Source organism: Bradyrhizobium sp. 170 (assembly GCF_023101085.1).
Lineage (GTDB): Bacteria > Pseudomonadota > Alphaproteobacteria > Rhizobiales > Xanthobacteraceae > Bradyrhizobium.
Genome location: NZ_CP064703.1, coordinates 2,049,992 through 2,165,334, shown reverse-complemented (window position 1 = coordinate 2,165,334; position 115,343 = coordinate 2,049,992). Strand labels below are relative to the sequence as shown.

The following is a 115,343-nucleotide window of genomic DNA, read 5'->3' as shown; positions in this document are numbered from 1 at the left end:
ACTCTGCACATTCTTAGATCCGGAGTATTCGCCGCGCTCGAGCTGCAGCACCTTCAAGCCGCGCTTGGCCATGGTCAGCGCCGCAGCGTTGCCGGCCATTCCGGCGCCGACTACGATTGCATCGAACCTATCGTCGATCATGGGCGTTCTCCTTCGTTCAGTTGCGCCGTTTGGAATTCCTGCCTTCTTCCGAGCCGGTCGCGAATGCGGCGATGGCCGCGCACGCAATGCGGCTGTGAGCGACGGCCATAAACTGGCTCGCGTCGCTGGCGCTACCGATGCGTGAAGAAAGATCGGCGTGTTGTTGCCGATGATCAGGTCGGTGCCTTCGACGCCGACACGATGCTGGGTGCGCCGGAAAAAACCGGGAGGCGATATACAGACTCGGCTTGCCGTCTTGCCGGCTTGCCCTATTTGCCCGTCGTACGTGAGACGGCCCTTCTGTACCGACGGACGCGAGCGCCATATTCGGCAAGCGCTGCGCCGAGCTGGCGATTGTCCGGGGTACCCTAACCCCAAACCGCGGGGAACTAAGACGCCGGCATAGGCGAGATTGGATTCAGCGGATTCGCGGCCAGGTATAAACGATAGCATTTTGGCGACGAGGCCGGCTTTGAGCAGATCCACGGAATAGATGATAACAGTGCCAAGATCGCGCGTGACGCGCTCGGGCATTGCCATCACGCGCGGGCGTACGGTGGCCATTTGCGGTCCTATTCATTTTGTAGATCGTGCACGGCAGCGAGGTGCTGCCGGCAAGCAACGTGGCCGTCACGGAGCCGGTCAGATCGCAGCCGAACGTCGTCCGGGATGGCAGGATTGTCGGCCTGTGGGAGTTGACGGCGTCGATCAGCGCCTTCGTGTAGAACTCCTTGCGATGCTCCTGCTGCACATTATAGACCAAGTCGGCATACACCATGTCGGCGCCGTAAGAGGATGCGCGCGCGGCATTGCGCATCGCCTCGCGCTCGAGGCGGAGCGCGACGGCTGCGACATCGACCTTCAGCTTTCCCGCAAGTTTGCGGTCGGCTCCCATCAGCTCCCAGGATATGGGATGCACGTCGCCGCGCCCCTGCTCAATGCCTACCCAGAAATGGTTGTCGGCCTTGAAATGCTCCGCGTTCTTCTTGACGGCAGCGCGCCCTTCCCTAATCGACGCGGCAGCTTTTATTGCAGTGCTCATCGCTAAAACTGCTTCAGATCAGGGATCGCCGGTCAGGGCTGCAAGGTCGGCTTCAAGCCTCGGCTGGTACTTGAACATGGCGTCAATTAATGCTTCCGCCGGTTGCTCGGCAGGCTCCACCAATACGGCCTTCTCAGCGCGCGCAGTTGGCGCGAAGACCCGCTTGACGACCGTTGGCGAGCCCTTGAGACCACATTTTGAGATGTCTTCGACATCTGCGTGCTGCGCGCTCCATTTCACGATCTGGGCCCGGGCGGCACGCAATGCATCCGCCATGGCGCCGCGGCGGATCTGGTTGGTCGCCTCCAGCATGGTAATAAGACACGGCAGTCTCGTACGCAGCACCTGGACGCCGCCTTCTGAGCGCCGTTCCGCTTCAATCGTGCGTGCGGCGAGATCGAGGGCTCTGATCTTGGCGACGTAGGTGAGCTGTAGCACACGAAGCCGCTTCGCGATGCCGGGCCCAACCTGCGCGGTGTCGCCATCGATGGTCTGCTTGCCCGTAAAGATGAGGTCGGGCTGGCCGTATTCCTTGCCGATTTTGCGGATGGCAGTCGCCAGTGCGTAAGTCGTCGCCAATGTGTCGGCGCCCGCGAAGCAGCGGTCGGTGAGCAGTACGGCGCGATCGGCGCCAAAGGTCAGTGCCTTACGTAAGGATTCCTCGGCCGACGGCGGCCCCATTGTAAGGACGGTGATCTCGCCACCAAATTTATCGCGCAGCTCGAGCGCGGCTTCCAATGCAAACAGATCGTAAGGATTGATGATGGTCGGCACCCCCTGGCGCATGATCGTGTTGGTGACGGGGTGCACACGGATCTGCGCGGAGTCAGGGACCTGCTTGATGCAGACGACATTGTGCATGTGCTTCTCCAGGCGTTACGTGGGCCTGTGAACGAACAGCAAGCCTCGTACCATTGCAGCGATTTCGAAAACGGACAGCAACACAAGGGCTTGTGCGAGGCTCATGACAATGTCGGCAACGTTCCCCAGCGCCAGAATTGCGACATTCGTCGTGAATGCGACAGCTACCGCCATTGATTAACAAGAGCGCGGCCGACCCGGGATGCGCTTCCCCTCAATGCATTAGTAGATCCGCTCCCGTAGCGGAGCTGCATAGCTCACGAGCGACTGTGACCGCCTGAGCCGATTCGTACTCCATGATACTTCGAATCACAGGAGCAAATCGCCCTCTGCGTCTCACTGAGGTGAACGCATCTTTTGAGATTCGGCTCTGCATGAGCTCACGCTAGCAAACTCAAATCTCGTATGCATAGCGGACGTCGTTCAGATCACGAGGCGGCTTGTTTGACGCGCTCAGGCGAACCGCGCTATTAGAAACGCTTGATCTCGATACCGTATTTCCTCAGCGCGTATCCGATTTGACGCGGCGTCACTCCAAGCAGGCGCGCCGCCTTTGCCTGCACCCAGCCTGACCTCTCCATAGCCGCGATAACGCGCTCGCGATCGACCATGTTCGCACCGCTGACGAGAGGTGCGCCGGCAGGCGCCAGCGGAGCCTGCTCGCTGCCGCCGGGCGAGACCGCAAACGCCGCCGATGGAGCAGCCTGGAATGTGGCCGGTTTCGCGGGCACTGGTACAATTGGGCCCGGCTGCAGCGCTATCTCATCCGATGCGCTCTTCCACAGAATCGCGGAAAGGCACTGACCGTGGCAACAGGCAAAGTCGTCTCTGACAATCGATGGTCCATGGGCGAGCGTCGCTGTCCGCTGCACGCAGTTTTCGAGCTCGCGGACATTGCCAGGAAAACCGCAGTTCATCAGCACTCCAATCGCACTCGCATCGAATGTCAACGTACGGCCGTTTTCGCTGTTGAAATTCTTAAGAAACTGAGCAGCGAGGAGCGGAATATCACTGCGCCTTTCGCGCAGCGGCGGCAGCAGCAAGGGGACCACACTAATGCGATAGTAAAGGTCGGTTCGGAACTCGTTCCTTGCCACCGCCTCTTCTAGGTTCTTATTCGTCGCGGCGATCACGCGAACATCGACCTTAATGGTCTGATTACCGCCGACGCGCTCAAATTCCTGCTCCTGCAGCACGCGCAGCAGCTTTGCCTGGAACGAGGCCGAGATCTCCCCAATCTCGTCTAGAAACAGGGTCCCCTTGTCGGCGAGCTCGAATCGACCTTTACGTGTATTGAACGCGCCGGTGAAGGCGCCCTTCTCATGGCCGAACAATTCGGATTCGAGGACCGTCTCAGTGAGTGCCGCGCAATTGAGCTTTATGAACGGCCGCTTAGCGCGGGCCGATCGCTCGTGAATGGCCTTAGCGACCAGCTCCTTCCCTGTACCGGATTCGCCGCGCAACAGAACGGTGCTATTCGACTTAGCTACAACAGCGATCTTCTCCAGCATCGCGCGCAGCGCCGGACTGTCGCCAATGATCCCCTCGACACTAACCTTCTTCCCCTCCCGCACCGGGTGCTTTAGCTCGGACAACTGCTTCTGCAGCCGGTCCTTCTCCGCCATAAGTCGCTCGCGATCGCACCCGAACAGTCGATGCAGCTTTACCGTCTGACCGACCAGGTCGGCGATCATGGTAAGCAGCATGACGTCGTAATCGAGCCGGATACCTGACCTGCTGTCCAAAAGGCGGTCGATGGTCAGCGCACCTACGACTTTCGCATCGATGCGAATAGGAACCCCGATGAATGAAACCGGAATGTCGTCGGAGGCCCCAAGCACATCCAGGTCGGAAGCACTAAAGGCAGAATGCAGCGTGACGTTCTCGGCGACGAGCGGCCCCTCCGTCGCCGCGATCAGGTCGATTGCCTTCTGCGGCGGTCGCATCCGGTCGCGCTCGTCGCTGCGTTCGCTCAATCCGGCGCCAACGGTTATGTCCGCTACGCCATCATCGTCGAAAAGCGAGATGATGCTGTGCCGTACCTGCACAAGCGATTGTAGAAGATCTACGACATTGGCCAATGTGACTTCGAGGCGGCAGGGAGCAGTCAGAAGCTTCGCAATTTCGAAGATGCCGGCGAGCGCGTTCTCATGCGACGGCGCAATTGTAACCTCGAGGTCCGTTTCTGACCTTGAGTTAGGCCTTTCGCGTACAGAAGCGATATGCAGCATGACCGTGTCTCCGTTGTTCTGGCCGTCCTCCCTGTCACCTTGTTCGGATTTGCGGGTACTGTGTTGCAATGCCATCCTCGATCTCGGGCCAACTTTCACGGATGACGGCAAGAGATAACGCATTTTCATGGCACGACAGTAAACAAGGCAGTAAAATTATAGTGCCTCGATTTTGCTGCTTACTTTTCGCGACATCGACGCGCGAGTTTTCTCGGCGAACGCGAGTTCGATTGAGGTAACTCAAATCAGCTGCGAATTGACTATTCCGGGTGCGTACGATCACAGGTGTTGGCCACCGTTGATCGGAACCTCGGTGCCGGTGACATAACTCGCCGCATCCGAGCATAGGAAAAAGACGACCCGCGCGACCTCTTCTGGCGTGCCCACACGGCGCAGCGGTATGTTTGGCACGAGCCGGGCTTCCGTGTCAGGTGACAGAATGTCCGTCTTGATTTCGCCGGGCGCAATCGCATTGACGCGAATGCCATGCGGCGCATAGTCGTGCGCCATTTCGCGCGTTAGGCAGGCGAGCGCAGCTTTCGACGTCGCATAAGCACTGCCGGCAAACGGGTGCACCCGCGAACCCGCAATTGAGGTCACGTTGACAACTGATCCCGACGCAGTTTTCAGCTCGCGAAAAAGGCCTTGCGCGAGCAGAATCGGCGCCACGAGATTGAGGTGGAACACGCTCATCCAGGTGTCGACTGACGTCGACAACGACGTCAGTCGCGTGCCGCTCGAGGTCTTCGGTGAAATGCCGGCATTGTTGATCAATGCGTGCAACGGCGCGCCCGCAAGGCGCTTCTTGATCTCGGCGATGGCACCAGGCAACATCCGATGGTTGCTGAGATCGACCTGGATATGATCGTCTGCACCTGACTTCCAAGGGCATAGCCCGCCATCGAAGGCCTGGCGCGCGCAAGAAATGACGCGCCAACCCGCTTGCGAAAATAGCTTTCCGGTGGCGTGGCCGATGCCACGCGATGCCCCGGTCAACAGCACAGTCTTCTGCTCTCCCTGCGGGATGGGGCCCCTATCGGTCTGAAATGGACAGCGCACATCCGTCGCCGACGATGGATCGGCAACGGCATCGTCATTTCTCCGGTCGGAACTCAAACACGCCTCCGATTCTGTCCTTGCCCGTGAGCGACCGTGCAGGATTTGGGCCAGTTGCGATGCAGACGAACCTCTGTAGTTCTGCGGCCGAGTGTCGTGTTCGCGACAGTTTGGATCGTTCCAGACATAGGCCCGTTTGGCTTCGGACAGCAGCAATGCGCTGCGCGCACCAAGCCGAATGCGAGTGCCCGCAAACACGTCGGTGCGTGGCGCGGTGCATAGGCCCGGCGCATCCTCAAAGCGGGTACCGTGCGGCATTGGCGATGGTCGCTAGTTGCCCGCTGCTGATGCAGCCAGGTGGGGTCCGCAACCTAAGTTGGGTCGATACACAACAGCTATCGATCTCACTTAATTCGACCCTTTATGTGCGACGGATGACGTGTGGTTGCTTGACACTCCGCGCGTCCTGAGACCCAGGATAAGGTCGATATTCATTTCCAATTCATCCTCTCCCGATCGACTGGGTCCGCTTATCCCATGAAGCGAGCAGATGAACTAAGACGAACGCCTTCCCATATCAAGGCTAGGAAGTGGGAAAGTACGACACGTCGCGATTCTTACTGTCGCCCGGCAGTCGCTGGGGATTGTAATCTAACGTGGCTCACGCTTTACGTGAGGTTCGCATGCGAAGTGGCACCATTGTCGGCGGACGCTCTGCACCTTTTGGTCAACGATGCCAGCTTCTCCGGCTGAATGATGAGGCGACCAGAAGCTGAAAACAATGGATTTCTCAGACGCCCCCGCCCTCACGATCACAAGCATGCTGGTCTGCGAAGGAGTCCGCCCCCGCGGAGTGCGCCCCCCGGGCACTCGTCGATGCTCCCCCTGTTGTCGAACGCTAATCCTTGCAGAGGAAACAACATCGTCGACAGGACCGAGGGGCTATAGGGGCAATGCTAAGGGGCGATATGATCCACGACAATGCTGGTTATGATCTGCACCCAACCGAGATAACAGCGGACGATTTTTCATTCCAGATCAAACGACTGAAATCATTCAAGTCGAACCCAATGACTCGGGGCACGAAAAGGCTCGCATAGCGCGTGAAGGCGCTAGTCGGCGGAAAACGGATCACGGTATCGCAACGCCCAAGAAGATACATATCGATGAGAGCGGAAACACCGCGATCGGCCCCGAGGGCTGCACTATGTAATGGCCCAGTCTGATGCGCCTGGAAACGTTTTTCGATAGTAAATAGATCGGGAAACACACCCGACACCCGATCAAGGACCTGCGCACTGTCCGTGCACAAGAACACCCTTATAGGTCTTTGATGCGGTAACCCTTTGGCCTTACGAATCGCAGTGCATACCTGCCCGTAAGGGGAGCTCTGGATCGGCCCAGTACGGCGCGTGCTCCATAACATCTTCGCCGTTGCCGTGTCGAATATGAACCCCGACAACGGTGTAGTCCTTGAAGTGTTCCTGATAGATCGCATCAATTCGAGCGTGGATTTCAGATCGCGGTGTGATGCTCTGAAATATATGTCGTTCCACATCCTCATCGCAACGCGACATCAGACAAGCATCACACACCACGGTGTTAGCTTCACTATGCTGTAGGGTTTCGAATAGATGGCTGAGCTCGTCACGTTCTCGGAAGATTTGTTCATCTGGCCGGTAAACGCTGTCGATCGATGGCCTATTCCACCAGTCGGGGAAAAACGGACCCGGGAATGAGAACTGATTAATCTGGTCATCGCAGATGACGCGTACGCCAGCGATGTCTTGAATTGGTTCGAAAAAGACTGGAAAGGCGTTGGTGAAGGGTTCGTCCAAATAACAGGAGCCACGCCAATCGATGGCTAGGGTCCGCCCCGTCCGCTGCGCATAACGCCAAGCTGCCGCGAGCGACCACAGACAATCGCCAAAACCAGTACGTCGTCGAGAAACCACGAACCGATCGTTCATCGAGCCTCCAACGAGCATTTGCGTCGGCCCGCTGCAGGATACCGCATGGATATGAACATTATTGAAGATCTCCTATTCTGGCCGCTGTTATGCTTCGTCTGGCATTTGATCGCGGTCTCGATGCACCCGAGCGGCATATGGTGGATGTACTCGAACGAGGCGCAGCTCCCACAACTCCCGAAGTTCCTTGACGAGAACCTCACGCCTAGCCTGATCGAACGTAGTTTTCTCGAGGAGATCCCCGAGCAGGGCTTCGCCCTCGATCCCCATCAGCAGATCGAACAAATCATGGGAAATACGCACAGCGCCACGGCTGGACGAGCTCACACGGATGCCGCACAAAGTCTCCTGGCGATCTCGGGCTGTGTAAGCGCGGACGCGATGAAGGGATGCATAAGCCGGCAACGAAACCGCGAGTGAGCTCCAGTCCTTTAACGTTGTCGCCCGTTTTTTGACGAGGAAGGGCCCGACCACAAGTCCATCTAGCTCTGTGGTCAGAAATGTGGCAATGGCGTCTGCAACCGAATCCACGATTGGCTCGGCATTGTTGTTAAAGGACGTATTGAGCAGAACCGGAATTCCTGTCCGCTTCTTAAACTCACTGATAAGCTCCCAGTAGGCCGGATTCGCTTTGCGCGACACTGTTTGCAGCCGCGCCGTACCGTCAACATGCGTGATGGCGCTGAGCAAGTCACGCTTGGCGCGGTGCACGCGAACGACGAAGTTCATAAAGGGCAATTCGTGCGTGCCATCAGGCAGGTCGAAAAATTCGCGCGCATCCTCCTCAAGCACTGATGGCGCGAACGGTCGATAGCCCTCGCGCTTTTTGACCATCGCGTTGATCCGGTCCTTGTTTGCGGCAGGCCGAGGATCGGCAAGAATGCTGCGGTTGCCAAGTGCACGTGGCCCGAACTCCGAACGACCCTGCACCCAGCCGATCACCGCTCCATTAGCCATCCAGTCGGCTGCACTCCGTGCCACGTTATCACTACGTTCAACGTCGAGGTGGCCGGCCCATGAATTTAGCTCCTGCTCCACGGTGCGGTCGCTCCCGAGATCAGGACCCCAATAGACTTCCTGCAGTCGCTCGCGCGGCGCCGGTTGGCCGAACTCGTTAGAAATCATTAGTGCAGCGCCTAACGCGCAGCCAGCATCGTGAGACGCGGGTTGCACAAAGATGTCTTCGAAGAGCCCGGAATACAGCAGCTTACCATTCAAGCTGCAGTTGTGGGCTACCCCTCCAGCTAGGCATAACCGCTTCATACCGGTGGCCCCGCGGTGATGCCTGAGGATATGAAACACGATCCGCTCCAGCGCTTCCTGCAATGAAGCACTTACGTCTCGATGCTGCTGCGTGAATGGCATTCCCTTTCGTCGAACCTCGATGTTGCGGAGCAACGTCGGACCGATGCGGTCCAGGTGGACCCGGTAACGTCCATTGTCGGAGAGTTCGTAGAACTGCTTGAAAAGCTCGCGGTGGGGCGCGGGATCCCCGTAAGGTGCAAGCCCCATGACCTTGTATTCGTCGAATAATCCATAGCCGAGATACCGGATCGTCTCGAGATAAAATAGCCCCAGAGAATTGCTCTCCGGGAACGTTTCGACTTGCGTAGCTTCGGTTCCAGAACCTCGTGCCAAGAGCCCAGAGAGGAAATCACCACCGCCATCAATCGCGAAAATCAAGCTTTGGTCGAATCCCGACATCGCAAACGCGCTGACGGCATGCGCCATATGGTGGCTTACGAATGAGACACGCGAAGCATCGACCTCAGTGCCGAACTCCTGCTCCAGCATTTTCCGCAGCAACAGTTTGGCATCCAATGGAATGGAGACGTCTGGGTTGGAAATGACCAGACGTTCGAGCATGGCATTCGAATAGGCCTCGGTAGCGTAGAACGCGATACGATCGATATCACTGAGCTGAACTCCCGCAGCCGAAAGGCAGTATTGAATCGAACTACTCGGGAATTTGTTAGAGTGCTTGATCCGATTGAGGCGCTCTTCTTCGACCGCCGCAATAACGCGTCCGTTCCGGACGAGCACTGCCGCGCCATCGTGCAGAAATGTATTCCCAAGCTCGAGTGGGTTTTCATATACTTTATCCAACCCGCCGCTCAGTCCCAGACACAGCATCTTGCTCTCCATTCCTCGTGACAGGAGGCCCTATTGGCCTGATTTCAGCATCGTTCCACTAAGCTGCACTGTCGCTCGCGGCTGCGAACGCCATTCAGACATCACCAGCATCCAAGGATTCTTACGTGGTGCCCGGCTTACTCAACGATATGAGCTCAGCCATTGTGGCGCCCGCGTTCCATACTGCTGACAAATTCACTGGATCGCCTTCGCTCACAGGTTGACATCCATGCGCGCGATTTCGCGCTTCAGTTGCGGCACAGAGGCCGCGCCCACTGGGGTGCTTGCAGCAGAGGGCAGGCAGTCGACAAAGATAGCGCGCTGAGCACCAGTCATGTCGTCCTTCCAAAACGGCACCGTACATGTGACTGCCGTATGCTGCGCCGTCTCGAGCTGTCGCGGCACAATTGGCGGTACAACATCGTGTGTCTCCATCGCTTCTGCGGAACGTCGCATTAACGCATGAGGCGCCGGCGAAACAGCGCCGTCGACAGGAAAAACGGTATCACCGCGTATATGCAAAGCGCACTGATACGGAAGGCTGCACTGCCAGCCGGGCGCCTCAGCATCGCGGGCCGGATGAGGTCGACCGAATGTGCCAGCGGCAGTACGCCCGCCACGCTTTGAAAGATGCTGGGCAGCTGGGCTACCGGAACGACTGCGCCGCAGAGGAAGATCATCGGCGTGATGAAGAGCGTCTGGTAAAAGACGAAATACTCGTAACTGGGCGCAAGCGATATGACGACCATCGCAAGGCTCGCGAAGACGAGACCAGTGAGAGCGATTGCTGGCAGCACATAAAGAATTGACGGCCATTCGGCATAGCCCAATGTGGCGGCAACAATCGCGATTACAGTTCCGGCCAGAACGGCCTTTGTCGCTGCCCACGCCAGTTCACCGAGGACGATGTCGCCTAGCGTGAGCTGCGTGTACAAAATTGCTTCCCAAGTTCGCTTGGCATCCATGCGGGCGAACGTCGCGTACATCGCTTCGAAGCTCGCGGAGATCATCGCACTCGTCGCCACCATGCCAGCCGCTACAAACGCGATGTATGAAGCGCCGTCAACGCGCCCCACAATATTTCCGAGGCCAAAGTCGAGACCAAAGAGATTTGTCATGGGATCGACGAGCTTCCCCAGAAGCGATGCAAGCGCGACCTTCCTTCATGCCAGAAAATTCCGACGCCATACCGAGACCCAGTTATATGCGTTCGCAGGCATGGCCGCCATGTAGCCTTCACCCACGATTCATTTCTCCATCTCGCGCCCGGTTAGCCGCAAAAAGACATCCTCTAGATTCGGAGGACGCTGCAGAATGCGTAGACCCGCGCGCCCGCGCAGCCGCACGCGGACCTGCTCCGGATCTGGCGCATAGCAAAAGAGCGTCTCGTCACTGACTTCGATGCGGCGCGCGTAAGGTTTGATCAGCGCCAACAACTCATGCGGATTGCCGCCATAGATCTCGATAACGTCGCATCCGATCTGCTCATCGATCAGCGTATGAGGCTTGCCTGCCTTCGGAGATCTTGCGACCATTCTCGAGCACACACAGCCGATCGCACAACCGCTCGGCCTCTTCCATAAAGTGAGTGGTCAAAAGAATCGTCTTGCCGCGGGCCAGAAGTAATCGCAGGCGTTCCCAGATGGCGTCCATGCGGATCGAGGCCAGTGGTCGGCTCGTCCATTATCAGCAAATGCGGGTCGTTGATCAGCGCACGCGCCAGCGTCAACCGCCGCTTCATGCCGCCGGATAGGCCGGCGACGCGCGCATCCGTCTTGCTTTCGAGGCGGGCGAACTCAAGCAGTGACGGCACGATCGCTTCGATTTCGCGTGCGCTCATTCTGAAGTAGCGCCCAAATACGAGCAGGTTCTCGCGTACGGTGAACTCGAGTTCAAGGTCGTCGAACTGCGGCACCACGCCGATACGCACGCGTGCCAAGGTTGCGGGTACGGGGACCGGCTCGCCGAGCACTGTGATTTTGCCCGCATCAGGCCGTACCATGCCGAGGACCATACGCGCGATCGTGCTCTTGCCCGCGCCGTTCGGCCCCAGCAGGCCGAAGCACTCTCCCGGCGCAACGGCGAACGACAGCCCGTTGACGGCAATCTTGTCGCCATTATGACTTCCCTACGGCCGGTAAAGTCGATTGCTGCGGTGGACATACGTTGATCCTAGACTGAAAGAAGTCGTTCGGCCGGCGATCGCTCACTTACAACGGTTTTGGTCCACAGCAGGCCGTCGCACCAGACGTGTTCAACGCCTCCCCACTGGTAGGCCGCTGCGGCATCCGGAAAAAACCCGCGTCCATGGTGGTTGGCACTCGTATTGCAAAGTAGCGGAATGCCGGTGAGTTTTTCATATTCGACGAGAAGCTCGGCCACTTTGTGCTGAGAGGTTCTTGGAATGGTCTGCAATCGCGCAGATCCGTCGAGGTGTAGAACAGCAGGAATTTTGTCCCACCATTCTGCCCGTATCTGGTGATCGAAAAGCATGTAAGGATCAGGCGTTCCGGGGCTGAAAATTTCCGGCGCACGGTCCTCCAGGCATATCGGCGCCACTGGCCGGAAGACCTCACGAAGCTTGATGTCGTTGAGATGGTCCTTCATTCCCGCCGATGTCGCGGCTGCGAGAATGCTTCTGCCGCCCAATGCCCGTGGTCCAAGTTCGGCGCGGCCGGCCAGGAACACCACGGGCTTTTTGCTCGCGAGGATGGTAGCGAGTTCACGCATACTGCATGGCGCAGCGTCCCATTCGGACGAGGCGTTGCTGCTGGGTGCCAGAGCCGGGCCGCTGTAAACCGACCATTGCAGCGCAACGAAGCCTTTCTCCGCCGCCATTGCGGAGCAAGCGGCACCGATTGCCGAGCCGCTGTCGTTCGGAAAGGGCGGCACCCAGACATCATCGAACAGTCCGGTAGCACGAAGTGCACTATTCCATTTGATATTGAGACCGCAACCACCGGCTATGCATAAATTGCGCGGTCCCGGACGTGAATGTCGCTGCAAAGCAACAGCAATTTCCCGGACGAGGAGACGCTCGAGGAAACTATGAAACGATGCAAGTACATCTTCGGGCAGCTTGGCTTTCAACCGAAGCGCGCTCGCGTCGAAAAAGTCGTGCATAGCCTCAAGTGAGGACTCCGCGCTGTTGATCTCGGCACGGTAGCGTCGAGCATGCTCCGTGTCGGCCGCAAAGCGCTCCTCGTAGAGCTCCTTAAACAACGCAACGGTGTCTTCATCAACAGACCCGAGCGCGATGTAGGCCATCAGCTTGCCGGCAACACCTAGGTCCCAGCTGGTACGGCTCGCCCGTTTATAAGGTCCGAAGTGATGGCCCGCGACAGCATAAGCATGGCCTATGATCGGAAACAAGCATTCGAGGAAGCGCGCGCCGCCGGGTTCTACGTAGTAGAGACGTGGAAGGATGGACCCATCCCATACCAGGCAGAAGGCGGGTTGTCCGGTTTTGGCAAAAGGACTCGTGCAGTATGCGGAGGCCACATGGCCTGTGACGTGCGGATAGCTTCTATAAGGGAAGACCCTGCCGTCAAGCATCAGGCTAGAACCGTCGCGCGAAGTGAGAAGGCCTTCGGCATGGCGCTCAACATACGGCGCCCCTTTGAGAGTGATAGGTGTCGCCCCACTGAGGACCTGGAATTGCGACTCGACCTCCCCGTCCCAGCCGTCGATGACGAACTGATCTACATCCTGCGGATCCAGACCATGCTCGGCCAAAGCGACAACAACCGCATCAAGATTGTCGATGGATTGATACCGCGGATTATTGTCACGTTTCTCCTGCTCGACGCAAAAGACCAGCCGCCCGTCCTCCACAAGAGCGATAGCCCCGTCATGCGTCAGCTTGATGCCGCAGATGCGCATAGTGCCTCCCTATTAAAGTTGGCGATTCGATTGAATTGAAGATCGAAACGGACGCCGAAAGCAGGCGATCAAGCAGTCTTCATTATCCGACACACCCTGGCACTGCACGCGCTCGACCTCGACCAAGGTTTCGTTCAACATGGCGATGACCGTTTCGGCACCAGCAGCGTGACCCCAGCGCCGGCAGTTGGCATCTCGGGCTGATCCGAAAATCAGATGCCCGTCCGGCGCGAGCATACCCACCAGCTTGTCAATGGCCGTGCGCATCTCGGCCACGTCACGGAGGTAATACAAAACTTCCGCCACGACGATCAGATCGAACCGCTCGGCGGTCGAGAACTGTTGAATATCGGAGACTGTCCACGCAATATGCGACCACCGCTTCGTCCGTGCGGACGCGCGACCAATCGCTCGCGGCACGACATCAATCACCGTGAGCCGTTGGCAGTGAGGTGCTAGCTTTTCCGTGAATGCGCCGGCCGCGCACCCGACTTCGAGACCATTTCTGATGACCCCTTGGGAAATTGATAGCCGGAGCATCTGCGTGTGACGCTCCCGCTCGAACGGACTACCGTCGAGCCGCCACGGATCGTCGGCGGCCAATTCCCGTTCTAACAATTCATACTTCTCGTTCAAGCGCACAGATCGTCCACCTCGGTTGAAGAATCACTGGCCGCTGCAAACGCCGTCAGAGGTCGCCAACCTCGACGAGCCGCGCGAAAGATCCGTCCTGCGAATTGACCCAGAAACTCCCGAAGCTCCTGTAGCGTTTGGTCCAGCGCTCGATTTTCGTATGACGACCTGCTGTTCACCCTTGTTCGGTACGCTGGCAGCCTTCCGTGACAGCCAATCGCTGTTGCTCAAGGTACACAACGCGTAGGCTTTCACGGGAAGTAAGAGAAAGAGATTGATGAGTGTGTGCAGAGAAAAGCCGAGAAATCGCACTTGGCGAGCACGAAAAGCTGCCACGCTACAGCGGACCGCGGTCATTGCTGCGATCATGATACACGTCCACCACGGCACTGTGGCTGTGAGTGCGAGTTGCGCGAGTCCCGTTAGTAGTGACAGGGCGAGCAATAGCGGACCGAGATTCTGCCCGATAACGTCTAGGGTAAGATAGCGATCGAGACCGGAGAGCAGGCGCAATCCAAGCAGCGTGTCCCGGAAAGTGCTTCGTGCCCAGCGGAGTTGTTGGCGAAGATACGGCTTTAGGCTATCCGGGACGACCGTTGCCGCGATGGCGTCAGGAACGTACTCGGTTCGAAACCCTGCTTTCAGCATGAGTATCGTGAGATGACGATCCTCACCAAAGTCGCTCGGCTTTCCCCGAAAAAATTGCGTCTCGTACTGATCTAGCAGTAAAAGAAGCGCGGACCGGCGGTACATAGCACAGGGGCCGCAGCAGCACATAACGGCACCGAAGCGAGCCTGTGCCGCGCGCTCTTCGTTGCAAGCCAGCCAGTACTCCATATCAATCAATCGGGTGAGCCAGGTGTCGCTCCGGTTGCTGGCTGTCAACTGCCCCATGGCCGCGCCGATCGCCGGATTTTGCATCTTTCGGGTAAGCTTCGTAACCACATCGGGGGCGAGTACCGTGTCCGAGTCGACGTTGAGCACCAAGTCTCCAGATGAGCGCCGTATTGCGGCGATCTGCGCCTTGCGCTTTCCTACATTCTCTCGCAGCATAACAAACTTAAACCTCGGATCGTCCGTGTAGGTCTCGTGGACGGGCGCCACATCGTCGAGGTTTCCAGAACCGTCATCAACAACATAGACCTGCAGTTTTCCTGCGTAGTCTTGACTTGCGATGGACTCTAGGCACGCCGAGAGCGTACGCGGGCCCTCGTTGAAGCAGGGGACGATGACATCCACGCTCGGCAGAGCTTCGGTGTCGATAGCATTGTCCAGCGATGAGACGTCTGTCGGCAGAGCATAAAGCGTCTGCACGCTCTTATAGACAGTCGAGAGCAACGCATAAGACAAGACAGCGACAGTGCTGGTTGTGGCAAGCAGGTTCATAGGGGCGTGTCTGTTCAGTGAGATTGAGGAAGCGAGCGGATTGCAAATCCACGGCCGCGGATTGCTGGAATGAGGCGAGAGAGCGCCTTCAGGGTCTGGTCGCGCAGACCAGCGTGAGTGCCCCGTCCCAACTCGTCGGGAGGACATCCGTCGTGCAGGAGCACAATTGCACCTGGCCGGAGAGAGGCCAGCACCATCGCGACAATTGCGTCCACGCCAGGACGAGACCAGTCTCGCGGGTCGACCGACCAGTGCAGAGCAGCCAGTCCAGCCCTCGCTGACGAAGCGAGCACTTGTTCGGTCCACATGCCATACGGCGCACGGATGTGTCGCACCAAGGCCTGGGGGCACGCCATTCTGATGACGCTGCTCGCCGCTAGTATTTCAAATTGCACTTCGGCCGGTTCGCACCTGGATAGGTCCGGATGATTCATCGTGTGGTTTGCGACCTCGTGCCCTTCTGCGATCATTCGTTGGACTAGTTTCGGCTGGTCTGCTGCGTACGCGCCGATAACAAAGAACGTCGCCGGCACCCGCTGTTCCGCCAGCACGTCGAGGACATCCGATGTGCAAAGCGGATTAGGACCGTCGTCAAACGTCAAATAGACGCTGCGATCCCCGGCGGCCTCAGCGCACTCGCTACGCACTGCGGGACAAGCAGTCGAGATATCTCACAGCTCTGGCCCGTTCCGATCAATCAACGTACCAGTCGGCCACTCGCTGATCGGCCGTCCAATTGGCAAAACCACAACGAGCACGTCTTCCGTGCGCGTGGGCGACAAGTTAGGATATACATCTGGGAGGGTTGACCGCACGCGAACGCCCGAGAGTACGGTGGCCAGACCGGGCCGCTCGAGCAGCTTTGTAAGATGTTCCTTCAGCACATGCCGAACCGCGCCGAAGCCGAATGGCACGCCAAGCTGCTGGAGTACTGAATACATCACGCGCATTGAGTGGCTGATTCCGAGTCCCTCAAGATCCGGACGTACACCGTACAATCCCAATTCGGCCACCAGTAGGTCGACCTCTCCGACTTTGATGAAGCGCCGCAGTGCCCCGATGTGAGCAGCTACGCCGCGCGTGTCATAGCCAATGACACGGACCTCAGGCCTCGCGCCGGCCCAACTTCGACCGCCTTCGAACAGATTTGCATTAAACTCGCCGATCGGTCCGTAGGTCTCTCGAAAGAACTCGGACAGTTCGATGTGGTCGGCGAGTCGTAACTCATTTTCCCAGCACACCCTCCACTGCACCTGAGAGCGCATTGAGAGACCTCTCGCTGAACTGGAGAGGACTATGTTCATGGCTGCCCCTGCGCACTGTCCGGTGTCTGAGAGTGGGGTTGTTGATGCATGCGAGCAGTTCGCGCTCGCTGAATGGCCTGCTCAGGTAACGGGACACGCTGGCACGTAGCGCGCGCGGCCGGTCGTCCCCAGGACGGTCCGTGAGCAGAATGGTTGGGATCGCTCTTCCAGATGCGACCAGATGCTCGCGTCGCTCGATCGCGAGCATCCCCGTCTAACTGCATCTCCGCGATCAAGAAGGACGCTCTTAGAAAGCGACTGCATTTTTGGAACTTATCTGCGCTCTGGACCGGTTCTGGGATGTAACCCAGCGAAAAGAGCATGTCCGTCAACTCATCACGGAAAGATCGATAAGCACTTGTGACGGAGATTAGGTCCAGCGCCCTTGGCACTCGTACCAAACCTACGAGGGACTTTCCCTGCAGTTTTGGCACAATTTGACTGCGAGGGATGCGCCATCCATTTGGCCGAAGCGCAGACGTATTTGACGCCTGTATTCGACTCCGGTGTCTTCGAGAAGCTAAGACGGAGTCGAGCGCCGGTTCAGCAGCACGGAGGTAAGCTGCCGATATACTCAGAGTTGGAAAGACTATACGAAGGTTTATCGGCAGTCGGCGGCCATGCGAACTACGCGGCGCTTGTCGCATCGACCCATGGTGATGCGGCTTACGCATTCCGCCGAATCTCGCGGCAATGGCAGGGTTAAGTTGATGCTCAGCAAACACTTGAGTTCTCTTGGAGCCAGGGCAAAGTTCGTTAATCAGCCTGGTTGCCTGAATTCGATTTGACTGACGTTTTTGCTATCCGTCATTCCACAAAATTGGTAAAATCGATTGTTTTTATGTAACCCATTCACAGCATGGATAGCTCAAGATCATGCGTTTCAAAGGCCTCGACTTGAATCTCCTCGTCGCGCTCGACGCTCTGATGACCGAGCGTAATCTCACCGCTGCAGCGCGCAGCATCAACCTGAGCCAGCCAGCCATGAGCGCGGCAGTCGCCCGGCTCCGCGCCTATTTTCGTGATGAACTATTTACGATGAGGGGCCGCGAACTTGTCCCAACACCGGGTGCGGAAGGGCTTGCCGTCCCAATTCGGGAGGCTCTGCTGCACATCCAGCTGTCGATTATTTCGCGGGATACGTTCAATCCAGCGCGATCGGATCGCCGCTTCAGGATCAACCTTTCCGATTTCATGACAGTCGTGTTCTTCCGAAAGATCGTGGACCGTGTCGCGCGGGACGCTCCCGCCGTCCGCTTCGAATTCCTGCCTCTCTCGGACGACCCCGATCAGGCTCTTCGGCGCGGCGAGGTCGATTTTCTTATCTTACCAGAGTTGTTCATGTCGACCGTCCACCCTAAAGCGGCACTGTTCGAGGAGACGCTCGTGTGCGTGGGTTGCCGCACGAACAAGCAGCTATCACGGCAGCTTACATTCGAGAGATACATGTCGATAGGGCACGTCGCGGCCAAGTTCGGGTCGACGCAAAGGCCCTCCATCGAGGAATGGTTTTTGCTCGAACACGGTGTCAAGAGACGCATTGAGGTCGTTGTGCAGGGCTTTAGCATGATCCCGCCTATACTATTGAACACCGGCCGTGTAGCAACGATGCCCGGAAGGCTTGCCAAGCATTTCGCAAAGACCACGCCTCTGCAGATAGTCGATCTTCCGCTGCCACTTCCCGCATTCACGGAGGCCCTCCAATGGCCTGCCCTTCACAATACTGATCCGGCAAGCATATGGATGCGGCAGATAATATTGGAGGAGGCGTCCCGCATGGCTTCTCCCCAAGAGGCCACGCGACGTCGCAGGCACTGCTAGTTTGCTCGCCGCGTCTGACCACCCGCTCTTCGCCAATCGAGATATATCTTTAGGGGCTTCAAGAGCAGCCGGCCCAGATAAGCTCCCTGCCTGCCAATCCCTCGGATGGCTAGCCCTGCAAGAGGACACGAACGCCCTCTATTGCACGAATGGGATTGCACAGTCGAACAGCCGCAGCCCGCGCCGAATTGCCATCAAGAAATCGATGCCAGGTACCGACTCTGTCGTGTGGTCAAGCGATACAATCCTCCTCCTGAACGCCGGGACCTTGAGCGTTCCGGCAACAGCCGTGAAGCGAAATGTTCTCAGAACTGGCCCAACGCGAACGAGATGATCATCGGCGAGCGCGGCAGTCGGCATTTGGCATACCAGCATCATCGCAACTAATGCATTTCAATCAAGAGAAGACGCCCGCCTGCCAGGACACGATACCTAAACGACAAATCGCTTGAATCGCACGCTGCGTCAGGTTGTAAGCAGGGCTGGAGTTTCGACCATGAGTCCAGCAACATCACGTAGCCGGCGATTGGCCATTGCAAAAGCGCTGAAGCCACCGGCGTAGCGGCAAGCGCTAGCGTCGCTGTGATCGTGGAGGGTTTCCGAGCGAATGTTACCGTGATGGCGTACTTCAAAACTACGAGCGATTTCCACGCCCGGTCAGCTCTCCTTCGCGCGGACCGACGTGCTTCCGATCGAATACGAGATCTGGGGCGCTATAATTTTGGGAATGGCTGGGCGCGATAGCGATCCCCGATGGCCAGCAGATTCCGTTGCGGACCTCGGGTCTTGGCGAGGAGAGTGAAACTGTCACAGGACTCGCCGCCGCCTTCAACAGAGTAACAGACATGCGTTTTGAAGGCCTTGATCTAAATCTTCTCGTCGCGCTCGATGCTTTGATGACCGAGCGCAACCTTACCGCGGCGGCACGCAGCATCAACTTGAGCCAGCCGGCCATGAGCGCGGCCGTCGCCCGACTGCGCGCCTATTTCCGCGATGAGCTATTTACGATGAGGGGCCGCGAACTTGTCCCAACAGTGCGTGCGGAAGAGCTGGCCGCCCCAATTCGCGAGGCTCTCTTGCACATCCGGCGCTCCATTATTTCGCGGGATACGTTCAACCCAGCGCGTTCGAATCGCCGTTTCAGGATCATCCTTTCCGACTTCATGACAGTCGTGTTTTTTCCGAGAATCGTGAACCGTACCGCCCGGGAAGCTCCCGGCGTCAGTTTCGAACTGCTGCCACTGGCCGATGAGCCGGACGAGCCTCTCCGGCGCGGTGAAGTCGATTTTCTTATCTTACCAAAATTGTTCATGTCGAACGAGCATCCTAAAGCGACACTGTTCGAGGAGACACTTGTGTGTGTAGGCTGCTGTTCCAACAAGCAGCTGCCAAGGCAGCTTACATTCGAGAGATACATGTCGATGGGGCACGTTGCGGTCCGGTTCGGGCTGACGCGAAAGTCCTCGATCGAGGAATGTTTCTTGCTCGAACATGGTCTCAAGAGACGTATCGAGGTCGTTGTGCAGGGCTTTAGCATGATCCCGCCTATGCTATTAGACACCGGCCGCATAGGGACAATGCCACGAAGGCTGGTTGAGCATTTCGAAGAAACGATGCATCTGCGGATCATTCAACTTCCACTGTCACTTCCCGCATTCACTGAGGCCGTACAATGGCCTGCCTTTCACAACAGCGATCCGGCAAGCATCTGGATGCGCGAGATATTATTGCAGGAGGCTTCCCGAATGGCTTCTGCGCGTAAGACCACGCAAATGTCCACCCGTTCTTGAAATTTAGGCAGAACGTCTCATCACCTGCTCTTCACATCAATCAGGATCTAGATCCTTAGTGCGAACTGGCCCTCATTTTTCGTAAGCGCGACCCACTAAGTACGTTTACGTGACGGCTTTCTCGCTTCACCTGAATGGGCGACAATTTGCGGCGCGCGCACGGATCCCCCGCCCAAGCGGTTCGCAATGTTATCAATTCAATGATAGCAGCATTGGTCCTTTGTCAACACGCTGCGTCCTGGATAGCGTATTAAGATACTCGGCGACTCTACACGGGCGACGATGAGCCAGCATCGCATCGGTCTATTAGTGGCGCTGCGAGGATGATCGCCTGCTGGCGGGTCACTCCCGCGGGTCGCGATGCGCATCGTTATCGCTATAATTTATACTTCGAGGACTTCGAGTAGCGCATCACCTGTAACGCGAGCATGTCGGACAGCCCGTCGCCACTCGATCGCTTACCCTATCGTCGTTCTTCTCAGCCTCGGCTGCCGATCAACACACGCATTCGGCTTTCCGCATTTCTTGCAACCATCCCTCAGGATCTGCGTCCCTGCGAATGTGAGACTTCGTACTCTTCACCCGGCCAATCCGCCTGCATATAGAGACCACTTGGCTGGGCTATTCTTTAGAGAAAGTGGTCCGATATCGCCTCTGCGATTCAAGTCAAAGCACAGCGCGACCGTGTTGCAAAACTGCATCACTTGAATGCGAATTGCATTTCGTCGATGTACGTCGCCGGTTTGTCTCCATTTGACTCTACCGCACCAAACAAACTGGACGATGTGCGCCCACTTGGCGCGATGATAAATAAGGAGCCGATGTTGCAGCAATACAGTGGCGTCTACGATCCGGAAGAACTCTCGGCCTTGGGAAAGATTCTTGATGAAGCATTCGCGGCGTTACCGGCATCCATGCAAACACCAGAGAATCGAACGGAACTCGCCAAGCTTGTTCTCGCTCGTGAAGCCACAAGCGAGAGCGACTTGGCAACCCTGAGGAATTTGATGGACGCCGTTGCATCTGCCGCTTGATCAATTGGCACTCTGGGGAGAGTCACGTTGCTTGCGGCGGCAATGGACGTCGGTTCACTAGACCCTTGAAATGTCTTGACTCGTACGCGACGTCAGGTTGTAGCCTCGCAGCCCGAGAAACAGGACCAAAGCTACATCACGAACGCGTCGACGCGCATTGGCGAACTTGCAGAGGCTGCCGGCATAACGGTACGCATCCTGCATCACTGCAAGCACACAGGCCAGTAGGTGCGTCGGAGCGGACCAACGGCGCTCAGCGGATGTACGACCGTGAGGGCGTAGAACGAGTATATCAAATTCGATCGCTGCATGAGCTTGGCTTCGCCCTTCACTAGCGGAGCCAAAACGTTGCGGCGATGCAGTGGTTTGTACGAGCGGAAGAGCCTCTCGATCTTAGGAAACATTCTGATGAAATATTCGCGACGTTACCGGTCTTGATACGAATGAGCGAAGAATGGTACGGCACTCGCCAACATCGAGCGCAGCAGCCAGCGAAGCCTAATTGACGTTCCTGATGATCTTGATAGTCACCATCGCATCACCGCTTAATCAATCGGCGATATGAGCAAAGTCACCTTGCTTGCGCTCGAATGGAAGACGGTTCAGCTAGATCATTCAATAGCTTAAATCTCACGCGATGTCAGGTTGTAGGCTTGGAAACTGAGAAACATGACCAAAGCTACACCACGAAGGCGTCGATGGCGCATTGGCGAACTTGCAGAGGCTACCGGCGTAACGGTACGCACTCTGCATCACTACGAGCACATAGGGCTATTAAGTGCGGCGGAGCGCACTGATGGTGGCCACCGAATGTACGACCGCGACAGTGTACAACGAGTGAACCAAATTCTAGCACTGCGTGCGCTTGGCTTCTCACTTGAGGAGATCCGCGGAGCCATGGAAGGCAGCTCTTCGCTTACCGACCTGTTGCGCAACCACTTGGAGCGCATCGAAGTTCAAGTCGAACGTACGACCCTGTTGCGAGATCGTTTACGTAACATGACCACGGATGACGAAGTACATGTCAGTGTGGATGAGCTACCTGCGACCTTAGATGCAATGTCGCGGGTTGAGAAACGCGCTCAAACGCCCCGATGCAGATGCGCCTCAGACCCAAATCGAGAGGAGCGGTGGCAACGGATCCACGAGGAGTTGCGCGATTGTATGATTAGAGGCGAGCATCCTTGCAGCGAACGGGTCACTGCTGTGGCCCTTCAAGCGCGCTCGCTAATCACCGAAGTCGCAGGAGCGGAATCAACAGCTTCAACGATACTGAAAGTTCTTGCGCGATTGAGCGCACCTCGCAATTTGGCTGGCTGGGATCCCGGACTAATGCAGTATCTCGATCTTGCACTTGCCGCCTTACAGTGATTAGCCGTGCTGGCACTCGCGCCTAATCCGTGCGCGGCTGCCGTTTGCGTTCAGCCAGCGCGCTTCGGAACCCGTCGGTTCTCAATCAAGCAGCCGATTTAGATCTCGATTAGCCGGTCATGCGCTTCGAGCCACGAGCGGCCTTTAAGGCAAATGTAGAACCAACGTCCGATCTACACAGCAATCTGACAGGCCCCTATGGCGGCGCCGGTCGGCTTGCAAGTACCTCCGGCGTCTGAAGTCTGATGCTCGAAGCCGTCGTCCCAAGCGATTCCCAAGCCAATGGCGCGAGCAGCACCAAGAGCGGAGAGTGAAATGTACCTTGTGACCAGGCACGATCCTGTCTCGGGGGTGAGACGTCCTGACCACTGGTGAGCCCGAGCAGCTTGCTCAACACCTGACCGCTCGGACTTGGCAACTCGAAACGAGCCTGGGTCGGTGTTCCGAGTTGAAAGATCCTTCTGCATACATCTTTCGTAATTCCGAGCGAAATCTCCAACGGTGGCGAGCGAACGTCCCTTCTGGTTCGTGCCAGATGCTTTGAGGCATGCGCTGCATTTTCTCAAGTTTTCCTCGTCTGCTTCTGGGGCCTGCCCGTTTGGCCATATTCATCGAAGAGCCTTTGAGGGGGCTTGAATCGCACGCAGCGTCAAGTTGTACGATCTCAAAGTAGGTGGCGCGGTCTCTTGGCAGAACGGTCAGAGACTACTCCGGCTATCCGTGGAGGATCGCCTGGACCTGCAGTACGTGATGGACTTCTGGGCGAGAGCTCTCGGCGTCTACGTGGCCGAAATGGATGATAATCATGGTGTTACATGAGTTTGATCAGCGCGAGCCCGGCTCGCGACTAAGCGACACCTCAGAAGGTCAGGCGCACAGCACGACTGACCGCAAACTCCGGCCATATCGGGAGCTCCGAATGTCAATTTATCGTGTCAGTTCAGCCGCGAGTGCAGCCATCCTTGCTTGTGCTTTGGTTTCGACTGCGCCCGCTGCAGACATTAATATTGCCGTCGCCGGACCGATGACCGGAAGCACTGCTGCGATTGGTGTGCAGCTGCGCGAGGGTGCTGCCGCGGCCGTTGATGCTTTGAATGCCTCGGGCCTACTTCCCGGTACAAAGGTCATATTGAGCGTCGCCGACGACGCGTGCGATCCCAAGCAGGCTGTCGCAGTAGCGAATCGGCTGACGGCGGATCGGGTCAAGTTGGTCGTTGGCCACCTTTGTTCTTCTTCCTCGATCCCAGCTTCCGACATTTACGCTGAAGCGCAAGTTATTCAAATTTCGCCCGGCACAACTAATCCGCAGCTGACAGAGCGTGGTCTCAAGACGGTATTTCGAATCTGCGGCCGCGATGACCAACAAGGCGTCGTGGCAGCCCAATACATCCTGCGACACTACCCGAACAACAAAATTGCCGTACTTGACGACAAGAGCACCGCTGGCAAGGGTATTGCCGATGTCGTCGAGTCGCGTCTTCGGGAAGCGGGCAAAAACGTCATTCGGCAAAGCTATGCAGCCGGCGAAAAGGACTACACGGCCCTGGTCTCAAGGATGAAGAGGGACGGAATTCAGATCGCCTATATTGGCGGCTATTACACCGAGATCGGGTTGATTGTGCGCCAGGCGGCAGACGCAGGCGCAGCTTTGACGATCATGGCGAACGATCCGTTGATGACTTACGAATTCTGGGCCATCACGAGCAGAGCCGGAAACGGCACCCTGTTCACCTTCATGCCCGATGCCACCAAGAATTCCCAAGCCGCGGACGTCGTGGCTAGACTCAAGGCTTCCAAACTGTCTGCGGAAGGCTATACGCTCTACGCCTATGCGGCCGTCCAAGCTTGGGCGGACGCGGTGAAGCGGGCCGGCTCCCTCAACGCCACCCGGGTGGCAGCGGCGCTTCGTTCGCAGCCGATCGAAACAGTAGTCGGGACGATCCGATTTGATACCAAAGGAGACAACGCGTCTCCCGGCTTCGTAGTTTACCGCTGGCACGACAGTATTGTCGAACCCGTCGAGTAGAACTGATCGTCGCGACGGCCCCGCATATTCAGCCAATGAAGGAAATCATGAAACCTCCGCAACAGCGCAAATGGCGAGCTACTCGCGTTGCTTCTCGCGCTCTCCGCGATGCTTGCGGTCCTACCCTACCCCGGATGCGTCTTCCGGAAGGCGACGAGGGCGCGGCATTAGTTTTGCCTGGCACCTGGACTAATGCTGGAATGTCATTCTGGCCAACTCAAGAATGACAGCCAATCCCATTCCAGCATTGAGCCGCCAGATCGCGCAAAACTTCGACCGCCGACGATTATCTTCGGCTTCGCTGGGGTTGGCACGTAGCGGCAGGTTCACCAACCTCTAAGAAACTCGGCAGTTCGAGCTGCCGCCCCCAGCAAGATTTGGATGGCTGCCGTCTTGTTATCCCAATGAGGCATCCAGCTCTGCCATCGCCGGCGCAACGGGTCGGCATGCTGACAATCCGAATCGCCTCGGCGGCTTAAAGGAGAACGATGTGTCTGATGCAAAATTGCAAGGTGTGCTCTCTTCTCTTTCGCAGGCAGCGAGACAATTAGATGCTGTGCCGTCCGGCCGGCCCGCACCGGATGCTAGCTACGTGAAGCTAAACACGAATGAGAACCCATTTCCACTACCAACAATGGTGTGGCAAAGTGCGATGGCGGCTCTCGAGCGGCAATATCTATATCCGGAAGATGACAATATTGGCTTGAGGAAAGCAGCCGCCGATGCTTACGGCCTATCGAAAGATCATGTAATCGCCGGTAACGGATCGTCTGAGCTTCTCGGGCTAATCTACAGAGCTTTTCTTGCCCCGGGCGACAGCCTGGCAATGATCTCGCCGGGCTTTTCGTTCAACCGAAAACTTGCCATGTTGCAGGGCGCTCGATTGCTCGAAATCAAATCGCGCGATGCTGATTCTTTGCCTATGGAGCAATTGCTTCTTGGTCCCGCGAAAGATGCCAAGTTCATTGTGTTAGCTAACCCGAACAATCCGACCGGATCCTTCGTTCGGATATCCGATATCGAGTGCCTCGTGGCAAACTCGAACCGGTTAATCGTTTTGGACGAGGCCTATGTAGACTTCGCACCCGATAACGGTATGCGCCTCGTCAGTCGCTATTCGAATCTTCTTCTCCTCAGAACATTCTCGAAAAGCTATGCTGCCGCTGGCATTCGCGTCGGCTTCGGTTTCGGCCACCCCGAGCTCATTGGGAGGCTACGTAATATCCAGAACGTCTTCAACATGAATGTGGTCGCGCATGCGATGGGCATCAGCGTCCTGGCGCATCGCGCCGCTTACGAGGAGAACCATAGACATATCAGGCACGAAAGACAGCGAGTTACGACCGCTCTGTCGCAACTTGGCTTTTCTGTAACACCCTCCCATGCAAACTTCTTGCTAGCCGGAGTGCCGGAGGGCAAAGACGGTAGATGGTGGCAGGCAGCCTTGGAAACGCAAAAGATACTCGTTGCCTTCTTTCCTGATGAAGACCTGGAAAATTGTATCCGGGTTAGCATTGGCACGAGATCGCAAATGGACGCGTTTCTCGCAGCAGTCGGTTACATATCTGAGTTCTTAAGAACTGGAAGACCGCCCGCTTCGCGCAGTTAATGTCTCCTTTTGCGTTACCTCGGCGATCGTACCAGGTCACAAAAGATGAGTGCGATTTACGCCAAGGGCAGAGGTCAGTTCTGGCTAAACGACGAACAGTGGCCACGGGTCGACCCTTACTCTCTGATGGTCGTTAAAGCCGTCGAGGCGGAAGAACAATCGTGGGCGGCATGAACGTCGCAACGACCACAACACAGGAGACGGAAAGTGCCACCAAAGTAGGAGCCGTCCGTCTTTGACCGCTCGATGCCCGGAATTGAGCGGACCAACTTGCACGTGGAGATAATCGAATGAGAGACGTCTTCCCTCCAAAAATAACTTGCGGCATCTTCGATCACCTGGATGCGGACAGCCGTGATATCGCTCGACAATACGCAGATCGCCTCATACTAGCGGAGGCGTACGATCGCCTCGGTTTCTATGCGTATCATGTGGCAGAGCACCACTGTACGCCTCACGGGAGATGCCCGTCACCGAATCTGTTCTTATCGAGCGTCGCACAGCGGACAAGGCAACTTCGTGTGGGCCCATTGGTAATGCTGCTTAATCTTTATCATCCGCTACGCGCGTTCGAGGAGATCTGCATGCTCGACCAATTGAGCGGTGGCAGGCTCGAGCTGGGTATCGGGCGCGGCTCTCTACCGATCGAATGGGGCTACTTCGGGATCAGCGCGGACGCGGCGCCAGGACGTTATGAGGAAGCCAGCGAGATCCTTATTAAGGCGATGAAAGGCGGCACTCTATGCTATCAGGGCGACCATTTTGAGCTAAACGACGTTCCTTTGACGCTAGGACCTCATCAGCGCCCGTGGCCGCCGATATGGATTACCACCAATCGACCAGAGTCCGCAGGTTGGGCCGCCGCGAATGGTGCAAATCTCGCGTGCGTAGGCCCCTCCTCTAGTGTTCGCAAAATTACCGATACCTTCCGCGCTCACCTAGACCGCAACCGTGACGCTGATGATCATGCGCCGTTCGTCGGGTTGCTGCGTATGATCGTTATTGCGCGTTCTGAGAAAGATGCCCATTCGCTCGCGACCTCTGCTTACGAACGATGGCTCAAGAGCTTTAGATTCCTATACGAGCTCAATGCCATTCCGCTACCACCAAACCTCCCACTAACCTTCGATGCGGCACTCGCAGGTGAACTGTGTGTAGTCGGAACTCCAGCTTCTGTACGAAAGGCTCTGCTTTGCCAGCTGGAAGAGGCAGGTGCCAACTATCTCCTTTGTCAACTCGCATTTGGGAATCTGCCGTTGGATGCTTCCCTATTTGCCGCAACCACGATTCAATCCGAAATCATCCCTGGAATTGGCTGACCATGATTCGCTCCGACTGTGGAAATCCAAATTGTTGTCCAGCACTCCTTCACACCCGAATACAGCGGCGTGGACTGACAGTAAGCTCCCAGGAGTTGCGTCGAAACACCTCGCGATGGCGTTCGAAACTGAACAAATGCTCGAACGATTCGTTTCAATATACCGAAGGACTCTGGGGTAAGACGCTGGAATGCCAATCCCAACACTGCTGATGATGAGGAGGACGATTAAAATGTCTGAGTAGCGAATGATTGCGGCATGCGGGTCGATACCGGGGCTCGATCATATGTTTCAGGCGTTTCGGCATGTGATCGCCTGACAACTCAACTTCTCCCCGCCTTCGGGAGCGGTGCACACGGTGCTAGACGCGACTCTTCTTCTCGCGAAGGCACGACTTCTTGACCGCATCACGCAACAAGAGGCGCGACGCGATGAACGTTAGCGCGGCTATTTCAGGTGCTGCGGCGCTCGGCACGGCCAAGGCGCCGCGTTCACCCAGCGCCTCAGCGAGAAGCCGAACAGGATCGCAAACAAGAGCACCTGCAGGATATCCCCGTCCGCCAGCGCGCCGATGACGCTTTCGGGAATGAAGTTAAGGATGAAATCGACGGTTCTTGAGGCCTGGTCCAGTTTCACACAGTTGGCAAGTTCCGCGGCGCCGGGCTTGGCGGCAAAGCCACGGCCGATCTGGAACAGACTGCCCACAACCAAGGCCGAGCACCAGGGCAAAAGTGGAGACGTGTTCGAAACAGATAAGCGCTTTAACGCCGACCGGGCCTACTTTCTAATATGGGCAATCCCGGACACGACAGTGCAGAAGATGATCGGCGCCGTCAACATTGTGGTAAGCTTGATGAGCGTCGCCAAGGCCTTGACCAAATCGTTGGTCGCAAGCGACGGCCACAGCCAGCCGAACGACGACGCCAATCAGATCGCAATCAGCACCTGAACGTAAAGGATCTTGTACAAGGATCGAGACGTCCGCGCGGACTTTGCAGTTGCGATTGTCGCCATGACGCTCTGCCCTCACACTCACGCAGGTATCTGAGCCGCTCCGGCTGAAGTGGCGTCGTGTCCCGACCCACCAAGGCCAATTGTATCAGCGGAGTCAGAACTGTTTGCAGTTCTCGGTACCTGCCTATTCCGCAGGCATGACTGATTGGGACATTCGCGCGGGCGGGACGCTTCCAGATCATGCTCCACTTAACCAGACGAGATTCGGACAACCGCTTCGCGCATACCATCGGCGGAACGCGCATAGGAGAAGCGCATGAACTTCTGCCCTGCAAGGGATCGAAGTTAACGCCGGGCGTTGCAGGGACACATGGTCCTGGCAAAGGCGAAGTCGGAGGTGAAGTCGGAGACATCAGCATAGAGATAGAAGGCGCCGTTCGCGGGCCGGAATTGGTGAGGCCTGCCGCGGCAGTCTTCGATCGGAATCTGTCGGTTCTCAACATAGCCGCGCTTAACCACCTCTATCTGCAAAGGCGGCTACAGTCCCAATTGCGAAAGCGACGGCACGGAGATTGCGAGACTCTGCGGCACCCGCTCAATCGCGCGCAGCTGCTACTGTGGCACGAGAGCCGACGCGCCGGCCGGCGATGCAGAAGTATTTCGACATCGAAAACCACGAGCGCAGCTCTAGTTCTTCGCCAGCAATGCTAGCCGTGTTCAGCCAATGATGTCGCATTCACTGCGGACCTTTCATGATGAGTCCAAAATACACAGAAGCATTTGCAACTTTTTCTGAAACCTTCCCTTGGAACGAATTCTCCATGGGGTCCCCGGCAGCTGATCCTGATAAACCTGTGATTGCTTAGACACGCGACAGTCCTTCCACCCTTGAGTTACAGAACGCTGCTGTCTTCAGCACACCTTGAGATCAGCCAATCATCGCGCCCTCCTCCCGGCGAGCAACACGGCCAACCGTAACCTCTCCAGCCGCTTGCAGCGCCTGATGCATATCCGCGATCAGGTCGCTCGCTCTCTCCATGCCCGCATGGATGCGAATCAACGGCCCCTCGAAGGCGAGCGGCGTTTCCGTTCGTTTCGGTGGGTCAACCAGGAGAACGAGGCTTTCATACCCGCCCCAGGATGCACCGATGCCAAAAAGCTGCAGGCTATTGAAGAGAACCGAAAGTTGAGGCCGAGACATCGGTTTCAGGACGACTCCAAATAGTCCGCTTGCGCCCAAAAAGTCGCGTTTCCAGATTGCATAGCCGGGATCATTGGGAAGCGCTGGGTGCAAGACCTTGTCGACAGCCGGATGCGACTGCAGGCTTTCCGCCAGCTTGAGGCCATTGTCCCAATGCTGCTTCATGCGGACCGCTAGCGTACGAAGTCCCCGCAGGGCCAAATAGATATCGTCTGGCCCAGCTATCTCTCCGAAATGATGGGCGCTCGACTGCAACGTGGGCCAGGCGGCCTCATTCGCAGTCGCAATGCCAAGTAAGGCATCGGAATGACCAACGATATACTTGGTCGCGGCATGGATGGAGATGTCGACACCGTGGTCAAACGCCTTGAAAAAAAGAGGCGTCGCCCAAGTGTTATCCATGATCACGAGCGCATCAGATCGATGCGCGATCGCAGCGAGTGCGGGGACATCCTGAACCTCAAAGGTCATGGATCCGGGCGACTCCAGATAGACGGCCCGGGTGTTTGCTTTGATTTTTGTTGAGAGCTCCGAACCTTGCGTTGGACGGAAATACTGCACTTCAATGCGAAGCCTTGCGAGGACTTGGTCCGCGAAAACTCTCACAGGTTGATAAACGCTATCGCTGATTAACAGATGGTCGCCCGCCTTCAAAACCCCAAGAAGCGAGTGCGTGCAAGCAGATAATCCCGATGGGAATAGGATGGAACGGTGGCCGCCCTCCAATTCGCAAATGGCAGCCTCAAATGCGCGAGACAACGGCGATCCGAAGCGTCCGTAGCTGGGTATCGGATTGCGTCTCCGCGACTCCCATTCTTCCAGGGTCTCCGAAAGAATTGTAGAGCCGCGATAGATGGGCACATTGACCATCCCGGCGTGTTTACTGGGCTCTCGACCGACATGACAGAGTTGCGTCTCGGTATGTCGTGGATTGTTGCCGTCGTTCAGGTACTTCATAACTCTTCTATCGGGATGTCTTTGCCCTGCCAAACAACAGCAACGGTCGCGAGCTGCTCTGATTCAACCAAAGCGCTATTGTGACCTCAGGATACCGAGCGGCGTTCAGCGGCCTCTTTCATTTTGCGGTGCAGAAGCTAGAGCCACGTTTGATTACAGCACAATCTCTCGTTGCGTTAACCTCATCGACAGTAGTGTCTATTAATGGAGAAACCGCGAAGAGCGCGCTGCTTCCAGGACGTTTATAAGAATCGCTTGATGATCAACTAGTCGTGTTCGCATTTCATCGCCTCTTGTGACGCCTCGCCAAAGCCATTGCGCAGCCATTGGTGCAAGAGCCGGGCCAAATGCGAATGGCCGTGCGCGGGTCGGAAGGATCCCGATAACTCGCAAATCACATCGGCGTCCCTGTATGCTTCTGTCCAAAGCAAACGCGTCATGTTTCGAACCCGCCAAGCCGTTCGGGACCACGATAGTGAGCTAACACAGGGACTCCCAACGGTCGGCGGATCTCCACACCTGGGACGCTGACCGGGCAGCAAACAGCCGCAGAGAAGGCCTGCAGCCGCCCATGGGAACTCTTCGGCTATCCAGCGAAGACCTGACGGCTTTCCGATTTAATCGCCTTCCTTCCCAAGGCCGTTGTGGCTCGCTTCGCAGCACCCCGCCACACGAATCTTCTCGGAAACATCGGTCGACACGATCCCGAGCCGCGCGTCAAAGTTCAGCCAGCTCTCTCCGGCAGGATCAAACGATCCATGCAGATCTCACTGCCCGCGCAAAGGTCGGCCACGACCGGAACACGATGACGCTCCGACTGCAGAAGACGCTCATCGGCCGCATTCGACGAGAACGTTCGGCGTATCGAAAGAGCATAGTACAGAGTATGCATGCTTACGCCTGCGCAGCCGGATCGTGCAAAGCGTTCGCATGCAGCGAAACGGGCTCGCGGCGTGGTTCTAAGTAAACGCCTGCGAGGGTCGAGCGGAATGAACACGTCATCATAGTGCGTTAGCATGACACGATAGCGGCCGCCTTGTTCGAGCGCGGCTTTCGAAGAGTGCGCACATACCCAGGTACGCCTCTTGAGCCGTCCGCTAGCGCCGATTGCGCCGGGATTGTGGCGGCCACATCCAGTGTCCAGCATGAGCAACGGCATGTTTTTTCGAGCGGCCACAGCACGCTTGGCAGGACGAGCATAGAAAGCCGGCACACAACTTGACAGAGCTCAAGCCGCCTCTTCGCCTCGCCTGCCAGGCTCCGTCCGGTGCCTTCAGAAATCAAGTTGGACATGGTGTTCAACGAAGGGAATGATCGGTAATCGCCTGAAGTGACTTTGAGAATCGGCGCGAGCGTGCGGCTTGGCGCCAACTTTTCGAAGCACGACAGCGTGATCGATCGTGACAGGCTCAGATGAGCATCGATGCGACGCTGTTTTCGTTGGAGTGGAGACGAGCGACCATCTGAAAGCGAGCTCCCTACCGAATTAGAGAATGATAGCGGCATACACCTCGCGTCTAACTGATTGGACACCAACAGGCTGTTTTCGCAAAACAGAAGATATCGTCGCGCCGCTTCTCAGTTGCTTCCCGTACTTGTCAGCAATTGAGAGTGGCCTCGATCTCCCGGTCCTTCGCTTCATTTTGATTGGCGTTCAAGAGTCTTTGAACCGCATCGCGATCTTCCGGCCCGCTCGTCGCGACACGAGTTACAACGTGAGCTTCGTTATCACTGGACCCAGAACGCTTCCAAAAGTCCTATCCGAGCGCACAATCTTCCGGTGACGACAGACAGCCAAAAAGGACCGTGTGAGTAAGCCCTATGCTTCGGCCGGATTCGTCTTGCTCCGCCTTAGAGAGCGCCTTCTGCTCGCTTACATTCTGTGAAGAGGTGCGCGTGATTAAGTTGATGGTCGACGTTGCCGCTGTGACCAAGCCGAAGTCCAAGCTCCGCCTTTACTAGCCGCAGAATTGAACATGAGTCAGATAAACTATTCGACGCCATGCATCGCTGACCTCGCAACAATGCTCGCCTTTTATCAGCGAGCTTTGATTCTAGCCCTCAACGCGCGCCCTCGGATCGGATATGCTATCGATGTTTGTTGCGGAAATTTGGTCACGACTTCCAATTCTACAACCTCACGCAACGTGAGCTTCAAGCCATTTCGTCGAAGTCAGTGTTGCGCTGTGGCTACAGCAATTCGCGATAACGTTGCTAAGACGCGGGTGGCCTGGGAGCTAACAAAACGGAATGAAACTGGAATGAAGAACTTGTTGCTTGTGACTGCAAGCATTGTCGCGTTTGGCGCGGCGGTGCCCGCATTCGGCGCGGATCTCGCTGCGCAGCCCGTCTACACCAAGGCGCCGCCGCCGCAATCGGTAGCTGCTCCGATCTACGCCTGGAGCGGTTACTATCTCGGTATGAACGGCGGTTTGGGCACAGCCCATAACTCCTGGGATTTTGCGGGCGTCACGCCTGAGGGCTCCCATGACGCGATCGGCGGGACCATCGGTGGCCAGATCGGCTATCGCTGGCAGTCGGGGCCGGTGGTGTTCGGTGTCGAGGGCCAGGGCAACTGGGCTGACTTCAGCGGTTCCAATGTCAGCCTCGCCTTCCCAGCCAGCACCAACCGCACCAAGACCGATGCGTTCGGCTTGATCACTGGCCAGATCGGCTACGCCTTCAACAACGTACTGCTTTACGCCAAGGGCGGTGCCGCGGTGACCAGCAACACCTATCAAATCAACTCGGCCGGCGCGCTGCTGGCGAGCTCAGACAGCGCGCGTTGGGGCGGCACGGTCGGCGTTGGCGTGGAAGTCGGTTTCGCACCCAATTGGTCGCTCGGCGTCGAGTACAACCACCTCTTTAGACAAGAAGGTACTGTGGCCTTCACTGGTGCGACTGGTTCACTAGGCAACGATCGCATCAGTCAGGATTTCGATATCCTGGCCGCGCGGATCAATTACAAGTTTGCCCCGATTATTCTCAACTACTGATCTCTTCGCGTTCAAACGGCGGATCGAAAGCCCTGGCCCATGGCCAGGGCTCTTTTTTGTTATTTATCGCCGTGCAATCTCGCTTTCTATTTCCTAGAGTGCCGCCTCTAGTATATGCAGTTCGCTCCCGGCGGCGAGCCGCAATCTCTTGACCCATCTTCGGCGTGACTACTGCTCAACGCGACGGGCAAAAATGGGAACGGCGCGTTTGGGCGACGGCGCCGGTACAATGGTGATGCACGCAGCCGGTAAGAACACCAGCCCGGTTCAACCGCGTCTCCCATGCTTCCGCGGACTTTCGGTTCAACACCGCGCAATCCCGCTACAATGAAAAACCGTGCTATCTGCCTAAAGAGGGTGTCGGCGTCCCGGCGGAACGCGTTGGCAATATTGGATACTCGATCTTAGGCAGCTGCCCGGTCAGCGAATTCAGAAACGCCACAATATCGTTCTCTTCCTTATCGCTAAGCTTGGTGCCGAGCTGGATTTTAGCCATCACGCCGACCGCTTGCTTAAGGCTCCAAACCTGACCCGAATGGAAGTATGGGGCTCGCAAAGCGACGTTGCGCAACGGCGCGGCTCGAAAAACGTACTCATCGCTGGCCGCCTTAGTGACCGCGAACCGACCCTTGTCTGCAGTCGGAAGCAGGCTTGCGGCCGGCCTTTCGATCACGCCAAACGGGAAATAATCCTGTCCACCAACGTTGATGCCGTTGTGACAAGAGTGGCATCCCTTTTCCATGAATAGCTTCAATCCTGCCTTCTGCTGATCATCGAGAGCGTTCGGATTGCCTTCGAGGTATTGATCGAAGGGGGCGGCCGGCGTAATCAGCGTCGCTTCAAAAGCCTCGACCGCCTTCGCGAAATTATCAAAGGTGACCGGCGGTTCCTCGTTCGGGAACGCCTTCTTGAACTTGATGACATAGTTGCTCATCGAATTGAGCGTATTGATCACGTGATCTGCGGTCGCATTCATTTCGACACTCGCCTGCACGGGTCCCTTGGCTTGCGCCTTGAGGTCTACGGCGCGTCCATCCCAAAACTGCGCTATATTAAATACCGCGTTATAGACGGTTGGCGCCCGACGTGGCCCCTGCTGCCATCCGTGACCGACCGAGGTCGGACCGGCATCAACTCCGCCTGTCCCAAGGTTATGGCAGGAGTTGCAGCTAATGATCTCACTGGCCGATATGCGTGGATCAAAGAATAGCATCTTGCCGAGTTCGACCTTCTCGTGGGTGACCGGGTTGTCCTTCACCACAGGCAGTACCGAGGGGATTGCCTTGAAAATCTGCCTGGCAGCTGTCATCAACTCATCATTGGCGCTAACTTGTGATGAGGCCAGGATCGCGACGGCCACAATCGATAAATTATTCACAAGGTGAAGCACCCATCTCGCTGATTTCATCATAATAGGTCTCATCGGCACGTTCTCATTGATGCTTTAAGGACACTGATGGAAGACATGACCCGCGGCAGGCGCCCGCATCAAGTTGGCAACCCTGGAGCCGCCGAGAACTCAATGAGATTGAGTCGAACCGCCTTCACGATGGCCTGGGTCCGGCTCGTCGTACCGAGTTTTCGCATGGCGTTCTTAAAATGAAAATTGACTGTATTCTCGCTGATCTTCAGTATCATCCCGATTGCCCATGACGATTTCCCTTCTGCCCCCCACCGCAGGCAATCTTTTTCGCGATCCGACAGCGGAACTTTCCTGATGCAGCTGCTAGCCGAGGGCCGCGCGATTTCCGCAAGTGCGAGGTGAAAGTGCCAGGCCAGTACATAGAGATGACTGATGCGATACTGAGGATCGGCATCGTCGACGGGGGATGCAAACGATGCCACAGAGATTTGGCCCGAGGGCCCAAATAACGGCACGCTCATGGCACACTTCAAACCCGCCTCTCTGGCCTCGTCCAGTACGCGCTGCTCGCCTGATTGCAGTTGATATTGCTTGGCGAGTTCGTCCCACAGAAACGGCCCCGAAATCATTGGTGTTCGCCGGACCACCGGGTCGATGACATGGTAGTTGCGCTCAAAATAACGGTGGCACCAGTCAGGCGGGAAGTTCACGGTCACTGCGGGCGGCAGATACTCCGGTAGACGAGGCGGCTCTGCGCAGGTGAGTGCTCCGTAAGCGACTTCACTGAAGCCCTCCTCGCTCGCACAGCTCACAAGAAGATCGAACAGTTCCTTGATGGATTGCGTCCGCTTCGCGCATTCGATGAAGCTGAAAAGGTCCATGTGGCGCCTCACGAGACCGGCAAAAACGGCCGGCGTTTGCGTTCAATTGAGCGTGTCTTACCCAGCACCTAGTCCCGTTTTGCTCACCTGAGCCTTGGGCTCCGCTCCTCATACAGCTGAACACTCGCTAGCTATGACAAACGCTATTCTCGAATTCGTGGACTTTCGTGCATGCGCCCAAAAAGAACAGGTGAACCCAAACTGCGGGTACGCCGATCAAGCCGGCAGATGCAGCGGCCACCTACACTCGAACAGCACACCATAAACGTCGCTCGGATATCTCACCTTTTGTCGGTGGATGGGTAGCCCACGGCGCGGTAGATGCCGCATTCGATGCAGCCGTCTAGCTCCACCTTGCAATTGTTGTTCCTCGTGGCAACCCGGGGCTTGCTTTCGCAAGAGAAACAGCTGCGGCGACGGCGTTGTGCGTACCCACGCTGACATCGCGACGGCCGAGATCGACGAGATCGCGCTAGTCGAACAGCTCCTCCCCGAGGTACCGTAACGGTTCGGCATTCATGGTTCAGCCTTGGTAGCCGGTGGTAACCACGATCAGAGCTCAATGCTGTGGTCCCCTGTTTAGGTGCGAACTTTCCGAATGCCGGCCACCTTTCCGGATCGTGCGCGGTCGTACTAGGCGCGCGCGAATACTGACAACACTCCGGCCCCAGCCTATTCATGCCGCACTTGGCTATAATTGCTGCGACGACATTGCCGGCCATCCCCGAGCCGACCGAGATGCCCTCGAATTTTACATCGATCGTGACAACCTCCTCAAACTCGCGATCAAGTTGCGCGAATGAAGCGGTTGACCCGCACCAAACGCGGCTATCAACGCTGTGATTGGCGCTGACGGTCTTGGGTAAGGACTCACCGGCATCCGGAGGCCGCCGAACTCGTCGCTTAGCACCGGAACTGCTCGCAGCGCGGGCGGATTGTAGAGGTTGAAAATAGTATGCCTTCCTCTGGCTTACGTAGTTATTGGCCACCGGGCGCGCGCAGATCTGCGCGAAGTCGAAACCCTGCCTGACGCAGACGACACCGTACATGCAGTACTCCACAAGTTCCGAGAACCTAGGATGAGAACAGCAAGCATCGTACCAGTTGCGGCGCTCGCAAAAATCAGGCATGAGGACAAACGCTTGAGAGAATTGGCGCTCGATTGCATCGCGTTAACGATCGAAGCAATTGCGACATAGTCGGAAACGCGACAAGCCGTTGCAGCAGTCGCGACATTAGTTGATATACATCAAGAAAGAGCGCGGCCTAAAGCGCGATGCGTTTTTCTCCCCCTCATCTGCGGGCCAGAGCGCTGCGCGCAACGAAAGTGAGCAGCCACAGCGTCACGAAACCGAAACCCCTGACCCGAATTCCCCTGGACAATGCTTCTCACCGCCATGAGCAAGTCGAGATCTCGGATCGTCTCGACATCGAGCAGAGCGAGAGCTGCTGAGTCGAGGACGTTTTCCGACTGTCAAACCGGGGTCGCTTTTTTTCACCTCCGCTCGCTCCGGTCGAACACCTTGCGACTGACAGAGCTTACTCCGGGCTCGCGCGACATCCTGTATGCGATAGGCAACAACTTGCAGCCCGGTCAACTACCAACACTTAGTGTTTTGATCTAGATGACAGATGCATGTCACCTATCAGTTGAGCTACGGGATTGCACGAGCGGCTTGCCTCGATCAAGAACCGGGCGACGCACTGCCTGAATGTCCGGCCAGTCAAACGCGCTCGCAAGGAGTCGGCATGCAAAAAGATCAATCACGCTCTCTTCTCGCCAACGGCCTTGATCGATGTTCTGCCTCACACTTGCCGAAATGCTGCGCGCTGAGATCTGCTCCAACCGCGACCTCTCCTTATGAAGGCTCGTGATGCACTCTCCGGCGCCATCGCCAAGCGCAGCCTTCAAAGGCCTCTGAGCGTCGGGCCTGTCAATTAATCACTTGGCTATCGCGATGCCAAAGAAGCTTCATAGAGCCAAACCGTCCGCATGGTCGAGCGCATCGTCGACTCGACCGAGCTGCCGTGCTCGACGGCGGAGGAAACCGTAGTAGATCGAAAGCTCTTCGCGCGCCTGGAGCGGACCGGTGCCTGCTGCTGACTGCGCCGAATGCTTAGCCGGACCTCACGCCGAGTGGGTCAAGGCGCTCCGCAGCATCAGGATGAGGGTTTATGGAACCTAGGGCATCCGCGCTGCCGCAAGGAGTCCTTGCCGGATCACCGCTGGCACGAAGCTCCTTTGCTCGTAGCATCCGATCTTTGCGATCTCCGCTCGAGCTCCATGATCATCACGTCAACAAGGTTCATCACGTCACCGCCATCAATCGTCTCGCCGAGAACCTCGGCGAAAACGAAGAGGCTGCGGGAGGTCGCCACTGATTGGATAACTTGAGGACCGCCGTCTGGGTCGATGGTGTCTGAGAAATCGGCGTCAAGGCCTTCACCGACTTTGGAATCGAGAACCTGATCGAGCTGATCAGGTTCGACAAGGAAAACCGCACTGCTGAGACGCTGATTGCTCCGCGTGCGGACTACGCCTGACGGAATGCGAGATCTACGCATAGAAGGATGAACGAAAACGAGAGACGGCCGGCATCGAAGACTTGAAGTCTGGCGGCGAACCAGGTCTCAATTGCGCGGCAAAAGCTGAAGTAGAACGAACCTCTAGCTACCATACTCTTGTGAAGGTATCGGCACCCTTGAGCTTTTTCGGTTGGCCATTTCCGTCGACATAAAACAATGTCCAGGACGTTGGCATTTGAGAACCATTGGTCCTTCCGACCCAGCGCGTGAAGGAATTGCATTGGGAAAATGTTACAACGAAATACAGACCGGTTGGTTTAACGGCGCCGGATGCAGGATATGGAATGCCCTGGCATTGGAAGCCCTGAGCATGATTTGTAAAAGTGCCTTGTATCCTCCCGTTGTTGGAGGACCATACAAACAATTCCGAGCCACGCTCATTCTTCCAATACGACGGAGCCGGAAGTCCCTGGGCCAAGACCTCTCCGGAGAGCAACAAGAACTGAGCGGTCAGGAAAAGTCCCAGAAGTTTTTTCATGATGAGAACCCCAATAAATAAGCTCGCTTAAAGGTAGTAGCCTATATTACATTCTCGGTCTCTACAATGACTTATGCAATGCAAATTGATCATTCTTAGTAGGCGCGGTAGGCGCCCTTTCAAGATGGGGGCTTTGCGTCGATAAACCTACTGCAGCGGCCAGCATATAGCAGAACTGAAGGAGAACCGCGGCAAACCTATTTCGTTCTGACGAATAGGCTATGGGAGGAGTACATCGCAGCCGAGCCGAACAATCACGGCAAAGACCGGTTCTACGAACTCTACCGCGCTTGGGAAAGCCTCCTACCGGTGACGGTGAGCCAGTCCAACGCCGCTAGAGGTTGCGGATGACTAGGACAACAAACCACGTCGCAGGGCCTCCGCGACGCACTGGGCAATAGATGCTGCGCCAAGCTTGCGGCGGGCGTTCTCTAGGTGAAAGACTACAGTTCGCGGCGCAATCTGGACCAACACCGCGATATCCGCCGCAGTTTTTCCCTGTGCGATCCATGCAAGACATTGGCGCTCGCGCTGAGTGAGTTCGCTTCCGGCAAGTTTATCGGTGGAGGGTACGTCAAGCCTGGCGGCCACATGACTATGAAAATACAATCCGACGAGATGTACGAGATCCTTCCAGTCTGCCACGAGCCGTTCTGTTTGAACGTCACGGTCGTCCGTTGCTAGTGTAAATGCGGCCATCCGGCCAAATCCGCCACGGATCGGCACAGTGACGCCTGACCTTATGCCGAAGGTCGCCGCTTCATCGAAGAACCGGCGCTGCTCGCGGTTTCCGACCGGTGCTGAGCCCCCTCCTCCCCAACTGAACAATGCGTGCTCGACCCGCGCGCGGCGCACCACGGGATCGAGCTGCTGATACCCAAGCTGGAAATAACGGCTGGTCCAGGATTTGGGATAGGACGAAATCAAAGTCGGCGTGTCTCCGGTCAGGCGCAGATAGGCAAATCGCTGAAAGCCGAGCCTCTCTGTGAGACGCGTTGCGACCCGCTCGAATTCAACCGCTTCGCTTGCGGTTTGGATACTATCAATGAATTCCTGAAAAATGCTTTCGACCGGGTTCATTCAGGCTTCCACCCTTTTTGAACGCAATAACCGTGCTTCCTAATGACCTCACTGCGCATTTCGCGAACAAGATGTCTGGCCTGGTAGGCCGAGCGACCTCTCGACAAGAGTAGAATTCCGCAACGCCGCGCGCGCACAGGACGACCCTGCCCGTCCGCCAACGCATCTATGGAAAGCCATGCCTCTATCCTTTAGGCCGGAACTGGTTTCTGGCCGCATATTCTTGGGAAGAAATAGGCCGGTGACAATGTGAGGGACCGTTTTGATTTGGCAAAGGACTTGTTCGAAAGGCTTCGCAGGTGCTTGGGTGCCAGGTAGTGGGCGTTACTTAATCAAGACGCGCGAAATCTTTGCGCCCCCGATACGATATCGGCTGAACCTGGAACCAAAGAATTATTTCTGTACGTAACGTACGCAACGTTTCTTGATTTCGTCGCTGTAATCGAAATGCTTCACTTTCGTCCGAAGCGTACCAACAATTTCCGTCTGTTCCCTGCGGCGGCATAGTTCCTGTTTTCAGCTTGCTAGGCGGAAACAAGCCAAGAATGGAAACCCTGACATACGATGCCGTTGGGTTTGCCTAGGCCAGCAAGAGCGGTCGGCAGTCGCTCTCTTGAGTGTCAGGAGGTGGGCCGGCAATTCATGTGGGAGATCAGATTCATCAATGTGTGTCTGGAGGAACTTCGCCAGCTCTAGGCCAATGTAATGGCATCACCGGGCCGCAGGGGCTGATCTTGATGGCCTTGGCCTTGGCAGACCTGGACAGAGAAAACGGCTCCTGTCAACGTGGTGTCAAATTGATGCGCTGACTCTTCATTCGTCACGACCCAATCAAAGCTGTTAGACAAAAAAGGGTCTGCGGCGCACGTCCTCCACAAGCGATGCTGGGGTCGTACAGATGTCGCTGACGGACAAGACTTTAAAAGCATCTCGCGAGCCTCGCTGCACAACAGGGAGCGCTCCATGAATTCGTTTTTGGTGGAATTCGCTGTTCGCGAATTGACCGAATTCGCTAAGAGGCTCACTGCACACAGCCATCGGCTAGAGAAAGCTCGGTTGAAGGTCGCTCTGGATTTCTGAGGACCAAAACGCACAATCTCCGAAATGGCGCGCTGCCTAGGTCGCGTTAACTCCGAGCCGAGCGCGGCCTGGTCAACTACCAACAATAGCGATTTGATTTGGATGACAGCAGCATGTCACCTAGCGGTTGAGCTATGGCATTCCCGAGCGGCTGAGATCGATGGAGACGCACGCGCTGAATGACCGGCCTGTCAATGGCGCGCAAGGAGTCGGCATGCAAGATCAACCACAATCTTTTCTCGCCAACGGCCTTGATCGATCTGCAGACTCCTCATTTGCAGAAATGCTACGCGCAGAGATCTGCTCCAATCCCGACCTCTCCTTTCTCATGGAGGCTCATATGCACTCTCCGGCGCCATCGCCAAGCAGGCAGGATTCAAGGGTCTCTGGGCCTCGGGCCTGTCAATTGCCTGCTCTCTCGGCTACCGCGATGCCAACGAAGCTTCATGGAGCCAAATCGTCGACGTGGTCGAGCGCATCGTCGATTCGACCGAGCTGCCGGTGCTCGTTGATGGCGATGGCGGCTTCGGGAATTTCAACAATGCCCGCATCTTGGCGCGCAGACTCCGTCAGCGGGGCGCTGCCGGGGTTGCGCTGGAGGACAGCTGTTTTCCGAAGATGAACTCGTTCGTTGGCGATCGGCATCCGCTCGCCGATATCGATGAATTTTCCGGCCGGCTGCGAGCCGTGAAAGATACCGTTCGCAGACGACTTGGTCCTCGTGGCCCGGATCGAGGCGCTGATCGCCGGCCATGGAATAGACGAAGCACTCCTGCGTGCTAGCGCTTACGCCGCTGCGGGAGCTGACGCTATCCTCATTCACTCGCGTAAGAGCACGGCTGACGAGATCCTCTCGTTCGCGAGTTCCTGGCAAAACTGCCGGCCCGTCGTAATCGTTCCAACGAAATACTATCGGACACCGGCCTCTACATACCGTGATGCCGGCATCTCCACAGTGATCTGGGCCAACCACTCGATGCGAGCAGCTATAGCGGCAATGCGGCAGGTCTGCGGCCGCATTATCGCTGAGGAAGGCATTGCCGGCATTGAGCCACATATTGCAACGCTCGACGAGGTATTCGATTTGTTTAGATACGACGAACTGGCCCGTGCGGAAGCGCGATATCTCCACCCCGCTTGAACTACGACAACAAGCCTCTCATCCACACAACAACATATTCGTTCTCGATGGACGCCTGTCATGCACCATCTTCCCTGCCGTCACGCTCAAGTAAACTCTCACGACGCATTTGTTTGGCCGAAACCGGAACGTCCACGAGCTGCTTTCTCTTTCCGAGACCGACCGATGAGGGCCATGATTTGTCTCTTCTGACTCGTGGGGTCGCATTTCCAAGGACTCGGACCGGCACCACGCCGCTGGAAAGCTTGGGATTGCTCGTCGAGGTCTCAACGCCTGGAACCAAATCGCGATAAGGGAAATGAAATGGCTAGCAATGCTCCCAGGAGAGCCGTCATTCTCGCGGCCGGCTTGGGCTCCCGTCTGCGTCCGCTGACCGATTTACGACCGAAGCCGCTGGTCACGGTCAATGGAACTCCTATCATTCACAACGCTCTGCGCAATCTGGAGTCCGTCGGCGTTGAGGAGGTGACGATTGTCGTCGGTTACCGGAAGGACGCCATTCAATACGCCTGTGGCAGCCGCTTTGGCGAGCTTGAAATCAAGTATGTCGAGTCGACCGTCTTTGACCGTACCGGCAGCGCCCATTCCCTATGGCTGGCGCGGGACACCCTTCTTTCGGGGGACTGCTTTCTACTCGAGGGCGACGTCTTTTTCGAGGAGGATGCGTTGCGCTACCTGCTGTTCGGAGAGGCGACTGATGTGGCTGCAGTCGCCCCCTTCAACGCGTTGATGCAAGGGTCGGCGGTTCTATTGTCGGATAGAGGCTTCATCTCTGCTTTCCGCATGAAGCAAACCTCAGCAACGCTTAATGCGGACGGTCCAAGACTATTCAAGACGTTGAATGTGCTACGATTGTCGGCGACGACCCTCAGGGCAATGATCGTTCCAGCTCTTGATGATATCATCGGCTCCGGAGCTACGCAGGCCTACACCGAGGAGCTTTTCGCGTATTTGGTGGAAAAGCGTGGCCTACAGCTCGCCACGGCGCGCTGCGACGATCTCAGATGGTATGAAATCGACAGCGCCGAAGATCTGCGCATCGCGGAGCGCATTTTCGCAGGGGCGAAAGCTTTCGGCGTGCCGTACGGGCTGCAGACCAGGTGAGGTTCCAATGCCAGCACCATCGCCGGGTGATTGTCCGAATGGCTCGATTGGCGTTCCGAAGACGGCGATCGCTTCATGCCGCAACTAATGCCGCGCCGTTTGAACCGCGGGATCCGAGCGAACACGAAATCACGATCGCGGTCGACGCGTTGTCGATGCCATTGTTGACGACATCCTTCGTCAACTCAGAACGTGCCTTCATGACCCGCATTGCGCTTGTTGTATCCGATGTCGACGGCACGCTGCTCACCGAAGAGAAGATCTTGAGCGACGGTCCCAGGGATGCCGCGCGCAATCTGCATGCCGCGGGCATTAGCTCCGCTATCGCTTCCAGCCGGCCGAGGATCGGCATGGACTTGCTGATCGAGCCTTTGGGGATCACGCTGCCGGTCGGCGCCTCAACGAAGCTGCATTGTCGATTCGCGGCTGAAAACTATCGAGCAACACTTCATCCCAGCGGCAACGGTGCAACGCAGCCTCGACGTGCTCTGCGGATTCGGCGTTGACATCTGGATGTTCAACCGCAATCAATGGTTGATGTGCAGCCCAGATGGCGAAGGTGTCGCGCAAGCGACGCACATCATTAGGGACGAGCCGACCATTGTTGCGGACTTTGCACCCTATCTGGCTCAGACCTGCAAGATCGTCGCCGCCTCGTCCGATGCGCCACTGCTCGGGCGCTGCGAAGCTGCGATGCATGAAGCCGTCGGTAGCGTCGCGATCACGGTCCGTTCGGACAATTACTATCTCGATCTCACGGCGCCTGGCTACAACAAGGGCACGTTTGTCATAGCGACCGCAAGACGACTCGGCGTCGCGACCGAGGGCGTTGCGACCATCGGCGATATGCAGAACGATCTATCGATGTTCGCAACGAGCGGCATCTCATTCGCGATGGGCAATGCAAGCGATGCCGTCAAGCAGCACGCGAAATATGTTACCGCCATCAACAGAACGACGGTTTTGCTAAGGCGGTCGAGATGATCCTGAAGCACAGTGAGTAGAGCATGATCCGGAAACATGGGTACTGGGTTCCAAACCGATCACGCTCTAGGAGAAAATCGGGCAGGATGGCGATTTTGAGAAGATTATTCCCCGCTCTACCTCTATTTCGAATCCAGCGAACGCCCGGTGGCGTCTCTTTTCACTCCGCAAGGCTACTTGCGCGCTCTTGCCGATGCACCTGACCTGGCCGTGGCGGCGCTCCTTTCTACTCTCCATTCAACGATCTCGACGGGGTTGCTGGAGTCCGCTCGCTGCGGCGAACGGAACCGTTGTTCTGAGCGAACTCCCTATTGCACGAGACCGATATCGGCTCTGAACGGAGCGCGTCGATGAAGAAACTCCCCGGACATTGAACGTCGAAGGCCGTTGCTGGAGCTACGTCGCGACTTGCTCATCGATGCAACGTAAGGCCGCTATCGACTGACCCCGGTCAAATGCGAAATGACGGCGCGCCGGCTTCCATATCGGCCCCACAATATCGCGGCTACTACCCTCGTAGCGGACGCTGTGTCGGAGCTCGACCCTGGATTGATCGGCCATCAATCATGATCTGCAGCCACCAATCCTACATTTGATGATGAGATACGATAGAAATCACAACGCTGACCGGATGTTACAAAGACTTCGGAACCGTTGTCGAGCAAGCGGCGCATTGCGCGATCATGATCTCACAGAACAATGGTTGCTCCGCGGATAGGCCCGAGAGCGCAACATTCGTAAACCATGAATGGAGATGAGAACTGGCGACCGAGAAGCCAAGTCTGGCTGGCGAACCGTCGGACCGGATTTCCGGTTCAACAGAACTGGTCCCTGCCCCTTCGCAGGCGTCCAAATACGCGCGCTGGACTGCAAAGGCTCGGTGATGCAGTGCGACAAGTTGTGGGGCGGTATTGAGACTAAGAGAACGCGTTCTGAATTTCCGCCAGGAACGATCAAGCATCGTGTGTGGCGGTAGTAGCATCTGCTGCGTTAATCTCTATTGAGGACATGCAGCTGGCGCCGCCGTCAACTACCAACGTTAGTAATTGGTCTAGGTGACAGAAGCATGTCACTGTCGATTGATGAACGTCGGGCTGTCAACCACACCAGCAAGGATTTAGGCATGCACCATCAACCACCGACCGTTCTCGCCGACGGGCCCTATCAATGCGCGCACTCCTTACATGCAGAAATGCTGCGCGTTGAGATCTGCTCCACCCGCGACGTCTCCTTTCGCATCGAAGCGCAGGATGGATCCTGCGACCCGATCGTCAGCGCATAGTGACGTGCTTTTCGAACATGCGCGTCGCTATCTTTCCGTCGGGGTAACGCCGCTAAACTTATGGCGGGCGCTCCTTGTCGACAATGCAAGGGCCGGTCGCATTCCTTGCAGACAGCGGATTAGTTCCGGCTTTCGTACGAAACATACAGCCGCGAATTTTAGCGAGAACGGTCCGAGGCTGTTCAACACAATGCACCTGTTGCAGTGCGCCGCTCCGACAATCAGGTTTACGATTTCCCGCCCTGAACAACATCATCGGGCCCGGTTCGACACAAGCCTACACAGAGGAGCTCCTCGTGACCCATGAGAGGTGATGGCTCCAACTCGCCGCCGCGCGCTGCGACGGTATCAGCTGGTACAATTGACAGTGAGGACAATGCGCGGAGCGAATATTCATGAGACAGAACCCCATCGGGGCTGCCATATCGGTGGCAAGAGGAGACGACTGATGCTGAAGTATCTTTGGGATCCGGCAAATGCCATAACAGCAAGCGGCATTCTTTTCTCCTCCGTCAGCCTCTTCTTCGCTGTTTCTGGACGCCTCGAGCTCGCCGTGGCGGCGGCGCTTTGGGCTGTGCTCTCAGACCACCTTGATGGAGTTGTTGCGATGCGCACTAAGAATCGGGACCCAAACGTTGCGAAAATGGGGCAGAGCCTCGATGGTTTCGGCGACATAATCTACGGAGCAGTACTGCCGGCCGTAATCGTGATTCAGGTTAGCCATGCCACGCTTGTTGGTCTGACGACTGCGACTGCTGTGATCATCGCAGGTGCCATTCGGCTTAGCTACTTTGCGAATTTCGGCAAATCCGCCGATGGGCGCTTCCTAGGATGCCGTTATCATACGACGTTCCTGCAATGGCAGTTGCCGTTATGGCCCGACCATTAGTGCCGGATCAGCTTTTCGTAACGTTTACGCTCAGCATATTTCTTGTGCTCGCAGGACTACACGTTGCACCCATTCGGGTGTCGTCGCCGAATACGGCTATGTACGTTGCAATCTCACTTTTCGCCATCGTCGCTTCGACGACACTAGCATTAAGGGCTCTGAACTAGACGAGTTTGAAGCCCGGTATCGGCGAATGCGCCTTCGGCCATCGGCAATGGTCAATTTGTGAGTTCCGGAGCGAGGATGTGGAGCGCCGCATGTTGGCAAGTACCATTTCTGAGGGAGCGGCGTTATTAAGCTCGGTATCAGCCGGAGTACCCACACGAACTGTTCAAATCGCTTCGCGCCCATCTCGCTCTGACACGTGAAAGCCGGTTACTTGATCTCGGGTGTGGTATGGGGCGAATCGGACTTGGGTTTTCGCCCATCATTGGCCACGTTGACTGCGTCGATCCAAATCGGGGAATGCTGGATGAGTCCGGCCGACTTTCCGCTGAACGAGGTCTCAAGAATGTTTCACTTTTCGAAAGCACGGCCGAGGAGATGGGGTCAGGCTTAGTTGGGTATCAAGGAGCAACCATTGCTAGTGCCTTTCACTGGGTGGACCGCTCGCTCGTTATGGAGACACTTGATCGTCGCCCTGCTATCGTCCGGGAAGGTCTCGATCGTCACAAGAATTCGAGACGAAGCCGGCCCCAGTGATTGGTGGAATAGGGTTTGGGATTTTGTACACACGTGGTGGGGCGGATATTTCCCTGCTGGACGTGCGGATAAGCGCCGCGATTTGTCGACGAGTAACGAAGATATTTTGCGTCGGTCGAAGTTTCCTCACATCACAAGAGACAAGGCGCCCTATTCGGTATCATGGACTGCTGATGCGCTCGTCCAATATACATACTCCACGTCGAAGGCTTGTCCGGGCGTATTAGCTGAATGAAGGGATGATTTCGAAGAACGGTTGCGTCTCTACTTGGTGAACTGTCTCCTGCGGGACGTTCATCGAGAGAAGCCAGTTCGACATCCTTTACGCCGCACGCCAGTAAAGGGAAGACGGAAACGATCGGGCGCCGGTGCATAACTGTTGTCGGGATAGGGTCAATCCTGCTGAGAAGAACCAGGACGATGCCTTTTCTCGCAGCTTCGATCATGGGAAGCGCGACGCTCTGGTCATCGGCGCCCCTCGCACATTAGCTAAGCGGGCGGGCTTGCAATGGCCGGTTTGTACTGTGCTGGAACAGCGTCGATGACGGGATCGTTGTTACCCCTCACCTTTAGGATAGGACGAAATAAGCATCGGCGTGTCGCCGGTCAGGCGCAGTTAGGCAAATCGCTGGAAGCCAAGATTTTGTTTGAGACGTGTTGCGATACGTTCGAATTCAGTCAGGTCGGCCGCGGTTTGGTTACTATCAATGAATTCCTGAAAAATGCTGTCGACCGGGTTCATTCAGGCATTCACCATCTCGAACGCAATAGCCGCACTTCCTAATGACCTCATTGCGCATTGGACGAACAAGCTGTCCGGCCTGGTAGGTCGCGCGACCTCTCGACAAGAGTAGAATTTTGCAACGCCGTGCGGCCGAGCTAGACGCGCACGGGAAGACCCCGTCCGTCCGCCAACGCACCTATGGCAATCCATGTCTCTATCCTTTAGTTTGCAGCCTGATATTGTGGCGGTTGACAATTGAGGGACCATTTTGATGTGGCGATGGACTTGTTCGAACGGCACCGCATGGGTGTCACGTGGCGGCCATTAAGACGCGCGAAATCTTAGCGCCTGACGATAACGGCTGAGCCTGGAACCAAGAAACTCATTTCTGTACGTAACGTACGCATAGCGTCCTTGATTCCGTCGCTGTAATCGAAATGCTCCACTTTTGTCCGAAGCGTACCGACAATTTTCCTGGGCAGCATTGTCCCTGTTTTCAGTTTGCGCTAAGCGGAAACAAGCCAAGGATGGAAACCCTGACATACGATGCCGTCGGATTTGCCTAACCGGCCAAGAGTGGTCGACAATCCTTCTGCTGAGAGTCAGGAGTTGGCGCGGCAATTCATGTGGGACATCAGATCCATCAATGTATGTCTGGAGGAACTTCGCCAGTTCCAGGCCAATGTACTTGGCATCACTGGGCCACAGTGGATGATCTTGATGGCCTTGGCAGACTTGGACAGAGAAAACGGTGTTCCTGTTAACGTGGTGTCAAGATTGATGCACGTTGACTCATCATTCGTCACGACCCAATCAAAGCTGCTAGAGAAAAAGGGTTTTCTGCGGCGTAAGCCCTCCACAAGCGACGCTAGAGTCGTACAGATGTCGTTGACCGACAAGACTTACAAGCATCTCGCGAGCCTTGCAGCACAACAGGACGCGCTCGATGAATTCGTTTTTGGTGAATTCGGTGTTCGCGAATTGGCCGAGTTCGCCAACAGGCTCACTGCACTCAGGCATCGGCTAGAGAAAGCTCGGTTGAAAGTCGTTCTGGATTCCTGAGGACCGAAACGCACAATCCCCAGAGTGGCGCTCTGTCCAGGTCGCGTTCACTCCGAATCGAAATACATTGCAGTTAAGGTAAAGGATGCCCAGGAGCGTTCGTTGCGGGCCTCCGCCAGCGGTTACTGGTTCAACGGGCGTCGCCCTCTGGGTTCTGAGAAAGTCTTGATCGGATATGTCGGCTGCCCTTGCGAAGTGTTTCTTCGAAGCCCGCGCAATTGTGCCGATTGTCTCTCCTGCGGCAGGGGTCAGCGTCGCTTCGACCGAGTAAACCCTGCATCGATCAGGGTGCTTCAGCAAGCGCTGAACGCTAGCCACTCCTCTAACGTCTCCGGACAGAAATGGCTTACGGGCGGGCCGTTTCTCGAAGCATCGCGTAGCTTTAAGCTTTTGGGGGAAGCGAGCGCCGCGCGCGAGCTTTTTGGTTAGCTCGGATCTCTTGAGCCGAAAGGCGCAAGCGATACGGCGCGCTCAGCAGCAATAGAAAAAGCGCCCTGTTGGCTTCATAGCTGGCAGCCGATCGGTTGATTCGCGAACCCGTCATTACCAACGTGCCTTCGCTTGTATAGACGGACCACAACCATCTTCGCCCGCGCTGAGTCAAGAAAACCTCGAAGACAAGAAATCGATCAGACATGGCATCAACCCTCAACCCATAGTCTGCATTTCCTGCATCCACAGTGCAACTTACGCCAGTGCTGATCTGCTTGTTGCGCTCCGAAACCCGTAGAGGGCAGCAGACGTGTCGCCGAGGCTCAGCCCTCGGGCCTCCTTGTCTGTGACGAGCTTCGCAAGCCACCCCAGGGTGTGCGCATAGGACGGCGTATAGGCGTGGGCGATTGTCAGGTGCGGGCACTCCGCCTCCCACAGCAGCTGTTCCGGACCGAGTCCCTCCAGCATCCTGCCGACCGCTACCTGACCCCAACCTTCTTGGACGCGTCCGCCCCCACCCCACAACTTCGCCCACACTTCGACGCCCTGGGCGAGCGCCAGGAGCCGCTCCAGACGCGAATGGCGCTATCCGCTTAACAATGCTTTTGCTCGTCTTACTCTCGTAGAGCACTACCGATCTTCATACCGGTCCGCGATTGACGTTGATGCACAAGCTGCCCTGTGAAGTTATCGAAACCTATGAGCCAGCAAGGAACAGGTCTGTACGTAACGTACAGAAGCCGTCTTGAATTCCTGTGATCGTGACGCTTCGCTTTTGGCCGTCTTTCCATCAACGGCCGGCTGCGGGATGAACTGTTGAACGAGACGCTGTTTACCGCGCTGGCCCAGGCCCGCGTCGCGCTCGGATGCTGGTGCGCCGATTACAACGATGCACGCCCCACTCGCGGCTCGGATGGAAGACGCCGTCCGAGTTCGCCTTCACCTGCCATCCGCGCCGGGATCTGGCGCTGCGCTATGCCGAGGGCTCCGCGCCAGCTCCCGTCGCTACCACCGCCCAACCGGGCAAATCCAATAGGCGGGCGAACTCAGGACTGGATAAAACTTGGGGCAAGGTCAACGGAAGTAGCTCGCCCGGCAAGGCCGCGCCAACTAACCGGCGAGCAGCACTAGCGCAATTTGCCGATGCCACCTGCCGAACACGGCAAACCGCGAGGTGATGAGACCTCAGCGCTCCCGAGGCTCCTCAGCGCCGTTGACGTTATCCGGGCGCGAGTTCCTCAATGTCGCACATCCGCGTAGCGCGCCGCTACACAGCTTTCAGGCGGCAGCCAATCGATCTATCGGCAGAGCTCAGGTTTACGCCATGCCCGGTGGGCTCGCCATGCCTGACCGGAGATGATGCGTTGCGGCACAACATAGCGGCTATCAATCTTGGTAGTTTCAAAGTTCGACGCCCTATGTAGTTTGAGCCATACGGCTCGGCCCGTGAGAAGACATTTGAGAGATCAAGAATGGACTCCAATGTCCGCTCCGCTGGCCAATGCTCCTAAGCAAACTTTCACTGGACCCACTATTACTTGATGTCGTCGAAGGTGATATCCATGTCGTGGCGAGGATCGCGGTAGGGATGCCCATTGCTGAGCACCCCCCGCACAGATCCGGACAAGCCCGATTCGAGCATCCGGCTCTTACCTCGAGTGTTTAACGGCGAAGCGCTGGTCGGGCCAGGGATGAAGGATGCGCGGCGCGGGGAGCCAGTCGGCGGCCAGCTTCGTCATCCGGTCCCACGTGAAGCCGTCCTTCTGACTACGCCGCCGAAGCGTGCGACGCCAGAGGTCAGCTACGTAATGCCGGAACGCTAAGAGCGCCCGACTATTTGTGGGCACGGCATAATAAGCGAAGTGTCCTGTAACGACTTGTCTCAGCCAGTGTCCCTGAGACGGGATAGGCTGGTGCATTCTTTGCCGCAGCTCCGCCTTGATTTCCTGCAGCTTCGCCCGCATGCGGTCCCGCCGGGTCTTCCGTTGTAATTGGAAGACGCCTCGTCGAGATTTTCCGCAGATGAAGGTGAAACCAAGAAAGCGAAGGTCTCCGGTTTACCGATGCCGCGCCTCTTGCGATCGGCTGCCGCGTGGCGGCCGAACTCAAGCAAGCGTGTCTTGCCCGGATGGAGCGACAGCGAGAATGCCCCGAACCGCTCACGCAATGCATCGAGGAATCGACGGGCGTCGTCCTCATGCTCGAAGCCTGCAACCAGATCATCTGCGTAGCGCACGACGATCATGTCGCCGCGAGCCTCTTGCCGTCGCCAGCGTTCGGCCCACAGGTCGAACACGTAGTGCAAGTAGATGTTGGCGAGGAGTGGTGAGATCACCGAACCCTGGCCAGTTCCACTCTCAGCTACGGATACGATCCCGTCTTCGAGGATGCCCGCCTTGAGCCATTTACGGATCAGACGGATGATGCGCTTGTCGCCGATCCGGTGTTCGAGGAAGCGGATCAACCAGTCGTGGTTGACGCTGCCAAAGAAGTCCCGGATGTCGGCGTCAAGTATGTGGTTCACCTTCCGGCGGGTGATCGCCACCGCCAAAGCATCCAACGCATCGTGCGGCCCTCGTCCGGGTCGGAACCCGTACGACAACCCGAGGAAATCCTCTTCGTAGATCGCGTTGAGCACCATGACGCATGCGCCCTGGACGATCTTGTCTTAGCGCCGCGATTGCCAGCGGCCGTTGTCGACTATCCGCCTTCGGTATGTACGTCCGGCGCGATGGATGAGGCCGATACGCTCCCCGGTGGACTCTTCCGCGGAGATCCTCGAGATTGCACTCCAGGTTCACTTCGTAGTCCTGCCAGCTCACCCCGTCGACTCCCGCGGCAGCTTTGCGTTTGAGCGCGTAGTAGGCTGCCCGGAGCGTGTCGACGTTGACATGGTGGAGAAGCGCGGTGAACCGCTCCTTCTTCCTTTGCCTTGCGGCGTGCCGTACGCGGTTCAGCGCCTGGGTCACGCGCGCCCGGGTCTGCGTCCGGTGCGTGCTTTGCTGATCCGCGTTCCTCTTGGTCCCTGCCCTTGGCTCCGCCACCTCCGCCGCCGGTGGCCCGGCTTTGTTCGGCGACTTCGCAGCTACTACGGCAGAGTCTGACTTCTCCGGATCGTGCATCGGCGGCTACGGCTCCTCGCCTTCCCGCCGCGGACCGTCCGCCCAGTGGAGCTTCCGGCCGACCCGGAGACCTCCCGCTTCCCGTGCAAGGAGCGTGCGTGCATGCCAGGGTCTTCGACCACGCCGGGTCACCCAAGCGCTTGCGATGACGCTCTTGGACATGTTGCCTTCCGCTACACAGACAGCGTCGGCACCCGGAATCAGTTTTCTATCGCGTCTCAATGGCTGGCCTGCACGTCCCCCTGCCGACGCTTCGCCGGTATCCTCACGGAGGCCTGCGCACGGCTCGGGGTCGATGCGGTTCGCTATTCCTTCATCGTAGTGGACTTGCACCACCTGCTCCTTGCCGGTCTCCCGGCGCACCCGTGTACTCAACGCGGTGGCATGATGTACAGCAGTTGGTGTCCGCTTCCTTCCTAAGCGCCGCGATCGCTGCGCAATAGTAAATTGAGCGCGGTGGGAAGAGACTTATGCGGCGCCGGAATTGTCGACGGATGCTTGTGTTCGGCTGACGTTGCCGAGCAATTCGAGTGCAGGGCGTTCATCTCAGATCGCAAGTTCGTGCGAGGTCGATTCGTTGGATTTGGCGTAAGCTCTTGCTATAGTTTGTACGCGAAGAGAAGAGAAATGCCGGACATCATCGTAACTGACATAATCGCTTCTTCTGTCATCAAGGCAATCGAGGGAGGTCTTGAGGATTTCAATGATATTACCATAGGGAGTAGCGCTAGCCGTCCGCTTGCTGTGGTCTTAAGGGATCCCGAAACCCAGCGTGTTTTGGGCGGTGCGATGGGTGTTCATCGCTGGAATTGTTGTTCCTCGACTTAATCTTTTTGCCAGAGAAATTTCGCAGAATGGGCTGGGGAACAAAGATTCTGACGCAGTTTGAAGACGAAGGTCGACGCCGTGGCTGCCGGTCGGCTTTCCTCTACACAATCGCTTCTCAAGCACCAGATTTCTACGCTCGAAACGGATGGAGGGCCTCCGGCCGAATACCTTGCGACCCACCCGGAACATTCCATTTTTTTTCTAAGAACTTAGAGGCTTCCTCCTAGGTCTTCCCTTCAAAGGCATCTTTCCGATCAATTGTATACCGTTGCCAGTATTTGGAGTACGCCGCGTCCGGCGTGTAAGCGCCCGACGACCTACAACTAAGGCGCCACAATAGAATTAACGTACACGAGTACATGCTCTGTTCGCAACGCAACCAGGGTACCGGAATGGGCGTTTGTCGCGCCATTCGCAAACATAAAAGACTTTGTTTCTCATAGAGAGAGGGCCAAGGAGTCTCCAGTAAGGATGCTGCCTAGAAGGCGAGATGGCGTTCCACTGAGTGGGCGCAACGACCCGGCGCCTGAGTGTGGGAGCTGCCGTCGCAACCTGCCTTCGCGCGTGAAGAGAAAACCTATTCAGACCTGCACAGACGTGGAAGGTTTACTATCCCAGGTGGTGCACGTGAAAGGTTACCAGCCTTACACGGCCGCCTCGCACGATAACTGTAAGCGCGACAGTTTGAAGAGGACCGTCGGCTAACCATCGTTCCTCCGTGAATTGCGCACGATAGGCAACTGCGCGCTTCGGAAAGCAGCCGCCATCTCCGTCTTTTTGCTAACATCTGCAGGTAATCAGCGACTCACTCGATTCCTGCTTAGCGATTCACACACAGGACCAGGCCCGCGAGCTAAAGAGACCAACCCGCGATGGTATCCGAGATAGCAGGACGCGGGCGCCTGACCGTACGATCCGAGGAACCCATCGATGCTATGCGCGTCCTGGTGAGGACTCCTCCCTGTCATCCTCAAGCAAGCGTTCAAACTCGATACGAGAGACGACCGGCATCATCTTCCTCCGTCTTCGTTGCGCCATCCACGTGCGATTGACGACTCAGATGTCGGAAAGCCGACAAGAGCGGCACGCGGCCATTCACAAGGGCGTGGCAGGCGCGCGCTTTTGCTGAAGAAGGCGTGCATTAGATCCGCAGTGGCACGCCGATTGCTGGGATGAGAAAGAGAAAGTCACCAGCAAAGAGGTCGGTTTCATGCGGGGTTGCCGATGAAGCTTTCCCGGCTGATCCTCATAAATGGGTTGACGATGTTTGTGCTTAGCGACCAAGCGACGAACATCGATGTCGCGGTTGCCGAGAACCTCACCGAACCGGACCAGCAGATTGCTGCAGCTTTCGAGCAGCAAACCGGCCATGAGACGGTGCTGAGCTCAAGCGAGCGGACGGTTTTACAGCCAGATCACGGGCGCGCCGCTCCAGATATTTCCACTTCGGCTGAAGACCTCCGGATGGAACTTTGGTCAAGGATGGTTTCGTGCTTCCCGGAAAGCCGCATCACGTACACGATCGGCAGCTTGAGCTATGCGGAAAGGCCGCGAATGAAGATCGTCAAACCCCTTTCGTGCACCCCCGCAGCGCCGACCGTCTTGGTTGGCAGGAATCGACGCGGCAACTGGGTTGCACGCGAACGAAACGGCTTTTTTGGCGGCCTGTTCGTGAACCGAACCCACGCGTTGAAGTACGCGCTGTTCGAGAATGGCCATCATCCGGAAACCATCGTCGAGGTGTCGCGCGAAATCGAACTCGATATTTTCGCAAATCCGCAGACCGCCGGCACGAGGCGCGTGACCTAACAGTCGACGCAATTTGAACAGGTCGAGTGGTTGCGCTTTGTCCGCGTTCATGAGGAGCAGATCGTCAATACTGTTCCCCTCACGCAGCGTCCAGTTTGAATGTGTGAGCATGACGGGCGGAAAACATGGGCTATGTCTCGCCAAGAGGACGCTTGAGGCGCGACGCCTGCGACACGCCCTTTTCCGGAGGGCGCCGCCGAGTATCAAAAAGACGAAGGAGAAGAGAGTGACCACTCAAGAACCGCCCTCCAAAATCCGCGCACCCGAACATCCCGCAGACCTGATATTCGTCAACCGCTGGTCGCCGCGTAGCTTCAGTGAGCATCATATCCCGGAAGGAGTTCTATACACATTCTTCGAGGCCGCTCGGTGGGCGCCGTCGGCTTTCAATGCCCAGCCATGGCGCTTTCTGTATGCGTTACGTGGTCAGTCAGAATTCGACGCCTTTCTTGCCCCTTTGATCGCGTTCAACCAGGGTTGGGCGCGACACGCGGCGGCGCTGATCTATCTGCTGTCGAGGAAGGACTTCACACCACCCGGAGAGACCGAGCCGCAATTCTCGCGTACGCATTCCTTCGACAGCGGCGCTGCCTGGGCCAACTTTGCCAACCAGGCAACGGCCGCAGGTTGGGTTGCACACGGCATGAGTGGATTTGATGTGGAGAAGGCGCGTACCGTGCTCAAGCTCCCCGAGGGTTTTGCGGTCGAGATCGCGATCGCCGTTGGGCGCAAGGGCGACGGCGCACACTTGCCGCCTGGCCTGTTGCAGCGTGAACGGCCGAGCGGCCGTTCACCAGTCGGTGACTTGGCCGCCCGCGGCTTATTTCCCGAACGTTTTAGGAGGTGACGGATGGGCGCATGTCAGAATTGAAACCCACAAGGTGCCTCCCTCAGGTGCTTCCGGCTAGAGCAGATTTCGATCAAGTTGACCCGTGTCTCAGCAACGCAATAGTTCGCGCAGTCCTCTGTTGTAAATGCGTGGAAGGCGTAGCGATTGCGGCCTGAGGTCCTCGACGATTCCGGCGGCGGCGTTGCGCTGTTTTAGTTTGGCAGAAGTATTCTTGATCGAGTTGAAATCAAGCGAATAGGGCGGCAACGGAGCAAGAATGGCGAGCCTCAATCGCTGTTCGGATGGCAGCAGTTTTGTGTACCGGCACGTCATAGGAGGCAATAAGAGGCGCGGCCACTGTGATGAGCGTCTGGCGACGCCAACTTTCGACGGACTTGTCGATTGCGCTGAAGCCCACGAATCTGCCCAGCGGTCTCAACTTGGATCGTGCCGCTAAGCGGCTCGTTGACGGGCTTGGCGATCCGGATACATGTGGATAACAAAAGTACCATCGCCAACCAGCAGAGCTTTGCCGGTTTCTAGCACCGGCAGTAGATCACCAAACCCACCGAAGCTGTCGGGCAGCAGACGGCGCACCATCGTCTGATTCGTCACCATTGGTCAGTCGCATGGCAATCAAATTATTGCGCTGACTGACGCCTGTACGATTCACCTCGGCAGGCACCGCTGGCTAATCACGACTAGGCCGGCACCGTATTTTCGGCCCTCCTTAGCGATGCGCTCAAAGGTCGCGATCCCATTTTCGGCAGCACCGGAGGTGGCGTCTTGGCGATTATTGGGATGCGCCTCGTCGCAGAACAGCGCCGCCCCGCTGGCACGCCCCTCCGCGCTCCACTGCTGCACATAAAAGACCGCGCGCGCAACTGTGCCAACGATCAGCGGCAGGATGTCCGAGGGGACTTCTGAAAAGTTGATCACCTTCACTCCACCGTGGGCGCCCTTGAAGGCTCGTCCGCGCAACATCACGGCTTCATCGAGGCATTTGTAGCTCTCCGCGACGCCTGCGACCAGAAACAGGAATCTGAGCCGGCGGTCCGTGCGTTTGCCTTCGAGGCGCTGAATCAGGCGGCTGGGCTTGCCGTGAAAGTCGCCCTGCTTCTCAGTTCTGGCGCCTGGCATCATTTAAGTGTTGAGGCGACTGAGTTCCCCAAGCACCGACTCCATCGAGAACGGAACGGGGCTGTTCATCGTGAAATTGGCGAGCCATCGTTATAACCTAGGGGGTAAGGAAGCTGGGTCTTCGCCTTGACGATGGCATCAGCGGCATTCCGCACCATGATCCGTAAATACCGAAGCTCGTCTTGAGCGGCTCTCACTTGAATTTAAAATCGGGACCGGTGATGACTGCGGCTCGGCAACAGGCAATCGGACTCGGACGCAGCGTCAGAGACGCGCCTATCTCAACACTAATGGTGCCCAAGCTAAAGCAAGACAGATGACAAACTCGTCCAGGTGACTCGCCATCATTAGCGCGCCGATCGCCCAAGTTACCAGCATGTTGCGAGGAGCCGCCGAAACAGACGAGACTCGCGCTCTCAACTGAGAAGGTAATGAGATCCCTCAACACCGTAAGAATGACTTTTTGAGTCGTTCCCGCATTTGTTGATGATGAGCTAGTGAAACGTAGCATCAACTGTCCAGAGTGTGCACCGACAGAGATAGATGGATATCGGGCCGAGAAGAAGACTTAGGGCGGAGACCCACTAACTTAGGATTCCCTCCTTCGGTCGCTTTTTCCCTCGCGCTCGACGGAATGATCGCTCAAGTACTCATCGTCGCGTTCGTATGATTGCTGAGATCGGGGATCGGCGCCGCTCCCAACGTCTCGCACCTTTATCAATGCGACCTATTTGGCGATCATTGATGACTGGCTCGGAAACCTACGCTAGCGTCGCTGCGGCCTGGACCTATTTGCGGACCGAGGGCGATGAACGCAATGTAAGGAAAGTGCAATGTTACTTCTTCGAAAACGCAGCAATGGTCTATGGTGAGCTCCCGAGTGCCTGCGCTACCAGGGCCTTTATCATCCTGTAATAGTAGGTGCGAATGCCTCCCGGGATCTGCGCCATAAAAACAACCGCTAATTCCTCCTTTGGATCGATCCAGAAGAACGTTCCACCGTGGCCAGCCCACATGTATTCGCCTTCAGAACCCGGCACGCCTGCCAGCCCAGGCCCTTGGCGGACCGTAAAGCCCAATCCAAAAGTATAACCATCCACGCCCATCAGAGCGTTACCAGGTAATTCAGGCACCCCGGGGAGATCGCCGAGGTGATCCGAAGTCATCAGTTTAACAGTGGTCGGGCTCACATACCGACGGCCGTCGAGCGCGCCGCCGTTTAGCATCATCTGGCAAAAACGCAGGTAGTCGGCGCTTGTCGACACGCCTCCCACTCCGGCAAGCTCATTCAACGGGTCGATCTTCACGTCGAGAAAGTGCCTCTTCCTACGCAGCGGCTCGGCAATTCGGCTCCAATTTGCCTCAGGAACCTTGAACCCCGTATCGAACATGTTGAGCGGGCGGAAGAGTCGCTCGTCAAGAAACGCCGAAAGGCGCTGGCCCGAGACCGCCTCGATGACGCGGCCGAGCACATCTACAGCCAAGCTGTATTCGAAGGCGGTCCCCGGCTCACGCACCAGAGGCGCTTTAGCAATACCCGCGGTGAATTGTTCGGGCGTGATCAAGCGAGACGGCTCCGTGAGAAGGTTTGCTTCGGCGTAAGCCGCTCTGATCTCCGGAACATAGGAGAACTCTCCGTAAGTAAGGCCCGCCGTATGTCGGAAAAGATCGTGGACTGTTATCCGACGTTTGGCCCGCTCGCGGGTAGTCTTGCCGTCCTTACCGGTGGCTATGACTTCCATGTTGATCAAGTCGGGCAGGAACTTAGAGACTGAATCGTTGAGCTGGATCTTGCCTTCCTCGACCAGCATCATAGCGCCAACCGAGGCGAGTGGCTTTGTCATGGAATAGATGCGGAAGATCCCATCCTTGGTCATCGGCTTGCCCGCCGCCTTGTCTTGAAAACCAATAGCTTCGGAGTAGATTAACTGACCTCGCCGAGCAATCATAACGACGGCACCCGGCATGCGCTCCGAATCGACCTCCTTTTGCAGCACCGTGCGGATTCGGGCGAGGCGCTCTGACGACACATCGACGGTTTCGGGCTTGGCGGTTGGTATGCCGTGCGCGAAGGCCGCGGCCACGCGCCTTAAGCGCACCGGGAAAATAAGCGACTTCAGCCCAGCTTTCATCGATTGCCCCCCGAGCTACCGCAGCATTTCCTGTGCGACAAACTGCAAATGGCGACCGGATGCGTGACAGTGCATCGAATACTCACTTGATCCAAGTCTCCGGTGGTTCGAACCTTCGATCTCCGATAAGCCGAAGCTGCCCGACGCACGACTAAGAGGAGACTCAGGCAGCACCTGATTGACGCATCGACGCACCCTCCGGGCCCTGTCCATGCCCAACATGCGTCCTGCAATTGATGTGCCGCCCGGAGCCTGTCGATTGATACGCGTCCATTGGGTTGTGAGCGGCCCGGCCGAGCGATACTGAAGTGGCGAACAGAGGCCAACGTACCGCAGATATGCACGGCCATCTCTTTGATTTTCCGGGTCCAGAACTTAACGGCCAATTGGCGCGGCGCACGTTCGATTATGACTGCAAAGTCGGGACGTCCAACCGTGTGCGACCTGAGGCGATCCGCCTTGACGCTGCCTCCGCAGGGCTCACCTCTCTCATCCGCAGCTGGGTCAGGTAACTGCAGCCCTTCAGTGTCGCACTAACGATCTCTCCAATTCAGGCCTTGATCTAGCATTTCAAGCTCAATCGTGACCGCAGGCAAGACGTTTGAGATAGTTCTCTAGCTTCCATCGTTCGATATCGTCTCTACTCAAATGTCTTGCGCGTCGTAACCCCTGCGATTTCGACCACTCGGCAATCAAACCCGCCGCCTTGCCCCGCCCCTGGAGCCGCGCGCTCGAAAGGAGCATGAGCGGACGTTTGAGCTTGCGGCTTCCAAAGACCGCATTGCGCGGCTCGCCATCTACCCAAGGCTGTCTCCTCCGCAAGTGGTTCGATGACCGGAGCATGCGCGATCGAGGCGTCACTTACCCTGAACGACGGCTGTCTCCTGAATGGCTCCTTACCTGAAAATCGGGAACAACGAACCTACCAACTCTGCGAATCTTCTCAGTTCACCGTCGCGCAAAACCTACCGTATGAGCGCGCACGCCGTCGATTTTGGAAGACTGAAACGCCTTTCAATGTGTCGGTGAGCAGTTCCCGAGCGGATCGGAGCGATCCCCGCATCCGCGCCGCGTCTCCGGATTGAAAGATGTCGCGGCAGGCCGGTCTCGGCGAGCTGGCCGGGAAAACGCAACCATTCGACCGGTCAGCGTTGGCTCCCTCCTATTCCCTGTTTTTCCTCTCCCTCTACTTCCTCTACCGACCGATGCGCTTCGAGGTGAGGGAACCGTCAGCAAATGATAAGGTACCGGACGGAAGTCCCACCTCGAGAACCTCTGTCACACGCCATCACGCGACCATTCTGTTGACCCGGTTGAAGATAATCGCAATAGAGCTCTGCTCGGGAGCGAGCACCATCGAGCTTTCCGCTGAACTAACACGCGGCAAAAGCTGTCAGCGGAAGTAAGAGAAATGATGCGCACTTGGAGAGAAGATCCCTTGTCCTGCTCCGTAGCGACATAGCATGGGTGAAGGACCATCCAGGACGATGGTGGCGATGATCAGGTTCGCGGCACTATAAGCCTTTCAAGCACCAAAAGGTCGTAATTCCTTCCGCTGCCGGAAAAGATCTCTGGAAGGCATCCAGTGACCGAAAATCCACATTTTCTTTCTGCGAAGGAAACGCTGTCGGGCATATCTTTAAACAACATTGCGAAAATGCAGTGCACATTAAGGAGGCTCGCTCGATTTAAAAGAGTGTATGCAAGGGCAGAGCCAGCTCCCTTACAACGAAATGATTTTTGAACATAGAGCGACATCTCGGCTGTGTGCTTAACATCCTCCCTGACGCGATATCGAGTGAGTGCTGCCCAGCCGACCACAGAGCCATTGTTCACGCACGTGTAGGACTCAAATGACGGCGACGCGAATAGAAATTCTTCCATTTCCTTTACGCTCCAGGGGCGCGTTCCTTGTGTTGATTCTCTTGCATGGCATGCGGCGTTATAAATCTCTGTCACGCTCGGCAGGTCATCTGTTCGCAACGGACTCACTTGGCACCACATTAGACCTACTCCAATCTCGTGTCTCATCTGGACGTGACGCAACTCGACGGTCCAGTAGAACGTAAGTGAGCAGAAATGGACCAACAGTTGAGGCCGTTGTTGCGAAAGCAAATCCAACGTTCTGATGGTCAAATTCAGCAAATCAACTGATCAGCGGCCAAACAAAATCCTTCCGTTGCATCGGTTCTCTGGCAGGCCAAGCTGAGCGCACCTTGCGAATGATGCCTGCACGCCTTACGTGTTGGTTCGTGTAGAGCGCGATTTGCCTAAGTTGCGCAGCGCCGTGGGGGTGCTCTGCAGGCAGCCGAGGCAGACGTCTTACTGAGATGTTCTGCAATGGCGCAATGCTGAACGGGCGGGTTTCGAAAACAGCTGTCTGATAGTGCTTTGTCTCCGCAGCTTGCGGCAACCCACCAAAGCTGATGGCTTGTGTGTACAATCTGACTGTGGTTTGTTGGATTCTCCATACTCGACGTGATGAACGCCAACCTCAGCGCAGAGGGCGCCGAGTTACCGGCCCCGTAAGCAGACCTCGGTGTACACTAAGGCGCATCGCGCGCGGGAGCACCGCGCACTCCAAGAATGGGTGAGTTCGACCAATGTTTCGACGCGCAACCTATGCCGATGCCGACGACATCGCAAGGATCTACAATCAGGCGATGAAGCCCGGCATCTTTGCCGTCAGTCAAATCGCTCCAGATACTCAAAACGAACGCGTCGCCTGGATTAGTGAACATAAAGATCCTTATCCTGCGTTCGTCCATGAGATTGAGAATGGTACAGTGATCGGCTGGTGCTCATTGAACAGGTTTTCCTTGCGTCCTGATTATGCGGACGTCGCCGAAACATCGCGCTACATTGACGAGAATCATCGAGGGAAGGGACTTGGCGAGCTGATGATGGCACACTTGATAGAAACCGCCACCACTTTGGGATTACGACTATTAGTATCACGGGCATATGAAAGGAATATCCCCAGTATAAAAAGCGGTATCGGATTTCAGCGCGTCGCAGTGCTGCACGAAGCGGCACGCATTAACGGTGAATGGCAGAGTGACGTATTCTTCTGGCAAAAATTGCGATGAACCCCAATGGGCAAACCTGCACAAGCGATGGGATCCTGCGGACGTCGCGCAGCATGTCCCCTTGCACTCACCAGCACGCGGAGAGTTGCTGCCATAGCCTGCCCCATCCCAATGAATTCACCAAGACCGGACCTTTGGATCAGCATAAAGCAAACGGCCCATAGTTCCCGAAATAGGCAATCGAGTCGTCTTCAAGTTCATCGGCAGACCACAATTATAATTCTCGTCGCCGAGGCAGGCAAACTCTCGCCTCAGCTAATAGTGTCTGTAATGACCTCGGTATGCTGCAATCTATTTCTCTTCTAATTTAGCGCGGCCGCAGATCTTCCGGGTCACGCCAATGTGGAACGACGCCGCGAGCAGATCGGGGCACGCACGGCCGTCATAACGGCTCTGACACCCCTGATTGGAATGGGCGCGGGCGTCCAGGGTTGCCGGAAGCAACACTAAAGATCGGTCAAATGTTGGGAAATGCTGCAATGAAAGTTTCACCTTACAGCCGAGATGCTCAACCTTCTGCGTGCCCCATCCACTCTGACGAGACCATGCACAGTCGTGCTCTAGCGACGCAGGGGCCGATATGACTGCGCGACCCAGGTCGGAAACGTTCGGCGCCGACGGACTCACCGCTCCTTTGCGCTTTCCGGCCTTCCGGCGCATCTGGCTTACGAGCCTGCTCGCCTGTCTCGGCATTCTGATCCAGGGGGTTGGCGCGGGCTGGGCCATGACGCAGATGACGTCGTCCGCTGACCTGGTTGCGCTGGTGCAGACGGCGCTCATGCTGCCTACCATGCTAATTTCGATGCCGGCCGGCGCCATTGCCGACATGCATGACCGGCGGATCGTGGCGCTGGTAGCGCTCTCGATTGAACTTTTCGGCGCCATCGCGCTCACGGTGCTGGATTGGCTGGGTCTCACCACTCCGAATGTGTTGTTGGTGCTTTGCTTTGTGGTCGGCAGCGGCATGGCATTAATTGGCCCGGCTTGGCAAGCCTTTGTCAGTGAGCAGGTGCGAGCAGAAATGCTGCCGGCAGCGGTTGCGCTCAATGGCATCAGCTACAACATCGCTCGCAGCTTCGGCCCCGCGATAGGCGGCATCGTGGTTGCGACAGGTGGCGCAGTAGCAGCTTTTGCGCTTAATGTGTTGCTTTTTCTGCCGCTGATGGCGGTGCTGTTCCTCTGGAAAGGTGTTGCCGAGCCGTCGCCGCTGCCGCGCGAGCAGCTCAGCCGCGCCATTATCGCGGGCGTGAGCTACATCACGAATTCACCATCTATCAAATTTGTGCTGACACGCACCATGGTAAGCGGCTTCATCGGCGGTTCTGTTTTGGCGCTAATGCCGCTTGTCGCGCGTGATGTCTTGCATGGTAGTGCGCAGACTTACGGCATAATACTTGGTGCCTTTGGTCTTGGCGCCGTTGTCGGGGGACTCTTTGTCGACGACGTGCGCAAACGGATGAGCGGCGAGGCCGCGATGCGGGCCTGCGCCTTGCTGATGGGCGGTGCTACTGCTGCGGTCGCGCTGAGCCGCGAGTTGGCTCTGACCGCGACCGCATTGGTCGTGGCCGGCGCGGTTTGGACGATCGCGATGACGCTATTCAATATTGGCGTTCAGCTCTCCGCGCCCCGTTGGGTCGCGGGCCGTTCGGTCGCGGCCTACCAGGCTGCGATTTCCGGCAGCGTCGGCATTGGCAGTTGGGGCTGGGGACGTCTCAGCGATGCCGCCGGTGTCGAGATCGCGCTGCTCGTCTCGGGCGTGCTCATGCTGCTCTCGCCGCTGCTTGGCCTGTGGCCCGCGCATCAGCGCGCGCGGTGAAGACGCCGAGACGCTTGCAAATCCCGGGGTGCGGCTCGTACTCACCGGACGCAGTGGGCCGCTTGTGGTTGAAATCGAGTATCGCGAGGCGCAAGAGAATGCGAAGGCGTTTCACAATGTGATGCAGGACGTGCACTTGGCGCGCCAAAGAAACGGTGCCTATGGCTGGTCGGTTGCGCGTGACATCGCCTATCGCGAATTGTGGACCGAGCGGTATCATAGTCCGACATGGCTGAAATACTTGCGCCAACGCAACCGCGCGACGCAAACGGAGCGCGAGCTGGATCAGCAAGCGGTCGCTTTCCATATCGGCCCTGAGCCCGTGCGCATCCGCCGTAAGCTGGAGCGCCGTTCAGTTCCGCGCGCTGGAAGACAGACGTACCAGACCGCGCTGCGAACGAAATCCATGCCGTTGATTGTGAGCCGGCGGGAAGCAGTAGTAGCCATCGTTAAGAACCAGGAGATTGAACCGGTAGTGTCGCGCATGCAAGCTTGCGGCGAGGGCCAAGTGCTTCACCGCGCCCGGTGATGGAAGCTCAACGCCGGATGGCCTTCGCATCACCGAGGACCGCGCCCGTCAGAAGCAATTTCCGAGAAACCATAGATTATTGATCCCGAGCTGACCAAGGCGAAATCTTCATCGGCAGCTACTGGGACCGGGCGGCACGATCCTCTCGAGTGCGACAGCTTCTACGAGGACGCACCGCAGTTCGGCTAGCTTGTCATCTTGAAGAGATCGCGCGGTGAGCTCAAATTCGAAGGCTGGAAGCGGACAAATGCCCATCGACTACCGCACTGGTGTGCGCCGCTCCCACCATGCCGCAGAATCGCATCTTCGTATGGCCGGGTCGCAGAACCTGAGTGTGTCCTGTCTTGTATCAGTACCAACTTGATCGCGTTGAACGGACTGACGGAGTCCTGAGACGGGCCATTCCCAGGAAGCGGCTTAATTCAGGGGAGGAAACGTCCAAAGGGGACTTCTGTGACCAAGTCGCAGCCTGTTCGATCGTTGAAATGCAAGCCGAGCCCCTCCCTCTAGAGGCCTGCACCCAAATGTGAATTTGAGCGCGGCTCATAATGGCTAGTAGACGGGAGTGAAACCAAATGGCAGCGTGGCCTTGTTTCAGGTGCGTGGCTTGACCGTGAGCTTCCTGGCACATTGGCAACGCCGCAGTGTGGCGCCGCCAACCTCGATCAGCGTGCGTCGTCGACGAAGCATTCGTCATTTTCGATAGCTAATCCGCGATCACGGACCGTTTGAGCATCGAGCTCAACATGCCGCGGTTGATAAGTATGGCGCGCTCACGCTGGGAACTAACGCCGCTTCAATTACAACGTCGGCCGAGAATACCTCCTCCTCAACGGAGTCAAACCCATCCACGCTGATGAACACGGATCGCGCCCCGCCAGACCTATTTCTGCGGCGCATGAGATCCGCGCGCAAGCGCCTCTAGCCGGAGGCGGTTTAACAGTGAATGACTTACCAGTACACATGCCTTTGCCGATGCACCACCTCTGGCGCGTGCACTGAACGGGGCTTCGTTCCGCGCTGGTGTTGCTTCATCGCTGCTCGATCCACGCGCTGTTCAGTTCAACCGCCCGATAGCCACTGCGGTTGCTTGAGGGGCGAAGAAAACCCCGCGGCCGGCCACTTGCGCCTAGGTGAGATGCGCGAGGATCCTTTTTCACCTCGCACAACCGAAAACCTTGAGTAGCGCTCAAGGCAAGCACGCTCATGTATTCGATCGTCTTGACAAAGTGAAACGGCCCCCGGACGTGACCGGCTGGAGCACGTTGCCATAGGCGCATGCGGCCTGCACGACGTCTCACTAACGCCAGACGCGCCCTCCTGTCAGGCGGAGGGCGTTGGCTGACATAAAAGCAGCTTTCAACCGGGACTGCATGGCGGCAGGGTGCAGCCAGTCACGGTTGCTCATTTCGTGCCTGTCAATGAAAATCGCACAGGACAAGCGCCTGTTGATAGCAGCCAACATGACATCATGACATCGACCGCGATCCGCTCGGAGCGGCGGCACACTGATAGAGCGGCTGAAATACGATCTGCTATTCCGCTGGTCTATCGGAGCACCCGTTAAGGACTAAAGCTGCGACCGTTCCGTGTTTTCGAACTACAACCGGCCGAAGGCGACGTGGCGGCCGAGTTCTGGTGTTGATGCTGCCCAGCCCGAGTGAACAAGTTTCTGTCGAGCGATTGCTTCTCGGTCCATGGCACACTGATCAACGGGCTCGACGAACAGCTTCAAGCTCAAGGGGCGGCTCCGGCGACCCGGCAGCACAAGGCGGCGCAAATCCAGCTTCCGAAATCAGGGATCGGTACGAAACTCGGCGAGGTGCACTCGCAGGGCTGTCGAGGAATTTCAAGGCGCGCCCGATTCCGGCCAAGAGTCGGCCGGAGCGATTATGGCAGCAAGCGTTCGGTGCGCTCGGGCAGCAGTCGATGGAACACCTCAACTACAATCTTCTGTTCCGTTGGTTTGTCGGGCAGCGGCGGATCCACCCGGCGATGGACCGCAAGAACCGGGATCGGCTGCTCAAGCCGATATTGCGGACAAGTTCTTTGCGACGTGCAGAATCCGCCCCCGGTCAAAGCCTGCTCTCGCTTCTCGGTCGACGGCACGATGATTGAGGTGTGCCCGGCATGGAGGGATGGCAGAGCCATGCTCTCTGCCAGGCAGAAGGTCATTCCTGTCGTCATCGTGAGGTGCCGGAGAGCGCCGGCGAAGACGATCAGCTTTTCGGCCGATGGCAAGCCGCACCGATCGATCTGTGAGACGGGTATGGGGGAGCTATATGCGAGCTCTCGCAAGCCGAACACCGGAACAGCGCGGACCTCCTTCGGAAAGCGACGCCACAATATAGCTATCGGCAATTGCGAATACGCGAATGCATGGCAGCTAAAGCACCGAGTTAAACGAAATGCCGAGAGGTTATAAATCGGCAGATTTAGCTCGCCTGTTCAACGACACGTTTGTTCGATGTCCGACATGTCTGGTCAATAGTCGACAGTCTGAGAACCGACGCACTATCTCGTGGATCAATCCCGAGGAAATGTTACCGCTTGCTGTTTCATGACGCGCATTCGCACTCACTACGACGGCATAAAAAGGCGCAAGTAACGCAGGCACTCGGCGACTGATCCAGGATCATTGCTTGAAGCAGCCCGCGACCCAGACATAGGGTTCGTTGCTTATTTTTGAGTTTTGGCCAGAGTCGGTCGCCAGTTCGCTTAGGCGACGAGCACCCGCGCAAGGGCTCTCAAATTTCCCGGTATTTTGCTAGCTGATACGGTACTGGCACCGAGATTGCAAAGAAAGAACATCGGAAGCGAGGCTCAGAAGGCGTGACACAAACATCTGACCATAGCCAGTTCGTTTCGAGGCTGAAAACGCGATTAGATAGAAGAGACTGGGCAACATGCCGACCGTTCGTTTCTACTCTGGTGAATGTGAATATGAGATAGAGGTTCCCTCCGGTACCACTGTAATGCGGGCGGCCGTCGACAATGGCGTGCCCGGGATCGATGGCGACTGCAACGGGGAGTGTGCATGCGCGACCTGCCACATTTACGTTGACCCTGCTTGGCTGTCGAAGACCGGCGAGCGGCCGTCGACCGAAGAGGAACTTTTGAACTTCGCGTCGGCGGCAGAACCAAATTCGAGGCTTGCCTGCCAAATCCAGATAACCCACGCGCTGGACGGCCTCCGGGTGCGGATACCGGACAGCCAGCACTGAGATAGCAAGCGGAGACGACTATGAATACCTTATTGGCAGAGCGACTACGCAACGACGCTTACGATATCCCGCTGGACCGTCTAGATGTGAGCGAGGCCGGGCGTTTCCGGGATGATACCATTTGGCCGTACTTCGAGCGGTTGCGAAGGGAAGATCCCGTTCACTACTGTAAGGACAGCCTATACGGCCCATACTGGTCAGTAACGAAATATCGCGACATTATGGCCGTCGACACGAACCATAAAATGTTCTCGTCGGAATCAGCTGCAGCTGTCAGCATAGTCGATATGCCCGAGGAGTGTCGACTCCCGAGTTTTATTCAGATGGATCCTCCCAAACACGGCGAGCGGCGGAAAGCTGTCAGTCCGATAGTGGCACCGGCAAATCTCGCCAAGCTTGAAGGTTTAATTCGCAGCCGCGTCAAAACGATTCTCGACGGCTTGCCGCGCAATGAATCCTTCAACTGGGTCGATAAAGTTTCGATCGAGTTGACGACACAGATGCTGGCCACGCTGCTTGATTTTCCGTTTGAGGATCGGCGACTGCTGACCTATTGGTCGGACGTGGCCACCACCGTTCCGCAAATTGGCCACGAGATCGACAGCTGGGACAAGCGAAGATCAATTCTGTCCGAGTGCTTGGCCTATTTCAAACGGCTTTGGAACGATCGGTTAGATGGGGAACCGCGGGACGATCTGATTTCGTTTATGGCGCATTCGCCGGCGACTCGGAATATGGATTCGAGCGAGTTACTCGGGACTCTCATTCTCCTGATCGTGGGCGGGAACGACACCACGCGTAATTCAATCAGCGGTGGCATCTGGTTCATGAACCAGAACCCGAGCGAGTTGCGAAAGCTGCGCGGTAATCCCGCCTTGGTGTCGAGCGCGGTGTGCGAGATTATCCGCTACCAGACGCCCATCGCGCACATACGCCGCAACGCCCTGGCCGATATCACGATAGGCACCAAAACAATTAGGAAAGGCGACAAGGTCATCATGTGGTATATCTCCGGTAACCGAGACGACGAGGTCATCGAGAACGCAAAGAGCTTCATCATCGATCGCAAAAATGTACGGCAACATCTCTCGTTCGGATTCGGAATCCATCGCTGCCTTGGGAATCGTCTTGCTGAGTTGCAGCTGAAGATCTTGTGGGAAGAGATACTGACCAGCGGTCTGGACGTAAAGGTCGTCGGGGAGCCGGAGCGAGTCGCGTCGAACTTCGTGCACGGTTACTCCGTCCTGCCAGTGCGGATCGTCGCCTAGAGCGTGGAGGTGCACAGCCAAATCGAGGACAACGCTTGAAAAACTGACCTCAGCCAATAGCTAGTAACAGTCAAGCCGTTGCGAGCACATAGTCCAACTCCCGGAGAGTAAGCCGGCTGAGGCCAGAGCCGCGGAGGAGGCGCCGCCTTCACGAACCCAAACCGAAGCGCATCGACTCGAAGGCGACGAAGAGCGGGAGGACGCCAGCGCCACCGAAGAGCGAGAGGGTGTCAGAAAGAATGTGTAAGCAGGTTTCTGTGAGTTTACCTTACCGAGGAGACTCACATGACGACCGACACGACGATTACACCTGAACTACTGGATCAACTGCTTGCTAACTATGAGAAGCCTGAAGACCTGACAGGAGCGGACGGGCTTTTCAAGCAGCTGAAGAAGGCGCTGATTGAGCGGGCGCTTGGTGCGGAGCTGAGCGATCATCTTGGCTACGAGAAGGGGGACCCGGCCGGCCGCGGCAGCGGCAGTAGCCGCAACGGGACCAGCGCGAAGACGATCCTGACCGAGGACGGCGAGATCGACAGCTGTGCCACGCGACCGGGCCGGCAGCTTCGCGCCGCTATTGATCGCCAAGGGCCAGACCCGGTTCGAGGGCTTCGACGACAAAATCCTGAGCCTCTACGCGCGCGGCATGACGGTGCGCGAGATCCAAGGGCATTTATCTGAACTTTATGGGGCCGAGGTCTCGCCGGATTTGATCAGCCGGGTGACCGACGCGGTTCTCGACGAAGTCCGGGAATGGCAAAGCCGTCCGCTCGAGCCGGTCTATCCGGTGGTGTTTTTCGACGCGCTGCGGGTCAAGATTCGCGATGAAGGCATGGTCAAAACAAGGCCGTCTATGTCGCGCTGGCGCTCAATCCGGACGGCGAGAAGGAGGTTCTGGGCCTGTGCATTGAGCAAACCGAAGGCGCCAAATTCTGGCTCAAGGTCATCAACGACCTAAAGACGCGCGGCGTCAACGATATCCCTGATCGCGGTGGTCGACGGGCTCAAGGGCTTTCCCGAGGCGATCGCCTCGGTCTATCCGCAGACCGTGGTGCAGACCTGCATCGTGCACCTGATCCGCAACAGCCTGGCGTTTGTCGCCTGGAAGGATCGCAAGGCGATCCTGCCTGCCATCAACGCAATCTACCGGGCCGAGAATGCCGACATGGCGCTGGTCCGGCTCGAGGAGTTCGAGGACGAATGGGGCACGCGCTATCCGGCGATCGGCCAGGCCTGGCGCCGCGCCTGGGAACAGGTCGTGCCGTTCTTCGCCTTCGCTCCTGGCGTCCGCAAGATGATCTACACCACCAACGCGGTCGAGGCGCTGCACCGTAGCTTGCGCAAGATCATCAAGACCCGCGGCAGCTTTCCAAACGACGACGCGGCGTTGAAGCTGCTTTATCTCGCCATCAAGAACGCCGGATTGAGGTGGCGGCGAGGCGTCGAGTGGACTGCCGCCATGGGCCAGTTCGCCATTCAGTTCGGCTCGCGTTTTCCGGGATCAGCGCGATGACCGAAGTGTCGATCAGCCCCCTTATCCGGCGGCCCAAGTTTGGCCGATCAGCAAGCTCTGTAAAGGCGGGCCTGCGGCCCCGCCTGCGGCGGCTGCGGCCTTGACAGAGCTTGCTGCCCGGCCTCTGTTAGCCACCATGGGATCGATGACAATGTCCGGCTGATGCAAGAAAAACTGCAATTCAACCTTCACAGAAGCCTCTTACACAAAATATCTGACATTCCCAAGAGCGAGTCCGACAACGAGGCTCAATGAAACTCAACGAACCGGGCAGCCTCGTCCTAAAACACCAGGTCGGCTATATCCAACCTACAACGCAAACCGAGATTGATGCGACAGCTCAGATCTATTCGCGCACACTCTCAACGACAAGGGCAGCGATCAGGCAGTTTGCGCCTTGATCGATCCCTAAGGCCAACTCAAAAGCAATCCGGAAAAACACTCAGCGGACACCCGCTACCGTGCGCCCGCCGATCTACGCACGCGCGGCCGGGCAGCGGATCAACGGGTACATTCTGACTGAGCGGCAAACGCACGGAGCCACCTCCGTCACCCACCAAGCGGGCGCGCTCAAGCCAAAGTTCCTCGCCCGCATGAGTGCCGAGCGGAGGCGGCCGCGGGCATCGCAGCCGTTATGGATTCGCAAGCAGCTGCCCGAACCGGAGTTCGTTCACGTCACATCATCCCTGGGCAGTGCCAGGCTACATCATTTACTAGCCTGCTCCGCACTTGCTTGGACAAGAACCGCCATGTTTCCAGGCTGGTGCTGGTTCCTCCACATTTTGCAGTGTGCACGGGGAATTTCAGCCCAAGCGAAGACTTCGGACAGGCAGGGATCTATGCGCCGTTCAACAACAAGCCGATTCGCCTCCCACGCTTGATAAGGATTCGCGAAGTGGCTGCCCTGGACTCTCTTCTGCCGCATCCAAATAAAACGCGCATCCATCGTCAAGTTGTAGCCTGAGGTCCCACCACAGAACACAACCATTCCACCTCGCTTCACGACTAAGCAGCTGACTGGAAATGTCGCTTCTCCCGGGTGCTCGACGACAATGTCGACGTCATTGCCCTTTCCTGTTATCTCCCAAATGGCTCTGCCAAACCGGCGCGCTTCCTTTATGTAGTCGCCATAAATAGCAGTGTTTTCGATGTCAGGAAGCCGCCCCCAACACTCGAACTCATTCCGGTTTATCACGCCTTTGGCTCCCAATGAGTTCACATAATCACGCTTCGACACGTCCGAAACGACACCAATCGCGTTAGCCCCCGTCAAGGTGACAAGTTGAACTGCCATCGAGCCAAGCCCACCAGCCGCACCCCACACTAATACGTTTTGACCTGGTCGGAGGGCATGTGGGCGATAACCAAACAACATCCTGTATGCAGTGGCCAGCGTGCCCATATAGCAGGCGCTCTTCTCCCAGGTGAGGTGCATTGGCCGAGGTAGTAGTTGACGCGATTGAACGCGTGCGAATTGCGCAAAGGAGCCATCCGGAGTTTCATATCCCCAAATCCGCTGAGAAGGCGAGAACATGGGGTCGCCGCCATTGCACTCGACATCGTCGCCATCGTCCTGATGGCAATGGAGGACTACCTGGTCACCAACTTTCCATTTCTTAACGCGATCTCCAACCGCCCACACCAGTCCGGCAGCATCTGAACCGGCGATGTGATGAGATTTCCCATGGATGTCGAACGGCGAGACCGGCTGCCCGAGAGCTGCCCAAACACCATTATAATTTACGCCAGCAGCCATCACCATGACCAAGGCGTCATCGGGCCCTATCGTGGGCGTATCAACTACCTCCATGCGCATCGCAGACTCCGGGTCGCCATGGCGCTCCCGCCGTATCACCCAGGCATACATGTGCTTCGGTACATGACCCATTGGCGGAATTTCGCCAATCTCGTAAAGATCCTTTGGGGCCATCCCGACGCACTCCGCCACGACGCGATTGGAACCGCTTTGTTGATTGATTTCGCTCATGTGTTCTTCAATCCAACAAAAGTGAACAAGAGTACGGACGAGTCCAGCCAGTCAGGCCCGATTCGTCGCCCCTAAGCCATGCGACCGCCTCCGGGTTACATGATTTCTTGAATTGTTGCATATGACTAGCGGCAGCTCGATGTCGAGATCATTTCCTAAGCTCCGCATGCTCGGTTTTAAGACGATCTGTGATTGCGCTTAACGACTCGAACGTGACCACTCCTTCGGATATCTCCATCCTGAACATCCATCCTCTGAGTTACCATCGAATCGCATCTTTAATGAGCATTGAAATGCCCTCCCACCGGAGAAGAATAGAGCAAGATTGAACGGAGCTGTCCTCCCATTTCTGGTAGAACGCGTAAATTGCTCTCGCGTCCTATATTCCTCTGGCAGCTCACGAGTCATTAGATTTGAAAACTGGGTAAACGGCTCCTCCCGAGAAAAATTGCTTTCGTCGTTTCGGCTAGTGTGACGAACTGATGTGTCGAAGTGTACCGCCAATAGGAGCGCAGACCATTGCGCGCTGCGACAATTGATTGCCGCTCGTATAGCCATCGAGAAGCACCGCCGCCATTTTCCGCAGGTGGGCGCAGAAAGCGATGTCAATGCCCCGGGTGGTAATCGCGGCAAATGCCCTGCCCGCTTGCGCCTGTCGACGAGCATTCAGCTGGCCGTATTGCAAGCATTGAGAATCTCTTGCGCCGACACGTCGCGCATCGAACAAAAGTGTCTCCGTCGGCCCTTCCCGTGATCACATTGAGGCTACGCTACGACCTGCCCTGCGTCAGGCAACTGCGCTGGCCGTCGTGATCGGCCGGTTACTGCTCAAGCACATCTACCGCCTGTCCGACGAGGGCGCGTGCAAGTGCTGGGTCTGACCACCGCATTTCTCAGCAATTTACTAGTGGAGAAGCTTTGCCGGATCTCCATAGGAGCGCTCCGACCATTGCCGCAGGAAGCAACTGGCCAAAAGCCTGCCAGTCACGCATGCTGCCGGAAGCCGCGGGCGCGAGGTCGAGCGGGTGATGGTCAACAGCTGCCAAGTGCGCGCGAAATCTTCTATGAAGTGACCGCTGCAGCCCTACGTAGGCAGTGTTGGCGGCCAGTTCTCCTTGGTGAGCGGCGCGGAAACCAACAAGCAGACCGGTGATGAGCTTCCAAAGTGTCTTTCTTCCTTTTCGAGATCGCACTGTGTTGCATGCATCACCGCGGGATAGTTCTGCTTCTCGCGTTATTAGCTAAATGCTGTTGTCGCGTGTAGCGCAAGAGACGAGGCCTTCAGCGAGCTGGCACGATAGGTGCCGATTGGAAATGTCCGTCCATAACCTCTAGTTCGCTCACTCCTGCCATGTGGAAAAGCAGCCGATCGTCCGTTGGGGTGAGGTGGGCCGGCATAGGCCGGGCGGGGGTCAGGTATTTCAACGACGAGCGAGGTCGCCAGACATTGTAGTCGGCGACCCAAGCCGCGATCTTGGCGCACGCATCATCCAGATCGAAGAACAGGGTCTCGTTGAGCCGTTCATCGCGCGTCGGGCCGTGAAACTCTCGATGAAGCCATTCTGCATTGGCTTTCCGGCGCGATAAAGTGTCAATCGATGACTATCTCCTTGCTCCAGCGAGCATGGTGTTGCAAGTGAACTCGGTGCCATGGTCGGACACGATCATTCCTGGCTTGCCACGTCGCTTGACGATTGCCGTGAGTTCGCGGACCACGCGCCGTCCCGAGATCGACAGCTCCGGAATGGCGCCCAGGCATTCGTCGACGATGTCTAGGATGCGTAAGCGCCAGCCGTTGGCGAACTGGTCGTGCACAAACTCCAGCGACTAGCGCGCCTTGGGCCTCGTCTCGACGAAGATCGAGGCGCGGTCCCCACCGCCTTCGGGCAAGCCCGCCGCCGCTTGCGGATCGTGAGCCCTTCCTCCAGATAAAGCCGGTAGATCCAGTTGATCCTTATGGCTCGCCCTCCCGCCGCAGCAAGACGAACAGCCGGCGGTAGCCGAAACGCCGCCGCTCGAGGCAAGATCGCGCAACCGGCCGCGCAGAACCGCGTCCGCACGGCGGCTGGAGCGATAAGGGATCATCTTCCGATCCGTGCCCACGATCGAGCAGGCCCGCCGTTCCGACAGGCTGATGATGGCCTGTAGATGCGAGACCGCAGCGCGCTTGGCGGCGGGCCCCGCCATTCCCTTAGAGCAGCTCGCGAAGGCGGCCGCATCGAGCATCTGCTCGACCAAACTTCTTCAGCTTCGCATTGTCCTCTTCAAGGCCCTCAGCCGCTTCGCTGTCCATGCCGCCGGATTTGGCTTCCAATTGTAGAACGTCGCTTCGGAGATCCCATGCTTGCGAGCCAGCCCAGCCGTCTTCGCCCCAGCCTCATGCTCCTTCAATATCGCGATAATCTGCTCTTCCGTGAAGCCCTTGCTCTCTTCATCCGTCCGTCCTTCTTCGGGGCGGACTCTAAATCCATCTGGAGGAAACACGCAGTGGCAGGTTAGGACAAGCAAAACTTCGCCTCACGTTCGGATCGATCGTATCGATCTTGCTGGTGATAGCGAGATGTTTCGGATATCGGACTATAAGATCGGGCTCAAGCAGCGCGACGCATTGTCTTTGACCAACAGGAACGCCAGTGCGTGCCGTACGAGATGCAGGAGCGTCAGCTGCTATCGAATGCTACCACAGTCATTTCGCGGTTGATCTATTTCGACGGCAGCTCAAGGCCATTTCAGCCGAAAGCGGAGGCCCGAGACGGCACGGTCTGTCCTGGCCCGGAAGCGCAAGATCGCTAAAGCGACTTGCGGCTCGCGCTTTCCACTAAGGCCGCGATTTAGCGTCGCTGTGGAGCAAACCATGAAATTGGCGTACGAAACGCGGCGGCGAGTATTGACCGACCTCGGCGCGACCTTGCTCGTGGAGCTGCGGCCGGCAGTTGGATACCCACCAAAAATGAAGACCAAGATCGCCTAACCGGCTGATCGCTGAGACTCCGCCACGAGGGATCTTCGCTTCGGCACGTCTAGGGAAATTTGCAACGGCATTGAAACTCTTTATGTATTCCGCTGTCTCAGATCGTGAGCCTCACGTTGTAATCACTCAGGAAGTCTTGCAGGGTCAGGATATGCTGTACCCACGTGACGTTCTTGGTCGTGTTGAGCAAGGCGCGAGAGCCTTCGACGGACAGCAGTGGTGCCACTGACGCATTGCGATCATTCAGCAGCGTGGTGAAGCGGGTGCGGAGCATTCTGTAGTACGTCGGATCCTGGATAGACGGGTACATGCTCTTAACCCGCTGCACCACGGACGTCGGCAGGAGGTCCGCGGTGGCGGCCCGCAGCAGGCTCTTCTCGCGCCCGTCGAAGGTCTTATGCGCCCATGGGCTGCCGAATACGTACTCAACAAGGCGGTGATCGCAGTAGGGAACCCGCACCTCGAGACCCAAAGCCATGCTCAGCCGGTCCTTGCGGTTGAGCAGCCTCGGCAGGTAGCGCGTGAGGAAGAGATAGCAGACCTCGCGCATGCGACGCTCTTGTGGATCGGCCGAGGCCGGGCCGGTCAGCGCGGGTACTTCAGCAAGTGCCCCGCGGTACTGCCCGTCGAGGTAGCCCGGGAGGTCGAGCTTCTGGGCGAGGTCGGGGTCTAGGGACTGCCAGGCGATATCGACGCTGCTGGACCAGGGAAACGTGTCGGCCTGAATGCGCGCTGGATCGTGGAACCACGAGTAACCGCCAAAAAGCTCGTCCGCTGCCTCTCCGGAGAGGACCACCGTCGAGTGTTGTCGGATGGCTCGAAACAGCAGATAAAGTGAGCTGTCGATGTCGCCCATCGTGAACGGTAGGTCGTGGGCGTGGAGGATACTGCTCCGTACGTTAGAGTCCATGAGTTCGTCCGCGGACAACGTGATGTCCGCGTGGTCGGTATCAGCCAGGTTCGCGACCTCCTGCGCGTACGGACCGTCAGGTGTGGCGCACATTGGGCCAGGTGTAAAGTTGTCGCTGTAGCCGACGAAATCCACGGCGAAAGACCGGACCCGTACGTCGCTGAAGCGCGCGGCCAGTGCGGTCAAGGCCGAGGAGTCGAGCCCGCCCGATAACAGCGTGCACAGCGGTACGTCCGCGATGAGCTGCCGCTGGATCGTGTCCTCGAGCAGATCGCGGACCCGCCGAACCGTGGTAGGCACGTCGTCGGTGTGCCCGCTGTCGGTGAGCTGCCAGTAGCGCATCTGTTGAATGCCGTTGCGAGTGACGCGGACAATGTGGCCGGGTCTTACCTCACGCATGCCGCGGAATGCAGTGATGTCCGGGTTGCCGACAGAGCACAGAGTGTGACGGAGCCCCTCAGCGTCCATGACCCGTTCCGCGAGACCATGGGCGAGGATCGCCTTCGGCTCGGAGCCGAATAATATTCCGCGCTGGGTGGGGTAGTAATAAAGCGGCTTGATGCCTAGCCGGTCGCGTATGAGAAGCAGCTCGCGTTTGGCGATGTCCCAAAGTGCGTAGGCGAACATCCCGTTGAGCTCGCTCACGGCGGTGCGGGGGTCCCGGTGGCCCCACTCGCGGTGGGCGTGCAGCACCACCTCAGTATCACTGCTCGTGTCGAACCGATGACCCATGGCAAGAAGCCGTTGACGCAGGTCGCGGTAGTTGTAAGTCTCGCCGGTGTAGACCAACACCAACGCGGGTCGGCCATCCTCCTGGAGCGTCATCGGCTGACGACCGCCTTGGACGTCGATGATCGCTAGGCGGCGGTGTCCCAGCGCCACGGGGCCGTCGATCCAAGTCCCCTCATCATCCGGACCGCGGGTGGCCATGGTGGCCGTCATGGCGGCAAGCTCCCATTGCGCGTCGGAAACTCTAAGGTCGCGATCAAAGTCAATCCATCCACAGATGCCGCACATACTTTGGCTCCTAGCCTTTGGGTGCCTGTCGGCAACTTCGGATCCGCCGGTACCGCCACCCGCAAACACCATCCTTCTGGCCGCCTCATCAGCTCAACACTCAAGTAAACTCGATAAACGTGACGGTTCATTCCCACATGCGAAATGGCCTAGCACACCAGCATGCAACGCGCACCGACCCCTTCTGGTGGTCGCGTCAATTGGTGTGAAGTTTGCTTCAAAGAGAGGGAGCACGCGACGCCCAAACTTTAGGCCGGCTATTCGAACTGTGTAAAACAGGTGTACCAGCCCGTAGCCAGCATTCATGGCGGCTCCCCGCGGGCGTGGCATTAGACGGCGAGCTACGGGCTAGTGTTCCGTTACTGACACACAGGATTCACGACGGTCGCGAACCTGCGATCTGCGCCGATAAAGGATCGAGCAGATTGCGATCGGCTGGCTGCATCGCTACAATTGGCGTCGCCCCATGGCAGTCTAGATCAAACCACCGATCAGCAGGCTCGGTCTAGCGGCCCCCCCTTGAAGCTCTCTACAACTAGAGCGCACGACCGGCCATATCTACGCATCCTGTTACATCTCCGCACCGCCAGGTGAACGTTCTGAGCCCATCGCGGAGTTCGCATCTCCGGGCGATTTGAACGTGCGTGTCAGGCGACCTGCACCGACTTAGGCGTCGAACATAAGGAGCCGCTGGCATCCCTGGTCAAATACGCTACGTTGCCGCCATGAAAATATCGCGCGTCGATTGTTCGAGCGTGACCTTTGTTACATCAGGCTATGTTGTGGCGTTGTGTGGTCCAAGACACATCTTTGTTCACAAACCGACACGCTGTAGTACACAAGTACTTGGTCGGCGGGATGCGTGCCGCGGATAGCGGCCGTACTGCAGGAGAAAGGCCCCGAAACGCTTCTCTGCGAAGACGACAAAGGACTGTTCGCCACACGTGAGCGATTTATGCCACCTGATCCACACGTCCGCCCATCCGGATTCGCCTTCGATTTGGCTAACGGATTCAGGGCGAGTGCCGCTTATCCCACGTTCCGGCCACGCTTAAGTTGGCCGGAGTGCCTTATACAGCCCGCTTGGGAATGCACTGGCGCTTGACAAGGCGATCGCCAAGACGCTGATACGCGGTCGCGGCCTGCCGACACAGAATTTCGCGTGATGCGACCGCATGCGCCCCGAGCTGAAGCAAGCGATAGGAGCGATCGCCGTGCAGTATTCGCAGAATGCTGGTGAAAGAATACGTATAGGGACGAGACCTCTACGTCGGCTTGCTGGGGAACGAGGAGCTTGAGACCCTTCCACGTGTGGAGCGGGGCCTCGGCAGCCGCGAAATGCGTCTCGTCACTCATGAAGACAAAGCGGGAAAGGCGCTCGCGGCAATTTGCTGGCGCAAGTCAATAGCAAGCTTTCGACCCTGCTGCGTGATATTTCAGTCGCGAGCTTCCGTGCCTGGCAGTGTCGCGACTGTGCCCGCGTCGACATCTGGATCCATCACTCCGTGCAGCCATTTATCCTGGAGATCCAAGTCGACCGGGGCTACGCAGCATTTATGTTAAGGCCGTCACGACCGCCAAATATAGCTTCTCAAGCTGAATTAATCGCATCCTCGATATCGCCCAAAGGCGGCATTTTGGGGTCGGTTGTCCCCAGTCGGAACGCGCGTCGACTCGCGACGGAAGTGCTCCGCATCAGCAGCATGTTGGGCTCTCGCTCTGCCGCTTGCGTACATTTGATGCTTCGGCATTCACTGATCTTGAGTCCAGCCGACACCTTTTGCGATAAGACGTTTCGCTCGATATCCCATGCGGATCAAAGTCCGGCGTGTGTCAGCGGGATGCCACCAGCGCTGCAAGCGCACGATGAGTTCGTCAAAGCCGCGCCCGAATAGGTCGGCGAGCAGTCGTCTGAAACGAAGTCTGATGCGGAAGCGATTGGTGAAGCCGCACAACGGCTCATGTTTGGTTAGGGATGAAGACTGAGGAGCAACAGCCGGCAGCTATCGTGTTGCGTGCGTATTCCGACGACCAGTGTAATGGTGCCGTCATGTGCATTTTCTGGTCTCAGTCTTTGGCTCACGTCAAGCGCGGTGGAGGCCGACCCGTAGTTAACAGGAGGGACCCGCACGCTGCGAGGTGCCCCCAGGGCCGAGGCAGCAGCGCGCGGGTCCCTCCTGTTGACTTACGTGACGGCCGTGGGCTGACGATGCGCTTCAGTCTTTTGCTCCCTTGGACGCGTGGGCGATTGGCTGCGTTGTGGCCGCGGCCGGTGACAGCTGCTCCTCGCGGCTTCGAGCTTGCGTATGACGGGCCGTCGAACTTTGTCCGATAAGCGTTGTGGAGAATGCGATCTAGGATGGTGTCGCCGACAGATCAGGATGGAGCCGCGACCCTGGCACCATAGCGGCCCTCGACGGCCCCCGTGAGATAGCGCCGCTGGCTGGCTGAGAGGCGGCCGGTCACAAATCGTCCAGTACAAGCGAATCCATCCGGAACAGTCGCGGGAAGCGGCGGTCGGCGTGAGCGAGATCGAGATCAGCGAACGAGCGCGGCACGCGCGCGCAGTGGATCGTGAGCCGTCGCGACAAACCTTCTGCGGGAGCGCGCAAGCTAACCACCACTTGCCGGTTGCACAGGGACCGCTGACCAGCAGGTCGCGGGCTCGGATATCCGGCGGGTGGTGGCCAATTGCTGGAACAGCGACTCGTCGAGCCGGCGTGGCGTGCGATTGTAGATGTCCTTAATCATGGATTGGCTGTGCCGTATGGCACGCAGTCGGGTTTGGAAGCGGAGCAGCAGAGCCAGCCATTCGGCATGCGCGAGATCGCGGGCCTCCTCTTGAAACTCAAGCTCGATGAAGGCTTGCGCCATGCCGTCGAGCTCGAGCGCTCGGATCTGGTCCAGGGCGGGATGTGAGAGCATCATCGTCATCTCCTCAATGGAAGTAGGTTAGGGCCATGGATGTTGTAGTGCGTTATTGCCGGCCCGTCTGTGGGGCCTCGCGTCGAGATGTTCTTGAGGATTGAGCTGACTGAACTGTAGGAGCGCGCGCCAATCTCGAGCGCGCGGCCGCACGCGGCTTTGAGTTTTTCGCGACCAGATGTCTCGGCAAGCCCAGGATGCCGACACGTGGTCGAGCGCCGCCCGCGATCTCACACGCGTAGTGATGAAGTTCTACGAGGGGACTTGCGCTTTTGCCGACGTGCGAGTTTGCCGACTCGGCCTACCTCGTTTGACGTTTTGTGTCGAGTCCGTCCGGTTGAAGACGTTTATGTTCGGAATCCGACTACTAAGGCGCAGGTATTCCGCTGACGCGGCACGAACCGCATCCTTTTCCCGCCTCCCTTGCACCTCCTCTGTTGGCACGCTAATTGCCGGAGGCCCAACAGTCTTGCGACCCATAGCGGTCTCGCCGTCTCCGGCCGAGGGGGTCATATGAAGCTTGCTATAACGATCGAAGTCATTGCGATAGACGCTGCACTTGCCCAGCAGCGGCTTTGGTCCCCTGGTCGTGTCTGGAGGCCGGCAGCGAAGCTGCACTTCGGATGGAGCTTAGGTTACGTGGCTAGCTGGGCGAGTAAGTGGTGCACTCACGATGGGCGGCGTTGGTCGCGCGCCATGACGTGCAGGCCGGCTGCATCTTGCCAATCGACAAATATCTTGGGTCCGCATGTTCGTTGGAGCAAATCCGCTCGCCACACTTGGCCGGCCCAATCGGCGGGCGCGCAGCATCCAGATGCGTTGTTCCCCTCAATGAACAAGATCTGAGCAAATGAAGTTACCAGTTGGCAAACATCCAGGGAGTAGCTCATGCGGGTAGCAGTCGTATGGAATAAGCACCTCGAGACCAATCCATCCGGTCAGTCTGGTCCGGGGTGGTATGGCCCCTCCGTTCAGAGCGTGGTGACGGCGCTGCAACAGACCGGCCACGAGACGCTGCTGTGCGAGAGCGATAAAGGACTGCTCGCTACGCTCGAGCGATTCATGCCACCCGATCCGCAAGCCCGCCCCTCCGGAATAGTATTCATCATGGGAGGCGGAAGTATGGGCGAGTGGCGTTCCAGCCAGATTCCGGCCATGCTTGAGATGGCTGGCATTCCGTACACCGGAGCGAGTCCGCTCGGGGCTGCGCTGGGTCTCGACAAGGTCATCACCAAAAAGCTCATCCGCGATGACGGCCTCCCGACTCCGAACTTTCGGGTGATGCGTCGCGGCACCGAGAGCACCGGCGACCTGCGATTCCCACTGATAGTGAAGCCACGCTGCGGATACAGCAGCTTGGGATTACAATTGGTGCATGAACCTAGCTGTCTGAGGCGAGCCGTAGAAATGATCATCACGCGGTATGCGCAGGATGCACTCGTGGAAGAATACATCGAAGGGCGGGAAATCAGCGTCGCCCTGCTGGGAAACGAAGAGCTCGAGGTGTTGCCGCCGGTGGAGCACGACTTCGGCGACCGCGAAACATGTGTTATCACCTGGGAAGACAAGAATCATATGGCAGCCGCGGAGCCGCAGAAGATCTGCCCGGCGCGGATCACGAGTGAGCTTGCGACGATGCTGCGGGATATTTCGGTTGCGACCTTCCGTGCCTGTCTAGGCAGGGACTACGCCCGCGTGGACTTCCGGATTGACCGCTCCGGCCGGCCTTTTGTCCTCGAGATCAACTCCGGCCCGTCACTCAATAATAGAGACTCTTACTTCCGGGCTGCGACGACCGGCGGATACAGCTTCTCGAATTTGGTCAATCGCATGCTCGATGTCGCACACAGGCGGTATTTCGGGATCGGTATGCCCGAGGCCGGACACACGTTCAATCGCGGTGGGCTGCAACCGTGAAACCGTCAAGCCCTCGTGCTCATACGGCGCACCGATTCGCTATGGACGAGCAAAGGGTATCGTGGTGGAAAGCGCAGGCGATACTAGGATGCGTACCAGCACCTCGCTTCGGATGTAAAATTTGACACGGCAAAGTTTTCACACCTTGAGAGGACAACATGGCGTTTGCAGTCGAAGCGACCAGTCCCCGTACAAATGCAGCCGACCTCGGTCCGCCGAGTAAGGTTCTCCGCACGCGGGAAGAACTCGACGCCTGTGACGTGACTTCCGAAAGTTGGCAACAGGCCTTGCAGCGTCGCTACAAGACGCATCAAGACATGAAAAGCATTCTCAATCACGTTGAGGAAGTCGACATGTCGATCTATGACCATTTCGACATGCGCGTGACACCGTATCTGGCACAGTTGATGGATCGCGACGATCCGAACTGCCCGATTCGCAAGCAGTACATGCCGTTTCAGGGAGAGCTAAATGTCCGACCGTATGAAGTCGTTGACAGTCTAGCGGAAGACCATGATATGCAGGACGGTAGCACTGTTGTGCATCGGTACCCTAACCGCGTACTCTTTCTCGTTACAACGAACTGTGGAACGTATTGTCGCTACTGCACTCGTAAAAGATTTGTTTCTCACGGAAAAAGCGCCGTCAATAAGCAACAACTTGAGAGCGGATTTCGGTACTTAGAATCTCATCCAGAGATCGACGATTGTCTTGTATCGGGCGGAGACCCACTATTCCTCAACGACCGGCAACTAGAAGACATACTTAGCCAGATCAGGGCCAGAGCACCGCACGTTAAATTTCTGCGTATCGGAAGTCGCCTGCCTGTTCAGCTACCAACCCGAATTACTCCTGAACTCTGTGCGATTATCGAGCGATATGACGTGCAAATGGTCAATGTTCACATCAACCACCCGAAAGAAATAACCCCGCTCTTTGCCGAGCGCATTAAGATGCTGCGCAAGACTGGCACGATGATCGGCAATCAATCGGTACTATTGAAGGGCGTGAACGATGACGTTGCTATTTTGCGTGATCTGTGCATGAGCCTTGTCTCTTGTGGCATTCGTCCATACTATTGCTATTCATGTGACGTTGCGGAGGGAAATCATGCGTATCAGCTTACGCTTGACCGCATCTTGGAGCTATATCACGGCTTGCGAGGCTTCATTAGTGGTCCTGCGGTGCCTACTTTCGTGGTCGATGGTACGGGTGGTCTGGGCAAGATGCCAATAATCCCCGACTACGTGCGTGAGTTTGCCAATGGTGAGATTTGGGCGACCAATTTCGAAGGTAAAGTTCACCGCATGATTAATCTCGAAGCAAGGACACTTGATCAGTGAAGTGGCTGCCGTGGAGGCGCAAATGGAAATGCGAGTCGACGCAAGATCCTGGGATGTAACCGGCGTAAAGCGGCCGCCGAGCTATCACCTTGGATCGAGCGGGCTCTCCCAGTCTCGTTGCTTCATTCGCGCGCTGCGTTACGAATAATGAAGCGGCGGTTCGGGCGGCGATTACTCGCCTTGGTCGAACCGACAGACCGGCAAACCACCGCTTCAAGCTCGTAAGCGCCAAATTTACGGCGGAAGGAAAATCGATCTGCTCCAAGCCAGACTAATCGGCGCGCAGCATGATCAAAGCTGCACCAAAAATCGCGTCAGAGCTGATTTTGCGTGCCAAATGACAACAACTGGCATCACCCGCACGGCAGCCTAGTGGACCACATCAACACTTCGATTCGCTTGGGGACTCCCACCGCGACTCGCTATGCGAGTCTGGGGGATGCACGAGCGAACGAATATCCAATTGAGTCGAGCCGACCGTAGTAAGCTGGGGCCGTGGTCGCCAAGCGCAACAGCCCGCAAGAGCACGCTCGCTGGCAAAGACCGACCTTCTGACCACTGATGATCGTGGCCGGCTAATATCATGCAAGCCATCGGCAGGCCAAGACAGTGATCTGGCGTTGGCAGCAACTTTTCCGCGACGAAGGAGCCGCTGGGCTTTGGCGGGACAAGACATGGCGATCGCGCATTCCGTCGCTGGGCCCTGAGGTGACTAAACGTGTGGTCGCGCTGACATTGGCAGGCCCACCGCCGGCCAGTGACCGGACTGATTCGGCGACGGCGAAGCCGGCCGGGATCAGCGTAAGCTCGGTACAGCGGATCTGGCGCGCTCACGTCCTCCAGCCGCACCGGGCGCGCCAGTTCAAGCTGTCCAACGATCCGCAGTTTGTGGCCAAACTGCATAAGATCGGCCGGCCTCTACGTCGACCGCCCGACCACGCCATTAGTCTTGTCGGTCGATGAGAAGAGCCAAATTGGACGTACCTCACCGGGCGACTGGCACCATGACTTATGATTACAAGCGCCATGTGCGGATTCGGGTCGATGTCGCCCAGGATTCCGAGATGAGGAGTACATCGCCGCCGAGCCCGGCGGATATCGGTACTCGCGCTTCTGTGAGCTTTACCGCGCCTGGGAGGGCCGCCTGTCGGTGACGATGCGCCAGGCGCACGCAGCCGGCGACAAGCTGTTCGTCGACTATGCCGGCGACGGCGTGCCGGTGGTGGTCGATTGCCTCACCGGGGAGCGCAGAATGGCGCAGATCTTCGTCGCGGTGCTCGGCGCCTCGAGCTTCACCTACGCGCAGGCGACGTGGACGCAGGGGCTCGCCGACTGGATCAGCGCCCATGTTGGCGCCTTCGCAGCGATCGGCGGCAGACCGGCGCTGCTGGTGCCTGACAACACCAAGGTCGCGGTTATCAAGGCGTGCCTCTACGACCCGCAGATCAATCGCACCTAGGCGGAAATGGCGGCGCATTACGGCATCGCCATATTGCCGGCGCGGCCGCGCAAGCCGCGCGACAAGGCCAAGGTCGAGCAAGCCGTCCTCGTCGTCCAGCGCTGGCTCCTCGGTCGCCTGCGCCATCGTATCTTCTACAGCCTCGCCGAGGTCAACGCAGCGATTGGCGAACTGCTCACCAGGCTCAACGAGGAGCGGCCGATCCGGCGGCTCGGCATGACGCGCCGCCGGCTGCTTGAGGAGGTCGACCGGCCGGCGCTCAAGCCATTGCCGGCAAGCCCCTACGTACTCGGGGAGTGGCGGATCCGCCGCGTCAGCCTCGATTACCACGTCGAGGTGGAGAAGCATACTACAGCGTCCCGCATCGCTTTGTGCGCGCCGAGGTCGAGGTGCGGTTCACTGCCCGCACCGCAGAGATCTTCCACAAGGGCGAGCGGATCGCCGCGCATCAGCGCATGAGCGGCAATCACAAACACACCACGGTGCCAGAGCACATGGCATCCAGCCATCGGCGCTACGCCGGCTGGACCATCGCGCGTATCCGACAGGACGCTGCCGCGATCGGGCCGGCGACCAGCGCGTTATGCGACCTCATTCTCGACGAGCGCTCGCACCCCGAGCAAGGCTTCCGCGCCTGCCTCGGCATCCTCAGGCTCGCCGCCTCCTATGGGCGCGGACGGCTGGACGCCGCGGCTGCGCGGGCGATCGACATCGGCGCGCGCACCTACGGCTCGGTCAAGTCGATCCTCGCCAACAATCTCGATCGGCGTCCCGCTCATCAGCGCTCCGCGGACGATGCGCCGATCCTGCATGCCAACATCCGCGGACCGCGCTACTACAATTAGGAGACCATCCCTTGCTCACCCATCCGACCCTCGACCGCCTCAACGCCCTCGGCCTCCACGGGATGGCCAAGGCCTTCGTCGATATCGAAGCAACCGGCGAGGCCGCAAGCCTCGGTCACGCCGAATGGCTCGCTCTGCTGCTCGAACGTGAAGCCTCGCTGCGCCACGACAAGCGGCTCGCCACCCGCCTGCGCTACGCGAAGCTGCGCCAGCAAGCGTGCGTCGAGGACATCGACTACCGCACCCGCGCGGCCTCGACCGGCCGCTGTTCGCCAAGCTTGTCGAGGGCCGCTGGATCGACGACCATGCCAACCTGCTGATCTGCGGCCCGGCCGGCGTCGGCAAGAGCTGGCTCGCATCGGCGCTCGGCCACAAGGCCTGCCGCGATAATCGCTCCGTGCTCTATCAACGTGCTCCGCGGCTGTTCGATGAGCTCGCTCTCGCGCGCGGCGACGGCCGCCATCTACGCCTATTGCGCGGCCTCGGCCGTGTCGATCTGCTGATCCTCGATGATTGGGGGCTTGAGCCGCTCGACGCCGGCGCCCGTCACGACCTCCTGGAAATCCTCGAAGATCGATACGGTCATCGTTCCACCATCGTCACCAGCCGGCTCCCCGTGGACCAGTGGCATGTGCTCATTGGAGATCCCACCTATGCCGACGCCGTGCTCGATCGCCTCGTCCACAATGCCCATCGGCTCGACCTCACCGGCGAGAGCCTGCGCCGAACCCGGCAATCCGCCCGAAAGGCCTGAGCCCGTGACGCTGTGGACATGCCGCTGCGCTTGGACAACGCCAAGGCGTTGCCCACATGCCCACAGCAACCGCAACAGAAAACACAACAGGTTCAAGCCGCGATTCCAGTTGACCGCGCGGCTCGCCCAGTGCCAGAGAACCTAGGCAGCCAGAACGCCTCGCCCCCGGGCGAGATCAAATCGGAAAGGTAGGCGACATCGTCTCGGAATCCCCGGGCGACTTCATATCGGTACACCCGGGCGACTTCGTCGGAATCCGCAGCCATGGCGTCACCACCTTGTTCGCGGCGCTCAACGTCCTTGAGCAAGGTGATCGGCCAGTGCATGACGCGCCATCCCCATCAGGAGTTCATCCGGTTTCTCAAAGTCATCTAGGCCAGGGTGTCTAAGAAGAAGACGATCCACGTCATCGTCGAAAACTGGGCCACCCACGAGCATCCCGACGGATCCAGTGGCATCAACGGTTTGTCTTCCACTTCACCCCGACATCCGATTCCTGGCTCAACGCCGCGAGGGCTTCTTTGCCCAGCTCACAATAACCGTCTCAAGCGCGGCGTATTCCGATCACTGCGGGAACTCAAAGATGCCATCCACCGCTTTCCTCGATCGCACCAACGCGAATCCAAAACCCTTTAGTTGGACCAGGGACCCAATCAAAATGATCGACGCTGGCAGACGAGGGCATCAGTTTAGAACGATCCACTAGCCTTCAAACCACCATCAGCGCCTCGCCCGCCCGCGGGACGACTTATTGTCGGCCGTAAACCCAGTCTGGGGTCCTTCCAATAGTCAAGCGTAGTTCATTCCGGGTTACGGAGACTGGAGCAAGACGCCAACCAACTCGCAAAAGAACATTACCTTCGCCGAATTGCCAACCGTGCAGCATGCGTTTTGAATCCAGACCTCAGACGATCGGGTTGGTTCCTCCGCTCTTGTTACGAAGACGACGTCGGCCAAGAAAAAATCGCGCAATGCGCAGCGCTTTCGCTGGCCTAGAACTTGCACAGCTAGGGGCGTGGAAACGGCGCCAACCGCAGCTTCCTTGCGAGGTGGCGACGCGCGTTTTGTCGTGAGGTGATATGCGATCTGAACTGCTTTTTTGGGCTGCCGCAACAGCTGCGCTCGTTGCGACCGATACCGTCAATGCGGCGAATTTTGAGCCGGCAGTAAAGGTGCCGCCCGTAGTGTGGAGCTGGACCGGAGGACATGTCGGCGGGGGCTACGGCCGGACGTCATTCAGTGATCCCTATGGCCCGTCGGTTTATGGTGACCTCGTCGACAGTCCTGCGTTCCTGGCAGGAGGGCAGATCGGATACAATTGGCAGAGGGACAGCTGGGTTCTTGAGCTGTCGTCCTTCTCGTGGCCTTCGGAGTTACAGTATAACGGCATCGCTGGCGATTGCCGCGATTCTCCTGTTGCGCTGCACTGATGCAGGTGAGACCTGGAATTCGATCGACGCTTCAATCCTCGTCCTGATTTTTGCCATGCTGATCATCGGCAAAGGTCTTGAAGAGGCTGAAGTCATCGAACTTGTGATCGAGCGTCGCCCCGTGGCTTGCTGGATCGCCTCCATGGACCCTGCTTGTTGCCATCCGGTCGAAGGGGCGGTCGATTGAATTCAAAAAGGGCTTGATCGAGGACGCGCAATCGGACAACGGCGTCTGCCCCTATACACGGGCGCCATCAAGCTCCCGGACCGGTAGGCCTCCTCACCGGCAAGCCGGCGCTGCAGGTCTCGTTTTCCGGAACTTTGGTGTTTTTTGTGGGCAATTCCGAAGATACCGCGGATCAGGGCAGTCATGAAGACCAAGAAGACTCCTAAGCGTCAATCAGGACCATTGGAGCGATATACACAGGTTTTGGAAGCGATCGCCGGGTCGGTCGATGGGCTTACCGGCCGTGAGATCGAGGCTGTGCTGGACCTACCAAAGACGACGGTAAATCGGCTTGTAAACGCTCTGGAAAGCAGTGATTTGGTCTCCAGCAGCGGGCGAGGGGGCCAGTACAAGCTTGGGTGGAGACTCCGTCGGATTTTGGAATCGGACACATCTTGGATCGTTGGCGCAAGCAAGCGCCGGCTTAAGGCGTTGGCCGAACAGACTGGTGAAACCTGCTTCGTCGCTCGTCTGTCCGGCTCCTCCGTCCACTCCGTGGTGATGGAATCGCCGGACGCAAGTGCCGGAGTTTATGTCGCGCCGGGGCATGTGCTGCCTCCCCATGCGACCGCTTCGGGGAAGGTTCTGACGGCGATGCAGCACCCAAGATTGCGCCAGGCGATGCTGGATACCGAACTCCGCAAGTTGACGGACAGGACGATCAGCGATCGCCAGGATCTCGAGCGTGAACTTGCGAAGATTCGTAAGCAGGGCTACGCGATCGAGAACGGGGAACACATTCAAGGGCTTTACACGCTTGCCTGTCCGGTGCTTTCTTTACCGGAAACACCGCCGATCTACGCCTTGGGGCTCACCGGCCCGGCTGAGCGCGTACGCCCGCGGGCAGTCCCGGAGTTTCTTGAGCGCCTCAAGTCCACGGCCGCCGAAATTGCAAACTCTTTCATGCCGGGTGCCTACATCGCAGGCCGTTGGTGGGCGCCGTGAGGCCTTTGTTGCGCCAAGCCCCTGTCATGGTGCTCAGGCCAGGCCGCAAGGTCGAGAAAGGCGAAACTCGTCAGATCCTCGATGCGTTGCTTTTCGCCCCCGGAGCGTTCGTCGGTATCCGTCCGAGCTAAGCCGCGGATAGTGGATCAGCGATTTCATCGATTGAGGAGCCCGGATTTGTGCATCCTGATGAGCTCCATCAGACTTTCGATGCCGAACTCGGTGAACTCCATAACACCGTTCTCACCGAGACCGAACCCATATAAGGCCGTCCTCCAGATCCATGCCATTGGCGACGTCCCCTAGCCCGTTCTCGTCTTCGCCAAGATTCTTTGCGAGCCGACAGATGGTGGTGACGGAATAAACCTCGTTGACGTTTGCATAATTAGGAGACTGCCGACGTGGGAGGCGTCCGGTTCCAGGGCAACACTCGTGCAGTCGGCTTTGCCGCGCGTCGGCGATGCGTGCGAGGACGAGCCAAGCTTTCGGGTCGATGTAGTTGAGACGCGCCGTCATGATGAGCGTCGCCATCAGGGCCCGCAGCGCCGCGCGACCGGATCCGGCCAACAACCATGCATTGCCTCCCAGCGCAAAAGCACGTAGCGCTTGCTCCGCAGCATTGTTGGTCAGGCAAATCCTTCCGTCGTGGACAAAGCGGGCAAAGCCATCCGATAGTTAATCGGTTTGATCAACGCTGGACGAACGCGAGAGCTTTGCGAGATGACTGGGAAGATTCCCGTTATGGCTGCGGACTTGGAAATGGGGCTGTGGAAAGAGTACATTGCAGAGCATCTGGGTACGGGTATAGCCGTTATGTTGCGGCCGGATTTATGTTGTTGTAAGAGCTATATTTGCGGGGATAGTGAAGACTGCGGCATTGTTCACACAACGTAATCTGATGGCTGGGTAGCGAAACTTTGAGCAAGGAGGTTCGCTATGAATCAGACAACCTGTGCCACCCGGTTGACCGTGCTCCCAGGTGACAACGCGAGCCATTCGCCGACGATCGGTGCCGATACCTTCGCCACTCTGCAGAGGGGGCTATGCGACTCCAGCTTCTCTCAAACTCGAGCGCATGTGGATTGCCGTCGACGGGTGGTACGTTGAGGCCAAGCTCTTCCCTCATAGCGGCGAGAAGTATCGCGACCGAGTATGGATTGGGCGGTATCGCCGGGCAGCAACCCTTGCTTAACGAACAGGACGAGCGAGATGATGAAGAGCATCGTGTCTAAGACGATCTGCCGGTGTTGATCTGGCCATGACGAAGCCGTAAGGACTAGGGGGCTTTTCTGAGCGCGTCGTTGGCGCCTTCCGAGCTCGCATCAGCGTAGATGCGTAGTTCACCCGGCAATCGCGCCGATATCTTCAGCTTCGAACTATCCAGTCCGACGAACGTTTCGCTAGCCTCCTGCATGGTCTACCCTCGCTTAAGCCTGGGGCTCGGCCCGGCCCTTCCGAAGCAACCACCGTCTTCAGCTTCCCCTGGGGCCGGGCCACGTCGAATGAACGATCATACGGTCCAGGCGTGGTGATGCGGGGGCGGCAGAACAGTCGCTCGGCGCGAAACGCCTGATGGCGCCCATCAACGGCCTGCGATGTAGGCACCCGGCATGAAAGAGTTTGGTACTCGTCCGAGGACGGCCGTCTTGCGAGTTTATCCGGTCTGTAGCTGACTGTCGGTATGGACATCCTTACTGATAGTCGCCAAGTGCGTCGCCTTGAAATTGTGGAGACTGGTCGGCGTCGGCGCTGGTCGGCTGCCGAGAAGCTGCGGATTGTCGAGGAAAGTTTTTCGGGTCCGCGGCTGGTGTCGGCGACAGCACGGCATCATGGGCTTTCGAAACAGCTTCTGTTTTCGTGGCGCAAGGCCTATCGCGAAGGACAGCTTGGCGGCTGTCAGGTAGGTGGATTTGTGCCGGCCCGGATTGTGTCGGAGGTCCAGTCGACGACGGAGCGTGCGGCACCGGCGGCGACTGGCACTCTGGAAGTCGTGACCGCGAATGGCCGACGCGTGATCGTGGATCGCAACGTCGATGTCGCGGTTTTGCTACGGATCATGCGAGGGCTGGAGACACTACGGTGATCCCGATCCCGACGGGCGTGCGAGTGTGGCTGGCGACGGGCCATACCGACATGCGGTGTGGCTTTCCGAGCCTGGCTCTGCGCGTGCAGGAAGTGCTCAAGCGCGACGCCATGGGCGGCGGTCTTTTCTGCTTCAGGGGCAAACGCGGCGATCTTTTGAAGGTCATTTGGCACGATGGCCAGGGAGCATGCCTGTTTACCAAAAGACTCGAGAGAGGAAGGTTTATCTGGCCATCGGTTGCCGGTGAATCGGTAACGATCTCTCCGGCGCAATTGAGCTATCTGTTGTCCGGGATCGATTGGCGCAACCCTCAAGAAACCCAGCGTCCGACGCGGGTCGGATAGCCGCTTTTACGGTTTGAATCTGCTGCTTGATCTGATTCAATGGCTTCATGATATCGAAGCCGGACGATCTTCCATCGGACCTTGTGAGTGCCCTGGCGGCGCTGCAGGCCGAGCGTGAGGCGCGGCTGCGAGCCGAGGCGGTGGCTGCCAGTGCACGGGCGGAGCTGTCGGACAACGAGGCGCTGATCGCGCATCTCGAGCTGCGGATCGAGAAGCTCAAACGCGAACTGTACGGGCAGCGCTCCGAGCGCACGGCACGGCTGCTCGAGCAGCTGGAGTTGGAGCTCGAAGAACTCGTCACCACGGCGAGCGAGGATGAGCTTGCCGCGCAGGCCGCAGCGGCGAAGACGCAGAACGTCCTGCCGCGCGACAATCAGGGTGACAAGGGAGCGTCAATCAGGATGAGAGAGCTTCGCCGGGCTCGTGACGCAGGGAGGGCGTAGCCCGACCGGAGTTACGAGCCGGGCGTCGGCGCGATCCACAGGGGACCGCGCCGACTGGTGATCGCGGCCGGCTGGTTGTGCAAGTGGTTCTTCCGCCAAGAGGAATCACTCGCTTGCCAGGCCGACACATAACCAATCACCAGATGAGGCTCTACATGAAGTACCGTCAGACAGATACCCCGCCAGTGGCCGCCGCCAAGGCGTCGTTCAGTACCTCGACCGCGTATCGCTTCGAGAAGGATAGAAGGCTCCCGTCGCGGAGGAAGGGAGCCCGCGACCGCCGCCGGCCGGATCCCTTGGCCGACGTGTTCGAGACTGAGGTCGTGCCGATGCTCAAGGCAGCCCCTGGCGTGCGGCCGATTGCGATCTTCGAGGAGTTGTTACGACGCCATCCTGAACTCGGAGCCGGCATCCGTCGCACCCTGGAGCGTCGCATCCGCTCCTGGCGGGCAATCCACGGCAAGGAGCAGGAAGTCATCTTCCGTCAGACCCACGAAGTGGGTCAGGTCGGCCTGTCCGACTTCACCGACATGGGCGAACTGGGCGTCACCATCGCGGGCGTGCCGCTTGGTCATCGTCTCTATCACTTCCGGCTGGCCTATTCCGGGTTTGAGCACGCCCATGTTGTGCTCCGCGGCGAGAGCTTCGTCGCCCTGGCGGAAGGACTGCAGAACGCTCTGTGGTCGCTCGGCGGCGCGCCGCGGGACCATCGCACCGACAGTCTGTCGGCCGCCTTCTGTAATCTCGACCGGAATGCTCAGGACGATCTGACGCGGCGATACGAGGAGCTGTGCGCCCATTACGGCATGCGGCCGACCCGCAACAATCGCGGCATCGCCCATGAGAACGGGTCGATCGAGAGCTCGCATGGCCATCTCAAGCGGACGATCGCCGACGCGCTGCTGCTGCGCGGCACCGCCGACTTCGACGATCTTGCCACCTATCGCGGCTTCATTGACGAGATCGTCAGCCGCCGCAATGCGCGCAACGCCAAGCGGATCGATCACGAGCGCACCGCCCTGCAGGCGTTGCCGGATTTGCGCACCTCGGACTACGAGGAAGTGATCGTCCGCGTGACGTCGACCGGCGGCTTCACCTTGCGCAAGGTGTTCTACACCGTGCCGTCGCGGTTGATCGGCCATCAGCTGCGGGTTCGCCTCTATGACGATCGCCTCGACGTGTTCGTCGGTAGTACGCATCTCCTCACCCTGTCGCGCGGCCGGCCGCATCCGAGCGGCAAGCATGATCAGATCGTCGATTACCGGCACGTGATCCATTCGCTGCGGCGCAAGCCGATGGCGCTGCTCAATCTGGTTTATCGTGATCAGCTGTTCCCGCGCGATGCGTACCGCCGAACCTTCGACTTCTTGCGCGAACGGTTGCCGGACAAGAAAGCTTGCCGGCTGATGGTCGATCTGCTGGCCCTTGCGCATGAGCGCGGCTGCGAGGCCGAACTCGCCGATCAGCTCACGGCCGATCTTGACGCCGGCCGACTGCCCGATCTCAACCGGCTGCGCGCTCGCTTCGCCCCTGATCTTGCTCACGTGCCGAACGTCGTCGTGCATCTGGCACCGCTCACCACCTATGAATGCCTCATCGGTGCCACCGCCGAGATCGGAGGTGCAGCATGAGCACGGCCAACACCGTCGATACAGCGCGCCTCAATCTGTTGCTCAACGAGCTGCGGCTACCCGCCATCAAGGTGCTGTGGCCGCAATTTGCCGAGCAGTCCGACAAGGAAGGATGGCCGGCCGCCCGCTTCCTCGCCAGCGTCGCCGAGCACGAGATAGCCGAACGCGGCCGCCGTCGCATCGAGCGCCACCTGGTCGAGGCGCGGCTGCCCGCCGGAAAGACCTTCGACAACTTCGACTTCGAGGCCGTACCGATGGTCTCCAAGGCGCAGGTGACCGCGCTCGCCGCCGGCGATGGATGGCTGGGCAAGGGCGCCAATCTGCTCCTGTTCGGCCCGCCCGGCGGCGGCAAGAGCCACTTGGCGGCAGCGATCGGCTTGGCCCTCATCGAGAACGGATGGCGCGTCCTCTTCACCCGGACCACCGATCTCGTGCAGAAGCTCCAGGTGGCGCGGCGCGAGCTCAACCTCGAGGCGGCCGTCAATCGTCTCGATCGCTTCGATCTCATGATCCTCGATGACCTCGCTTATGTCACCAAGGACCAGGCCGAGACCAGCGTCTTGTTCGAGCTCATCAGCGCACGCTACGAGCGGCGCTCGATGCTGATCACCGCCAATCAGCCATTCGGCGAATGGAACAAGGTCTTCCCCGACCCCGCGATGACCCTCGCCGCCATCGATCGCCTCGTTCACCACGCCACCATCGTCGAGATGAATGTCGAGAGCTATCGCAGGCGGACCGCCCTCGAACGAAAACGCGGTCCCGGTCGCCCGACATCGCACGCGACACCCAAAACCGTCGCTGATTGACGCTCCGCGACAATCAGAGTTCAACAAAACTCTTGCGCGCGACAATCATCGCGGCGATCATCACCTCGCCGCGACACCGACTCGCCATCCTGATTGTCGCCAGCTTCCCACCCAGATTGTCGCGCTATAACGTCCGCCCCTTCATGCGCAAGCGGCCGGTGCGCAAGCCATGGCCGGATGACATCGAACGCGAGCGCGTCGTCATTGAGGCTCTAACGACCTGCGCCTGCTGCGGTGGATCGCGGCTGGCGAAGATCGGTGAGGATGTGACCAAGACGCTGGAGGAGATCCCGCGCCGCTTCAAGCTGATCGAGACGGTACGCGAGAAGTTCACCTGCCGCGATTGCGAGAAGATCAGCCAGCCGCCCGCGCCGTTCCATGCCACGCCGCGCGGCTTCATCGGCCCACAATTGCTGGCGACGATCCTGTTCGACAAGTTCGGCATGCATATCCCGCTCAACCGCCAGAGTGCGCGCTTCAAGTGCGAGGGGATCGACCTTCCGTTGTCGACGCTGGCCGACCAGGTCGGCCACGTGACCTTCGCCGTCATGCCGCTCTTCCACTTGATCGAACGCCATGTGCTCGCGGCCGAGCGCCTTCATGGCGATGACACCACCATCCGTATCCTGGCGAAGGGCAAGTGCACGACCGGGCGGATCTGGACTTATGTGCGGGATGACCGGCCCTTCGCCGGGCCTGCGCCGCCGGCGGCGGTCTATTACGCCTCGAGCGACCGACGAGGCGAGCATCCCCAGAAGCATCTGGCCGCCTTCGCCGGTATCCTGCAAGCCGATTGCTACAACGGCTTCGAGCCGCTGTTCGACCCGCAGAGGAAGGTGCTGCCAATTACGCCGGCGTTTTGCTTTGCCCATGCGCGGCGGGGCTTCTTCGAGCTGGCTGACATCGAGAAAAATGCTCGGGAAGGTAAGAAGGGCAAACCGGTCTCTCCGATCGCGCTGGAGGCGGTCAGACGCCTCGATGCGTTGTTCGAGATCGAGCGCGCCATCAACGGCCGCGGCGCCGACGAGCGGCGCGCCGTGCGCCAGGAAAAGAGCAAGCCGCTTCTCGAGGACATGCACGTCTGGTTGCTGCGTGAGCGCGAAAACCTCTCGCGCTCTTCCGAGGTCCTGAAACCGATCAACTACATGCTCAGGCGCTGGGACGACTTCGCCCGCTTCCTCGACGATGGCAGGATCTGCTTGACCAACAATTGTGCTGAGCGCGCATTGAGAGGCATCGCATTGGGAAGGCGCAACTGGACCTTCGCCGGCAGCCAGCGTGGCGCCGACCGTGCCGCCATCATGCTGACGATGATCACGACCTGTCGCCTCAACGACGTCGATCCCAAGGCCTGGCTCGCCGACGTTCTCGCCCGTATCGCCGATCTTCCCGCTTCGCACCTGCACGAACTGCTGCCCTGGGAATGGAAGCTCCTGCGCCAAGCCGACAAGCCCGCCGATCAGCAGGCTGCCTGACCTTCACGCAACGCCATCATAGAGCTCGCCGCGCCCGCGCGCATGCGTCAATCAGGCGGTCTTCGTCGTATGCGTACAGAGTTTGCAATTTCGGCGGCCGTGGACTTGAGGCGCTCAAGAAACTCCGGGACTGCCCGCGGGCGTACGCGCTCAGCCGGGCCGGTGAGCCCCAAGGCGTAGATCGGCGGTGTTTCCGGTAAAGAAAGCACCGGACAGGCAAGCGTGTAAAGCCCTTGAATGTGTTCCCCGTTCTCGATCGCGTAGCCCTGCTTACGAATCTTCGCAAGTTCACGCTCGAGATCCTGGCGATCGCTGATCGTCCTGTCCGTCAACTTGCGGAGTTCGGTATCCAGCATCGCCTGGCGCAACCTTGGGTGCTGCATCGCCGTCAGAACCTTCCCCGAAGCGGTCGCATGGGGAGGCAGCACATGCCCCGGCGCGACATAAACTCCGACACTTGCGTCCGGCGATTCCATCACCACGGAGTGGACGGAGGAGCCGGACAGACGAGCGACGAAGCAGGTTTCACCAGTCTGTTCGGCCAACGCCTTAAGCCGGCGCTTGCTTGCGCCAACGATCCAAGATGTGTCCGATTCCAAAATCCGACGGAGTCTCCACCCAAGCTTGTACTGGCCCCCTCGCCCGCTGCTGGAGACCAAATCACTGCTTTCCAGAGCGTTTACAAGCCGATTTACCGTCGTCTTTGGTAGGTCCAGCACAGCCTCGATCTCACGGCCGGTAAGCCCATCGACCGACCCGGCGATCGCTTCCAAAACCTGTGTATATCGCTCCAATGGTCCTGATTGACGCTTAGGAGTCTTCTTGGTCTTCATGACTGCCCTGAATCCGCGGCATCTTCGGAATTGCCAATATACACTCGAAAGTTCCGGAAAACGAGACCTGCGGCCCCGGCGTGCCGGCAGTTGCGATATTTAGGGCCTGTGCAGGAGCTCTGGCGCCTGTGTATAGGGCAGATGCCGTTGTCTTTTCTATTCGGGGTGTGGAGGTCAAGCACTCCTGACTATGCATACCTCTACTGATGGGTCGCAATTATCTCGCTTCTCTCCGGGATCGGTCTGCGTGGCCCTCCCAACTGGAACAGAAGAATGGGATGGCATAGTCTAATCGGCGACCCGCGATGAGCGATAGAGCGAACCCCGCAAAGTCCCCATCCGGTGTCCTGCGAAGGACGTCTTTCCGCCGGAGGCAGAATCTCTTGTCTTCGGTTCTCGTGCTAAATAGGCAGCAAGAGGCAAGCTCTCTCCTGTCCAGCAGAATTCGGTTCCGTCACTCCACATGCGATCCATAATTACCGCCCGCGGCCGGCCTTGAGCCGCTTTTGAATGCCGCGGCGCTTCGCGATATTCATCCCAAGCCTTTTAGGCATGACCATTTCTTCACATTTGCAGCAAGACTTGCGCTACGTCATAAAGCAGGAACGTAATCATCGGAGCGGAAAAGATAGGGGCCTTCCGACCCTCAGCGGCATATTCTCCAGCTGCGGGCTGGAAGCGGTCACGGGCTGCATTCGAGCAATCCCTTGCCCTGGCCACTTGTGCAGCTGATTGATGCTCGGCTTCTGAGATTTCCACCCTCCGCGTGGTGATCCTTGCCTCGACCGGCTGGCGAGCGAAGCGATGCGACACTGAGAGGTCGTGGTCGATATCGGCGTGGTAATTGATGGGATTGCCGGTAAGCAGAACCAGGCTCGTGCTTCATGTTGATGATCTGGTCGAGCCGCGCCCGGAACAGATCGTTCGATTCTATGCTTCTTCGGCCGCATCGTCCCCTCTGATGCAACACAGAATCATGTGTCCGCAGCGAAAGGGAATTCACAAAAGAAATTGCAAGGTTGGGCTTCTCAAGCTCCCAATCCCTGCAATCTCAAACGACTCCTCGTCCGAAAAACAGCCTCCTGCTCAATCGCTTAGAGGCTTGTCCACGGACCACTCGCGAATTTTTTGAATGCTGGTTTTATGAAAGCGGTGAAATCGCAATCAGAGACGGGCAGGTCATTGGCGTGCGGAAGGAGCGCCGGGCGGGGATTAAGACGGCGGATTGTGCCGCCATGTAATCACGGAGCCAACTGTCCAAAGCTAGTGAAGCCGGTACGCCGGCATGGATGTTCGGACCTTCTTGGCATCGAATGCGCTCTCGCTGTCGGCCGAGATCGACACGTGATCAGACAGATATCGCAACCTCAGAAACGTAAGGTTGTACCATTGTCCGCCGTCAGCTCAGCTCTTCGCGACATAGGCTAAGCCAGCGATGGCGGACGACGCTTGTGCCAGTCGGTCCCCTGTTGATACGCATCAGCTAACTTGAGAATGTCTGCCTCAGCGAATGGGCGGCCGGTAAAGGAGAGGCCGATCGGCAACCCGTTTGAATCGAAGCCGCAATTCACGCTGATTGTCGGAAGGCCCAAGTAGTTGAAGACCTTGGTGTTGGCCGAAATCGCCCTAGCCTTGGCTTCGGCATCGGCTCCCCGCCTCTCTATGTCGGTTTCCGCCAGAGTCGGGAGGCAGATCGGGATAGTGGGCGTCGCAAGCACGTCGACGCGGCCGAACACCTCTTTTGCAAACTCCTTCAGGATCGGTCCGCGCCGGGACAAGGCCTCCAAATAGTGTGTTGCAGGGATAGCATAGCCCGCGTAGATCCACGAAATATCCGGGGCATAGTCCTGCGGGCGCTTGCGCATCCACTCGGCATGCCTGGCGGCCGCTTCGACCTGCACGAGGATATGTGCATACGCCAAGATCGCGTCGATCAAGGGCGCTGGGATGCGCTTGATCTTGGCGCCAAGGCTGATCAGCATCCCGACTGCCTCGTCAAACGCGAGGGCCACCGGCTGATCCGTGTTGTCCAGGAAATACGTGGTAGGGACGCCGACCTTGAGGCCGTCGGCCTTGCCGTTGAGTGCCTCCTCATACTGGGGCACATCCTCGGTTGAGCTGGTTGGGTCTAAGGGATCATGCCCTGCGATCACTGACAGAATGCGCGCGCAATCCCGGGCCGTTCGAGCAAGGGGGCCGACATTGTCAAGCGAGAACGCGAGCGGCATTACGCCGGCGCGGCTGACTCGCGTCTGGGTCGGCTTGATGCCCGTAACGCCGCAGGCCGCCGCCGGCAGCCGGATTGAGCCGCCGGTATCGGATCCAAGAGCCGCATAAGTCATGCGCGTGGCCACCGCCGCACCTGAGCCCGAGGAAGACCCGCCGGCGACGTAGGGAAGGTTCCACGGGTTGTGACAATCGCCGAATTCCTTATTGTGCCCAGTTCCGCCCGCAGCGAACTCGGCCATGTTAAGCCCGCCGAAGCTGTAGGCACCAGCCATATCCATACGGGCGAGCACAGAGGCTGTCACCTCGGGCACAAAGTCCTTACGGATTGGCGAGCCGCAGGTGCAAGGCTTACCCTTTCGATAAAACATGTCTTTATGTGCCATAGGTACCCCATGCAGAAGGCCGAGCTTGCCGCCTCGCTTCATGGCGTCGTCGGCATTCCGGGCGGATTGGACAGCGCCTTCGTAGTCTAACCAGATCGTTGCGTTGAGCTGCTTGTCCGCGCGCTCGATATTTGCAAAACATGCATCGAGAAGTTCTAGCGAGGAGATTTTCCGTTTGCGGATAGCGTCCGCAGCCTCGGTCAAGGTGAGATCGGAGGGATCGCTCGTCACGCCTTTTCCTTCGCCTTGAGCACCGCGTCGAAGCTCGCCGGCTCGCCCTCAAAATGCAAGTTTCCACGCATGCTCTCGACCTTGTGAATCGTCTGAGCAAGCCGTACGACGGCACGCTTTGCATGTTCGTTCGGCGCTGAGATGGTGTGCCAAGTGATGATCCACGATTCAACCCGATCAATAAATTCGCTCATCCCTTCCCTCCTAACGGCCCTTGGCCCGCCCGCCGACGCCAGGTGAATACGTCCATCTCGGCGAGCCACGCCGCAGACAGTCTCCCCAGCTTGCAGTGTCTCTTCGACTAGGCGAACCTTCTCGCGTAATTCCAGCGCCGCCGACGCTCGACTGGCAAAGTTGCCCCCCGTCTTCGCGCATGTGCGTGACAATCCCTGACGGCGCGCTGGATCCAACGATCGCCACCACCTTGCCTCGCCTGATGTCGAGCGACGCGTTCTTGACTGCATAATAGCCGCCATACTGGACATTGATCTCCTTGATGCGGACGATGTACTCTGCCTCGGGCCTGGCTACTGCCTTTTCCTTGAGCTAGTGCGCTGTCTCGGATTTTCGGTGATCTTCGATTTCCTTTTCGGTATCGCGGACGCTTGCCGTCGTGCTTGAGCGTTCAGCGGGAACATTTCTTTCCCAGGTGGGCGACAAGATTTCGGTGCCCGGTATCGATACGGGAGCGCCGTGGAGTACCCAGTCCGTCACAATCGTCCCTATGACGGGCGCAAGCTGAATGCCGTAGCCTCCGGCACCGGCGGCCGTGATCAGGTTCGGTTCGGATGGATCGATGGCGCCGACGAACGGCCGATGGTCAGCGGTGACTGGATAAAGTCCTGCCCAACCGCGACCGAGACGAGCGCCAGGCAGTTCCGGAACACGCTCAAGAAGCAGCTCCGCCAGCTTGACTTTCGATTCCTCGTCGCATTGGTCGTTATAGTTGTCAGGATCCTCCGGAAACGGAGAGCTGACTTTGTGGATTTCGGCAATCAACTCGTTCCGCTTCTCATGACGGAAGTTGAGGCCAGTGCCCTCCCCGTTCACGAGATCCATCACCATCGGCATCGTATAGTCGAGCGGCTCGTCGAGGTGGACTGTCACCGCCTCGTGCCGCTCTGGACAGATGTGCAGCGTTTGTCCGAAAATTTCGGCGACTGCTGGGGCCCACGCGCCAGCCGCATTTATTACAAAGTCGCAGTCGATCCCGCCCTTGCTGGTATCCAATCTGTAATCGCCGTTTCGTCGCGTTACGTCGACAAGTTCACAGAACTGAAAAATGTTGCCGCGGCGCGTGCGTACCTTTTCGGCCAGGAAGGTACACATCTCATGAGGGTCAAGAAATCCATCGTCGGGTCCGAACAGCCCTCCTTCGAGCCCGTCAGGGTTGATATGCGGAACGAGCTGTTGCAGCTCGCGTGCTTCATAGAGGCGAGACCTGAAGCCCGCCTCCTCCTGTATCCTTACCGATCGTGCGAACAGCTCCATCTGTTCGGCAGTGCGGGCGAGTCGGAGGTAGCCTATATGGTTGAAGCTAAGTCCGAGATTTTCCCAGTCGCGGAACTGCCGCACCGAATGGGTACGCAGCAGGATATCGAACGGGTCCGTAAGCTGCGTTCCCACTACGCCTACCGAGCGGCCGCTCGACCCAGAAGCTATGGATTGAGCATCAAGAACCGTGACACGGACTCCATGCTCAGCCAGGCTGAATGCCGAGCACATTCCGAGCGTACCCGCCCCGATCACGACGACATGAGGAGAAGGTCTCAATTGTCATCCATTGCGTTTTTGGGTGATCCGGCGGTTACGTCCGCCGCGCCGGACCGAGCGACAAGGCCATGGTCGGAATTTCCTGAGATCTCACCCAGCGTCTCGTCAATGGCGCCGAGAATCGCGCGCGCGTCATCCTCAGTCATTGCAGTCGAGAGCGCGAACAAGCCGTAGCTCGCCGACAGGACTCCACGGTTGAGAAGACCTTTGTGGAAGGCGTCGAGTCTCTCGCGTTCGGCCGGCCCTGGATAGACCGAGCGATAGTCGGTGACGGGCAGAGCTGTGAAATGTACCTTGAGTAGCGAGCCCAGCCCGACGCACCGGCCGGCGAGCCTGTGCAGGTCTAGCGAACCTGTAATGCCCTCGCGCAGCAGGCTGCCTAGATGGTCGAGATGGGCGAAGCTCTCCGGCGTCAGTGCCTGCATGGCGGCGAGACCGGCGCACATCGTCACCGGGTTGGCGGTGAAGGTCCCAGCGTGCGGGAGCGCCGGCTTGCCGCGGGTCGGGTCGAACACGGCCATGACCTCAGCCCGTCCACCAACCGCGCCGATGGGAAAGCCGCCGCCGATGATTTTTCCGAGCGCCGTCAGATCGGGCGAAATTCCCCACAGCCCTTGCGCCCCGGAATGACCGAGGCGGAATGAGATCACCTCGTCGAAGATGACCAGTGCGCCGGCGGCATGCGCGATCTCAATCATCGCCTCCAAATAGTCCTTACGCGCTGGAATCAGTCCGGCGCGGTTCGGCATTGGATCGATCAGCACACCGGCGATGGTGTCACCATGCGCGGCGAAGACTGCGCGCAACGCTTCTATGTCGTTAAAGGGAACCGCGATCACGTTGTCCAGCACGCTGCGCGGCGTGCCGCGCGCGTAGGGAGTGGAAGCGGGCATGTCGCCCCAGTTAGTGGGCGAGCTGTCAAGGCTGACTTCAGCGAAGTCGTATGACCCGTGATACGCACCCTCGATCTTGACGATCTTCGGCCGTTCGGTGAAGGCGCGGGCAGCCTTGATCGCCATCATCACGCCCTCTGTGCCCGAATTGGCGAAGCGGATCTGTTGGACCGACGGCAGGCGCTCGACGAGCAATTCCGCCAATTCGATCTCGCTTCTCGTCGGGGCTCCGAAGGCGGTGCCATGTGCCATCTGGTCGATCACGGCCGCCGTCACGTTCGGGTGGCCATAGCCGTGGATCATGGCGGTGAAGTTATTGATGCAGTCGTAGTAGGCGTTACCGTCCACGTCCCAGACCCGGCAGCCCTCCCCGCGTGCGGCGTAGATGGGAAAAGGGTCGATGAAGACCGTGGTGCGCGTGTTGCCGCCGGGCATGACCCTGCGGCCACGCTCGAACAGGCGGCGGGATGTAGGCATTGCGTCGGGATAGCGCGGCATGATCACGGAAATCAGATAAAAGGACAGGAACGGAGGGCGGCGAAGCGGTCACCGCCCTTCAACAATCAGTTCGTCATGATCGTGTGGCTTTGCTCGCGCATGTACTGCGGGAGGAACCATGCGCCGAGACCACCCTTGCCGCTGACCCCCGTGCCTTTCCAGCCACAGAAGGGCTGCGCGCCCGGCCACGCGCCGGTCGTCGCGCCACTGGCGCGGTTGGCATAGAGAACACCTGCTTCTGCCGTGTCGAGGAAGTATTGCAATTCATTTTGGTCGCGGGTGAAGATGCCTGCCGATAGCCCATAGGCGATGTCGTTGCCTTCGGCGATCGCGGCCTCGAGGCCGTCGACGCCGCGAACAACAACGAATGGCATGAACAGCTCTTCGCGGGTGAGCTTGTCCGGCCCGTCGAGTTCGACCACGGTCGGCAGGACATAATTGTCGGCAAAGCCGTGGCCCAGCGCCGCGCCGCCGAAATGGACCTTGCCTTTGCCATTCACCGCGGAAAGAGCGGCTCTGAAACGCTTTACAGTTGCGTTCCCATAGACAGGGCCCATAAAAGTCTCGGCCCTTCGCGGATCACCCACGACCAGCTTGGATGAAAAGTCCACGAGCTTGCCGATGAACTCGTGCTTGACCACGTTGTCGACGTAAACGACCGAGCAGGCGGAGCATTTCTGCCCTTGCAATCCGAACGCCGATCGCGCCACCCCTTGCGCGGCGCGCTCCAGATCGGCGCTTCGCGTAACATAGGCGGGGTTCTTGCCGCCCATCTCGGCGATCACCGGCTTCATGTGCGGCAGCGCCGCCATATGGCGGAAGATGCTCATTCCTGTCTTGTGCGAGCCGGTGAACGCAACGCCGTCGATACCGTCGTCCGTGGCGAGCAGACGTCCGACCTCACCATCGCCAAGGACGATGTTGAACACTCCGTCCGGCAAGCCGGCCTTGCGCAATGTTTCCGCTATCAGCAGGCCGGTCAACGAGCATCCCGGGGAAGGCTTGAAGACGACCGAACTGCCCGTCAGCAGAGCGCCCGACACCATGCCAATGGACAGCGCGAGCGGGAAATTGAACGGGGCAATCACCGCGAAGACTCCGTAGGGCTTCATTACGCTTCTGGCGATCTCATTCGCAACCAGTTCGTTCATCGAGCGCGTATAGCCGTTGTTCGCCTTCAACTCCGACGAGTAGTACTCCACCATATCGAGGCATTCTTCCGCCTCGCCGACTGCCTCAATGCGGGATTTGCCAGTTTCGTAAAGCGCCGCAAGGCCAAGCTCATACTTCTGCGCCGCGAGGGCTGCCTGCCAACGCTCGGCGAAGGCAAGCCGCTCCTCGAGAGACGCACGACTCCAAATGTTAGCCCCCGCGCGCGCCGAGGCGATCGCAGCCTTGGCGTCGGCAGCCGTGGAGATCGGAAATCGCCCCAAAGAAAGGTCAGGACTGATCGGGCTGGCGATCTCCTTCAGCGGTCCTGTCGAAAACGGCGTCGACCACTCCCTACCAAGAAAAGCCTTCTCAAAACTGGGAATGATTTTGTCCAGATGCGCATGCACCGGTGAAAAATCGACTCCAATGTTGGAGTAGGTCACACGCGGGAGATCAAGAACCATAGCCACCTCCGAAAATCGAGACTAAATCCTGATAATCAGGATTTACTCACAAGTCAACCGTAAGGACTAGAAATTGAGATTTGATCCCACTTTTTAGGACCTAGAAAGCCTCGATGGGGGTCCCCGGGCTGTCTAGGGGATCTTGATCCCTTCGCTCTGCTAGCAGATGGGTGGTGCTCACATCGCAAGCATCGATCGCGTCGACCGTGCCAGAGGTAAGCGCGTTGGTGCGGGCGACGACGTCCTGCACCACCAGAGTCTCGGCGGAATCGAAATTGCCATGGCCTAGACGCCACTAGTTCGGGTAGGGCTGGAGGGTCGCGCGGACGCCTGCATCGAAGGATGAAATGGTGTAGCCGCCCGTGCCGACCATCTGCGATGTAACGATACGATCGCCGTCGACGGCGAAGATCAGCAGGCGATAGTCCGACAGGATTAGGGGAAGTTTTGGGAGCGGACAGAGTGAGGACGACAGTGCTCCGGCCGATTCGCAGGACGCCTTTGTTACATGTGGCCGGGTCCTAGGTGTCCGTCGTGAAGTCGCCAGATGAGCCGATACGGAAGTGGCCGCCCGTTTTCGGAGATTGAACGAAGTTGGCAGCCGGCAGCTACAATGCAGCTGTGAGAAGCAACGCGGATGCCGCTAAGAGCGCCGGTCGAGCCGCCCATGGCGCCAATCCATATCGGCCGTGCCCGTTTCTCATGTGATCCCGATTGCTTGCGATATGCAAGTCTTGAATCTTCTTCATGGTTCTGCCTTCTTAAAGTCCACGTACTTGCAGTTTCAGGGGCGGCTCTATCGCGGAGAAATCTAACTGCGCTAGGTCGCGTGTGATAACGACCAGTCCGTCCTCCCGCTCCACCCCGTCGGCGATCTCGCGCGGCGGGTCAAATGTCCCGCCAACTCCCTGAATAAGGATTCGACGCCCTTCAATCCGCACGAACCCCTTCGTCCGCAGCAAGCGATCACCGCAGTACCCCACCAGATTCTCGATCCACTCGATGAGTTGCTCCCATTTTGGCGAATCAAATTTGATGAGAAAGACTTTCATCCTTGTATGCTGGAAGTTGTGCGGCTCCTGGCGCGCCACAATGGGAAAACTCGATGGAAGTGGCCTTTGATTACGGGCAAAGGCAAGCCGGGCTCGTCGCGTGCGGTCGCATTCGTTCACGATCGCCGCCAGCGGATTCAGATACGCGGCGGCTTCGCTGGCTCTCTTCAGGGCGAGCTCATCGACGCGATCAACCTTTGTAACGACTATCGTCTGCGCGGCAGCGAGCTGGGCGACGGCTTCTTCGAAGCGGGCTGTCGTGTCGGGCCCCTGTTCGCTATCGTAGGTCGACAATACGGTCGTGCGCAGTGGCATCCTGATATCGAGGAGCGATCTCAGAATGGGAGAAGGCTTCGACAGGCCACTTGTTTCGACAATTATGCGTTCCAACGGTTGCCCTCCCACGGCCTCCCTTTCCGCAAGCAGAGCCAGGATGGCGTGAGGCAGATCGCTATTGAGCGAACAGCATACGCAGCCGTTATCGAGTGTCGCGAGGGGGAGCCCGGTGCGCCCGGTCGTGATGAGCGCACCATCCACGTCGATCTGACCGACCTCGTTGACAATGACACCGGTGTTGGCGGTCTTCGGGTCTTGCAAGTGGTCGAGGATAAGCGAAGTTTTTCCGCTTCCGAGAAAGCCCGTCAGCAGAAAGACTTGCGGATAAAATTGCTGCACATTGACGCTCATACGTTGTCTTGGCCGAGCAAGGTATCGATGTTCGCGCCAGCCCAGCTGCGCGCCACGATCTCGCGCACATCCGCTAACAGTTCAGCCGTATCGTAGACCACCCCGTTGCGGATTGTGTATTGTAAGCCGCGCCGCCATTCTGGCTGACCTATCGCGTCATTGAGGCGCAGCGCGCCCGTTCCGTAGAGGAATTTCAGATCCTCGAGTGGGTTTTCTTGGTGAACAAGCAGGTCGGCGCACTTTCCTACCTCGACCGTGCCGATATCGTCGGCCAGTCCCATCAGCTCTGCGGCGGAAAGGGTCGCTGCGCGGATAATTTCCAGAGGGTGAAAACCGGCTTCCTGGAACCATTCGAGATCGCGGATGAAGCAGAAGCCATAGATTTGGTAAAGATACCCTGCGTCACTGGCCGGGCAAACGCGGCCGCCTCTTTTCATATAGTCGTACACGAACGCAGACCATCGCCGGAAATGTTCCTTCCATTCGACCTCATTTCTTGTCGACCATTGAAACCAGTATGATCCGTGGTTGCCGCGCTGCGGCTCAAAAAAATCCCATAGGTTCTTGTGCGTATATTTGTCGTGCCAATCGGCGCGCCTCGCCCGCATCAAGTCCCTGTTGGCCTCCAAGATGGCAAGGGTGGGGACGAACGTATGATCGAGTTCGAGGAAACGATCGAGCGTTTCGTTCCATTTCGCGCTGCCAGGCTCAGCCGCGTGCATGAAGTTCTGGCTGCTACTGTTGTAGCGCAGATATTCGTCCATGAAATCATAGTTGGCGGGGTATGGCTGAATGCTGGATCGCTCGAACATGGCTTCAGGGACACCGTAAAAATGTTCCGTACTCGTAAGCCCCCAGCTGGCCGTGGTCAGCGCGTTCAACCTGGAAAGCGCCATTTGTGGGTGATGACAGCCACTGCGAAGGCCAAGCGCCGTCGATTCTTCAAGGGCGGCTTTGAAAATCGCCGGCGAGGCCCCGTAGAACTTAACCCCGTCCGCGCCTCGTTCCGCGATGGCTCGCAACCAGGCGCGCGCTTCTCCCGGCGTGTGAATGATGTTCAGGCTCTCATTGACTGATGGAAAGCCGGCATAGGCCATGATCCGGGGCGCGGTGATCTCATTGGCTTCGGATGCGGCTTTCTGCTGAAGCGTCCAGCCCAGCCCGTTTCCCGACCACATCTCCCGGACGGTCGTGATGCCGTGCGCCAACCAGAGTTTGTAGACGTATTCGACTGGCGCCCGCTCGCCGTTCGCCGCGTGACCATAAGCCCCGATGTGCACGTGGGAATCGATGAATCCGGGAGTTACCCATTTCCCGTGGCAGTCGATCTCTAAGTCGCCCTTAGGTGGGCGGCGTTCGGGGTTGATCGGCATCTTGGGGAAGCCCACGCTCACGAACTGAGTTATGCGGTCGTTCTCAACCACGATGTCAATCGGCCCCATTGGAGGAGCTCCGGTTCCGTCGATCACCGTGGCTCCGCGAAGGACAGTTCGCGGAAATGGTCCCACGCCACGGTCGCGACGACGGGCCGGCGCGAGCGAGGGCATTCCACGAGAGGCCGCGATTACCGCCCCTTCGTCGCCAGCCGGGGTTCCGGGTGGCGGAAGAATTGCATTGGACATCGGCAGAACTCCTACCGTTTTTCGGCTATTATAACCAGTTTCCGGATTTATTATGGCAGCTGCGCGGGAGTCAAGGGGTCCGGTGCTACCACAGCGGGTCCCTTGCGAGCCTCGATCGCGCTGATTTGGATTTGGCATTTCATTGCCGAGCCTCGTCGCAGCGTCCAGGCGAGCGCATCCCGATCGGAATTGGTTCGGATCTGCCCGAAGAAGGCTTCCGCAAGCCTCTGGTCGGAAGACCGAGCGAGTCGCGTCAGAGCCGGCGGGAAGTCATGTTCGCTCGCCCGCTTGGCTGAAGGTCCAGACGCAGGTGCTTGTCGGACGTTCGGCGAAATGCCCGCGCAGCCCCATAAGTAGCCGACGAAATCCGCCGGCTGGTGCGAATGAGTTGGTATCTATCCAGTTCTCGTGAGTGTCGACAGCGAGTGCTCTGACGAGACGCAGGCAGCTCTCGCGTTAGAGAAGATGCGCTCGGCACAGGTGCGCGCCTGATCTCTTCGTTGAGGAGCTCCAGCATGTTGATGCTCTTCAGGTGCTTATGGTACGGAAGAAGGTGAGCGTCGCTCGATGTTCTCCTCGACCCAGGCACTCAGCCGGGGATAGTGGGCGCAGGCGCCCAATAGCCCAAGGTGATCGCGCGCCTTCCTGAGGAACTTGTAGGGACTTGATCGAACAGTCGGCGGATCGGTCAGCTGCTACCGCCGAGACCAGCGTCCCCGGTTGCGGCCAGTCCAAGGTGAAGGACGCGCCGGCGCGCGAGGGATGCAATCCCTCGATCGGCGTGCGCTCTGGGCGTAGGCCGCGGCTGGCGGGCTACGGGCGCCCGAACTCCGCGGGAAGAGGCCGGCCGGTGCGCTCCAGGTGATCAACGAGCAGCCGCTTGATGGCTACTCGCCGGTCGCCTGCACCGACCAAAGTTGAAGCGGCAAAAAAGTCCGATGTGAGCGATGGCTGAGGCTTTCATCTGCGACTATGTGCGAACGCCGATAGTCCGTTTTTGCAGCGCGCTCTTCTCGGTCCGCGCCGAGGATCTCAGCGCTATCCCGCTGAAGGCGCTCATGTTGCGCAATGCATCCGTGGACTGGTCGATGTTGTGCTCAGGTGAAGACAATCGGAACATCGCGCCCAGGTCGCTGCTACTGGTCGGACTGCCAAAGGAAATTCCGGGCTAGACTGTGAACTGGTTGTGCGGCGCGGCCTCGATGCGCTCAACATTGCCGCCGCTCCATCAACTGCGGCGAGGTCGAACTGATGATCGCCAGCGGCGCGGAGTCGATGTGCCGGGTTCCTTCTGTGCTGCAAGGCTGACACCGCCTTCTTGGGAATGCTGAGACCTACGATACCACCACCGGCTGGTGCTTCATCAACCCACTCGTGAAGAAGCAGTACGGCGTGGGGAATCTACCCACGTCATGCAGAAAGGAACGTTTGTGGTATTGTGACTGCCGGCAACGCGGCGTGAAATGATGGGGCGGCCGCGCTGCTCGTGGCATCAGAGGCAGCGGCAAATGATACAATCTCAATCAGATCGCACGGATTCTCGCCGGGACCGCTACCGGCGGCGCGCCTCGCATCACGTGTATCCGGCAACTTCAACACGGCAGCTTTGTGCGCGCCTTAGTACAAAAAAACCGACCTCGACGTGGTCTAGCTCAGCGAGGTCTTCGGCGCCAGGCCGTTGCCGTCCTACGGGAACTCAGCATTCCTTTGACCCGTATTTTGTAAGCCCCAATGGTGGTGAGATCGCGCAGGTCATCCGCTCGGGATATCAGGCGCACGCATTGCTGGAAATGTCGCCCTTGAACTCTCACTCACAACAGACGGCGCGCTCTCGCAACCGTGTTCATCGGCGTCGGGCAAGGCATCGCGATAGCAATCGAGAAGGCCTAAAATAGCTAGAATTAGTCGTTGAACGGAGAACGCTGGCAATGAAGGCTTCTGGTGTTGGGAGCATGGCCGTTATCGGCAACGGGGTGATCGGACATGGAATCGCGGAGGTATTTGCGAAGGCGGGCTGGGAGGTCTGTCTCATTGGTCGTAGCCAGAAGAGTCTCGAAAGCGCGCTCCAGCGGATTGGCGCAAGCCTCAACGAATTCGTCCAGGCTGAGGTGATGAGCGTTTCATCTGCGAAAGCCGCGATCGCGAAGATCCGAACCTCAACCGAGTTGAAGGCAGCGGCAGCGGCGGAATTCGTGATCGAAGCCGTTCCGGAGGACATGGAGCTCAAGGTTGGCATATTCTCCAAACTCGACGGAATTTGTCGTTACGATGCCGTACTCGCGACTTCCAGCGGCCATCCGGCCAGTGCCGTCGATAAACGCGTCGAACATAAGGAGCGGGTCATCGCCGCGCATTTTTGGTATCCGCCCCAACTGCTTCCGCTCGTCGAGGTTTGTGGCAGCGGTGCCACGAGCAACGCAGTGGTCGAGCGTACATGCGCTATTCTTGGCGGTATCGGCAAGACGCCCGTGATCATCGATCGCGAAGTGCCTGGATTCATCGGGAACCGCATCCAATTTGCGGCACTTCGTGAGGCTTGGGCGCTTTGGGCCGCGGGTGTTGCTTCAGCCGAAGCCATCGACTCGGTGGTCCGGCATTCGATCGGACGACGGCTTGCTGTGACCGGACCGATCGAATCAGCGGACCTTGGCGGTCTTGACACGATGTATCATTTTGCTCGTTTCCTGGTACCGAGCCTCGACACTTCTTCTGAACCACCCGAACAGGTGGCGGCTTTAGTCCGTGGTGGGCATTGCGGATTCCCCAGTGGCAAAGGCGTCTACGATTGGACCCAACGAGACGGCTCTGCACTGCTGTCAGCCCGGCGTCGTGAACTGATGCGATGGCTCCAAGTGGACGAGCAAGGGTCGGGAGTCCGATAGGGCCGCCCGCACTCGCGCAGCCAACTAAGTGAAAGGCTCCCGCCAGGGAAGCAGAACCTGCCGGCCTGAGCGCGACCGCATCTTTTCAACCCCAGGTTTTGTCGCGGATGCGGCTGTGCGCGAGGTCAGGAGGAGGATGCGGTCCCTTGCTCGCCTGCGGCGGAAGCGTCACAATCGCTCGCTCGAACAAAGTAATGCGCGATAAAATAAGTCAAATGAGTCGCGGGCACGGCTCAAGATAGATAAACAAAAGATCTACTGCCGGCTCCATAGTTCTTCGGGTCGTCTCTATGCAGGAGCGCCACATGATGGCTTTCAAGAAATGCGGGCATCTCGATGTGAAGAGCGGGTGCGTAATGCCCGCAGGGACGACTTCGAGATTACCAACACATTCGTCCCGGCAGAGACGCTTGTTCTGCCGAAGGCGAATCTGGGTTGGTTTAAGACTGGCTAGCAGGTCTCTCCGCCCCCTTTACGGCAACTTCCCGGTGCCATTCCATACGTAATTACGGAAAGCCAGCGCTGAGTTGCCAAAGCCAATTGGAAAACCTGTTTGAAAACGATCCGCTCAACATTGCCGGCATATGCCAAGTGTTAGCGATGGTCTCCGAATTAGTGGGCACGTAACCTTCGAATGTCACTCCGCCGGTCTGGTCCAAAAACGCAAATGCTCGTTCTTCCATCGAGACGTCCAAATTAACGTACTGTTTCATAGAGCTGCTCCGTTTCGTAATCTGCTGAGGCCAACCCTACTGAACCTCCTGTCTTCCAGAAGCCGTCAGGCGCGATACGTTAGTAGTCGCGGGTGCGATCGCGGGAACGATCCTGTAAAGATAGTCTCGCACCGGCAGAAGAGTCACCATTCCGTATGACCATACGATCGCCCCGACTAGCAATAGCTAGGGCTGCTTGCCGCCGAAGCCGGTCAGGAACGCGGCGAGGTTGTCACCGAGCGCGTCGCAAAGATAGCCGCCTTCCTGCACGATCACCGTAGGCAGGCCGAGCCCGGCAATAGCTTCGCCGATACGCGAGAAGCCAAGCGTCGTCACCGACAGGCCGCCGAACGGATCGCCCTCGAAGGCGTCGAGACCGAGCGCCACTACCAGCGCTTCGGGCGCGAAGGCGCGGATGCGCCGGAAGGCTGTTGCGAGCCCTTCCAGAAATGCCGCGTCGCCGGATTTTAGTGGCAGCGGCAGGTTGAGGTTGTAGCCGAGGCCGGCGCCTTCGCCGCGCTCGTCGGCGTGGCCCCAGAAAAAGGGATAGAACCGCATCGGATCGACATGCAGTGAGACGGTGAGCACGTCCGGCCTCGCGTAGAAGATGCCTTGCGTGCCGTTGCCATGGTGCAGGTCGACATCGAGAATCACCACGCGCGCAGCACTGCTGCGCAACGCCTGCGCCGCCACCGCCGCATTGTTGATGAAGCAGAAGCCGCCAGCGACGTCGGCGAAGGCATGGTGGCCCGGCGGCCTGCAAAGCGCGTAAGCCGAAGGCGCACCCGCCATCACGGCTTCGGCGGCTTCGACTGCGCTCCAGGCGCTCCAGAGCGCGCTGCTCCAGGTCTCGGTCGAGATTGGGCAGGCAGCGTCGGCCATGTGGTAGCCAGCCTGGCCGACCACCGAGGCAGGATATGGGCCTTTGCGGGCGATTGGATGGATGTTCGGGATGACTTCTGCCGAGGCGCCTTCGAGGCGCTGCCAGCGCGCGAAAACGTGCTCGAGGAAGTCGAGATATTCGGGTGTGTGCACAGCGGTGATCGGGCCAAGGCCACGATCCTTTGACCGTTCAACACTCAAACCGGCTGATAATGCGCCGGCTAACAATCTCTCGACCCGTGCCGGCTTTTCAGGGTGGGGCTTGGCTATGCCCCTGGAGAGGACGGCTTTCGGATCATGACGTTTCTGTTCCTCGGCATAGAAGGCCTTCATCATTTTTTCTCCGTTGAGTCGGCGAAGACAAAGAAAGCGTCGCCGACGATCTTTTGCACCTGCTCGTGGCTTGAGCATCCGATGCCGAGCCTTCCATAGAATGCTTTTGCTATCTCGTTGTCGGTGTGAATGGAAAGGCGAAGATAGACCCCGCCAGCCGCGCGGCACTCCCTGGCCACGCGCCGCAGCAGTTTCTCGCCAATACGCCGGCCGCGAAAGCGGTTCTCGACATAAAGATCCTGCACATAGACGCCCGGACGGCCCATCCAGGTCGAGAAGATGGGGAAATGCAGGCAGAGCCCGGCGAATTCGCGATCGACCTCGGCAATTAAGGTCGAGAAGGTGGGATTCTCGCCGAAGCCGTAGCGGCGAAGATCGTCGGCCGTCGATTTGATGTCCTGACGTGCGCCTATATGGATGGCGAGCTTGAGCAGAGCGGCATGAATGGTTTCGACGTCCTCGAGCCGGCCGGGTCGGAGCGTGACGGCCTGGGAAGCCATCGAAATGCCACTAGGTCGCCGCCCTTCAACGCCAGCATTTCGCGCGCTTCGGCAGACGTTGCGACCTCCAACGACAGGATCTTGAATTCGCGGATGCACCGTACCTGGTCGGGATTGGACTTCGCCAGTTAATGTCCATTCCTCCAGCCCGACAGGGACATTGCCACGCATTGTGGCGGCGATCGGCATCAGCGATATCTGGTGGCGATCGGCGGTGAGCACCGAGAACTGATAGCTGTCGTCAAACAGCTTGTCGACGATGTGCTTCATGTGGATGAGATTGTCGGGATCGGCGCCGATAACGCCGATGAGGCCGAGCACGAACTGCAGGAACAGCGGCCCCAACATCAGGCCCCGCTCGCGCAAATGTAGCAGCGAGTAGAGATGGCCGACGTCGTAGTATTCGAACTCGAAGCGCGTGCCGGAACCTTTGCCGTGCTCCTCCGAGATAGTCTGTAAGTCAGCGGAGGGTTTCCTGAAGATCGCGTTGCGCGTGGCCTTGAGCAGTTTCAGCTCCCAATCGTGCTGCCATTCGCGCGGCCGCTCGAGCACCGGAAAGGACGCTAAAATCATCGAGCCCATATTGAGCGAGCAGATTTCGGGCCGAGCCCGCAAGCGTGCTGCCAGCCGCGGGTCTAGCCTCATCAGCGATGGGCCGCCGATGGTAATATTGATCACCGTGTCGGTCGCCTGCTTAATACGCGGCAGAAACTGCATGAAAACGTCCGGATCGACCGTCGGCCGTCCGTCATTCGTGGCGCGGGCGTGCAGATGCCGGATAGAGGCGCCGGCCTCCGCGGCGGCAATGGCATCGGTCGCGATCTGGTCCGGTGTTACCAGCAGATGGGGCGACATCGGTGGCGTATGCACGGAGCGGGTGACGGTGCAGGTGGTGATGACTTTCCTCGGTGCCATCGTCTCGTCCCCTCAACCCTCGACCGGCAGGTCGAGTTCGGCGGCAAGTGCCTCCAGCGAATCGCCAATGATGGCGATCATCTCGCCAATCTGCTCGCGCGTGATGATCATCGGCGGTGCCACCATGAAATTGTCACCGTCAACGCCACCCTTGACCTTGCGGCCATAGATAATTAGGCCGCGCGCATATGCGAGGTCGAGCAGGCGCTGCGTCCCCTTGCGAGCCGGGTCGATCGGCCTCATCGTTTCCGGATTGGCGACCATTTCGGCGCCGAGAAGCAGGCCCTTGCCGCGCGTGTCGGCGATAAAGGGGAAGCGCTTTTGCAGCGCCTTCAATTCGCCCATCAGCACATCTCCCATCGAGGCGGCGTTGGCGGTGAGGTCGAGCCTGTCCATCTCGTCGAGCACGGCAAGACCCGCCGCACAGGCAAGCGGATTGCCGGCATAAGTGTGGCCGTGCTGGAAACCGCCGGAGGCAAGCAGCGGCTCGACCAGCCGCATCGGCGCGGCCAGCGCGCCGAGCGGCGCGTAGCCTGAGCCAAGTCCTTTCGACAGTGCGACAATGTCGGGCTTGCAGTTCCAGTGGTCGCCGCCGAGGAATTTGCCGGTGCGGCCGGCGCCGCTCATCACCTCATCATGGATGAGAAGGATGCCGTAGCGGTCGCAGATCTCGCGGACGCGCGGATAGTAGCTGTCGGGCGCGACAAGGGCCGCTGTAGCGGCACCGCCGACCGGTTCCATGATGAACGCGAGCACGCTTTCCGGTCCCTCGGCGAGGATCTTTTCCTCGAGTATGTCGGCATAACGAAGCCCGCGCTGTTCCATCGAAAGATTATCGCGGTCGCGCCAGGCGGTTGGCGCCGGCACGGTCGGCATCACCCGCATGATCGGGGCAAAAGTTTCGGCGAGTGCATCGTCGCCGGTGACGGAAAGCGAGCCAAGCGTGCCTCCGTGATAGGACGGGAAACGAGTGATCACTTTCC

The 115,343-nt window shown here is 58.1% G+C and carries 65 protein-coding genes and 24 pseudogenes (2 of these 89 running past the window's edge); 42 read left to right on the top strand and 47 right to left on the bottom strand.

Annotated elements, in window-relative coordinates; translation table 11 throughout:
- From IVB05_RS10180 to IVB05_RS10115, 15 genes and pseudogenes are all read right to left on the bottom strand, one after another.
- Window positions 1-141: pseudogene (locus IVB05_RS10180) on the bottom strand (FAD-dependent oxidoreductase) (its annotated part extends 1,083 nt beyond the left edge of the window); the annotation flags it as partial.
- 57 nt (window positions 142-198) lie between these two features.
- Window positions 199-1,183 (bottom strand): annotated as a pseudogene (locus tag IVB05_RS10175) (electron transfer flavoprotein subunit alpha); the annotation flags it as partial.
- Window positions 1,184-1,201: 18 nt separating this feature from the next.
- Entirely contained in the window at window positions 1,202-2,044 is an 843-nt protein-coding gene (locus IVB05_RS10170; protein WP_247520607.1) for an electron transfer flavoprotein subunit beta/FixA family protein, read from the bottom strand.
- A gap of 470 nt (window positions 2,045-2,514) precedes the next feature.
- Window positions 2,515-4,275, bottom strand: a complete 1,761-nt coding sequence (nifA, locus tag IVB05_RS10165; protein WP_247786647.1) for a nif-specific transcriptional activator NifA — start codon at window positions 4,273-4,275, stop codon at window positions 2,515-2,517.
- Between the two features lie 279 nt (window positions 4,276-4,554).
- A complete protein-coding gene (locus tag IVB05_RS10160) occupies window positions 4,555-5,334 on the bottom strand; it encodes an SDR family oxidoreductase (protein ID WP_247786646.1) in 780 nt (259 codons plus the stop codon).
- 985 nt (window positions 5,335-6,319) lie between these two features.
- Window positions 6,320-7,319: pseudogene (locus IVB05_RS10155) on the bottom strand (nodulation protein NodZ).
- 69 nt (window positions 7,320-7,388) lie between these two features.
- Window positions 7,389-9,434, bottom strand: coding sequence for a carbamoyltransferase (locus IVB05_RS10150; protein ID WP_247786645.1), 2,046 nt, complete (start codon window positions 9,432-9,434; stop codon window positions 7,389-7,391).
- Between the two features lie 213 nt (window positions 9,435-9,647).
- Entirely contained in the window at window positions 9,648-9,770 is a 123-nt protein-coding gene (locus tag IVB05_RS43495) for a hypothetical protein (protein WP_256473229.1), read from the bottom strand.
- A 119-nt stretch (window positions 9,771-9,889) separates the two neighbouring features.
- Window positions 9,890-10,678: pseudogene (locus IVB05_RS10145) on the bottom strand (ABC transporter permease).
- Window positions 10,679-10,681: 3 nt separating this feature from the next.
- A pseudogene (gene nodI / locus IVB05_RS10140) lies at window positions 10,682-11,597 on the bottom strand (nodulation factor ABC transporter ATP-binding protein NodI).
- A gap of 9 nt (window positions 11,598-11,606) precedes the next feature.
- Window positions 11,607-13,316 (bottom strand): nodulation protein NodU, encoded by a 1,710-nt coding sequence (gene nodU / locus IVB05_RS10135; protein WP_247784037.1) that lies wholly within the window; start codon window positions 13,314-13,316, stop codon window positions 11,607-11,609.
- 12 nt (window positions 13,317-13,328) lie between these two features.
- Window positions 13,329-13,958 (bottom strand): nodulation methyltransferase NodS, encoded by a 630-nt coding sequence (gene nodS, locus IVB05_RS10130; RefSeq protein ID WP_247784036.1) that lies wholly within the window; start codon window positions 13,956-13,958, stop codon window positions 13,329-13,331.
- 24 nt (window positions 13,959-13,982) lie between these two features.
- The gene (nodC, locus tag IVB05_RS10125; protein WP_247784035.1) at window positions 13,983-15,335 is read right to left on the bottom strand and encodes a chitooligosaccharide synthase NodC; all 1,353 of its coding nucleotides are present in this window, start codon (window positions 15,333-15,335) and stop codon (window positions 13,983-13,985) included.
- Between the two features lie 14 nt (window positions 15,336-15,349).
- Window positions 15,350-16,003 (bottom strand): chitooligosaccharide deacetylase NodB, encoded by a 654-nt coding sequence (nodB, locus tag IVB05_RS10120; RefSeq protein ID WP_247786644.1) that lies wholly within the window; start codon window positions 16,001-16,003, stop codon window positions 15,350-15,352.
- Between the two features lie 3 nt (window positions 16,004-16,006).
- The gene (locus IVB05_RS10115; protein WP_276578744.1) at window positions 16,007-16,639 is read right to left on the bottom strand and encodes a NodA family N-acyltransferase; all 633 of its coding nucleotides are present in this window, start codon (window positions 16,637-16,639) and stop codon (window positions 16,007-16,009) included.
- Window positions 16,640-17,515: 876 nt separating this feature from the next.
- On the opposite strand from IVB05_RS10115, the gene IVB05_RS10110 reads away from it, so the two are divergent.
- The 7 genes from IVB05_RS10110 (at window position 17,516) to IVB05_RS10080 (ending at window position 27,609) form a co-directional block, all read left to right on the top strand.
- Window positions 17,516-18,460, top strand: a complete 945-nt coding sequence (locus IVB05_RS10110; RefSeq protein ID WP_247784033.1) for a LysR family transcriptional regulator — start codon at window positions 17,516-17,518, stop codon at window positions 18,458-18,460.
- A gap of 845 nt (window positions 18,461-19,305) precedes the next feature.
- Window positions 19,306-20,250 carry a LysR family transcriptional regulator gene (locus tag IVB05_RS10105; RefSeq protein WP_247784032.1) on the top strand — a complete coding sequence of 315 codons (945 nt, stop codon included), beginning with the start codon at window positions 19,306-19,308 and terminating at the stop codon, window positions 20,248-20,250.
- A 728-nt stretch (window positions 20,251-20,978) separates the two neighbouring features.
- On the top strand, window positions 20,979-21,284 hold the full coding sequence (locus tag IVB05_RS10100) for a hypothetical protein (protein WP_247784031.1): 306 nt from the start codon (window positions 20,979-20,981) through the stop codon (window positions 21,282-21,284).
- A 669-nt stretch (window positions 21,285-21,953) separates the two neighbouring features.
- Window positions 21,954-22,655, top strand: coding sequence for a MerR family transcriptional regulator (locus tag IVB05_RS10095; protein WP_247784030.1), 702 nt, complete (start codon window positions 21,954-21,956; stop codon window positions 22,653-22,655).
- Window positions 22,656-23,574: 919 nt separating this feature from the next.
- A complete protein-coding gene (locus IVB05_RS10090; RefSeq protein ID WP_247784029.1) occupies window positions 23,575-24,681 on the top strand; it encodes a branched-chain amino acid ABC transporter substrate-binding protein in 1,107 nt (368 codons plus the stop codon).
- Between the two features lie 490 nt (window positions 24,682-25,171).
- Entirely contained in the window at window positions 25,172-26,290 is a 1,119-nt protein-coding gene (hisC, locus tag IVB05_RS10085) for a histidinol-phosphate transaminase (protein ID WP_247520619.1), read from the top strand.
- A gap of 290 nt (window positions 26,291-26,580) precedes the next feature.
- A complete protein-coding gene (locus tag IVB05_RS10080) occupies window positions 26,581-27,609 on the top strand; it encodes an LLM class flavin-dependent oxidoreductase (protein WP_247784028.1) in 1,029 nt (342 codons plus the stop codon).
- Between the two features lie 484 nt (window positions 27,610-28,093).
- Here the strand turns inward: IVB05_RS10080 and IVB05_RS10075 are convergent.
- From IVB05_RS10075 to metC, 3 genes and pseudogenes are all read right to left on the bottom strand, one after another.
- A pseudogene (locus tag IVB05_RS10075) lies at window positions 28,094-28,623 on the bottom strand (cation:dicarboxylase symporter family transporter); the annotation flags it as partial.
- Between the two features lie 189 nt (window positions 28,624-28,812).
- Window positions 28,813-29,233: pseudogene (locus IVB05_RS10070) on the bottom strand (pyridoxal phosphate-dependent aminotransferase); the annotation flags it as partial.
- A gap of 258 nt (window positions 29,234-29,491) precedes the next feature.
- Window positions 29,492-30,721 (bottom strand): cystathionine beta-lyase, encoded by a 1,230-nt coding sequence (metC, locus tag IVB05_RS10065; RefSeq protein ID WP_247784027.1) that lies wholly within the window; start codon window positions 30,719-30,721, stop codon window positions 29,492-29,494.
- Window positions 30,722-32,982: 2,261 nt separating this feature from the next.
- Here metC and IVB05_RS10060 point away from each other — a divergent pair.
- Complete coding sequence (locus tag IVB05_RS10060) at window positions 32,983-33,717, top strand: outer membrane beta-barrel protein (protein WP_247786643.1); 735 nt, start codon at window positions 32,983-32,985, stop codon at window positions 33,715-33,717.
- Window positions 33,718-34,057: 340 nt separating this feature from the next.
- On the opposite strand, the gene IVB05_RS10055 is transcribed toward IVB05_RS10060, so the two are convergent.
- The 4 genes from IVB05_RS10055 to IVB05_RS10040 form a co-directional block, all read right to left on the bottom strand.
- Window positions 34,058-35,128 carry a cytochrome-c peroxidase gene (locus IVB05_RS10055; RefSeq protein WP_247784026.1) on the bottom strand — a complete coding sequence of 357 codons (1,071 nt, stop codon included), beginning with the start codon at window positions 35,126-35,128 and terminating at the stop codon, window positions 34,058-34,060.
- A gap of 77 nt (window positions 35,129-35,205) precedes the next feature.
- The gene (locus tag IVB05_RS10050) at window positions 35,206-35,961 is read right to left on the bottom strand and encodes a LuxR family transcriptional regulator (protein ID WP_247784025.1); all 756 of its coding nucleotides are present in this window, start codon (window positions 35,959-35,961) and stop codon (window positions 35,206-35,208) included.
- Window positions 35,962-38,632: 2,671 nt separating this feature from the next.
- Window positions 38,633-39,025 carry an avidin/streptavidin family protein gene (locus tag IVB05_RS10045; protein ID WP_247784024.1) on the bottom strand — a complete coding sequence of 131 codons (393 nt, stop codon included), beginning with the start codon at window positions 39,023-39,025 and terminating at the stop codon, window positions 38,633-38,635.
- 351 nt (window positions 39,026-39,376) lie between these two features.
- Entirely contained in the window at window positions 39,377-40,105 is a 729-nt protein-coding gene (locus IVB05_RS10040) for an autoinducer binding domain-containing protein (RefSeq protein WP_247784023.1), read from the bottom strand.
- A gap of 1,363 nt (window positions 40,106-41,468) precedes the next feature.
- Between IVB05_RS10040 and aepX the strand changes: the two are divergent.
- The 8 genes and pseudogenes from aepX to IVB05_RS10000 all read left to right on the top strand — a co-directional run.
- Window positions 41,469-42,326, top strand: a pseudogene (aepX, locus tag IVB05_RS10035) (phosphoenolpyruvate mutase).
- Window positions 42,327-42,629: 303 nt separating this feature from the next.
- Window positions 42,630-43,430 carry a phosphocholine cytidylyltransferase family protein gene (locus IVB05_RS10030; protein WP_247784022.1) on the top strand — a complete coding sequence of 267 codons (801 nt, stop codon included), beginning with the start codon at window positions 42,630-42,632 and terminating at the stop codon, window positions 43,428-43,430.
- A gap of 200 nt (window positions 43,431-43,630) precedes the next feature.
- Window positions 43,631-44,434 (top strand): annotated as a pseudogene (locus tag IVB05_RS10025) (Cof-type HAD-IIB family hydrolase).
- A gap of 1,046 nt (window positions 44,435-45,480) precedes the next feature.
- Window positions 45,481-45,696, top strand: a complete 216-nt coding sequence (locus IVB05_RS10020; RefSeq protein WP_247784021.1) for a hypothetical protein — start codon at window positions 45,481-45,483, stop codon at window positions 45,694-45,696.
- 448 nt (window positions 45,697-46,144) lie between these two features.
- Window positions 46,145-46,585, top strand: a complete 441-nt coding sequence (locus IVB05_RS10015) for a CDP-alcohol phosphatidyltransferase family protein (protein WP_247784020.1) — start codon at window positions 46,145-46,147, stop codon at window positions 46,583-46,585.
- Between the two features lie 1,243 nt (window positions 46,586-47,828).
- Window positions 47,829-48,071, top strand: coding sequence for a hypothetical protein (locus IVB05_RS10010; RefSeq protein ID WP_247784019.1), 243 nt, complete (start codon window positions 47,829-47,831; stop codon window positions 48,069-48,071).
- Window positions 48,072-48,557: 486 nt separating this feature from the next.
- Complete coding sequence (locus IVB05_RS10005) at window positions 48,558-49,073, top strand: MarR family transcriptional regulator (protein ID WP_247784018.1); 516 nt, start codon at window positions 48,558-48,560, stop codon at window positions 49,071-49,073.
- A gap of 1,218 nt (window positions 49,074-50,291) precedes the next feature.
- A pseudogene (locus tag IVB05_RS10000) lies at window positions 50,292-50,506 on the top strand (transposase); the annotation flags it as partial.
- A gap of 881 nt (window positions 50,507-51,387) precedes the next feature.
- Here IVB05_RS10000 and IVB05_RS43735 read toward each other — a convergent pair.
- The gene (locus tag IVB05_RS43735) at window positions 51,388-52,146 is read right to left on the bottom strand and encodes a reverse transcriptase domain-containing protein (protein WP_346771842.1); all 759 of its coding nucleotides are present in this window, start codon (window positions 52,144-52,146) and stop codon (window positions 51,388-51,390) included.
- Window positions 52,147-53,254: 1,108 nt separating this feature from the next.
- On the opposite strand from IVB05_RS43735, the gene IVB05_RS09990 reads away from it, so the two are divergent.
- From IVB05_RS09990 to IVB05_RS09980, 4 genes are all read left to right on the top strand, one after another.
- Complete coding sequence (locus IVB05_RS09990) at window positions 53,255-53,455, top strand: hypothetical protein (RefSeq protein WP_247784017.1); 201 nt, start codon at window positions 53,255-53,257, stop codon at window positions 53,453-53,455.
- 26 nt (window positions 53,456-53,481) lie between these two features.
- Window positions 53,482-53,682, top strand: a complete 201-nt coding sequence (locus IVB05_RS43730) for a hypothetical protein (protein ID WP_346771841.1) — start codon at window positions 53,482-53,484, stop codon at window positions 53,680-53,682.
- Between the two features lie 997 nt (window positions 53,683-54,679).
- A complete protein-coding gene (locus IVB05_RS43725; RefSeq protein WP_346771840.1) occupies window positions 54,680-55,264 on the top strand; it encodes a hypothetical protein in 585 nt (194 codons plus the stop codon).
- A 226-nt stretch (window positions 55,265-55,490) separates the two neighbouring features.
- The gene (locus tag IVB05_RS09980) at window positions 55,491-56,111 is read left to right on the top strand and encodes a nitroreductase family protein (protein ID WP_247784016.1); all 621 of its coding nucleotides are present in this window, start codon (window positions 55,491-55,493) and stop codon (window positions 56,109-56,111) included.
- A 435-nt stretch (window positions 56,112-56,546) separates the two neighbouring features.
- On the opposite strand, the gene IVB05_RS09975 is transcribed toward IVB05_RS09980, so the two are convergent.
- The 4 genes from IVB05_RS09975 to IVB05_RS09960 form a co-directional block, all read right to left on the bottom strand.
- A complete protein-coding gene (locus IVB05_RS09975) occupies window positions 56,547-56,711 on the bottom strand; it encodes a hypothetical protein (protein ID WP_247784015.1) in 165 nt (54 codons plus the stop codon).
- A gap of 51 nt (window positions 56,712-56,762) precedes the next feature.
- On the bottom strand, window positions 56,763-57,236 hold the full coding sequence (locus IVB05_RS09970) for a hypothetical protein (protein WP_247784014.1): 474 nt from the start codon (window positions 57,234-57,236) through the stop codon (window positions 56,763-56,765).
- Between the two features lie 860 nt (window positions 57,237-58,096).
- A complete protein-coding gene (locus IVB05_RS09965) occupies window positions 58,097-59,365 on the bottom strand; it encodes a serine hydrolase domain-containing protein (RefSeq protein ID WP_247784013.1) in 1,269 nt (422 codons plus the stop codon).
- A 1,500-nt stretch (window positions 59,366-60,865) separates the two neighbouring features.
- A complete protein-coding gene (locus tag IVB05_RS09960; protein WP_247784012.1) occupies window positions 60,866-61,369 on the bottom strand; it encodes a GNAT family N-acetyltransferase in 504 nt (167 codons plus the stop codon).
- A gap of 599 nt (window positions 61,370-61,968) precedes the next feature.
- On the opposite strand from IVB05_RS09960, the gene IVB05_RS09955 reads away from it, so the two are divergent.
- A complete protein-coding gene (locus IVB05_RS09955; RefSeq protein WP_247784011.1) occupies window positions 61,969-62,454 on the top strand; it encodes a GNAT family N-acetyltransferase in 486 nt (161 codons plus the stop codon).
- A gap of 580 nt (window positions 62,455-63,034) precedes the next feature.
- Window positions 63,035-64,723, top strand: a pseudogene (locus IVB05_RS09950) (MFS transporter).
- Between the two features lie 1,966 nt (window positions 64,724-66,689).
- Here IVB05_RS09950 and IVB05_RS09945 read toward each other — a convergent pair.
- Window positions 66,690-67,040 (bottom strand): hypothetical protein, encoded by a 351-nt coding sequence (locus tag IVB05_RS09945; RefSeq protein ID WP_247787443.1) that lies wholly within the window; start codon window positions 67,038-67,040, stop codon window positions 66,690-66,692.
- Between the two features lie 665 nt (window positions 67,041-67,705).
- On the opposite strand from IVB05_RS09945, the gene IVB05_RS09940 reads away from it, so the two are divergent.
- The 3 genes and pseudogenes from IVB05_RS09940 (at window position 67,706) to IVB05_RS09930 (ending at window position 70,804) form a co-directional block, all read left to right on the top strand.
- Entirely contained in the window at window positions 67,706-68,023 is a 318-nt protein-coding gene (locus tag IVB05_RS09940) for a 2Fe-2S iron-sulfur cluster-binding protein (RefSeq protein WP_247784010.1), read from the top strand.
- Window positions 68,024-68,043: 20 nt separating this feature from the next.
- Complete coding sequence (locus tag IVB05_RS09935) at window positions 68,044-69,291, top strand: cytochrome P450 (protein ID WP_247784009.1); 1,248 nt, start codon at window positions 68,044-68,046, stop codon at window positions 69,289-69,291.
- A gap of 285 nt (window positions 69,292-69,576) precedes the next feature.
- Window positions 69,577-70,804, top strand: a pseudogene (locus IVB05_RS09930) (IS256 family transposase).
- 706 nt (window positions 70,805-71,510) lie between these two features.
- Here IVB05_RS09930 and ccrA read toward each other — a convergent pair.
- From ccrA to IVB05_RS09905, 5 genes and pseudogenes are all read right to left on the bottom strand, one after another.
- A complete protein-coding gene (gene ccrA / locus IVB05_RS09925; protein WP_247786641.1) occupies window positions 71,511-72,734 on the bottom strand; it encodes a crotonyl-CoA carboxylase/reductase in 1,224 nt (407 codons plus the stop codon).
- A gap of 1,461 nt (window positions 72,735-74,195) precedes the next feature.
- Window positions 74,196-75,194: pseudogene (locus IVB05_RS09920) on the bottom strand (IS3 family transposase); the annotation flags it as partial.
- 665 nt (window positions 75,195-75,859) lie between these two features.
- Window positions 75,860-77,689 carry an asparagine synthase (glutamine-hydrolyzing) gene (asnB, locus tag IVB05_RS09915; protein ID WP_247784008.1) on the bottom strand — a complete coding sequence of 610 codons (1,830 nt, stop codon included), beginning with the start codon at window positions 77,687-77,689 and terminating at the stop codon, window positions 75,860-75,862.
- A 2,613-nt stretch (window positions 77,690-80,302) separates the two neighbouring features.
- Window positions 80,303-80,617, bottom strand: a complete 315-nt coding sequence (locus IVB05_RS09910; protein WP_247784007.1) for an ATP-binding protein — start codon at window positions 80,615-80,617, stop codon at window positions 80,303-80,305.
- Between the two features lie 2 nt (window positions 80,618-80,619).
- Window positions 80,620-80,819 (bottom strand): annotated as a pseudogene (locus tag IVB05_RS09905) (IS21 family transposase); the annotation flags it as partial.
- A 683-nt stretch (window positions 80,820-81,502) separates the two neighbouring features.
- Between IVB05_RS09905 and IVB05_RS09900 the strand changes: the two are divergent.
- From IVB05_RS09900 to IVB05_RS09860, 9 genes and pseudogenes are all read left to right on the top strand, one after another.
- On the top strand, window positions 81,503-82,531 hold the full coding sequence (locus IVB05_RS09900) for an ATP-grasp domain-containing protein (RefSeq protein ID WP_247784006.1): 1,029 nt from the start codon (window positions 81,503-81,505) through the stop codon (window positions 82,529-82,531).
- 158 nt (window positions 82,532-82,689) lie between these two features.
- Window positions 82,690-83,874, top strand: a complete 1,185-nt coding sequence (locus IVB05_RS09895) for a KamA family radical SAM protein (RefSeq protein WP_247784005.1) — start codon at window positions 82,690-82,692, stop codon at window positions 83,872-83,874.
- 90 nt (window positions 83,875-83,964) lie between these two features.
- Window positions 83,965-84,154, top strand: a pseudogene (locus IVB05_RS09890) (ISL3 family transposase); the annotation flags it as partial.
- Between the two features lie 500 nt (window positions 84,155-84,654).
- Window positions 84,655-84,850, top strand: a pseudogene (locus IVB05_RS09885) (IS630 family transposase); the annotation flags it as partial.
- Between the two features lie 90 nt (window positions 84,851-84,940).
- Window positions 84,941-86,178 (top strand): annotated as a pseudogene (gene istA / locus IVB05_RS09880) (IS21 family transposase); the annotation flags it as partial.
- A gap of 11 nt (window positions 86,179-86,189) precedes the next feature.
- A pseudogene (gene istB, locus IVB05_RS09875) lies at window positions 86,190-86,932 on the top strand (IS21-like element helper ATPase IstB).
- Between the two features lie 1,079 nt (window positions 86,933-88,011).
- The gene (locus IVB05_RS09870; RefSeq protein WP_247784004.1) at window positions 88,012-88,362 is read left to right on the top strand and encodes a hypothetical protein; all 351 of its coding nucleotides are present in this window, start codon (window positions 88,012-88,014) and stop codon (window positions 88,360-88,362) included.
- Window positions 88,349-88,549: a hypothetical protein gene (locus IVB05_RS09865; RefSeq protein WP_247784003.1), complete on the top strand. Its 201-nt coding sequence runs from the start codon at window positions 88,349-88,351 to the stop codon at window positions 88,547-88,549. Before IVB05_RS09870 ends, IVB05_RS09865 begins: the two co-directional genes overlap by 14 nt.
- A 183-nt stretch (window positions 88,550-88,732) precedes the next feature.
- The gene (locus IVB05_RS09860; protein ID WP_247784002.1) at window positions 88,733-89,533 is read left to right on the top strand and encodes an IclR family transcriptional regulator; all 801 of its coding nucleotides are present in this window, start codon (window positions 88,733-88,735) and stop codon (window positions 89,531-89,533) included.
- A 429-nt stretch (window positions 89,534-89,962) separates the two neighbouring features.
- Here the strand turns inward: IVB05_RS09860 and IVB05_RS09850 are convergent.
- A pseudogene (locus IVB05_RS09850) lies at window positions 89,963-90,202 on the bottom strand (transposase); the annotation flags it as partial.
- A 1,012-nt stretch (window positions 90,203-91,214) separates the two neighbouring features.
- Between IVB05_RS09850 and IVB05_RS09845 the strand changes: the two are divergent.
- The 6 genes and pseudogenes from IVB05_RS09845 to IVB05_RS09820 all read left to right on the top strand — a co-directional run.
- Complete coding sequence (locus IVB05_RS09845; RefSeq protein WP_247381101.1) at window positions 91,215-91,616, top strand: transposase; 402 nt, start codon at window positions 91,215-91,217, stop codon at window positions 91,614-91,616.
- Entirely contained in the window at window positions 91,613-91,960 is a 348-nt protein-coding gene (tnpB, locus tag IVB05_RS09840) for an IS66 family insertion sequence element accessory protein TnpB (RefSeq protein ID WP_063676425.1), read from the top strand. The genes IVB05_RS09845 and tnpB overlap by 4 nt, the downstream gene beginning before the upstream one ends.
- A gap of 47 nt (window positions 91,961-92,007) precedes the next feature.
- Window positions 92,008-92,319, top strand: a pseudogene (locus IVB05_RS09835) (IS66 family transposase); the annotation flags it as partial.
- A 161-nt stretch (window positions 92,320-92,480) separates the two neighbouring features.
- Window positions 92,481-94,034, top strand: a complete 1,554-nt coding sequence (gene istA / locus IVB05_RS09830) for an IS21 family transposase (protein ID WP_247783851.1) — start codon at window positions 92,481-92,483, stop codon at window positions 94,032-94,034.
- Window positions 94,031-94,843, top strand: coding sequence for an IS21-like element helper ATPase IstB (gene istB, locus IVB05_RS09825; protein ID WP_247783850.1), 813 nt, complete (start codon window positions 94,031-94,033; stop codon window positions 94,841-94,843). Before istA (IVB05_RS09830) ends, istB (IVB05_RS09825) begins: the two co-directional genes overlap by 4 nt.
- A 128-nt stretch (window positions 94,844-94,971) precedes the next feature.
- Window positions 94,972-96,318: pseudogene (locus IVB05_RS09820) on the top strand (IS66 family transposase); the annotation flags it as partial.
- Between the two features lie 47 nt (window positions 96,319-96,365).
- On the opposite strand, the gene IVB05_RS09815 reads toward IVB05_RS09820, so the two are convergent.
- The 9 genes and pseudogenes from IVB05_RS09815 to IVB05_RS09775 form a co-directional block, all read right to left on the bottom strand.
- Window positions 96,366-97,151 (bottom strand): IclR family transcriptional regulator, encoded by a 786-nt coding sequence (locus IVB05_RS09815; RefSeq protein WP_247784001.1) that lies wholly within the window; start codon window positions 97,149-97,151, stop codon window positions 96,366-96,368.
- Between the two features lie 1,424 nt (window positions 97,152-98,575).
- On the bottom strand, window positions 98,576-99,994 hold the full coding sequence (locus IVB05_RS09810; protein ID WP_247784000.1) for an amidase: 1,419 nt from the start codon (window positions 99,992-99,994) through the stop codon (window positions 98,576-98,578).
- Window positions 99,991-100,188 (bottom strand): hypothetical protein, encoded by a 198-nt coding sequence (locus IVB05_RS09805; RefSeq protein ID WP_247783999.1) that lies wholly within the window; start codon window positions 100,186-100,188, stop codon window positions 99,991-99,993. The genes IVB05_RS09810 and IVB05_RS09805 overlap by 4 nt, the downstream gene beginning before the upstream one ends.
- Window positions 100,189-100,540: 352 nt before the next feature.
- The gene (locus IVB05_RS09800; RefSeq protein WP_256473439.1) at window positions 100,541-101,743 is read right to left on the bottom strand and encodes an FAD-binding oxidoreductase; all 1,203 of its coding nucleotides are present in this window, start codon (window positions 101,741-101,743) and stop codon (window positions 100,541-100,543) included.
- A gap of 20 nt (window positions 101,744-101,763) precedes the next feature.
- On the bottom strand, window positions 101,764-103,158 hold the full coding sequence (locus IVB05_RS09795) for an aspartate aminotransferase family protein (protein WP_247783997.1): 1,395 nt from the start codon (window positions 103,156-103,158) through the stop codon (window positions 101,764-101,766).
- Window positions 103,159-103,223: 65 nt separating this feature from the next.
- Window positions 103,224-104,774, bottom strand: coding sequence for an aldehyde dehydrogenase family protein (locus IVB05_RS09790; protein WP_247783996.1), 1,551 nt, complete (start codon window positions 104,772-104,774; stop codon window positions 103,224-103,226).
- Between the two features lie 761 nt (window positions 104,775-105,535).
- Window positions 105,536-106,513 (bottom strand): CobW family GTP-binding protein, encoded by a 978-nt coding sequence (locus IVB05_RS09785; protein WP_247783995.1) that lies wholly within the window; start codon window positions 106,511-106,513, stop codon window positions 105,536-105,538.
- The gene (locus tag IVB05_RS09780; RefSeq protein ID WP_247783994.1) at window positions 106,510-108,135 is read right to left on the bottom strand and encodes an amidohydrolase family protein; all 1,626 of its coding nucleotides are present in this window, start codon (window positions 108,133-108,135) and stop codon (window positions 106,510-106,512) included. The genes IVB05_RS09785 and IVB05_RS09780 overlap by 4 nt, the downstream gene beginning before the upstream one ends.
- 270 nt (window positions 108,136-108,405) lie before the next feature.
- A pseudogene (locus IVB05_RS09775) lies at window positions 108,406-108,737 on the bottom strand (transposase); the annotation flags it as partial.
- 345 nt (window positions 108,738-109,082) lie between these two features.
- Here IVB05_RS09775 and IVB05_RS09770 point away from each other — a divergent pair.
- Both IVB05_RS09770 and IVB05_RS09765 read left to right on the top strand, forming a co-directional pair.
- Window positions 109,083-110,025: pseudogene (locus tag IVB05_RS09770) on the top strand (3-oxoadipyl-CoA thiolase).
- A 62-nt stretch (window positions 110,026-110,087) separates the two neighbouring features.
- The gene (locus IVB05_RS09765; protein WP_247783993.1) at window positions 110,088-111,017 is read left to right on the top strand and encodes a 3-hydroxyacyl-CoA dehydrogenase family protein; all 930 of its coding nucleotides are present in this window, start codon (window positions 110,088-110,090) and stop codon (window positions 111,015-111,017) included.
- An 899-nt stretch (window positions 111,018-111,916) separates the two neighbouring features.
- Here IVB05_RS09765 and IVB05_RS09760 read toward each other — a convergent pair.
- The 4 genes and pseudogenes from IVB05_RS09760 to IVB05_RS09745 all read right to left on the bottom strand — a co-directional run.
- Window positions 111,917-112,945: a histone deacetylase family protein gene (locus tag IVB05_RS09760; protein WP_247786640.1), complete on the bottom strand. Its 1,029-nt coding sequence runs from the start codon at window positions 112,943-112,945 to the stop codon at window positions 111,917-111,919.
- A complete protein-coding gene (locus IVB05_RS09755; protein ID WP_247783992.1) occupies window positions 112,945-113,445 on the bottom strand; it encodes a GNAT family N-acetyltransferase in 501 nt (166 codons plus the stop codon). The genes IVB05_RS09760 and IVB05_RS09755 overlap by 1 nt, the downstream gene beginning before the upstream one ends.
- Before the next feature lie 2 nt (window positions 113,446-113,447).
- Window positions 113,448-114,360 (bottom strand): annotated as a pseudogene (locus tag IVB05_RS09750) (3-keto-5-aminohexanoate cleavage protein); the annotation flags it as partial.
- 12 nt (window positions 114,361-114,372) lie between these two features.
- Window positions 114,373-115,343: the 3' portion of an aspartate aminotransferase family protein gene (locus IVB05_RS09745; protein WP_247783991.1), read on the bottom strand. Its footprint extends 412 nt past the window's final position; the window shows 971 of its 1,383 coding nt (coding positions 413-1,383); the start codon falls outside the window, past its right edge; it ends in the stop codon at window positions 114,373-114,375.

What these genes read in the sequence shown, in the direction of transcription:
- nifA (WP_247786647.1), bottom strand. Translation starts at nt 4,275, where the DNA reads ATGCTGCATATCGCTTCTGTACGCGAAAGGCCTAACTCAAGGTCAGAA.
- IVB05_RS10170 (WP_247520607.1), bottom strand. Translation starts at nt 2,044, where the DNA reads ATGCACAATGTCGTCTGCATCAAGCAGGTCCCTGACTCCGCGCAGATC.
- IVB05_RS10010 (WP_247784019.1), top strand. Translation starts at nt 47,829, where the DNA reads ATGACGGGATCGTTGTTACCCCTCACCTTTAGGATAGGACGAAATAAG.
- IVB05_RS10020 (WP_247784021.1), top strand. Translation starts at nt 45,481, where the DNA reads ATGTCACTGTCGATTGATGAACGTCGGGCTGTCAACCACACCAGCAAG.
- IVB05_RS10100 (WP_247784031.1), top strand. Translation starts at nt 20,979, where the DNA reads ATGTACGTCGCCGGTTTGTCTCCATTTGACTCTACCGCACCAAACAAA.
- IVB05_RS10060 (WP_247786643.1), top strand. Translation starts at nt 32,983, where the DNA reads ATGAAGAACTTGTTGCTTGTGACTGCAAGCATTGTCGCGTTTGGCGCG.
- IVB05_RS09805 (WP_247783999.1), bottom strand. Translation starts at nt 100,188, where the DNA reads ATGAGCGAATTTATTGATCGGGTTGAATCGTGGATCATCACTTGGCAC.
- nodU (WP_247784037.1), bottom strand. Translation starts at nt 13,316, where the DNA reads ATGCGCATCTGCGGCATCAAGCTGACGCATGACGGGGCTATCGCTCTT.
- IVB05_RS09785 (WP_247783995.1), bottom strand. Translation starts at nt 106,513, where the DNA reads ATGAGCGTCAATGTGCAGCAATTTTATCCGCAAGTCTTTCTGCTGACG.
- IVB05_RS09965 (WP_247784013.1), bottom strand. Translation starts at nt 59,365, where the DNA reads ATGAAAGCTGGGCTGAAGTCGCTTATTTTCCCGGTGCGCTTAAGGCGC.
- IVB05_RS09790 (WP_247783996.1), bottom strand. Translation starts at nt 104,774, where the DNA reads ATGGTTCTTGATCTCCCGCGTGTGACCTACTCCAACATTGGAGTCGAT.
- IVB05_RS09845 (WP_247381101.1), top strand. Translation starts at nt 91,215, where the DNA reads ATGGACATCCTTACTGATAGTCGCCAAGTGCGTCGCCTTGAAATTGTG.
- IVB05_RS43495 (WP_256473229.1), bottom strand. Translation starts at nt 9,770, where the DNA reads ATGACTGGTGCTCAGCGCGCTATCTTTGTCGACTGCCTGCCCTCTGCT.
- istB (WP_247783850.1), top strand. Translation starts at nt 94,031, where the DNA reads ATGAGCACGGCCAACACCGTCGATACAGCGCGCCTCAATCTGTTGCTC.
- IVB05_RS10095 (WP_247784030.1), top strand. Translation starts at nt 21,954, where the DNA reads ATGACCAAAGCTACACCACGAAGGCGTCGATGGCGCATTGGCGAACTT.
- IVB05_RS09760 (WP_247786640.1), bottom strand. Translation starts at nt 112,945, where the DNA reads ATGAAGGCCTTCTATGCCGAGGAACAGAAACGTCATGATCCGAAAGCC.
- IVB05_RS09910 (WP_247784007.1), bottom strand. Translation starts at nt 80,617, where the DNA reads ATGATGCTCTCACATCCCGCCCTGGACCAGATCCGAGCGCTCGAGCTC.
- IVB05_RS10115 (WP_276578744.1), bottom strand. Translation starts at nt 16,639, where the DNA reads ATGAACATAGTCCTCTCCAGTTCAGCGAGAGGTCTCTCAATGCGCTCT.
- nodC (WP_247784035.1), bottom strand. Translation starts at nt 15,335, where the DNA reads ATGAACCTGCTTGCCACAACCAGCACTGTCGCTGTCTTGTCTTATGCG.
- IVB05_RS09895 (WP_247784005.1), top strand. Translation starts at nt 82,690, where the DNA reads ATGGCGTTTGCAGTCGAAGCGACCAGTCCCCGTACAAATGCAGCCGAC.
- IVB05_RS10105 (WP_247784032.1), top strand. Translation starts at nt 19,306, where the DNA reads ATGCGTTTTGAAGGCCTTGATCTAAATCTTCTCGTCGCGCTCGATGCT.
- IVB05_RS10030 (WP_247784022.1), top strand. Translation starts at nt 42,630, where the DNA reads ATGGCTAGCAATGCTCCCAGGAGAGCCGTCATTCTCGCGGCCGGCTTG.
- IVB05_RS10045 (WP_247784024.1), bottom strand. Translation starts at nt 39,025, where the DNA reads ATGAAAAAACTTCTGGGACTTTTCCTGACCGCTCAGTTCTTGTTGCTC.
- asnB (WP_247784008.1), bottom strand. Translation starts at nt 77,689, where the DNA reads ATGTGCGGCATCTGTGGATGGATTGACTTTGATCGCGACCTTAGAGTT.
- IVB05_RS09940 (WP_247784010.1), top strand. Translation starts at nt 67,706, where the DNA reads ATGCCGACCGTTCGTTTCTACTCTGGTGAATGTGAATATGAGATAGAG.
- IVB05_RS09975 (WP_247784015.1), bottom strand. Translation starts at nt 56,711, where the DNA reads ATGGTGACGAATCAGACGATGGTGCGCCGTCTGCTGCCCGACAGCTTC.
- IVB05_RS09815 (WP_247784001.1), bottom strand. Translation starts at nt 97,151, where the DNA reads ATGAAGACCAAGAAGACTCCTAAGCGTCAATCAGGACCATTGGAGCGA.
- IVB05_RS10150 (WP_247786645.1), bottom strand. Translation starts at nt 9,434, where the DNA reads ATGCTGTGTCTGGGACTGAGCGGCGGGTTGGATAAAGTATATGAAAAC.
- IVB05_RS43725 (WP_346771840.1), top strand. Translation starts at nt 54,680, where the DNA reads ATGAAGCTTTCCCGGCTGATCCTCATAAATGGGTTGACGATGTTTGTG.
- IVB05_RS09780 (WP_247783994.1), bottom strand. Translation starts at nt 108,135, where the DNA reads ATGTCCAATGCAATTCTTCCGCCACCCGGAACCCCGGCTGGCGACGAA.
- IVB05_RS10015 (WP_247784020.1), top strand. Translation starts at nt 46,145, where the DNA reads ATGCTGAAGTATCTTTGGGATCCGGCAAATGCCATAACAGCAAGCGGC.
- IVB05_RS09795 (WP_247783997.1), bottom strand. Translation starts at nt 103,158, where the DNA reads ATGCCGCGCTATCCCGACGCAATGCCTACATCCCGCCGCCTGTTCGAG.
- IVB05_RS10090 (WP_247784029.1), top strand. Translation starts at nt 23,575, where the DNA reads ATGTCAATTTATCGTGTCAGTTCAGCCGCGAGTGCAGCCATCCTTGCT.
- IVB05_RS09955 (WP_247784011.1), top strand. Translation starts at nt 61,969, where the DNA reads ATGTTTCGACGCGCAACCTATGCCGATGCCGACGACATCGCAAGGATC.
- IVB05_RS09990 (WP_247784017.1), top strand. Translation starts at nt 53,255, where the DNA reads ATGCCGGACATCATCGTAACTGACATAATCGCTTCTTCTGTCATCAAG.
- IVB05_RS43735 (WP_346771842.1), bottom strand. Translation starts at nt 52,146, where the DNA reads ATGGTGCTCAACGCGATCTACGAAGAGGATTTCCTCGGGTTGTCGTAC.
- IVB05_RS10080 (WP_247784028.1), top strand. Translation starts at nt 26,581, where the DNA reads ATGAGAGACGTCTTCCCTCCAAAAATAACTTGCGGCATCTTCGATCAC.
- IVB05_RS09970 (WP_247784014.1), bottom strand. Translation starts at nt 57,236, where the DNA reads ATGATGCCAGGCGCCAGAACTGAGAAGCAGGGCGACTTTCACGGCAAG.
- IVB05_RS09935 (WP_247784009.1), top strand. Translation starts at nt 68,044, where the DNA reads ATGAATACCTTATTGGCAGAGCGACTACGCAACGACGCTTACGATATC.
- IVB05_RS09960 (WP_247784012.1), bottom strand. Translation starts at nt 61,369, where the DNA reads ATGTGGTGCCAAGTGAGTCCGTTGCGAACAGATGACCTGCCGAGCGTG.
- IVB05_RS09755 (WP_247783992.1), bottom strand. Translation starts at nt 113,445, where the DNA reads ATGGCTTCCCAGGCCGTCACGCTCCGACCCGGCCGGCTCGAGGACGTC.
- IVB05_RS10110 (WP_247784033.1), top strand. Translation starts at nt 17,516, where the DNA reads ATGCGTTTCAAAGGCCTCGACTTGAATCTCCTCGTCGCGCTCGACGCT.
- ccrA (WP_247786641.1), bottom strand. Translation starts at nt 72,734, where the DNA reads ATGGCCCCAAAGGATCTTTACGAGATTGGCGAAATTCCGCCAATGGGT.
- IVB05_RS43730 (WP_346771841.1), top strand. Translation starts at nt 53,482, where the DNA reads ATGGGCTGGGGAACAAAGATTCTGACGCAGTTTGAAGACGAAGGTCGA.
- IVB05_RS09870 (WP_247784004.1), top strand. Translation starts at nt 88,012, where the DNA reads ATGCGATCTGAACTGCTTTTTTGGGCTGCCGCAACAGCTGCGCTCGTT.
- IVB05_RS10055 (WP_247784026.1), bottom strand. Translation starts at nt 35,128, where the DNA reads ATGATGAAATCAGCGAGATGGGTGCTTCACCTTGTGAATAATTTATCG.
- IVB05_RS09765 (WP_247783993.1), top strand. Translation starts at nt 110,088, where the DNA reads ATGGCCGTTATCGGCAACGGGGTGATCGGACATGGAATCGCGGAGGTA.
- IVB05_RS09860 (WP_247784002.1), top strand. Translation starts at nt 88,733, where the DNA reads ATGAAGACCAAGAAGACTCCTAAGCGTCAATCAGGACCATTGGAGCGA.
- IVB05_RS10040 (WP_247784023.1), bottom strand. Translation starts at nt 40,105, where the DNA reads ATGAACCCGGTCGAAAGCATTTTTCAGGAATTCATTGATAGTATCCAA.
- IVB05_RS09900 (WP_247784006.1), top strand. Translation starts at nt 81,503, where the DNA reads ATGCGGGTAGCAGTCGTATGGAATAAGCACCTCGAGACCAATCCATCC.
- IVB05_RS10005 (WP_247784018.1), top strand. Translation starts at nt 48,558, where the DNA reads ATGCCGTCGGATTTGCCTAACCGGCCAAGAGTGGTCGACAATCCTTCT.
- metC (WP_247784027.1), bottom strand. Translation starts at nt 30,721, where the DNA reads ATGAAGTACCTGAACGACGGCAACAATCCACGACATACCGAGACGCAA.
- IVB05_RS10050 (WP_247784025.1), bottom strand. Translation starts at nt 35,961, where the DNA reads ATGGACCTTTTCAGCTTCATCGAATGCGCGAAGCGGACGCAATCCATC.